The 112,727-nt window shown below is 64.9% G+C and carries 106 protein-coding genes, 2 tRNA genes and 1 pseudogene (2 of these 109 cut by a window edge); 59 read left to right on the top strand and 50 right to left on the bottom strand.

Annotated elements, in window-relative coordinates:
- Positions 1-1,605, bottom strand: the 5' portion of a protein-coding gene (locus BM353_RS06490) for a propionyl-CoA synthetase (RefSeq protein WP_092078108.1). Its footprint begins 294 nt before the window's first position; only the first 1,605 of its 1,899 coding nucleotides appear in the window; the start codon lies at positions 1,603-1,605; its stop codon lies off the left edge, out of view.
- Between the two features lie 124 nt (positions 1,606-1,729).
- Complete coding sequence (locus tag BM353_RS06485) at positions 1,730-4,009, bottom strand: NADP-dependent malic enzyme (protein ID WP_092078105.1); 2,280 nt, start codon at positions 4,007-4,009, stop codon at positions 1,730-1,732.
- Positions 4,010-4,208: 199 nt separating this feature from the next.
- On the opposite strand from BM353_RS06485, the gene BM353_RS06480 reads away from it, so the two are divergent.
- A complete protein-coding gene (locus tag BM353_RS06480) occupies positions 4,209-4,841 on the top strand; it encodes a hypothetical protein (RefSeq protein ID WP_092078102.1) in 633 nt (210 codons plus the stop codon).
- Here the strand turns inward: BM353_RS06480 and BM353_RS06475 are convergent.
- Both BM353_RS06475 and BM353_RS06470 read right to left on the bottom strand, forming a co-directional pair.
- A complete protein-coding gene (locus BM353_RS06475; RefSeq protein WP_245759587.1) occupies positions 4,805-6,004 on the bottom strand; it encodes an MFS transporter in 1,200 nt (399 codons plus the stop codon). The two genes, BM353_RS06480 and BM353_RS06475, sit on opposite strands and share 37 nt — an antisense overlap.
- The gene (locus BM353_RS06470; RefSeq protein WP_092078100.1) at positions 5,994-7,172 is read right to left on the bottom strand and encodes a pyridoxal phosphate-dependent aminotransferase; all 1,179 of its coding nucleotides are present in this window, start codon (positions 7,170-7,172) and stop codon (positions 5,994-5,996) included. Before BM353_RS06470 ends, BM353_RS06475 begins: the two co-directional genes overlap by 11 nt.
- 247 nt (positions 7,173-7,419) lie before the next feature.
- Between BM353_RS06470 and cysS the strand changes: the two genes are divergently transcribed.
- The 3 genes from cysS to BM353_RS06455 all read left to right on the top strand — a co-directional run bounded on the left by cysS (position 7,420) and on the right by BM353_RS06455 (position 11,517).
- Positions 7,420-8,919: a cysteine--tRNA ligase gene (gene cysS, locus BM353_RS06465; RefSeq protein WP_092078097.1), complete on the top strand. Its 1,500-nt coding sequence runs from the start codon at positions 7,420-7,422 to the stop codon at positions 8,917-8,919.
- Positions 8,920-9,112: 193 nt separating this feature from the next.
- The gene (gene cimA / locus BM353_RS06460; RefSeq protein ID WP_092078094.1) at positions 9,113-10,756 is read left to right on the top strand and encodes a citramalate synthase; all 1,644 of its coding nucleotides are present in this window, start codon (positions 9,113-9,115) and stop codon (positions 10,754-10,756) included.
- The gene (locus BM353_RS06455) at positions 10,753-11,517 is read left to right on the top strand and encodes a squalene/phytoene synthase family protein (protein ID WP_092078092.1); all 765 of its coding nucleotides are present in this window, start codon (positions 10,753-10,755) and stop codon (positions 11,515-11,517) included. Before cimA ends, BM353_RS06455 begins: the two co-directional genes overlap by 4 nt.
- Here the strand turns inward: BM353_RS06455 and BM353_RS06450 are convergent.
- Positions 11,461-12,255 carry a glutamine amidotransferase gene (locus tag BM353_RS06450; RefSeq protein ID WP_092078089.1) on the bottom strand — a complete coding sequence of 265 codons (795 nt, stop codon included), beginning with the start codon at positions 12,253-12,255 and terminating at the stop codon, positions 11,461-11,463. The genes BM353_RS06455 and BM353_RS06450 overlap by 57 nt on opposite strands.
- A gap of 13 nt (positions 12,256-12,268) precedes the next feature.
- Entirely contained in the window at positions 12,269-13,843 is a 1,575-nt protein-coding gene (guaA, locus tag BM353_RS06445; RefSeq protein ID WP_092078086.1) for a glutamine-hydrolyzing GMP synthase, read from the bottom strand.
- Positions 13,844-14,021: 178 nt separating this feature from the next.
- Here guaA and BM353_RS06440 point away from each other — a divergent pair, with 178 nt between their 5' ends.
- Entirely contained in the window at positions 14,022-15,563 is a 1,542-nt protein-coding gene (locus tag BM353_RS06440) for a trimethylamine methyltransferase family protein (protein ID WP_092078083.1), read from the top strand.
- 9 nt (positions 15,564-15,572) lie between these two features.
- Here the strand turns inward: BM353_RS06440 and BM353_RS06435 are convergent, their stop codons facing one another.
- Positions 15,573-15,872: a DUF6477 family protein gene (locus BM353_RS06435; protein WP_092078080.1), complete on the bottom strand. Its 300-nt coding sequence runs from the start codon at positions 15,870-15,872 to the stop codon at positions 15,573-15,575.
- 232 nt (positions 15,873-16,104) lie between these two features.
- Here BM353_RS06435 and BM353_RS06430 point away from each other — a divergent pair, with 232 nt between their 5' ends.
- Positions 16,105-17,217, top strand: a complete 1,113-nt coding sequence (locus tag BM353_RS06430) for a DUF6456 domain-containing protein (RefSeq protein WP_092078077.1) — start codon at positions 16,105-16,107, stop codon at positions 17,215-17,217.
- Positions 17,218-17,593: 376 nt separating this feature from the next.
- Here the strand turns inward: BM353_RS06430 and BM353_RS06425 are convergent, their stop codons facing one another.
- The 3 genes from BM353_RS06425 to BM353_RS06415 form a co-directional block, all read right to left on the bottom strand.
- Positions 17,594-18,349 carry a helix-turn-helix transcriptional regulator gene (locus tag BM353_RS06425; protein WP_092078075.1) on the bottom strand — a complete coding sequence of 252 codons (756 nt, stop codon included), beginning with the start codon at positions 18,347-18,349 and terminating at the stop codon, positions 17,594-17,596.
- Complete coding sequence (gene aroQ / locus BM353_RS06420) at positions 18,346-18,795, bottom strand: type II 3-dehydroquinate dehydratase (protein WP_092078072.1); 450 nt, start codon at positions 18,793-18,795, stop codon at positions 18,346-18,348. Before aroQ ends, BM353_RS06425 begins: the two co-directional genes overlap by 4 nt.
- A gap of 284 nt (positions 18,796-19,079) precedes the next feature.
- On the bottom strand, positions 19,080-20,168 hold the full coding sequence (locus tag BM353_RS06415) for an ATP-binding protein (RefSeq protein ID WP_092078069.1): 1,089 nt from the start codon (positions 20,166-20,168) through the stop codon (positions 19,080-19,082).
- Between the two features lie 189 nt (positions 20,169-20,357).
- On the opposite strand from BM353_RS06415, the gene BM353_RS06410 reads away from it, so the two are divergent.
- Positions 20,358-20,744, top strand: coding sequence for a hypothetical protein (locus BM353_RS06410; RefSeq protein ID WP_143104111.1), 387 nt, complete (start codon positions 20,358-20,360; stop codon positions 20,742-20,744).
- Positions 20,745-20,826: 82 nt separating this feature from the next.
- On the opposite strand, the gene BM353_RS06405 is transcribed toward BM353_RS06410, so the two are convergent.
- Genes BM353_RS06405 through BM353_RS06395 form a run of 3 tightly spaced genes read right to left on the bottom strand, consistent with a single transcriptional unit; the run spans position 20,827 to position 22,874 of the window.
- Entirely contained in the window at positions 20,827-21,354 is a 528-nt protein-coding gene (locus BM353_RS06405; protein WP_092078063.1) for a gamma carbonic anhydrase family protein, read from the bottom strand.
- On the bottom strand, positions 21,351-21,995 hold the full coding sequence (gmk, locus tag BM353_RS06400) for a guanylate kinase (protein ID WP_092078061.1): 645 nt from the start codon (positions 21,993-21,995) through the stop codon (positions 21,351-21,353). The genes BM353_RS06405 and gmk overlap by 4 nt, the downstream gene beginning before the upstream one ends.
- 3 nt (positions 21,996-21,998) lie before the next feature.
- A complete protein-coding gene (locus BM353_RS06395; protein ID WP_245759586.1) occupies positions 21,999-22,874 on the bottom strand; it encodes a YicC/YloC family endoribonuclease in 876 nt (291 codons plus the stop codon).
- Between the two features lie 267 nt (positions 22,875-23,141).
- Here BM353_RS06395 and BM353_RS06390 point away from each other — a divergent pair, with 267 nt between their 5' ends.
- Positions 23,142-23,981, top strand: a complete 840-nt coding sequence (locus tag BM353_RS06390; RefSeq protein ID WP_092078055.1) for a PAS domain-containing protein — start codon at positions 23,142-23,144, stop codon at positions 23,979-23,981.
- A 357-nt stretch (positions 23,982-24,338) separates the two neighbouring features.
- Here BM353_RS06390 and BM353_RS06385 read toward each other — a convergent pair whose 3' ends face one another.
- Entirely contained in the window at positions 24,339-24,722 is a 384-nt protein-coding gene (locus BM353_RS06385) for a hypothetical protein (protein WP_092078052.1), read from the bottom strand.
- A 161-nt stretch (positions 24,723-24,883) separates the two neighbouring features.
- Positions 24,884-26,251 carry a class II 3-deoxy-7-phosphoheptulonate synthase gene (locus BM353_RS06380; RefSeq protein ID WP_092078049.1) on the bottom strand — a complete coding sequence of 456 codons (1,368 nt, stop codon included), beginning with the start codon at positions 26,249-26,251 and terminating at the stop codon, positions 24,884-24,886.
- A 149-nt stretch (positions 26,252-26,400) separates the two neighbouring features.
- Here BM353_RS06380 and BM353_RS06375 point away from each other — a divergent pair, with 149 nt between their 5' ends.
- The 13 genes from BM353_RS06375 to BM353_RS06315 all read left to right on the top strand — a co-directional run bounded on the left by BM353_RS06375 (position 26,401) and on the right by BM353_RS06315 (position 38,269).
- Positions 26,401-27,417: a GlxA family transcriptional regulator gene (locus BM353_RS06375; RefSeq protein ID WP_425439395.1), complete on the top strand. Its 1,017-nt coding sequence runs from the start codon at positions 26,401-26,403 to the stop codon at positions 27,415-27,417.
- A 125-nt stretch (positions 27,418-27,542) separates the two neighbouring features.
- The gene (locus BM353_RS06370; RefSeq protein ID WP_092078046.1) at positions 27,543-28,727 is read left to right on the top strand and encodes an ABC transporter substrate-binding protein; all 1,185 of its coding nucleotides are present in this window, start codon (positions 27,543-27,545) and stop codon (positions 28,725-28,727) included.
- Positions 28,728-28,829: 102 nt separating this feature from the next.
- Positions 28,830-29,609, top strand: a complete 780-nt coding sequence (locus BM353_RS06365) for an ABC transporter ATP-binding protein (protein WP_092078043.1) — start codon at positions 28,830-28,832, stop codon at positions 29,607-29,609.
- Positions 29,606-29,857 carry a hypothetical protein gene (locus BM353_RS06360; protein WP_092078041.1) on the top strand — a complete coding sequence of 84 codons (252 nt, stop codon included), beginning with the start codon at positions 29,606-29,608 and terminating at the stop codon, positions 29,855-29,857. Before BM353_RS06365 ends, BM353_RS06360 begins: the two co-directional genes overlap by 4 nt.
- Before the next feature lie 67 nt (positions 29,858-29,924).
- Positions 29,925-30,638, top strand: a complete 714-nt coding sequence (locus tag BM353_RS06355; RefSeq protein WP_092078038.1) for an ABC transporter ATP-binding protein — start codon at positions 29,925-29,927, stop codon at positions 30,636-30,638.
- Positions 30,639-30,654: 16 nt separating this feature from the next.
- Complete coding sequence (locus BM353_RS06350) at positions 30,655-30,990, top strand: hypothetical protein (protein ID WP_143104110.1); 336 nt, start codon at positions 30,655-30,657, stop codon at positions 30,988-30,990.
- Positions 30,990-32,000: a branched-chain amino acid ABC transporter permease gene (locus BM353_RS06345; RefSeq protein WP_092078032.1), complete on the top strand. Its 1,011-nt coding sequence runs from the start codon at positions 30,990-30,992 to the stop codon at positions 31,998-32,000. The genes BM353_RS06350 and BM353_RS06345 overlap by 1 nt, the downstream gene beginning before the upstream one ends.
- A complete protein-coding gene (locus BM353_RS06340) occupies positions 31,997-33,301 on the top strand; it encodes a branched-chain amino acid ABC transporter permease (protein ID WP_177220464.1) in 1,305 nt (434 codons plus the stop codon). Before BM353_RS06345 ends, BM353_RS06340 begins: the two co-directional genes overlap by 4 nt.
- Before the next feature lie 57 nt (positions 33,302-33,358).
- Entirely contained in the window at positions 33,359-34,243 is an 885-nt protein-coding gene (locus BM353_RS06335; protein WP_092078029.1) for a DMT family transporter, read from the top strand.
- 102 nt (positions 34,244-34,345) lie between these two features.
- The gene (locus tag BM353_RS06330; RefSeq protein ID WP_425439394.1) at positions 34,346-35,518 is read left to right on the top strand and encodes an outer membrane protein transport protein; all 1,173 of its coding nucleotides are present in this window, start codon (positions 34,346-34,348) and stop codon (positions 35,516-35,518) included.
- 133 nt (positions 35,519-35,651) lie between these two features.
- Positions 35,652-36,554: a PfkB family carbohydrate kinase gene (locus BM353_RS06325; RefSeq protein ID WP_092078023.1), complete on the top strand. Its 903-nt coding sequence runs from the start codon at positions 35,652-35,654 to the stop codon at positions 36,552-36,554.
- The gene (locus tag BM353_RS06320) at positions 36,551-37,468 is read left to right on the top strand and encodes a pseudouridine-5'-phosphate glycosidase (RefSeq protein ID WP_092078019.1); all 918 of its coding nucleotides are present in this window, start codon (positions 36,551-36,553) and stop codon (positions 37,466-37,468) included. Before BM353_RS06325 ends, BM353_RS06320 begins: the two co-directional genes overlap by 4 nt.
- Before the next feature lie 84 nt (positions 37,469-37,552).
- Positions 37,553-38,269 (top strand): DUF502 domain-containing protein, encoded by a 717-nt coding sequence (locus tag BM353_RS06315; protein ID WP_092078016.1) that lies wholly within the window; start codon positions 37,553-37,555, stop codon positions 38,267-38,269.
- A 22-nt stretch (positions 38,270-38,291) separates the two neighbouring features.
- Here the strand turns inward: BM353_RS06315 and BM353_RS06310 are convergent, their stop codons facing one another.
- Positions 38,292-39,323 (bottom strand): patatin-like phospholipase family protein, encoded by a 1,032-nt coding sequence (locus BM353_RS06310; RefSeq protein WP_092078014.1) that lies wholly within the window; start codon positions 39,321-39,323, stop codon positions 38,292-38,294.
- Between the two features lie 42 nt (positions 39,324-39,365).
- The gene (locus tag BM353_RS06305; protein WP_092078011.1) at positions 39,366-40,139 is read right to left on the bottom strand and encodes a 3-hydroxybutyrate dehydrogenase; all 774 of its coding nucleotides are present in this window, start codon (positions 40,137-40,139) and stop codon (positions 39,366-39,368) included.
- Positions 40,140-40,475: 336 nt separating this feature from the next.
- Between BM353_RS06305 and BM353_RS06300 the strand changes: the two genes are divergently transcribed.
- The 3 genes from BM353_RS06300 to BM353_RS06290 all read left to right on the top strand — a co-directional run bounded on the left by BM353_RS06300 (position 40,476) and on the right by BM353_RS06290 (position 42,778).
- Complete coding sequence (locus BM353_RS06300; protein ID WP_092078008.1) at positions 40,476-42,293, top strand: extracellular solute-binding protein; 1,818 nt, start codon at positions 40,476-40,478, stop codon at positions 42,291-42,293.
- A 3-nt stretch (positions 42,294-42,296) separates the two neighbouring features.
- Positions 42,297-42,419, top strand: a complete 123-nt coding sequence (locus tag BM353_RS06295; RefSeq protein WP_092078005.1) for an entericidin EcnA/B family protein — start codon at positions 42,297-42,299, stop codon at positions 42,417-42,419.
- Positions 42,420-42,595: 176 nt separating this feature from the next.
- Positions 42,596-42,778, top strand: a complete 183-nt coding sequence (locus BM353_RS06290) for a hypothetical protein (protein ID WP_092078001.1) — start codon at positions 42,596-42,598, stop codon at positions 42,776-42,778.
- Positions 42,779-42,857: 79 nt separating this feature from the next.
- On the opposite strand, the gene BM353_RS06285 is transcribed toward BM353_RS06290, so the two are convergent.
- Positions 42,858-43,481, bottom strand: a complete 624-nt coding sequence (locus tag BM353_RS06285; RefSeq protein WP_092078498.1) for a helix-turn-helix domain-containing protein — start codon at positions 43,479-43,481, stop codon at positions 42,858-42,860.
- Between the two features lie 148 nt (positions 43,482-43,629).
- Here BM353_RS06285 and BM353_RS06280 point away from each other — a divergent pair, with 148 nt between their 5' ends.
- Together BM353_RS06280 and BM353_RS06275 are read left to right on the top strand one after the other, a co-directional pair.
- Positions 43,630-44,289: a DsbA family oxidoreductase gene (locus BM353_RS06280; RefSeq protein ID WP_092077998.1), complete on the top strand. Its 660-nt coding sequence runs from the start codon at positions 43,630-43,632 to the stop codon at positions 44,287-44,289.
- Positions 44,290-44,488: 199 nt separating this feature from the next.
- Positions 44,489-45,664, top strand: a complete 1,176-nt coding sequence (locus BM353_RS06275; RefSeq protein WP_092077995.1) for a multidrug effflux MFS transporter — start codon at positions 44,489-44,491, stop codon at positions 45,662-45,664.
- A gap of 7 nt (positions 45,665-45,671) precedes the next feature.
- On the opposite strand, the gene BM353_RS06270 is transcribed toward BM353_RS06275, so the two are convergent.
- The 3 genes from BM353_RS06270 to BM353_RS06260 all read right to left on the bottom strand — a co-directional run bounded on the left by BM353_RS06270 (position 45,672) and on the right by BM353_RS06260 (position 48,912).
- Positions 45,672-47,507: an ABC-F family ATP-binding cassette domain-containing protein gene (locus BM353_RS06270; RefSeq protein WP_092077992.1), complete on the bottom strand. Its 1,836-nt coding sequence runs from the start codon at positions 47,505-47,507 to the stop codon at positions 45,672-45,674.
- A 31-nt stretch (positions 47,508-47,538) separates the two neighbouring features.
- Positions 47,539-48,315, bottom strand: coding sequence for a GNAT family N-acetyltransferase (locus BM353_RS06265; protein ID WP_092078495.1), 777 nt, complete (start codon positions 48,313-48,315; stop codon positions 47,539-47,541).
- A gap of 138 nt (positions 48,316-48,453) precedes the next feature.
- Positions 48,454-48,912, bottom strand: a complete 459-nt coding sequence (locus BM353_RS06260; protein ID WP_092077989.1) for an outer membrane protein assembly factor BamE — start codon at positions 48,910-48,912, stop codon at positions 48,454-48,456.
- Between the two features lie 91 nt (positions 48,913-49,003).
- On the opposite strand from BM353_RS06260, the gene BM353_RS06255 reads away from it, so the two are divergent.
- The 8 genes from BM353_RS06255 to BM353_RS06220 all read left to right on the top strand — a co-directional run bounded on the left by BM353_RS06255 (position 49,004) and on the right by BM353_RS06220 (position 54,864).
- Positions 49,004-49,555 (top strand): YceD family protein, encoded by a 552-nt coding sequence (locus BM353_RS06255; protein WP_092078491.1) that lies wholly within the window; start codon positions 49,004-49,006, stop codon positions 49,553-49,555.
- A 170-nt stretch (positions 49,556-49,725) separates the two neighbouring features.
- Entirely contained in the window at positions 49,726-49,932 is a 207-nt protein-coding gene (gene rpmF, locus BM353_RS06250) for a 50S ribosomal protein L32 (protein WP_092077986.1), read from the top strand.
- 25 nt (positions 49,933-49,957) lie between these two features.
- Complete coding sequence (gene plsX / locus BM353_RS06245; RefSeq protein WP_092077984.1) at positions 49,958-51,055, top strand: phosphate acyltransferase PlsX; 1,098 nt, start codon at positions 49,958-49,960, stop codon at positions 51,053-51,055.
- Between the two features lie 4 nt (positions 51,056-51,059).
- Entirely contained in the window at positions 51,060-52,031 is a 972-nt protein-coding gene (locus BM353_RS06240; RefSeq protein WP_092077981.1) for a beta-ketoacyl-ACP synthase III, read from the top strand.
- 91 nt (positions 52,032-52,122) lie between these two features.
- On the top strand, positions 52,123-52,425 hold the full coding sequence (gene ihfA, locus BM353_RS06235; protein WP_092077978.1) for an integration host factor subunit alpha: 303 nt from the start codon (positions 52,123-52,125) through the stop codon (positions 52,423-52,425).
- A 9-nt stretch (positions 52,426-52,434) separates the two neighbouring features.
- Positions 52,435-53,586, top strand: a complete 1,152-nt coding sequence (locus BM353_RS17100; protein WP_245759584.1) for a MerR family transcriptional regulator — start codon at positions 52,435-52,437, stop codon at positions 53,584-53,586.
- 60 nt (positions 53,587-53,646) lie between these two features.
- Positions 53,647-53,723 (top strand) — tRNA-Pro (locus tag BM353_RS06225).
- Between the two features lie 55 nt (positions 53,724-53,778).
- On the top strand, positions 53,779-54,864 hold the full coding sequence (locus BM353_RS06220; RefSeq protein WP_092077975.1) for a 2'-deoxycytidine 5'-triphosphate deaminase: 1,086 nt from the start codon (positions 53,779-53,781) through the stop codon (positions 54,862-54,864).
- A 6-nt stretch (positions 54,865-54,870) separates the two neighbouring features.
- Here BM353_RS06220 and BM353_RS06215 read toward each other — a convergent pair whose 3' ends face one another.
- The 7 genes from BM353_RS06215 to BM353_RS06185 all read right to left on the bottom strand — a co-directional run bounded on the left by BM353_RS06215 (position 54,871) and on the right by BM353_RS06185 (position 61,613).
- Entirely contained in the window at positions 54,871-55,080 is a 210-nt protein-coding gene (locus tag BM353_RS06215) for a hypothetical protein (RefSeq protein WP_092077972.1), read from the bottom strand.
- A 105-nt stretch (positions 55,081-55,185) separates the two neighbouring features.
- The gene (gene scpB / locus BM353_RS06210) at positions 55,186-55,857 is read right to left on the bottom strand and encodes an SMC-Scp complex subunit ScpB (RefSeq protein WP_092077970.1); all 672 of its coding nucleotides are present in this window, start codon (positions 55,855-55,857) and stop codon (positions 55,186-55,188) included.
- The gene (locus BM353_RS06205) at positions 55,850-56,656 is read right to left on the bottom strand and encodes a segregation and condensation protein A (protein WP_092077967.1); all 807 of its coding nucleotides are present in this window, start codon (positions 56,654-56,656) and stop codon (positions 55,850-55,852) included. The genes scpB and BM353_RS06205 overlap by 8 nt, the downstream gene beginning before the upstream one ends.
- Positions 56,657-56,667: 11 nt before the next feature.
- Positions 56,668-57,663: a beta-N-acetylhexosaminidase gene (gene nagZ / locus BM353_RS06200; RefSeq protein WP_092077964.1), complete on the bottom strand. Its 996-nt coding sequence runs from the start codon at positions 57,661-57,663 to the stop codon at positions 56,668-56,670.
- Complete coding sequence (locus BM353_RS06195; protein ID WP_092077961.1) at positions 57,660-58,544, bottom strand: SPOR domain-containing protein; 885 nt, start codon at positions 58,542-58,544, stop codon at positions 57,660-57,662. The genes nagZ and BM353_RS06195 overlap by 4 nt, the downstream gene beginning before the upstream one ends.
- Before the next feature lie 72 nt (positions 58,545-58,616).
- Entirely contained in the window at positions 58,617-60,362 is a 1,746-nt protein-coding gene (gene argS / locus BM353_RS06190; RefSeq protein ID WP_092077958.1) for an arginine--tRNA ligase, read from the bottom strand.
- A gap of 84 nt (positions 60,363-60,446) precedes the next feature.
- The gene (locus BM353_RS06185) at positions 60,447-61,613 is read right to left on the bottom strand and encodes a deoxyguanosinetriphosphate triphosphohydrolase (RefSeq protein WP_092077955.1); all 1,167 of its coding nucleotides are present in this window, start codon (positions 61,611-61,613) and stop codon (positions 60,447-60,449) included.
- Between the two features lie 124 nt (positions 61,614-61,737).
- Between BM353_RS06185 and BM353_RS06180 the strand changes: the two genes are divergently transcribed.
- Positions 61,738-62,061 (top strand): HesB/IscA family protein, encoded by a 324-nt coding sequence (locus tag BM353_RS06180; protein WP_092077952.1) that lies wholly within the window; start codon positions 61,738-61,740, stop codon positions 62,059-62,061.
- On the opposite strand, the gene BM353_RS06175 is transcribed toward BM353_RS06180, so the two are convergent.
- From BM353_RS06175 to BM353_RS06165, 3 genes are all read right to left on the bottom strand, one after another.
- Positions 61,973-63,025, bottom strand: coding sequence for a DMT family transporter (locus BM353_RS06175; RefSeq protein ID WP_092077949.1), 1,053 nt, complete (start codon positions 63,023-63,025; stop codon positions 61,973-61,975). The genes BM353_RS06180 and BM353_RS06175 overlap by 89 nt on opposite strands.
- A gap of 10 nt (positions 63,026-63,035) precedes the next feature.
- On the bottom strand, positions 63,036-64,100 hold the full coding sequence (locus BM353_RS06170; protein ID WP_092077946.1) for a DUF6902 family protein: 1,065 nt from the start codon (positions 64,098-64,100) through the stop codon (positions 63,036-63,038).
- Positions 64,101-64,198: 98 nt separating this feature from the next.
- Entirely contained in the window at positions 64,199-64,759 is a 561-nt protein-coding gene (locus tag BM353_RS06165) for a DUF6749 family protein (protein WP_143104109.1), read from the bottom strand.
- A 332-nt stretch (positions 64,760-65,091) separates the two neighbouring features.
- Between BM353_RS06165 and xth the strand changes: the two genes are divergently transcribed.
- Positions 65,092-65,874 (top strand): exodeoxyribonuclease III, encoded by a 783-nt coding sequence (xth, locus tag BM353_RS06160; protein ID WP_092078489.1) that lies wholly within the window; start codon positions 65,092-65,094, stop codon positions 65,872-65,874.
- The gene (locus BM353_RS06155) at positions 65,871-66,734 is read left to right on the top strand and encodes a glycosyltransferase family A protein (protein WP_092077941.1); all 864 of its coding nucleotides are present in this window, start codon (positions 65,871-65,873) and stop codon (positions 66,732-66,734) included. The genes xth and BM353_RS06155 overlap by 4 nt, the downstream gene beginning before the upstream one ends.
- On the opposite strand, the gene BM353_RS06150 is transcribed toward BM353_RS06155, so the two are convergent.
- Both BM353_RS06150 and dksA read right to left on the bottom strand, forming a co-directional pair.
- On the bottom strand, positions 66,731-67,888 hold the full coding sequence (locus BM353_RS06150; RefSeq protein WP_092077938.1) for an FAD-dependent oxidoreductase: 1,158 nt from the start codon (positions 67,886-67,888) through the stop codon (positions 66,731-66,733). The two genes, BM353_RS06155 and BM353_RS06150, sit on opposite strands and share 4 nt — an antisense overlap.
- A 73-nt stretch (positions 67,889-67,961) precedes the next feature.
- The gene (gene dksA, locus BM353_RS06145) at positions 67,962-68,384 is read right to left on the bottom strand and encodes an RNA polymerase-binding protein DksA (RefSeq protein WP_092077935.1); all 423 of its coding nucleotides are present in this window, start codon (positions 68,382-68,384) and stop codon (positions 67,962-67,964) included.
- Between the two features lie 183 nt (positions 68,385-68,567).
- Here dksA and BM353_RS06140 point away from each other — a divergent pair, with 183 nt between their 5' ends.
- From BM353_RS06140 to eno, 8 genes are all read left to right on the top strand, one after another.
- The gene (locus BM353_RS06140) at positions 68,568-69,407 is read left to right on the top strand and encodes an AAA family ATPase (RefSeq protein ID WP_092077932.1); all 840 of its coding nucleotides are present in this window, start codon (positions 68,568-68,570) and stop codon (positions 69,405-69,407) included.
- Complete coding sequence (locus BM353_RS06135) at positions 69,407-70,813, top strand: DUF2927 domain-containing protein (RefSeq protein WP_092077929.1); 1,407 nt, start codon at positions 69,407-69,409, stop codon at positions 70,811-70,813. Before BM353_RS06140 ends, BM353_RS06135 begins: the two co-directional genes overlap by 1 nt.
- A gap of 18 nt (positions 70,814-70,831) precedes the next feature.
- Positions 70,832-70,996, top strand: coding sequence for a hypothetical protein (locus tag BM353_RS16870; protein WP_177220463.1), 165 nt, complete (start codon positions 70,832-70,834; stop codon positions 70,994-70,996).
- A 14-nt stretch (positions 70,997-71,010) separates the two neighbouring features.
- Positions 71,011-72,192 (top strand): vWA domain-containing protein, encoded by a 1,182-nt coding sequence (locus BM353_RS06130; RefSeq protein WP_092077926.1) that lies wholly within the window; start codon positions 71,011-71,013, stop codon positions 72,190-72,192.
- Positions 72,193-72,338: 146 nt separating this feature from the next.
- The gene (locus BM353_RS17160; protein ID WP_092077923.1) at positions 72,339-73,118 is read left to right on the top strand and encodes a DUF533 domain-containing protein; all 780 of its coding nucleotides are present in this window, start codon (positions 72,339-72,341) and stop codon (positions 73,116-73,118) included.
- A 66-nt stretch (positions 73,119-73,184) separates the two neighbouring features.
- Positions 73,185-73,598 carry a Fur family transcriptional regulator gene (locus BM353_RS06120; RefSeq protein ID WP_092077920.1) on the top strand — a complete coding sequence of 138 codons (414 nt, stop codon included), beginning with the start codon at positions 73,185-73,187 and terminating at the stop codon, positions 73,596-73,598.
- 148 nt (positions 73,599-73,746) lie between these two features.
- Entirely contained in the window at positions 73,747-74,643 is an 897-nt protein-coding gene (locus tag BM353_RS06115) for a DMT family transporter (RefSeq protein ID WP_245759583.1), read from the top strand.
- Positions 74,644-74,684: 41 nt separating this feature from the next.
- Positions 74,685-75,959, top strand: coding sequence for a phosphopyruvate hydratase (gene eno, locus BM353_RS06110; RefSeq protein ID WP_092077914.1), 1,275 nt, complete (start codon positions 74,685-74,687; stop codon positions 75,957-75,959).
- Positions 75,960-76,035: 76 nt separating this feature from the next.
- Here the strand turns inward: eno and BM353_RS06105 are convergent, their stop codons facing one another.
- Both BM353_RS06105 and BM353_RS06100 read right to left on the bottom strand, forming a co-directional pair.
- Positions 76,036-76,317, bottom strand: coding sequence for a hypothetical protein (locus tag BM353_RS06105; protein WP_092077911.1), 282 nt, complete (start codon positions 76,315-76,317; stop codon positions 76,036-76,038).
- A gap of 137 nt (positions 76,318-76,454) precedes the next feature.
- The gene (locus tag BM353_RS06100) at positions 76,455-77,555 is read right to left on the bottom strand and encodes an anhydro-N-acetylmuramic acid kinase (RefSeq protein WP_092077908.1); all 1,101 of its coding nucleotides are present in this window, start codon (positions 77,553-77,555) and stop codon (positions 76,455-76,457) included.
- A 67-nt stretch (positions 77,556-77,622) separates the two neighbouring features.
- Here BM353_RS06100 and tyrS point away from each other — a divergent pair, with 67 nt between their 5' ends.
- The 5 genes and pseudogenes from tyrS to BM353_RS06080 all read left to right on the top strand — a co-directional run bounded on the left by tyrS (position 77,623) and on the right by BM353_RS06080 (position 85,438).
- Complete coding sequence (gene tyrS / locus BM353_RS06095; protein ID WP_092077905.1) at positions 77,623-78,876, top strand: tyrosine--tRNA ligase; 1,254 nt, start codon at positions 77,623-77,625, stop codon at positions 78,874-78,876.
- A 115-nt stretch (positions 78,877-78,991) separates the two neighbouring features.
- Positions 78,992-79,297 carry a hypothetical protein gene (locus BM353_RS06090; RefSeq protein ID WP_092077902.1) on the top strand — a complete coding sequence of 102 codons (306 nt, stop codon included), beginning with the start codon at positions 78,992-78,994 and terminating at the stop codon, positions 79,295-79,297.
- Between the two features lie 331 nt (positions 79,298-79,628).
- The gene (locus BM353_RS06085) at positions 79,629-82,535 is read left to right on the top strand and encodes an acetoacetate decarboxylase family protein (RefSeq protein WP_092077899.1); all 2,907 of its coding nucleotides are present in this window, start codon (positions 79,629-79,631) and stop codon (positions 82,533-82,535) included.
- A pseudogene (locus tag BM353_RS17230) lies at positions 82,532-82,615 on the top strand (zinc-ribbon domain-containing protein); the annotation flags it as partial. The gene BM353_RS06085 and the pseudogene BM353_RS17230, both read left to right, overlap by 4 nt.
- A gap of 3 nt (positions 82,616-82,618) precedes the next feature.
- Positions 82,619-85,438 (top strand): ATP-binding protein, encoded by a 2,820-nt coding sequence (locus BM353_RS06080; protein WP_177220462.1) that lies wholly within the window; start codon positions 82,619-82,621, stop codon positions 85,436-85,438.
- Positions 85,439-85,826: 388 nt separating this feature from the next.
- On the opposite strand, the gene BM353_RS06075 is transcribed toward BM353_RS06080, so the two are convergent.
- The 7 genes from BM353_RS06075 to pdxH all read right to left on the bottom strand — a co-directional run bounded on the left by BM353_RS06075 (position 85,827) and on the right by pdxH (position 93,434).
- A complete protein-coding gene (locus BM353_RS06075; protein ID WP_143104108.1) occupies positions 85,827-86,474 on the bottom strand; it encodes a Crp/Fnr family transcriptional regulator in 648 nt (215 codons plus the stop codon).
- A gap of 290 nt (positions 86,475-86,764) precedes the next feature.
- Complete coding sequence (locus BM353_RS06070) at positions 86,765-90,418, bottom strand: vitamin B12-dependent ribonucleotide reductase (protein ID WP_092077890.1); 3,654 nt, start codon at positions 90,416-90,418, stop codon at positions 86,765-86,767.
- A gap of 536 nt (positions 90,419-90,954) precedes the next feature.
- Positions 90,955-91,031, bottom strand: a tRNA-Pro gene (locus tag BM353_RS06065).
- Between the two features lie 46 nt (positions 91,032-91,077).
- Entirely contained in the window at positions 91,078-91,605 is a 528-nt protein-coding gene (locus BM353_RS06060) for a hypothetical protein (protein WP_092077887.1), read from the bottom strand.
- Between the two features lie 48 nt (positions 91,606-91,653).
- Positions 91,654-92,157, bottom strand: a complete 504-nt coding sequence (locus tag BM353_RS06055; RefSeq protein WP_092078486.1) for a DUF192 domain-containing protein — start codon at positions 92,155-92,157, stop codon at positions 91,654-91,656.
- 16 nt (positions 92,158-92,173) lie between these two features.
- Positions 92,174-92,698, bottom strand: a complete 525-nt coding sequence (locus tag BM353_RS06050; RefSeq protein WP_092077884.1) for a cold-shock protein — start codon at positions 92,696-92,698, stop codon at positions 92,174-92,176.
- A gap of 133 nt (positions 92,699-92,831) precedes the next feature.
- The gene (pdxH, locus tag BM353_RS06045) at positions 92,832-93,434 is read right to left on the bottom strand and encodes a pyridoxamine 5'-phosphate oxidase (protein WP_092078483.1); all 603 of its coding nucleotides are present in this window, start codon (positions 93,432-93,434) and stop codon (positions 92,832-92,834) included.
- Positions 93,435-93,593: 159 nt separating this feature from the next.
- Between pdxH and fabI the strand changes: the two genes are divergently transcribed.
- The 7 genes from fabI (at position 93,594) to trpE (ending at position 101,016) form a co-directional block, all read left to right on the top strand.
- Entirely contained in the window at positions 93,594-94,400 is an 807-nt protein-coding gene (gene fabI, locus BM353_RS06040; protein WP_092078480.1) for an enoyl-ACP reductase FabI, read from the top strand.
- Positions 94,401-94,404: 4 nt separating this feature from the next.
- Complete coding sequence (locus BM353_RS06035; protein ID WP_092077882.1) at positions 94,405-95,013, top strand: LysE family translocator; 609 nt, start codon at positions 94,405-94,407, stop codon at positions 95,011-95,013.
- Complete coding sequence (locus BM353_RS06030) at positions 95,010-95,621, top strand: LysE family translocator (RefSeq protein ID WP_092077879.1); 612 nt, start codon at positions 95,010-95,012, stop codon at positions 95,619-95,621. Before BM353_RS06035 ends, BM353_RS06030 begins: the two co-directional genes overlap by 4 nt.
- 13 nt (positions 95,622-95,634) lie before the next feature.
- Positions 95,635-96,141, top strand: a complete 507-nt coding sequence (gpt, locus tag BM353_RS06025) for a xanthine phosphoribosyltransferase (protein ID WP_092077876.1) — start codon at positions 95,635-95,637, stop codon at positions 96,139-96,141.
- Between the two features lie 249 nt (positions 96,142-96,390).
- Positions 96,391-97,566: an aminotransferase gene (locus BM353_RS06020; protein WP_092077873.1), complete on the top strand. Its 1,176-nt coding sequence runs from the start codon at positions 96,391-96,393 to the stop codon at positions 97,564-97,566.
- Positions 97,567-97,658: 92 nt separating this feature from the next.
- Positions 97,659-99,500 carry a SurA N-terminal domain-containing protein gene (locus BM353_RS06015; RefSeq protein ID WP_092077870.1) on the top strand — a complete coding sequence of 614 codons (1,842 nt, stop codon included), beginning with the start codon at positions 97,659-97,661 and terminating at the stop codon, positions 99,498-99,500.
- A gap of 4 nt (positions 99,501-99,504) precedes the next feature.
- Positions 99,505-101,016, top strand: coding sequence for an anthranilate synthase component I (trpE, locus tag BM353_RS06010; RefSeq protein WP_092077867.1), 1,512 nt, complete (start codon positions 99,505-99,507; stop codon positions 101,014-101,016).
- 3 nt (positions 101,017-101,019) lie between these two features.
- Here trpE and BM353_RS06005 read toward each other — a convergent pair whose 3' ends face one another.
- The 3 genes from BM353_RS06005 to BM353_RS05995 are packed head-to-tail and all read right to left on the bottom strand — an operon-like array spanning position 101,020 to position 104,417.
- Entirely contained in the window at positions 101,020-102,378 is a 1,359-nt protein-coding gene (locus BM353_RS06005; protein ID WP_092077864.1) for a cytochrome P450, read from the bottom strand.
- On the bottom strand, positions 102,375-103,655 hold the full coding sequence (locus tag BM353_RS06000; RefSeq protein WP_092077861.1) for a hypothetical protein: 1,281 nt from the start codon (positions 103,653-103,655) through the stop codon (positions 102,375-102,377). Before BM353_RS06000 ends, BM353_RS06005 begins: the two co-directional genes overlap by 4 nt.
- A gap of 12 nt (positions 103,656-103,667) precedes the next feature.
- On the bottom strand, positions 103,668-104,417 hold the full coding sequence (locus BM353_RS05995) for a cytochrome c biogenesis CcdA family protein (protein WP_092077859.1): 750 nt from the start codon (positions 104,415-104,417) through the stop codon (positions 103,668-103,670).
- A 139-nt stretch (positions 104,418-104,556) separates the two neighbouring features.
- Between BM353_RS05995 and BM353_RS05990 the strand changes: the two genes are divergently transcribed.
- A complete protein-coding gene (locus BM353_RS05990; protein WP_092078477.1) occupies positions 104,557-104,781 on the top strand; it encodes a sulfurtransferase TusA family protein in 225 nt (74 codons plus the stop codon).
- A 54-nt stretch (positions 104,782-104,835) separates the two neighbouring features.
- On the opposite strand, the gene BM353_RS05985 is transcribed toward BM353_RS05990, so the two are convergent.
- The 3 genes from BM353_RS05985 to BM353_RS05975 form a co-directional block, all read right to left on the bottom strand.
- Complete coding sequence (locus BM353_RS05985) at positions 104,836-107,667, bottom strand: Rne/Rng family ribonuclease (RefSeq protein WP_092077856.1); 2,832 nt, start codon at positions 107,665-107,667, stop codon at positions 104,836-104,838.
- Between the two features lie 423 nt (positions 107,668-108,090).
- Positions 108,091-108,546, bottom strand: a complete 456-nt coding sequence (locus BM353_RS05980) for an Lrp/AsnC family transcriptional regulator (protein ID WP_092077853.1) — start codon at positions 108,544-108,546, stop codon at positions 108,091-108,093.
- A complete protein-coding gene (locus BM353_RS05975; RefSeq protein WP_092077850.1) occupies positions 108,543-108,998 on the bottom strand; it encodes an Lrp/AsnC family transcriptional regulator in 456 nt (151 codons plus the stop codon). The genes BM353_RS05980 and BM353_RS05975 overlap by 4 nt, the downstream gene beginning before the upstream one ends.
- 128 nt (positions 108,999-109,126) lie before the next feature.
- Between BM353_RS05975 and ilvC the strand changes: the two genes are divergently transcribed.
- On the top strand, positions 109,127-110,149 hold the full coding sequence (ilvC, locus tag BM353_RS05970) for a ketol-acid reductoisomerase (RefSeq protein ID WP_092077847.1): 1,023 nt from the start codon (positions 109,127-109,129) through the stop codon (positions 110,147-110,149).
- A 219-nt stretch (positions 110,150-110,368) separates the two neighbouring features.
- Here ilvC and BM353_RS16580 read toward each other — a convergent pair whose 3' ends face one another.
- Both BM353_RS16580 and lepA read right to left on the bottom strand, forming a co-directional pair.
- A complete protein-coding gene (locus BM353_RS16580; protein WP_143104107.1) occupies positions 110,369-111,970 on the bottom strand; it encodes a hypothetical protein in 1,602 nt (533 codons plus the stop codon).
- On the bottom strand, positions 111,963-112,727 hold the final stretch of the coding sequence (gene lepA, locus BM353_RS05960) for a translation elongation factor 4 (RefSeq protein ID WP_092077841.1). It continues 1,035 nt past the right edge of the window; only the last 765 of its 1,800 coding nucleotides appear in the window; its start codon lies off the right edge, out of view; it ends in the stop codon at positions 111,963-111,965. The genes BM353_RS16580 and lepA overlap by 8 nt, the downstream gene beginning before the upstream one ends.

Here is a 112,727-nt window from a genome sequence, read left to right as displayed (position 1 = left end):
TTGTCCTTTGAGCGCATCGGCGACCCCGATGACCGCGCATTCGGCCACGTCGGGATGCCCCGCCAGCACCTCCTCCATGCCCCCGGTCGAGAGCCGGTGGCCCGCCACGTTGATGACATCGTCGGTCCGGGCCATGATGTGGACGTAGCCGTCCTCGTCGATCAGCCCCGCATCCCCGGTCTCATAATAGCCGGGGAAGGTGGTGAGGTAAGAGGCCTCGTACCGCGCATCCGCGTTCCACAGGGTCGAGAGCGTCCCTGGCGGAAGCGGCAGGCGGATCGCGATCGCGCCGAGCGCGCCGGGCGCGACCTCATGCCCGCCCTCGTCGAGCACGCGGATGTCATAGCCCGGCATCGGGACCGTGGCGCTGCCGTGTTTGATGGGGAGCATCTCGATCCCCGTCGGGTTGCCGGCGATGGTGTAGCCGGTCTCGGTCTGCCACCAGTGATCGATCACCGGCACGCCGAGCTTGTCCTCGGCCCAGTGGATCGTGTCCGGGTCCGCCCGCTCGCCCGCAAGGAACAGCGCGCGCAGGGAGGAGATGTCGTAGCCCGCCAGTAGCGCGGCCTCGGGATCGTCGCGTTTTATCGCCCGGAAGGCGGTCGGTGCGGTGAAGAGCACCGAGACGCCATGATCCTCGATCACCCGCCAGAACGTGCCGGCATCGGGCGTGCCGACGGGTTTGCCCTCGAAAACCACCGTGGTGTTGCCGTGGATGAGCGGCGCGTAACAGATGTAGGAATGGCCCACGACCCAGCCCACATCCGAGGCCGCCCAGAAGACCTCGCCGGGGGCCACGTCATAGATGTGTTTCATCGTCCAGTTGAGGGCGACCAGATGGCCCGCCGTCGGCCGGACCACGCCCTTGGGCGCGCCGGTGGTGCCGGAGGTATAGAGGATATAGGCCGGGTGGTCGCCGGGCACGGGGACGCAGTCGGCGGGCGCGGCGCTCAGCGCGAAGGCCTCCCAGTCATGATCACGGCCCGGGGTCAGCTCCGCGCGCTCCTGTTCGCGCTGGAGGATGACGCAGAACTCGGGCTTGTGCGCCGCGATCTCGATCGCGCCGTCGAGCAGGGGTTTGTAGTGGACCACTTGGCTGGGCTCGATCCCGCAGGAGGCGGCGATGATCGCCTTGGGCGTCGCGTCGTCGATCCGCACCGCGAGCTCCTTGGCGGCGAACCCGCCGAAAACCACCGAATGCACCGCGCCGATCCGCGCGCAGGCCAGCATCGCCACCAGCGCTTCGGGCACCATCGGCATGTAGATCACGACGCGGTCGCCCAGGCCCACGCCCTTCGCGCTGAGCGCGCCAGCGAGGCGGGCGGTCCTGTCCTGAAGCTCGGCGAAGGTGAGGCGCGTGACGCTGTTGGTGACGGGGCTGTCATGGATGATCGCGACCTGATCGCCGCGCCCGGCGGCCACGTGCCGGTCGACGGCGTTGTAGCAGGCGTTGACGCGCCCGTCGGCGAACCAGCTGTAGAACGGCGCGCGCGTGTCATCGAGGGCGCGGCTCGGCGCGCGATCCCAGTCGATGGCCCGGGCCGCCTCCAGCCAGAACGCCTCCGGGTCCGATTTCCAGCGCGCGTAAGTATCCTTGTAACTCATGACCGCCTCCCCACGACATGATCTTGCGCATGGGTTGTAGGCCGGGGCGGACAGGGGGGCAAGAGCCGCGCGCGCCGTATCGCCGCCCCCCCGGATCGGGCCCCCGGGATCGGGCCCCGCGCCGCTACCCGTAGGTGGCGACCGGGGTCCCGGCGATGGCGGCCATGTTGAGCAGACCGCGCGGGGTGATGGAGGGCGTCACGATATGCGCGCGGTTGCCCATGCCCATGAGGATCGGCCCCACTTCGATGCCGCTGGTCTTCATCTTGAGGATGTTGCGCACGCCCGAGGCCGCGTCGGCATTGGCGAAAATCAGCGTGTTGGCGGCGCCTTCAAGGCGGCTTCCGGGCATGATCCGGTCAGCGATGGCGGAATCCAGCGCGGTGTCGATGTTCATCTCGCCCTCGTAGATGAAATCGACGCCCTTGCAATCGAGAATCTCCAACGCTTCCCGCATCTTGGGGCCCGTTCCTCCATCAAGATTGCCGAACTGGCTGTGCGAGCAGAGCGCGATGCGCGGCTCGATGCCAAAGCGGCGCACATGGCGCGCGGCGCCGATGACGGTCTCGGCAAGCTGCGCTGGCGTCGGCTCGTCGCGCACGTGGGTGTCAGCAATGAAGAGCGGCCCGTCTTCGAGGATCATCATCGACAGCGCGCCATGCGGACGCAGGCCGCCGCGCCCAAGAATGTCTTCCAGGTACTTGAGATGCCAGCGATATTGCCCGAAGCAGCCACAGATCATGCTGTCGGCCTCGCCGCGCTCGACCATGATCGCGGCGATCGCGGTGGAGTTGGTGCGCATGATCGCGCGGGCCAGATCCGGCGTCACGCCCCGCCGCGCCATCAGCTCGTGATAAGTGGTCCAGTAGTCGCGGTAGCGCGGGTCATCCTGCGGGTTGACGATCTCGAAATCGATCCCCGGCCGCACCGTGAGGCCCATCCGCTCGCAGCGCTGTCCGATGACGTCGGGCCGGCCGATGAGGATCGGCTTTTCGGTGGTCTCTTCAAGGATCGCCTGGGCCGCGCGCAGCACGCGCTCGTCCTCACCCTCGGCAAAGACAAGCCGGCGCGAGGCGGTGGCAGCGGCGTCGAACACCGGTCGCATCAGCAGGGCAGAGCGGAAGACCGAATGGTTGAGCTTCTCGATATAGGCGTCCATATCCTCGACCGGACGGGTGGCCACGCCGCTCTCCATCGCCGCCTTGGCCACGGCCGAGGAGACCACGCTCACAAGCCGCGGATCGAAGGCCTTGGGGATGAGATAATCGGGGCCGAAATTCATGCTCTCGCCGTGATAGGCTTCGGCCGCTTCGGCGCTGGTGGTGGCGCGCGCAAGCTCGGCCAGCCCGTCGATACAGGCAAGCTTCATCACGTCGTTGATCTCCGTCGCGCCGACATCGAGGGCCCCCCGGAAGATGAAGGGAAAACAAAGCACGTTGTTGACCTGATTGGGATAATCCGAGCGCCCCGTGGCGATGATCGCATCCGGCGCGACGGCGCGGGCGGCATCTGGCATGATCTCGGGGTACGGGTTGGCGAGGGCGAAGATGATCGGCTGGGTCGTCATCCGCGAGACCATGTCCGGCGTCAGCACGTTGGGACCAGAGAGGCCAAGGAAGAGATCGGCGCCGTCGATCACCTCATCCAGCGTGCGCTTGTCGCTGGCCTGGGCATAGGCGGCCTTTTGCGGGTTCATGTCCTCCGCGCGGCCCTCGTAGACCAGCCCGTGCACATCGCAGAGCCAGACGTTCTCGCGCTTGACGCCCATCTTCACCAGCATGTCGAGACAGGCGATGCCCGCCGCGCCCCCGCCGGTGGAGACGATCTTGATGTCCTCGAAGGCTTTGCCGGCCACGAAAAGCGCGTTTTTCGCCGCCGCCCCGACGACGATCGCGGTGCCGTGCTGGTCGTCGTGGAAGACGGGGATGTTCATCCGCTCCTTGCAGATCCGCTCGACGATGAAACAGTCCGGGGCCTTGATGTCTTCGAGGTTCACCGCGCCGAAGGTGGGCTCCAGCGCGCAGACGATATCGGCCAGCTTTTCCGGATCGCTCTCATTAAGTTCGATGTCAAAGCAATTGATTCCGGCGAATTTCTTGAAGAGCACGGCCTTGCCCTCCATCACCGGTTTCGACGCGAGCCCGCCGATGTTGCCAAGGCCGAGCACCGCGGTTCCGTTGGAGACCACCGCCACCAGATTGCCGCGCCCGGTAAAGCGCGCCGCGTTGGCCGGATCGGCCTTGATCTCAAGGCATGCCTCGGCCACGCCGGGCGAATAGGCGCGGGTCAGATCGCGGCCGTTGGCCATGGGTTTGGTGGCGCGGATCTCCAGTTTGCCGGGCTGGGGAAATTCGTGGTAATCCAGCGCCGCCTTGCGGGCGGTGTCGTTGGTTTGATCGCTCATCTCGGTCCTTCCGGCATCTGTCTTGTCCCGCGCGCTGGCGTCCGGGGCGGCGCGCTTTGGTGCAGCGTTAAGCAATTTCGCGCCCGAGGGGAAGGGTGGTTTGCGCGGAGCTTCCCCTTGCGTCACTTTCGCGTCCGTCGCGGGCGCGGCAGAGCGCGGGGCTGGACCCGGGGCCGCGCGCACGGCTAGAACGGGCGCGATGATGATCTTCTTCGAGGCCAGGCTGGTGTTTTTCGCCGTGCCGAAAACCGGATCGACGGCCTATCACGCCGCGCTTTCGGAGCGCGCGGATATCATCTTTCGCAATCGCCCGGGCCTCAAACACACCAACACGCGGCGGTTCGATCGCGAGATTCAGCCTTTCTTGCGCGATATCTACGGGCTCCGGCCGGAGCGGCTGGCGCTGATGCGCGCGCCGCTGGATCATCTGGCGAGCTGGTATCGATATCGCACCCGGCTGCCCGAAGGGGCACCCAAATCCACCGCCGGGATCAGCTTTGACGCCTTTGTCGAGGCGAGCCTGTCGGACGCGCCGCCGGCGTTTGCCGATGTGGGCAGCCAGCTTGGGTTTCTGACCAACCGGGAGGGGGCGCTGCGGGTGCATCACCTGTGCGCGTCGGAGAACACGGCGGCGGTGCTGGGCTTTCTGGAAGCGCGGCTCGGCGGGGGGATCGAGGTCGCGCGGCGCAACGTTTCGCCGCCGGCTGAGACGCAGCTCGACCCGGGGCTGGAGGCAGAGTTTCGCGCCGCGCGTGCGGCGGAGTTCGCGCTCTACGAGCGGGTGGCCGAGAGCGGTTATCTGCGCAGCGAGATGAGCTTGCCGGCGCGCTGACGCAGGTAGAGCGGCAGCAGCACCAGCGGGACGATCAGGATGGAAAACCCGATGGCGCCGAAGGCCGTCCCGAGCCCGTAGGCTTCCGACAGAAAGCCGATGATCGGCGGGCCGATGAAGAAGCCGAAATAGCCGATGACGGAGATTTCCGCGATGGTGCGCGCGCGGCCGGCGTCCGTACAGTCGCGCCCGGCGAGCGCATAGGCCATCGGGCCGATGACCGAAATGCCGAGGCCGAGAAGCGCGAAGCCGAGGTAGGCGATCCAGATCGTGGGCGCGAGCGCGGCCAGAAGACCGCCGCAGGCCGCGAGCAGCGCACCGCCGCGCATCAGCCCGACCTCGCCGATCCGCGCCACCAGCGTCTGGCCGAAGATGCGCCCGAAGCCCATCGTGAGCCCCAGAAGCGCCGGCCCAAGCGCGCCGCCCGAAGCCCGCGCGCCGAGGCCGCGTTCGAGATAGAGCGCCGACCAGCCTTCCGTGCCCTGTTCGGCGAGGTAGGCCAGCAGGATGATGAACCCGAGCAGCACGGTCGGCAGCAGCGCCAGCCCGCGCCGTCCGGCCTCATCGGCACCTGCCGGCGGGCGCTCGACGGTGAGGCGGGTTTGCGCGCGGATCAGCATCAGGCTGACCAGCCCGAGTGCGGCGAGGATGACCACGGGGCCGAAGCCGAGATCGCGGGCGACGCCGCAATAGAGCGCCGAAGCGGCATAGGTCACCGAGAACAGACCGTGGTTGAGGCTCATGAGCGAGCGGCCCGTGCGGCGCTCGACCTCCGAGAGCCGGGCGTTCATCAGCACGTCGAGCGCGCCGGAAGCGCAGCTGGCGCAGAGCATGGCGAGGGCAAAGGCCCAGACCGTCGTGGCAAGGCCCGGCAACAGGAAGGCAAGCGCCAGAACGGCGGTCATGGCGGGCAGGGCGCGGCGCCCCAGGGCCGCATCGATCCGCGCCGCCACCCACATCGCCATGAGCGCGCCCACCGCCGCAACCAGCATCGCCACGCCGAACTCCGCATCCGACGCCCCCACGCGCGCCTTCAGCACCGGCACGAGCGCGGCGAAGCTGCCCCAATAGATCCCGATCGCGAGGAAGGCCGCCGCGACCGGCCAGGAGGCGGCGAAATCGGCGCGCATGCCGCGCGGCATCGGGACGGTTTCAGGCGGCATCGGCGCGCCGATCGGCATACTGGACGAGGGTTTCCAGCGCGCGGCACAGCACGTCATCGGCGACGGTGAGCGCGATGCGGACATGGCCCGCCGCCGCCGCCCCGAAACTCTCGCCGGGCATGACCGCGATCCGGTGGGCCTCCAGCAACCCGCGGGCGAAGGCATCGCCGCTGAGCCCGGTGCGCCGCACATCGACCATGACATACATCGCCCCGTCGCCGGGGACCACGCGCAGCACCGCACTGCGGCCCAGGATCTCGCGCGCGCGGGCGTCGCGGCGGCGGAAGGGGGCGGCGATCTCGTCTTCGAGCTCGGACCCGGCGCGCAGGGCGAAGAGCGCGGCCCGTTGGACGAATCCGGCGACGCCATAGGTCGTGTTGGTGGCGAGATTCGACAGCGCGTCGATCACCGGCTCGGGCGCCACGAGCCAGCCGATGCGAGAGCCGGTCATCGCGTGGCTCTTGGACATCGAGCCGACGACGAGCGTGCGTTCGGCCATCCCGGGCAGAGCGCGCGGCGACAGATGCGCGCCGCGCCAGACCTGCGTGTCATAGACCTCGTCGGAGATCAGCCACAGATCGGCCTCGCGGCAGACTTCGGCGATCTCCTCCAGCGTCTGGCGCGGGTAGACCGCGCCGGTGGGGTTGTTGGGGGTGTTGATCAGCAGCGAGGCCGCGTCCCGGGCCGGGCCGCGCAGGGCCGCACCGCGCGGGAGGAACCCGTCCTCGGGCCCCGCGGCCACGGGGACCGGGACCGCGCCGGCCGAGCGGATCGTGCCGGGGTAGGTGGCGTAATAGGGATCGACGAAGAGCGCCCGCGCGCCCGCGTCACAGGCCGCCATATGCGCCGCAAACAGCGCCGCCTGTCCGCCCGGCGTGATCAGGACCTCCTCCGGCGCGGTCTCGACACCGGTCCGCGCGCTGACCCGGCGGGCGACCTCTTCGCGTAGCGGCGCAATGCCCCGAATGCCGGCATATCCCGTCGCCCCGCCACGCGCGGCATCATGCATCGCCTCAAGAATGCGCGGATCGGTGCGGATGTCATGCTCGCCGATGGTCAACTCGACCACATCGTGCCCCATCGCAATCATCTGCCGCGCGAGGCCAAAGACCTCCCAGCCATCGCTGCCGCCGCCGTTGATCCCGCTGACCCGTGCCGATACCCGCATCTCACCTCTCCGGTTTTCTCCTGCAAGCGCAGAGGCCGCCAGAAAAGTCAATCGCCGGATTGTTCTGCGCCCCATCACCGGATATGATGGCCCGATGAACACTTGCCGCATCTGCATTATCTGCTGCATTCCCGCCTGACCCATCCCGGCGGGCCGTTCTTTTTCGTTTTCTCCCAAATCCGAAGTTGCTAGAGCCCACCGAGGACCATCCTCCGGCCCCGTCCGGACAGCCCCGCGTGAGGACGCCATGACGACAATCAAGCTGCACAACACGTTGACGCGCAAGAAGGACGACTTCGCGCCGATCGACCCCATGAACGTGCGGATGTATGTCTGCGGGCCCACGGTCTATGACCGTGCGCACCTGGGCAACGCCCGGCCCGCGGTGGTGTTCGACGTGCTCTACCGGCTGCTGCGGCATGTCTACGGGGCGGATCATGTGACCTACGTGCGCAATTTCACCGACGTGGATGACAAGATCAACGCGCGGGCACTGGAGAATGTCGCCCCCGATGGCGACGTGATGGCGGAAATCGCCCGGCTCTCGGAACAGACCACGCAGTGGTACCTCGACGACATGGCCGCGCTTGGCGTCATGGAGCCATCGATCCGCGATGACGCGGACCACGAAAAGGCGATGCCCCGCGCGACGCAGTACATCCCCCAGATGGTGGCGATGATCGAGGGGCTGATCGAACGGGGCCATGCCTATGAGGCGGAGGGCCACGTGCTGTTTTCGGTCGAGAGCTACCGCGATTATGGCCGCCTGTCGGGCCGCACGGTCGAGGACATGATCGCGGGCGCCCGCGTCGAGGTCGCGCCCTACAAGCGCAACCCGATGGATTTCGTGCTCTGGAAACCCTCGGACGCCGATCTGCCCGGATGGGACAGCCCCTGGGGTCGCGGCCGCCCCGGCTGGCACATCGAGTGCTCGGCCATGAGCTTCGAGCTTCTGGGCGAGAGTTTCGACATCCACGGCGGCGGCAATGACCTGATGTTCCCGCACCACGAAAACGAGATCGCCCAAAGCTGCTGCGCCCACCCCGGCGGCGGGTTCGCCAAGGTCTGGCTGCACAACGAAATGCTGCAGGTCGAAGGCAAGAAGATGTCCAAATCGCTGGGCAACTTCTTCACCGTGCATGACCTCTTGGAACAGGGCGTCCCGGGCGAAGTGATCCGCTTCGTGTTCCTCTCCACGCATTACCGCAAGCCGATGGATTGGACGGCGGAGAAGGCGCGGGAGGCGGAAGCGACCCTTAAGAAATGGTATGACTTGACCAATGGTTCGGAGCCGGACGCACAAGGGCGTTGGGCTGTGTTGCCGTATTTGATCAATGATCTCGATACACATGGCGCTCTTAACAAAATGCGTGAGCTAGCTCGCGATCGGAACCGGCGTGAAGAGCTTAGATACGCGATGGAGCTTTTGGGATTCGGCTTTCGGAAGGACAATGTTCCTCCCTCTTACTTCTGCTCAGAGCAAAAAGAGTCCTCAGGAGATGGCTATGTCGTCCATGTCTCCTGGACGGGTTCTCTTCCTTCAGAACAACAAGAAGCTCTATTCGCCACGGGTCATCGCCTTTTCAATCTTCGCCAGAAAGCGATTGAAACCGGCGATTTTGCGGACGTTGACACCATGCAGAAGCAACTGAGAAGCGCAGGCGTCGTGTTCAAGGTCTATAAAGACAAAGTGGAGCTCGAGCCGGGTTCTGAATTCAGTCCATCCAAACTGGAGGCGCTGAAATGACCGCCCAGAGAAGAGTGACGCGCCCGAGCCTGGGTGGGCGCTTTGCAGCGCCTGTGGTCTGCGGTTTATCTCAAAAGCATCGGACGACGGCTGAGCGGCACTCGGCATCGCCAATGCGCCCTCCCGCGGGGAGGGGAGGGCGCGGCACGGGGCTGGTCGCCCCGCGCCAAGATGCAATTGGAGAGGTGGTGAAATGACCAAGGAACGCCTCTATCTCTATGACACCACGCTGCGCGACGGGCAGCAGACCCAAGGTGTGCAATTCTCCACAGAAGAGAAGATCCAGATCGCCGAGGCGCTAGACGCGCTCGGGGTCGATTTCATCGAAGGCGGCTGGCCCGGGGCGAACCCGACCGACAGCGCCTTTTTCGACACCCGGCCCCAGACGCGCGCCACCTTCACCGCCTTCGGCATGACCAAGCGCGCCGGGATGAGCGCGGAAAATGACGACGTGCTCGCGGCTGTCCTGAACGCAGGCACGCCGGCGGTCTGCCTCGTGGGCAAGACCCATGATTTCCACGTGGAGCGCGCGCTCGGGATCAGCCTCGATGAAAACCTCGAAAACATCTCGAAATCCATCGCCCATTTGGTCGGCCAATCGCGCGAGGCACTGTTTGACGCCGAGCATTTCTTCGACGGCTACAAGGCCAATCCGGCCTATGCGCTGCGCTGTCTTCATGCCGCGGCGGAGGCCGGGGCGCGGTGGATCGTGCTGTGCGACACCAATGGCGGCACCTTGCCCGCCGAGATCGGTCGCATCGTCGGCGAGGTGATTGCTTCGGGTCTGCCCGGCGACCAGCTCGGGATCCATACCCACAACGACACGCAGAACGCCGTCGCCGGCAGCCTCGCCGCCATCGACGCCGGCGCGCGGCAGGTCCAGGGGACGCTGAACGGGCTCGGCGAGCGCTGCGGCAATGCCAATCTCGTGGCCCTCATCCCCACGCTCCTGCTCAAAGAACCCTATGCCAGCCGGTTCGAGACCGGTGTGACGCGCGAGGCGCTGGCGGGGCTGACGCGGACCTCGCGCCTGCTTGACGACATCCTCAACCGCGTGCCCTCGCGCCAGTCGGCCTATGTCGGCGCCGGGGCCTTCGCCCACAAGGCCGGGCTTCACGCCAGCGCGATCCTCAAGGATCCCTCGACCTATGAGCACATCGATCCGGCGGCGGTTGGCAACGCGCGCATCGTTCCGATGTCGAATCAGGCCGGGCAGTCGAACCTGCGCAAGCGGCTGGGCGATATGGGGCTCAAGGTCGAACGCGGCAATCCCGCGTTGACGCGCATCCTCGATCTGATCAAGGCGCGCGAGACGGAGGGCTATTCCTACGACACGGCGCAGGCGAGTTTCGAGCTGTTGGCGCGGCGCGAGCTGGGGCTGTTGCCGCAGTTCTTCGAGGTGAAGCGCTACCGGGTTACGATCGAGCGGCGCAAGAACAAGCGCAACGAGATGGTGAGTATTTCCGAGGCGGTTGTCGTCGTGACAATCAATGGCGAAAAGACGCTGTCGGTGAGCGAGAGCTTTGACGAGCGCGGCTCGGATCGGGGGCCGGTCAACGCGCTGGCGCAGGCGCTGGCCAAGGACCTGGGGCCGTATCAGTCGGTGATCGACGGGATGAGGCTTGTCGATTTCAAGGTGCGCATCACGCAAGGCGGCACCGAGGCCGTGACCCGGGTCATCATCGACAGCGAGGATGAACACGGGCGCCGCTGGTCGACGGTCGGCGTCTCGCCCAACCTTGTCGATGCCTCCTTCGAGGCCTTGCTGGATGCGATCAACTGGAAGCTCCTGCGCGATCTGGCGCCGGCGGAGAGCGCCGCGCTGATCGACGCGTGACTGTCGAGGCCTGCGCAGGGATCGTCCAGCGCGGCGATCCCGACCGCTTTACCGCGATCATGGCCGGGCCCGTCTCGGCGCGGGCGACCCTTTTCGCGCTTTTTGCCTTCAACGTCGAAGTGGCGCGGGCGCCCTGGGTGACGGAGGAGGCGCTGATCGCCGAGATGCGGCTGCAATGGTGGCACGACGTGCTCGACGAGATTGCGCGGGGCGGGCCGGTCCGGCGTCACGAGGTGGCAACCCCTTTGGCAGACGTGATCGGTTCGGCAGAGGCCGAACTGTTGAAACCCGTCGTCGCGGCGCGGCGGTGGGACATCAGCCCCGAAACGTTTCGCTCTTCATCGAACATTTCGACGCATATCGAACAAAGCGCCGGGGCGCTCTATGCCGCCGGGGCAAGCGCTTTCGGCGCGCAGGAGCTCGATCCCTATCGGCGCTTCGGCTGCGCGGTGGGGATGGCGCAGTGGCTTCGCGCGGCGGCAGAGCTGACCGCGCGCGGGCGCTTTCCGCTTCACCGCGATGACGATGCCGCCATCGTGGCGCTCGCTCAGGGCGGATTGGAGGCGCTCCGCGCGGCACGCGCGGGGCTGCGGGACGTTTCGCTGGATATCAAATCATTGCTGCGCACGGGCTGGCAGACCGAGGCGTTGCTCAGGATCGCGAAAGCCAAACCTTGGGCCGTCCGCGACGGGGCCCTGGCGCTGTCACCCTTCCGCGCGAAACTGAGCCTGATCCGCAGCGCTGTCACCGGCCGGATCTGATCCCGTGCGATAGCGGGCCACGAAACGGCGCAACACTTCGCCCGAGACCGAAACGTCCGCCATGCGGCAAGCGTCGAGAATGCTCTCGACCTCATGCGGCGCGAAATAGCCCTTGTGCCCATAGGCCTTGATCCGGAAATCAAAGACCTCCGCATCGGCCTCGGGGTGAAATTGCGTTGCATAGACATTCGCGCCATAGCGGATCATCTGAAACGGGCAGGGCGCCGAGCTGAGCAGGCTGACGCAGCCCTCGGGCAAGGCCTCGACCGCTTCCTTGTGCCCGACCAGCGCGTGAAACCGCTGCGGCAACCCCTTGAGAAGTGGATCTTCTTCCGCGTCCGGCGTCTGTTCGCACAGGACCGGCCCCACCGGCTCGCCGTATTTGTCCTGACCCACCGGCGCGCCCAGATGATGGCCAAGAATGCCGATGCCGTAGCAGCAGCCCATGAAGGGAATATCGTGCGCGGTGATCTCGGGCATGAGCCCCAGAATCGTCGCTTCGATCCGGGCTTCCACCGGGTCCTTCGACTCAGGCGGATCGCTCACGCAGCCCGGACCACCTCCGACGATCACGCCGGCCACATCGCTCAGGGAGAGCCCGTCGGGCAGGGTCTCATGATCGAGGCAGACGCGAATGGTTTCCTGCGCCTCAAGCCCGCCCTTGGCCAGAATCGCCTCATACTCATTGTCCGATACCGCCCGTTCGGGGCGGAGCTGGAGGATGAGGAAGGGCTTCATCACCGCGCCCCGATCATTCCCATTCAATCGTGCCCGGAGGCTTGGAGGTGATGTCGTAGGTGACGCGGTTGATGCCCGGCACCTCGTTGATGATCCGCGTTGCGGTCTCGCCGAGGAAATCATGGCTAAAGGGGTAATAATCCGCCGTCATCCCGTCGACCGATGTGACCGCGCGCAGCGCGCAGGCGTAATCATAGGTGCGCCCGTCGCCCATGACGCCCACGGTCCGCACCGGCAGGATCGCAACGAACGCCTGCCAGATCTCGTCATAGAGCCCGTGCTTGCGGATCTGGTCGATGTAGACCGCGTCGGCCTCGCGCAGGATTTCGAGCTTTTCGCGGGTGATCTCGCCGGGGCAGCGGATCGCAAGGCCGGGGCCGGGGAAGGGGTGGCGGCCGATGAAACTGGCCGGCAAGCCAAGCTCGCGGCCAAGCGCGCGAACCTCGTCCTTGAAGAGCTCGCGCAGCGGCTCGACGAGCTTCAGCCCCATCTTTTCAGGCAAGCCGCCGACATTGTGATGCGACTTGATCGTGACGGAAGGGCCGCCGGAAAAGCTCACGCTTTCAATGACATCTGGGTAGAGCGTGCCCTGGGCGAGGAAGTCCGCCCCCTCCACCTCGTCGGCGTAGCGCTGGAACACGTCGATGAAGAGCCGGCCGATGATCTTGCGCTTGGTCTCCGGATCCGAGACGCCGTCGAGTTCGCCAAGGAAGAGATCGGCCTCATCGGCGTGAATCACGTGGAGGTTCATGTGATCGCGGAACATCGCGACCACTTCGAGCGCCTCGTTCTTGCGCAGCAGCCCATGATCGACAAAAACGCAGGTCAGCTGATCGTCGATGGCTTCATGGATCAGCGCGGCGGCGACCGAGCTGTCGACCCCGCCGGAGAGGCCGCAGATGACCTTCTTGTCGCCGACCTGCTCGCGAATCGTCTCGATCATCTGCTCGCGGTACGCGCCCATGGTCCAATCGCGCGAGAAGCCCGCGAGGCGGACGAAATTCTCGAAAAGTTTGGCGCCATTGGGCGTGTGGTGCACTTCGGGATGAAACTGCACGGCGTAGAAATGGCGCTCGCTGTCGCCGGTGATGGCATAGGGTGCGTTGGGCGAGACGCCATAGACCTCGAAGCCCGGCGCGAGGCGCGAGACGTGATCGCCATGGCTCATCCAGACCTGTTCGCGGCCATCCGAGAACCAGCCGTCGAGGAGGTCGAGCTGGCCTTCGCGCTGCACGAAGGCGCGGCCGAACTCAGCCGTGCCGCCGCCGCCGGAGATCTTGCCGCCGACGACGAGCCCGCCGAGCTGTTCCATCATGACCTGCTGGCCGTAGCAGATGCCGAGAATCGGCACGCCGTAATCATAGACCTCTTGCGGCGCGCGGGGGCTGCCCGTCCGGGTCACGCTGTCGGGGCCACCGGAAAAGATGATCGCCTTGGGGGCCAGTTCGCGGATCTTCTCCATCGTCACCGATTGGTAGGGATGGATCTCGCAATAGACGCTGAGCTCACGCAGGCGGCGCGCAATGAGCTGCGTGACCTGGCTGCCGAAGTCGATGATCAGGAGGGTTTCATGCGATGCTGTGTTCATGTGCGCTTGCTACGCAAAGCCATGGCCGGTGGCAATCCCCGCGCATCGCTCAGGGCGGGGCGCGGGGCCGGGCATGTCGGTTTTCAACCGAAAGCGCCGCAAATCCGCGCAAGGGGCGGGCCGGGCTCGGCTATGCCCGATATCACCGGAATCGGATCGCGTCTTGAGGAGTGGGCCCATGGCTGAAGCAGAACCGCGCCGCCGCGCACGTGGAGGAGGGGGCGCCGCCCGCCGCGCCGCCCGCACCGCCGTGAGCTTCGAGACCGCGCGATTCATCGAGCGGCGCGTGCCGAATTACGAGATCCTCGACGAGGAGGCGCTGGAGCTGATCGAGGCCAATGCCGATCTGGTGCTTGAGGAAATCGGCGTCAATTTCGTCAACAATCCCGAGGCGCTGAAGCTCTGGAAGGAGGCGGGCGCGGATGTGGAGGGCGAGCGGGTGCGCATCCCGCGGGGCCTTGCGCGCAAGCTGTGCCAGACCGCGCCGTCGCGCTTCACCCAAGTCGCCCGCAACCCGGAGCGCAACGTGGAGATCGGCGGCAAATCCCTTGTGCTCGCCCCGGTTTACGGCCCGCCCTTCGTGCGCGATGCGGAAGGCCGGCGCTATGCGACGATGGAGGATTTCCGCAAATTCGTGAAGCTCGGCTACATGTCCAAATGGTTGCACCATTCGGGCGGGACGGTTTGCGAGCCGACGGATGTGCCGGTTAACAAGCGCCATTTCGACATGCTCCACGCGCATATGACGCTCAGCGACAAGCCTTTCATGGGATCGGTCACCGAGCCGAGCCGGGCGCAGGATTCGGTCGATATGTGCAAGATCCTCTTCGGCGAGGACTTTGTGCAGGACAACACGGTGATGACCTCGCTCATCAACATCAACTCACCGCTGACCTTCGATGACGTGATGATGGGCGCGTTGGAGGTCTATGCGAAAAACAATCAAGCCTGCATCATCTCGCCCTTCATCGTCGGCGGCGCGATGGCGCCGGTCTCGGTGGCCGGGACGCTGACCCAGGTTCTGGCCGAGGTGATGGCGGGAATCGCCTATTCCCAGCTCCTGCGCCCTGGCGCGCCGGTGATCTTTGGCGCCTTCGTGACCTCGATCGACATGAACTCCGGCGCGCCCACCTTCGGGACGCCCGAAGCGAGCCAGATCCTTTACGGCGCGGGGCAACTTGCGCGGCGCATGGGCCTGCCGTTCCGATCCGGCGGGGGGCTCTGCGGCTCCAAGCTGCCGGACGCGCAATCGGCCTACGAGACAGCGCACACGCTCAACGCCGCCTTGCTCGGCGGGGTGAATTTCATGCTGCATGCCTGTGGCTGGCTCGAAGGCGGGCTGGTGTCGAGCTTCGAGAAATTCGTGCTGGATGCCGATCAACTTGGTGTGCTGCACCGGCTCGCCGCCGGGATCGCGCTTGACGAAAACGCCCAGGCGCTCGACGCGATCCGCGAGGTGGGGCCGGGCGGCCACTATCTTGGCTGCGCCCACACCCAGGCCAATTTCAAGGATTCGTTCTGGCGCTCCGACGTGCTCGATTACCGGCCTTTCGAGACCTGGTTCGAGGCTGGTGCGCAGGACAGTTTCGCGCTGGCGTCGGCCCGTGTGGAAAAACTTCTCGGCGACTATCAGGCGCCACCGCTGGATCAGGGCATCTCGGAAGCGCTCGACGCGTTCATCGCGCGCCGGAAAGCCTCCATGCCGGATGCCCTGACCTAAGACGCCGGCTCAAACCGGCGAGATCTGACGCGCCTGGCGCAGCAGGGTCGCCTCGGCGATCACCGCGATCATGACCGTGACATGGCGGGTGGCCGAATAGGTCGCCTCGCCGCTCCGGCGCAATTCGTCGAGCCGATCTTCCTCATCAAGAAGCCGCAGAATCGCGCTGCCGTGCTTGGCGGGCTCGAGCCCGTTGAGCGCGCGCGCCAGGTGCACATCGCGGCGATAGCGTGCGGCGCCGTGGCGGGCTGCACGCAGCAAAAGGGCGGGGCGGCGGATCGCCGCAAGTCGGCTCAGGACATCCTGCATGACTGACACTCCTACGAATTTCAAAACCGAGGTGGAGGCTGACACACGCATAGCGGGTGTTGCGTTTTGAAATTGCCCGCCGCGCGGTGGGTTCAGGAACGTTTATGAGTTGAGCTAAATGCTTGTGAACGCAGCGATTGTTAACCAATGCGCAACTACCGCACGCATAACTAGTGCATAGTTTTGGGAATATCTTGTGATTGTACGCTCAAATGAAGGAAAAACGGTGAAAATGATGCTGGAGCGTCAGACTGGAAACAGCCTGCCGACCTGGTTGCCGGGTGCGGCTCGGAACTACCTGTTTCATACGGAAACGGGGCGTTCGATTCGGGAAATCGCCCGCCGCAGCGGCTGTCATGCTTCCACCGTGATGCGTCAAATCCGGAAAACCGAAACCAGGCGCGATGACCCGCTGTTTGACGAAGCATTACGCTGGCTCGGGCGGCACTTGAGCCCGGACTCCAGCCCAGAAACCAAAAAGGATCGTCTGAAGATGAACGCACTCACCCACTTCGAAGACGCCGGCGCCGAAGATGCATCGCTCCTCTCCGAGGCCCGCAAGGCCCTTCGCAAGCTCGACGAAGACAACGCGGTTCTGGCCGTGGCGGCGGATATGGAAAATGCCGTTATCGTGCGCGACATGCCCGACGGGCGCAGCGTCCGCACCGCGGTGATTCCGCGCGATGTCGTGCATGCCATGGCGTTGAAGGACTGGATTTCCTGCGCCAAACCGGGCCGGATCATGCGCTATGCGATCACCAGCGTCGGCCGGGCCGCGATCAAGCGCGCACGCGAGGCCGAATGCGGCTTCGCCGACGCCCAGGCGCAATTCGCCGGGCAACACCGTGATTGGGATACAAAAACCGTTCAGGACGACGAGGACGACCAGCCGCGCCGCCTGCGCTACAACGCCGCTGAAAGCCCACTCACCGGCTTGGCGCGGCGCCGTGATCGCACGGGCCAGCCGTTCCTTTCCGACGATCTGGTGGCTGCCGGCGAGCGGCTTCGCGAGGATTTCGAACTGGCGCAGATGGGTCCCCGCGTCGCGCAGAACTGGGACCGGTTCATGACCGCGGGCGATCGCGGCAGCTTCGGCTCAGGCGGCGGGGCAGGGGATGCCTCCTCCAGCGCGCGGACCCGAGTCGCGGCGGCGCTGGCCGATCTGGGGCCGGGGCTTGGTGACGTCGCCCTGCGCTGCTGCTGCTATCTTGAAGGAATGGAGACGGCCGAAAAACAGATGGGCTGGTCTGCGCGCTCGGGGAAGATCGTCTTGCGAATCGCGCTTCAGCGGTTGAAGCGCCACTACGAAGAGACCCAAGGCAAATACGCGCCGATGATCGGCTGACGTTCGGCTTCGGCCACTTTTTCATGACAACATGACAAAAAATTGGGCGCCGTCTCCGAAGAGAGACGGCGCCCAAAACTTACGCGGGTCGCGTAATGGGGATGAAGGCAAACCCGCGGCGCCGACCCGAGGCGGACTATACGCCCCGGATCGACAAGTCCGTAGACTATCGAAACAGGAGAGCCACGAAATCGCGAGGATCCTGTCCGCTGTTCCCTGGCTAAGCCACCACTCACGGAACAAGGATAAGATGCCTTTTCGACTTCCCTAAAGGAAGTCAGGATTTCCTTACTCCCCTCAAATCAAGCGAAATCGGGCGGGGGTTTCAGCTTAAATGAAAGCGCCGCGCCCAGCGTACACGCTAAGCGAGTAAACGTTAACGCTCGATGACGAACATCTGATTCTGAAACGCGGCCTTGAGCACCGCTTGCGCCGTTGTGTCGACGTTGAGCGCTTCGCGAGCGAGGCGCAGGTGTTTTTCAACCGTCGCCGGGGTCAGGCCCATCAGCGTCGCGATGTCCTGCATCGTCTTGCCGTCACCCACCCATTCCAAAACTTCGCGTTGCCGTTTGGTCAGGCTGCGCTCGGCGGTGTTGTAGGGTAGGGTGAGGATCTTGAGGTGCGCCACGTTGTTTATCACCATCAGATCGGCGCCATGCTGGGCCCAGATCGCCTCGGCGTCCTCATGGCTGGAATTCGCTGGCATCACAAGGCTGAGGCCGCCCTTGGATCGTTGCGAGACAGAGCTGAAGCTGATCGTGTAGCCCGCGCGCAGACCGTTCTTGCGGTTGAACTCCACGACCCGCTTTTCCTGCGCGCTGAGCACACCGGACGCTTCCATGTCTTCCATGATCTTCCAACTGCAGGCGCCATCGTTTTCCAGCGCCCATTGCAACATGGGCCCGTGAAAATACAACCCTTCGTTGATGTATTCGCTCACGAATTCAGGGGGATAGTTGGTGAGCACCACAAAATCGCCCGGATCGCCAAGGGACGTGCCGCTGCGGAACCGCGTGAAGCCATAGATCACGCGGTCAAACCCGTAATCCGCCATCTTGCGGCAATGCATATCCCACAGCTCTTCGATGGTCTGGGCGTCGGTGATCGCTTCGAGATAGGCGTTGATGTTCATGCAGTCCCCAATTGCTCCAGATGATCGATGAGGGCATCCACCGCGAGGATATAGCCCTTGGCGCCGAAGCCGGCGATCTGGCCAATCGCCACAGGCGCGATCCGCGATTGGTGCCGAAACCGCTCGCGGGCATGGATGTTTGAGAGATGCACCTCGACAACAGGCACCTCGATCGACGCGATGGCATCCATCAGCGCGATCGACGTGTGGGTATAGGCGCCGGCATTGAGGATCACACCGGCATGAACGCCGCGGGCGCCATGCAGCCAGTCGATCAGCGCGCCTTCATGGTTGCTCTGTTCGAACGTGATGTCCCAGCCGGCGTCTGCGGCATGGGCACGGCACTGCGCCGCGATATCGTCGAGCGTCACATGGCCATAGACCTCTGGCTGACGCGTCCCAAGCAAGTTGAGATTCGGTCCGTTCAAGATCAGGATCGACGCCATGTTCGTCCGTTCCGTTCCAGCATCCGTAGAAGCCCCGCGGATCACGCGGATCCGGCGGGGGGATGAGTATTTCGATGTTCGCAAGCCCGAAAAGCTCGGAAATATGTCCCTGATCAATGTGAGTAGCCAATGACTTGTCGCATTGCAATCTTTGAACAGTTTTGGGTTGTGAATTGTTAATGCGCGCGGTGGTGTGGCTCTTTATTAACATAATTATGCTTATGAGATATTCAGTATGTGTGCCGGTATAGCGCCAAACGCGCCGCGCAGTGTAGCGTCGGGCGTCATGATGACAGCGGAAGCTTGACGATAAACGTACTGCCCGCACCATGGCCATCACCTGACCGCGCCTCCTCTCCACCACCTTCGTCTGCCAATCCACTTTCGATCCTGAGACGCCCCCGATGGCGATTGATGATGTGTTTCACGATGGCAAGGCCAAGGCCCGTGCCGCCGAGATCGCGCGAGCGATGCGTGTCGACGCGGTAAAACCGTTCGGTCAGCCGCGGAATATGCACCGGATCGATGCCCGGCCCGAAGTCCCGCACGGTCACAACCGCCGCGGGCCCGCGCAGATCGCGGTCATAGTCCTGCGTTGCGAGGCCAATCTCGATACGTTCGCCAGTCCCACCGTATTTGATCGCATTTTCAATGAGATTGGTGAAAACCTGGCCAAGCTGGTCGGTGTCGCCATTGAGCTCGACATCCGGCTCCGGCCGCGTGAAGTCCAGCGTGACCCCTGCCCGCTCCGCGGCGCTTTGCAATAGCCGGATGGACGAGGTCACCAGCGCGCCGAGCGCGACCGGCTCCATCGGCCGAATGCGTTCTTCCGATTCCACGCGCGAGAGCGAGAGCAGATCGCGCACCAGCCGGTTCATGCGCGAGGCCTCCTTTTGCATGATGTCGAGGAACCGTTCCCGCGCGGCCTCGTCGTTGCGCGCCGGGCCTTGCAAGGTCTCGATGAATCCGAGCACCGCCGTGAGCGGCGTGCGCAGCTCATGGCTCACATTGGCGACGAAATCGCGCCGCATCTGGCCCGCTTCCGTCTGCGCGGTGAGGTCCTGAAAACTGATCAGAACCCCGGCCTCACCCTCGATCGAAATCGGCGCGACATGGGCGCTGTAGACGATCTCGCGCTCGCCCTCATGACCGAGATACCGGGTCGTCCGGGCCGGCTCGCCGCGCAAAACGCTTTCAATTGCATCTAACATAACCGGTTGACGAAAAACGGTTATATAATGGCGACCCAGCGTTTTTGCGCCAAAAACTTCTTCCGCCGCCCTGTTTGAGTTAACTATTCGTTCACTGCTTGCCACCATCACGGTGGGCAGGGGGATCGCCGAGAGCAGTGTAGAGAGGTCGTCAATTCGCATAGGACCATCCGTTAATGAGTTGTCTCGCGCCGTGGCCGGTTACCGCCAACGGGTCTCGTTAGTGGCGAGAGATGTGGTAAATCCTTACGCCTGGCGTCATCTGGGCACGTAAAATTGCTGCCCTTATCTGGTCGAACCGGTCCCCTGTCAAAGGGTCACGATTGAAATCTTATGGCAAAGGGGGCCGCCATGACCACACACTTCCGACAATTTATCTGTGCCGAAACAGCCATTTACGTGGGAACACTTCCTTGCCTGCGCAAAAGCGGGCTGGCTGCGAAACTGCGTGTACCGTTGGAGCGCGTCGGGTTTGAGGACCTGACGCCTGAGCTGGTCACGCTCAACTGCCCGGCGGTCATCTTCGCGCCGCTTTTCTGCTCGGAGTTTGACGCGATCGAGCTCGCGCAGCGTCTTGCCGAGCTCGGCTTTACCGGGCTGTTCCGGCCGGTTTGCCAGCCGCTGCCGAAGCCCGAGATGGTCGAGCGAGAGATTCGCGCGATGGCGCCGGGGCTCGATGTGAAGCTCTATGAGCTGCACGAGACACCGCGCCACCAGCTCGCGCTGGTCGACGCCTGACGCGATATGGTTGCAGCCCGGCGCACGAGGGATCCGCCCCCTCGACGCCGCGCCCCATCAAGACCGCGGCCAGATAGGGCCGCTAGACGGTGACCTCGGTCAGCCCGCTTGCGAAGCGCTGCGCGTTTTGCTGATACTTCAACGCGGTCGCCCGGATCGCCGCCTGCGCCGCCGCGTCAAGCGCGCGCACCACGCGGCCCGGCGCGCCCATCACCAGGCTGCCCGCCGGGATCTCCTTGCCCTCGGTCACCAGCGCCCCGGCTCCGATCAGGCATCCCTCCCCGATTTTCGCGCCGTTGAGCACCGTCGCCCCCATCCCGATGAGCGTGCCCGCCCCGATGGTGCAGCCGTGCAGCATCGCCTTGTGGCCGATCACGCAGTCCGCCCCGATGGTCATCGGAAAGCCCGGGTCGGTGTGAAAGACGCAGTCCTCCTGCACGTTCGTCCCCTCGCCCACCTCGATCGGCTCATTGTCGCCGCGCAAGGTCGCGCCGAACCAGACCGAGGCCCCCGCCTTGAGCCGTACATTGCCGATCACATTGGCATCGGGAGCGACCCAGACCGCCTCCCCAAGCTCCGGCGCGACCCCGTCCAGCGCGTAAATGGTCATGATATTGCCTCGAATTCTGCCTGCAGACGCCGCACGTGATCGGTCAGTGCTGGCTGTTGCAGACGCCCCAGCCGGGCCGCGGTGATGATCGATTTCAGCCGCGCCTCTGTCGCGTCCAGGTCATCATTGATGAGCACGAAATCATAGCCATCCCAATGGCTTATCTCGTCCCAACTTTTCTGCATCCGGCGCTGGATCGTGGCCTCGTCATCCTGCGCGCGCGCCACCAGGCGCCGGTGCAACTCCTGAATCGACGGCGGCAAAAGAAAGATCGAGAGCGTGTGCGCCCCGAGCGAGGAGTTGCGGATCTGCTGCGCGCCCTGCCAGTCGATGTCGAACAGCACATCGCTGCCCGCCTCGATCGCCGAGCGCACCGGGCCGATGGGCGAGCCGTAGAAATTGCCGAAGACATGGGCGTGCTCGAGCATCTCGCTTTCGGCAACCATCCGCTTGAAGCCGTCTTCATCGGTGAAATGATAATGCTCGCCATCCACTTCGCCCGGGCGCGGCGCGCGGGTCGTGGCGGAGATCGAAAACCGAATCCCCGGATCCCAGTCGCGCAGCCGGGCGGCGAGCGTCGATTTCCCTGCGCCCGAGGGCGAGGACAGGATGATGAGCAGGCCGCGGCGCGTCTCTGTCATGGGTTACTCCACATTCTGGACCTGTTCGCGGAACCGGTCGATCACTGTCTTGAGCGCCAGCCCGGTGGCGCTGAGCGGGGCGTATTGCGCCTTGGAACAAAGCGTGTTGGCCTCGCGGTTGAACTCCTGGGTGAGAAAATCGAGACGCCGGCCGGCGGGCGCGTCCTCGGCCAGAAGCCCGCGCGCGGCGCCCACATGGGCGCGCAACCGGTCGAGTTCCTCGGCCACATCGGCCTTCACCGCGAGCACCGCCATTTCCTGCGCAACGCGCCCCTCATCGACATCGGCCCCGCCGCGCAGCCGCGCGAGCGCCGCGTCGAACCCCGCCGCCATATGAGCAGTGCGCGCCGGAAGATGCCCGGCGGCCTCTCGGATCAGCGCGGCGATTTCGTCGATCTGATCGGCAAGGATCGCGGCCAGCGCCGCCCCTTCGCCCGCGCGCATCTCCACCAGAGCGGCGATCAGTTCGTCGGCCTCGCCGAGAAGCCGCGCGCGCAGGGCTTCGGTATCGGGCGCTTCTGCGCCGCTCACGAGGACACCGGGCATGGAAATGACGGCGCTCGCCGGGCTGGGCGCCAGCGTCAGCCCGCGGGCTGCGGCCGCCTGTTCGGCGCCGGCGACAAGATCCAGCGCGGCGCCTAGCCCCTCGGGCGCCAGCCGCGTCTGGGCGCCCTTGCGCTCGGGCTCCAGCTTGAGCGACAGGCTGACGCTCCCGCGCGTGAGCGCCGCCCCGAGTTTCTCGCGCAGCGCCGCATCAAGACCGGGAACCGTATCGGGCACCCGCAGCCGCAGATCGAGCCCCCGCGCATTCACCGAGCGCAACTCCCAGGCCGAGGAAAGCCCCTGCCCCGTCCCGCTCAGCGCGGCAAATCCTGTCATAGAGTGCACCAGATCGCTCCCCGTCCCGTTTGGACCCGGTCCTAGCGGATTGCCGCGCCGAAGGGCAATAGCCCGCCCACTGGGCAGTGCGGGCCTGTTTGAGAGGTCAAGCGGGATGCATTAACTCTTCTTGGCGAAAATACGCGCAATTTTCGACAACTCCTGCCATATTAAGACTTGGGTAACCTTTGTGGACGAATTCTTAACACGTCCGACGGGCGTCGTCGCAAAGGTTCAAGGTTGGCCTTAGCGCCAAACGGCAAACAGATGACGAAAGACTTGGACCAGATGAATATTGTATCGTTGCAAAATCACATTGGAAAACTTCGGTTTCCCGTGTTGTCCGAAGTCGAAGCCTATTGGCAGGCTTTGCGGACTGACGGGGACGTGCCACGCCGCGCTGATCTTGATCCGCGCGGGATCGAGGGCGCTTTGCCCTACGCCTTCATCGTAGAGCGCATCGCGCCGGGTGTCGCGCGGCTTCGGCTCGCGGGGCGTCATGTAAATGACCTGATGGGCATGGAAGTACGCGGCATGCCGCTGACGGCCTTCTTTGAAAGCGACGCGCGCAAGGATCTTGCCATGCGGCTGGAAGAGATGTTCCAGACGCCGGGCATTCTGATGTGCGATGTCGTCTCGCGCGCCTCGCTGGGCAAGCCGGGGCTGGAAGGGCGGCTCATGCTGCTGCCGCTCAAGAGCGATCTGGGCGATGTCTCCCGCGCCATCGGCGTGCTGGTGACCCAAGGCGAGATCGGCACGAGCCCGCGTCGTTTTTCGGTGAGCCGCAGCGAATTGAAAGAAATCTCTGCCTTGGACGCCACTGCGCCGCGACAGTCTGAGGGCGCCTCAGAGGATAGTGCCGAGGAGGTGGACTTTACGCCGGCTGCGCCTAAGCTCACGCGCCCCGCCCGGCCCGGAGAATTGACCCGCGCGGCGCGCCGCCTCCTGGCCGCCGTCGATGCACCGGGCCCAAAAACCGGCAAGTCCAAAGCGCGCGCCGAAGCGAGGACAGAGGTACAAGCCTCACGCACGGCGCCGGCTGACGATGGGCCGACCTTCAAGAGCACACAAGTCCCATTCCTTCGAGTTGTGCACTGCGACGACTGACCTCCCGACGGACCATAACGGGAGGCACGCGGTGCCTATTTTGAGCAAAACTTTCTTCTACGTAAGACTTTCAAATCCTTCATAGCGATGAGACGGGCCCGCGCCAGAACGGCAGGGTCCGTTTGCTATTCGTATCATTCGGTCGGTGGAGGACAACGGTCGTGCTACTGCTTTCCCCGCCGAAACAAAAGGCCCTCCGCAGCGGTCGCAAAGGGCCTTTTTTCATTTGTGATGACCGCAAGTCGTGTTGGTGTGGTGTACACAATTGCCTGCCTTCGCTTGTTCCTGCGACCAAGCCCGGATCAAGGGCCGTAGAGCAAGCGGATTGATTGTCCGCTAAGCGGGCATTGCCGCCGTTCATTCCCATTCGAACTTGACGTTCAAAACATCGGTGATCGAAACGCGCCCATCAGTCATTTGTTTTGGCGCATTGACGTTCATGATGAAGAACACAGTTCTTGCTTTGCTCCAGTCTATCATGCTCAAGCCAACAGGCACTTCATCGAATGGGAACCCAGCCAAAACGTAGTCCAAACCAAATATGTTTTCGTTCTCCGGCGTCATTCCATAGACTTCAAAAGAGCCTGGATCATTTGCTGAAGCCCCAAACTCCAGCTCGAACTGACCGACGAGTTCGCCGGCATATTCGTCTTCGAATGGTCCCCAATATGGATCGATGTATGTACTGATCAAATCCGAGAAGCTCAGAGTTTCAGAGTAACCTACCCAGATTTGGGTCATCGCGCTTCGGCTCCAACCAGTAAGTTAATCAACAATATTGTTGGGATTTCAAATGTGCAACTTGGGCTCTCAGCAGACCGACACAACTTGCGGATATACCCTTTCTTCTTCCGTGAAGCCGCGCCCTGGTCATGTGGGGCGCGGCTTCATGCCTGGCGACATTATGCCGTGGCGGCCTTGCGGTCGTGATGCAGCGCCGAAAGCTCTTCGGCCACGAGGAAGGCCAGTTCGAGCGATTGCGAGGCGTTGAGGCGCGGATCGCAGGCGGTGTGATACCGGTCTGAGAGATCCTCATCGGTCACGGCGCGCACGCCGCCGGTGCATTCGGTCACGTCCTGTCCGGTCATCTCGAAATGCACGCCACCCGGGATCGTGCCTTCCGCGCGGTGAACGCCAAAGAACTCCTGCACTTCGCGCAGCACAGAATCGAAGGGCCGGGTCTTGTAGCCGGTGCTCGATTTGATCGTGTTGCCGTGCATCGGATCGCAGCACCAGACGACGTTGGCGCCCTCTTCCTGCACGGTCTTGATCAGCCGCGGCAGGTGTTCGCCCACATTGCCCGCGCCAAACCGCGCAATCAGCGTCAGCCGGCCCATGTCATTGAGCGGATTGAGCTTTTCCATCAGGATCTTGAGGTCATCGGCGGTGGTGGTCGGCCCGCATTTGAGGCCGATCGGATTCTGCACGCCGCGCGCGAATTCCACGTGGGCGCCGTCGGGTTGGCGCGTCCGGTCGCCAATCCAGATCATGTGGCCCGAGCCCGCAAGCCATTTGCCGGAGGTCGAATCGAGCCGGCAGAGCGCCTCCTCGTATTCCAGCAGGAGCGACTCGTGGCTGGTGTAGAAATCGACGGACTGGAGCGAATGCGCCTGCTCGCCGCTCACACCGGCGGCGGTGATGAAATCCAGCGTGTCGGAGATGCGATTCGCCATGTCGCGGTAGCGTTCGACCTCGGCGCGATCGGTAAAGCCCAGCGTCCACTGGTGGACCTGATGCACATCGGCGTAGCCGCCCGTCGAGAAGGCGCGCAGCAGGTTCAGCGTCGCTGCGGCCTGGGTGTAGGCCTGAAGCATCTTCTGCGGGTTCGGGCTGCGCGCGGCCTCGGTGAAGGCCAACTCGTTGATGATATCGCCACGGTAGCTCGGCAGCTCGACGCCATCCTTCACTTCCGTCGGCGCGGAGCGCGGCTTGGCGAATTGCCCGGCCATGCGGCCGACCTTCACCACAGGCACTTTCGCGCCATATGTCAGGACCATGGCCATCTGCAGCATGACCTTGAAGGTATCGCGGATGCCATCGGCGCTGAATTGCTCGAAGCTCTCGGCGCAATCGCCGCCCTGAAGCAGGAAGGCCTCGCCCCGGCCCGCCGCCGCGAGCTGGCTGCGCAGCCGCCGCGCCTCGCCGGCAAAGACGAGCGGCGGATACTTCGCAAGCTGGGCCTCCACGGCGTCCAGCGCGGCCTGATCCGTATAATCGGGCATCTGGATCCGCGGTTTGTTGCGCCAATCGCTCTTGTGCCACTCGCTCATCGGTTTTCTCCGGTCCTATGCGATTTCGTGCGCGCCTCTTTAACGAATCAAAGGGCCCATGACCACCTTGAAAACGCGCCCCCTCTTGACGCGCCCCCGCGCACCTCCCCATTAGGGATCGCAAGACGAGCCCGAGGATACCGCAACCCGTGGACCAAAGACGCCCCCCCTCTCCCCGCCCGGCCCGGCAAACGGCGCCGCGCGCCTCCACCGCGAGGTTTGTCTTTGTCCTGCTGGACCGGTTCACGCTCTTTGCCTTTGCCGCCGCGCTCGAAAGTCTGCGTCTGGCCAACCGCATGGGTGGGGCCGAGCTCTACAGCTGGCGGGTGCTGAGCGAGACGGGCGCGCCGGCGCGCTGCTCGGCGGGGACGGAATTCGCGGTGGACGGCGGGCTTGAGGAACTGTCGCGGGACGACACGATCGTGCTTTGCGGCGGGCTCGATGTGGCCGAGGCGACGAGCAAGCGCCTGCTCAACTGGCTGCGCCGCGAAGATCGCCGGGGCCTGCGCGTCGGCGCGCTCTGCACGGCGGGCTACGTTCTGGCGCGCGCGGGGCTTCTCGACGGGCGCCGCGCGACGATCCACTGGGAAAATCAGGACAGTTTTGCCGAGGAATTCGACGAGATCGACCTCACCCGCTCGGTCTTCACCCTCGACGAGACGCGCTTCACCACCGCCGGCGGCACCGCCGCGATTGACCTCATGCTGCGCATCATCGCGCGCGATCACGGCGAGGAGCTCGCCAATGCCGTGGCCGACCAGCTCGTCTATTCCGCGATCCGCACCGATCAGGACACGCAGCGCCTCTCGACGCCCGCGCGCATCGGGGTGCGCCACCCCAAGCTCGCCGCCGTGATCCAGACCATGGAGGCCAATATTGAGGAGCCGATCAGTCCCGCCGATTTGGCCGCCGAGGTCTCGATGTCGACCCGTCAGCTCGAACGCCTGTTCCGCCGCTATCTCAACCGCTCGCCCAAGCGCTACTACATGGAACTGCGCCTCGCCCGCGCGCGTAACCTGTTGATGCAGACCGATATGAGCGTGATCAACGTGGCTCTGGCCTGCGGCTTCGCGAGCCCCTCGCACTTCTCCAAATGCTACCGCGCCCATTACGACACGACCCCCTACCGCGAACGCGGTAGCCACGGCGCCGCAGCTTCCGGTTGAACGATGCGCGCGCAGGCCAACCCGAGGTGCTTGTTTGACCCTGCGGCAGGATCAAACCGCTTTTCTTTCGCGAAACCCGCGCATAATCTTGGCCCCATAAAAATCTGAGATCAGGGAGACCTCACATGACAAAGCTGCTCACAGCCACGGCAATCGCCGCTCTCGGCGCGACCGGCGCACTGGCCGACGACGTCAAGCTCGGCGTACTTCTGAGCTTCACCGGCCCGATCGAGAGCCTCACCCCGGCGATGGCCGCGGGCGCCGAGCTCGCCATGGCCGAGGTCAGCGGCGACGCCAACTTCTTCGACGGCTCCACCGTGACGCCCGTGCGCGGCGATGCAACCTGCGTCGATGCCGCCGCGGCCACCGCCGCCGCCGAGCGCCTCGTGACCTCCGAGGGCGTCAAGGGCATCATGGGCGCGGACTGCTCCGGCGTGACCGGCGCGGTTCTGGCCAACGTGGCCGTGCCCAACGGCATCCTGATGATTTCGCCCTCGGCAACCTCGCCGGCGCTCTCGACCGCCGAAGATGACGGGCTCTTCTTCCGCACCGCGCCGTCGGACGCGCGTCAGGGCGAAGTTCTGGCCGGGATCCTGCAGGAAAAAGGCATCTCCAACGTCGCCGTCACCTACACCAACAACGACTACGGCAAAGGGTTTGCCGATGCCTTCGGCGCGGCCTTCGAAGCCGCCGGCGGCGCGATCACCCTTTCCACCGCCCATGAGGACGGCAAGGCCGACTACTCCGCCGAAGTGGGCGCTCTGGCCTCCGCGGGCGGCGACGCGCTCGTCGTTCTGGGCTATGTCGACCAGGGTGGCGCGGGCGTCATCCAGGGCGCGCTCGACAGCGGCGCCTTTGAGCTCTTCGCCCTCGGCGACGGCATGATCGGCGATAGCCTCACCGCGACCTTCGGCGGCGACATCGACGGCACCTTCGGCACCGCGCCGGGCTCCGATAACGAAGGCGGCGCGGCCTTCGCCGAACTCGCCACCAGTGCCGAATTCGACGGGACCTCGGTCTATGCCAGCGAAAGCTACGACGCGGCGGCGCTGATCCTGCTGGCCATGGCGGCCGCGGGCTCCACCGATGCCTCCGAGTACAAGGGCAAGGTGATGGACGTGGCCAACGCGCCCGGCGAGCCGATCCTGCCGGGTGAGCTCTCCAAAGCGCTCGAAATCATTGCGGGCGGCGGCGATGTGGACTACGTCGGCGCATCCGCGGTCGAGCTGGTCGGTCCGGGCGAAGCCGCGGGCTCCTATGCCGAATACATGGTCGACGGTGGCGCGCTGAAAGTGACCGGCTACCGCTGATCGCAGGTAGTCCCCGGCGCCCACAGGGGCCGGGGAAACACACGACAGATCGAGACAGCCCGGAGGCAATTCCGGGCTGTTTCAGTAACAGGGGGACAGCGCTTGATCAGGGTCGAAAACCTTCACAAGCATTTCGGCGGGTTTCATGCGGTCGACGGGGCGAGCCTTGAGATCGCACCGGGATCGATCACCGGGCTGATCGGCCCGAATGGCGCCGGAAAAACCACACTTTTCAACGTGATCGCTGGCGTTCTTAAACCCACCAGCGGGCATGTCTTCATGGGGGACGAGAACATCACCGGCCTGCCCCCGCATGAATTGTTCCACAAGGGCGTGCTGCGCACCTTCCAGATCGCGCATGAATTCTCCACGATGTCTTGCCGCGAGAACCTGATGATGGTGCCCGGCGATCAATCCGGCGAGCGGCTCTGGAACACATGGGTGGGCCGCAAACGCATCGCCAACGAGGAACGCGCGCTGCGTGCCAAGGCCGACGAGGTTTTGGAGTTCCTCACAATCGAACACCTCGCCGATCACAAGGCGGGCCAGGTCTCGGGCGGGCAGAAAAAGCTGCTGGAGCTTGGCCGCACGATGATGGTCGATGCGAAGATCGTCTTTCTTGATGAGGTCGGCGCGGGCGTGAACCGCACGCTTCTGAACACCATCGGCGACGCGATTTTGCGGCTCAACACCGAGCGCGGCTACACCTTCGTCGTCATCGAGCATGACATGGATTTCATTGGGCGAATTTGCGATCCGGTGATCTGCATGGCCGAGGGCAAGAAGCTCGCAGAAGGCACGCTCGACGAGATCAAGGCCAATGAGCAGGTCATCGAGGCCTATCTCGGCACCGGCCTCAAGAACAAGGCGGCGGCCGGGTGAGCGGCGCGCAGCTTTTCGTGGTCTGGCACGGGGCCCCGAGCGCCGAGATATCGCTTGGAGACGATGTCCATTCGCTCGCCGAGGGGATGTTCATGGTCCGCTCCGAACGCACGCTGTCGCGGCTTTACCACGCGATCAAGCACCAGCTTCCGGCGGACACCGCCCTGATCGTCACGCCCACGGGCGGCGATCCGAAGTTCAAGGGCATGGCCGAGGGGGCGCTGAAATGGCTGCGGAGCGGGGCATGAGCGCGCTGGTCAAAACCGGTTCTCGGGCAAAGAGACTGAAAACGTTGGAAAGAACGGGGGGCTACGCATGAGCGCGCCATTTCTCATCGGCGAGCACATGACAGGCGGATACGGCAAGGGGCCGGACATCCTGCATGACTGTACCATTGCGGTGGATCGCGGCGAAATCGCCGTGATCGTGGGCCCCAACGGCGCCGGAAAATCCACTGGGATGAAGGCCTTGTTCGGCATGCTTGATGTGCGCCAAGGGTCCGTGTGCCTCGACGGCGAAGACATCACCGCGCTCTCGCCACAGGCGCGTGTCGTCAAGGGCATGGGCTTCGTGCCGCAGACGCACAACATCTTCACCTCGATGAGCGTGGAGGAAAATCTCGAAATGGGCGCCTTCATTCGCGGCGACGATTTCCAACAGACCATGGAGCAAGTCTTTGATCTGTTTCCTATTTTGAAGGACAAACGGGCCCAGCCGGCAGGCGAGCTCTCCGGCGGGCAGCGCCAGCAGGTGGCCGTTGGCCGGGCGTTGATGACCCAGCCAAAAGTGCTGCTGCTCGATGAGCCGACGGCGGGCGTCTCCCCCATCGTCATGGATGAGCTCTTTGATCGTATCATCGAAGTGGCGCGCACCGGGCTACCGATCCTGATGGTGGAGCAGAACGCCCGGCAAGCCCTTGAAATCGCAGACAAAGGCTATGTCCTCGTTCAGGGGCGGAACGCCTATACCGGGACCGGAAAAGAGCTTCTGGCCGACCCGGATGTCCGCAAGAGCTTTCTGGGAGGGTGATGTGATGCGTGTGGTGATGGCTCTTCTTTTCGTCCTCCCCCAAGCCGGGAACGCCGACGCGTTCTCATGCCGGTTCGAGACCGAATGTTTCGAAAGCGAGGCCTGCGCCGAAACGAGTTTCGAACTCAGCTTGAGCACGGAGATAACCGGGGACGCAGAGCTGGTCACGGATGCTGAAACGGTTGGCGGAATCGCATCGAGAGCACCGGAGACGACATTGTTTTTCAACGGGAATAACGAGAACGGATCGCACTTGCTCACGATCTCACACGGCGCGGCGCGCTACTCGGTGCAATATTACGCGGGGCCGATGGTCATCACCTATCTCGGCGCCTGCGAGGAGGCCGCATAATGGATCTGCTCAACGCCCTTGTGGCCCTATCCAACTTCGTCCTGATCCCGGCCATTTCCTATGGCTCGCAGCTTGCCCTCGGCGCGCTCGGGGTGACGCTGATTTATGGCATCTTGCGGTTTTCCAACTTCGCGCATGGCGACACCATGGCTTTTGGCGCGATGGTGACGATCCTCGTGACATGGGCGCTGCAAGCGGCGGGCGTCTCGCTCGGGCCGCTCCCGACCGCGCTGCTCGCCCTGCCCTTCGGCATCCTCGGCTGCGCCGCGCTTTTGCTCCTGACCGACAGGTTTGTTTACAGGTTTTATCGCGAGCAGAAGGCCAAACCCGTGGTTCTGGTGATCGTGTCGATGGGGGTCATGTTCATCATGAACGGGCTCGTGCGCTTCATCATCGGACCCGACGACCAACGCTTTGCCGATGGCGAGCGCTTCATCATTTCCGCGCGGACCTTCCGCGAGATGACCGGGCTGCAGGAGGGTCTTGCGCTGCGCACGAGCCAGGGGATCACGATCGTCACGGCGATCATCGTCGTCGCCCTGCTCTTCTGGTTCCTCAACAAGACGCGGACCGGTAAATCCATGCGCGCCTATTCCGACAATGAGGACCTCGCGCTGCTGTCGGGGATCAACCCCGAGCGCGTCGTGATGGTGACTTGGCTCATCGTGGCGGCGCTCGCCTCCATCGCGGGTGTGCTCTACGGGCTCGACAAGTCCTTCAAACCCTTCACCTATTTCAACCTCCTGCTCCCGATTTTCGCCTCGGCCATCGTCGGCGGGCTCGGCTCGCCGCTGGGCGCGATCGCGGGCGGGTTCGTCATCGCGATCTCTGAGGTGATGGTCACCTACGCGTGGAAGAAGGTCCTGACCTACTTCATGCCCGACGGGCTCGGGCCGGATGGGCTCGTCCAGCTTTTGTCGACCGACTACAAGTTCGCGGTCAGTTTCGTCATTCTCATCGTCGTGCTGCTCTTCCGCCCGACGGGTCTGTTTGCGGGGAAATCGGTATGACCCAGCCGCTGCGCACCATCGTCCTATTTGCCCTTGTCGCGGCTCTGATCCTCGGGACGGGCCTGCTCCAGAGCTGGAATTCGGCGCTCATCATTCTCAACATGGGGCTCATCAGCGCGCTCATGGCGCTCGGGGTGAACCTGCAATGGGGCTTTGCGGGGCTATTCAACGTCGGGGTCATGGGTTTCGTGGCGCTCGGCGGGCTTGCGACGGTGATCGTCTCGATGCCGCCGGTGGGCGAGGCCTGGGCCGTGGGAGGCTTGCGTGTGGTGCTCGGGCTTGTGCTCGGGGCAGCGACACTGGTTCTGGCGGTGCTGGTGCGCGGGCGCATGGCGGCCGGCCGGCGCCGGGGGCTCGCCCTCGCGGCGATCCTTCTGGGCGGTTTTTTCTTGTTTCGCTGGGTGTTCGACGGCGGCGTTGAAGCGGTCGAAAGCGTCAACCCGGCGTCGACCGGGTATCTCGGCGGGCTTGGTCTGCCGGTGCTTCTGGCTTGGCCCGCGGGCGGCGCTCTTGCGGCTGGCGCGGCCTGGCTGATCGGCAAGACGGCGCTCGGGCTGCGCTCGGACTATCTCGCCATCGCGACGCTTGGCATCGCGGAAATCATCATCGCGGTGATGAAGAACGAGGATTGGCTGGCGCGCGGGGTCAAGAACGTGATCGGCCTGCCCCGCCCTGTTCCTTATGAGATCGACCTCCAGCAGGATCCGGACTTTACCTCCCGCGCGGTCGAGATTGGCCTCGATCCGGTCACCGCCTCGACCCTCTACGTCAAGCTCGGCTACGGGCTGCTCTTTGCCGCGGTGTTGATAGTGGTGCTGATCCTCGCGCAGCTCGCGCTCAACTCCCCCTGGGGCCGGATGATGCGCGCGATCCGCGATAACGAGACCGCCGCCGCCGCGATGGGCAAGGATGTGACCTTCCGCCACCTGCAGATCTTCGTGCTCGGCTCGGCCATTTGCGGCATCGCCGGCGCGATGATGACCACCCTCGACGGCCAGCTTACGCCGACAAGCTACCAACCGCTGCGCTATACCTTCCTCGTCTGGGTGATGGTGATCGTGGGCGGATCGGGCAACAATCTCGGCGCGGTGCTGGGCGGGTTCCTGATCTGGTTCCTCTGGGTTCAGGTCGAGCCGATGGGGCAATTGCTGATGTCGGTGCTGACGTCCGGCATGGCCGATGGGAGCGCGCTCAAGGCGCATCTGCTTGACAGTGTCGCGCATATGCGGCTTCTGACAATGGGGCTGGTGCTGCTTGTGGTGTTGCGGTTCAGCCCGCGCGGCCTTCTGCCGGAACGGTGAGCCGGGAGGCGCGCCGCAACAGGCCCGCCCGCCCCGCGTTGCAACCGTGAGACCGAGATGACTGACAGCCGGAAAGCCGCCCTGTGGATGACGGGCGCGATCCTCTCCTTTTCGACCATGGCCATGGCCGGGCGCGCGATCAGCAGCGATCTCGACACGTTCGAGATCATGCTCTACCGGAGCCTCGTCGGTGTGGTGATCGTCGCTGTGGCGGCCACGGTTTTCGGCACGCGGCGCGAGATTTCGCCCCGCCACATGCAGCGCCACGTGCTGCGCAACCTCGCCCATTTCGGCGGCCAGAACCTGTGGTTCTATGCTGTCGCGGTGATCCCGCTGGCGCAGGTGGCGGCGCTGGAATTCACCGCCCCGCTCTGGGTGCTGCTGCTCTCGGTGCTCTTTCTGGGCGAACACCTGACCCGCCGCCGACTACTCGCGGCGCTGCTTGGTTTTGCCGGGGTGCTCGTCGTCGCACGGCCCAGCCCCGAGACGCTCTCGCTGGGGGTCATGGCCGCGGCCTCCTGCGCGATCTTCTTTGCGGTGACCGCGATCCTCACGCGCAAGCTGACGGAATTCGCGACCATCACCTGCATCCTCTTCTGGCTCACGGTGACGCAGTCGGTCTTCGGCGTGATTGCTGCGGGTTATGACGGCGACATCGCCTGGCCCGCCCCCGCCAGCATGCCGCTTCTGGCGCTGATCGCCTGCTGCGGGCTCTCTGCGCATTTCTGCCTGACGACGGCCTTGCGCCTTGCGCCCGCGAGCTTCGTGATGCCGCTGGATTTCGCGCGCCTGCCGGTCATCGCGGTGGCCGCCGCGCTGATCTTCGCCGAGCCGCTCGATCCGTTTGTCCTTCTCGGCGCCGCGATCATTCTGTGTGCCAATTACCTCAACCTGACGACCGGCCGCTCCCGCCCCGTGATGGCGGGCGTAGCGAAAAAGTGACGCAGCGGAGCGCTTTGTGAAGTGACGTTCCGTCAATAATTGCCGCATCCCCTTGCGCTCGCTAGCGTGAATACAACTCACGGGGACAGAGGAGGAGAACCAGTGAACAGAATTTTTGTATCCGGAATCGCGCTTGCCGCATCGGCCGGCATGGCGTCCGCAGGCGGGATCGACCGGTCCGGCCAGAGCATCGGGCTCATTTTCGAAGAAGGCAACTACGCCCAGCTGAGCTTTGGCAGCGTGTCGCCGGATGTTTCCGGTGCGCAGGTCATCGCGGTGCCGACCCTGGCCGGCGTGATCCCGGCGGGCAGCGAATCGGGCAACATGAGCGGCAGCTACACTCAGTTCTCGCTCGGGTTCAAACAGGCCTATGACAACGGTCTGGAGATGGCCTTCATCCTCGATCAGCCCTTCGGCGCAGATGTGGAATACCCCGACGACGAGACCTATTTCGCCGCCGGATCCACCGCCGAACTGAGCAGCACCGCGATCACCGGGATCGTGAAATACAGCCTCCCCAACAACGTCAGCGTCTTTGGCGGGCTGCGCTACCAGTCGCTCGAAGCCAAGGCCTATATCCCCTTCGTCACCGCCAGCGCGGGGCCGACGGCGGGCGTTCCCTATGAGGTGGACGGCGAGAAGGATTGGGGCCTCGGCTACCTCCTCGGCGTGGCTTACGAGCGGCCCGACATCGCGCTGCGCGTGGCGCTGACCTACAACTCGGCCATCGACCACGAGATCGACACCTACGAGACCTCGGCCCTGAACCCGGGCGGCCTTGACACGGTGACGGACGTCTCCACGCCGCAATCGCTCAACCTCGAATTCCAAAGCGGGATTGCCGCCGACACGCTGCTCTTCGGCTCGGTCCGCTGGGTCGACTGGTCCGAGTTCGACATCTCGCCGCAGGACTATGACGCGCTGCTCGATTTCTCGCGCGGTGCGGGCGATTACTCGCTCGTCTCCTACGACGATGACACCACGAGCTACAGCCTCGGGCTGGGCCGGCGCATCAACGAGACCTGGTCGGCGGCGGTCACCGTCGGCTACGAGGCCTCCGCGGGCGGGTTCGCCTCCAACCTCGGCCCGACCGACGGGCGCACCTCCATCGGCCTCGCCGCGACCTACACCGACGGCCCGATGAAGATCACCGGCGGCGTGAGCTACGTGCGCATCGGCGACGCCGAGACCACGCTGGACGGCACGAGCCAGGCAACCGAGTTCGACGACAACTCCGCCATCGGCTGGGGTCTGCGGATCGGCTACGCGTTCTGAGCCACCGCCAGATCCGAGCTATCGAAACCGGCGGGCCCTTCCCGCCGGTTTTTTCGTCCCCGAGGCCCGGGCCGCTAACCTTCTGCGCAAGCGCGCCCTTGAAGCGTCCGGGGGTTTTGGCCACAACCCTTCCATGACAGACGCGCAACGCACCACGCCCGACATTCTCTGCATCGGCTCCGTCCTGTGGGACATCATCGGTCGGGCTCCCAATCACATGCGCGTCGGCGCAGACGTCCCCGGGCGGATCACGCGCCTGCCCGGCGGGGTGGCGATGAACATCGCCATGACGCTCCGCCGTTTCGGCATGCACCCCGCGCTCCTCACCGCCATCGGCAAGGATGAGGAAGGGCGCGAATTGCTCGCCGCCTGTGCCCGGATGGGAATGATCACCAAGCACGTCTACCTCTCAGAGGATCTGCCGACCGATTGCTACATGGCGGTCGAGGGGGGCAACGGGCTGGTGGCCGCGATCGCGGATGCCCATTCGCTGGAGGCCGCGGGCGACAAGATCCTGAGCCCCCTGTCGGACGGACGGCTGGGCACGGCGCAGGCGCCCTATGACGGGATCGTCGCGCTGGATGGCAACCTGACCGAATCGCTGCTGACCCAGATCACCCACTCGCCGCTGTTCGCGCGGGCCGATCTGCGCGTCGCGCCGGCCTCGCCGGGCAAGGCCGAGCGGCTCATGCCCTTCCTCGAAGGGGGCCGCGCGACGCTTTACGTCAACCTCGAAGAGGCCGGGCTTATGTGCCAGCGGGAGTTCTCCAGCGCCCGCGACGGGGCCGCCGCCCTCATCGCCCGCGGCGCCCGGCGCGTCCTCGTGACCGACGGCGGCAAGAGCGCGGCCTTTGCCGATGACGTGCTGATTTTCGACGAGCAGCCGCCCCCGGTTCTCGTCACGCGCATCACCGGCGCTGGCGATACCTTCATGGCGGCCCATATCGTCGCCGAAGCGGGTGGCGCCGATCCCAAAGATGCGCTATCCGCCGCCCTTCAGGCCGCCGCCGCCTATGTTTCCGGAGAGGTTCCATGATCGACATCCACTACTCCCCCGAGGTCGAGACCGCCCGCGCCGAGGGCGCGCCGATCGTTGCGCTGGAATCGACCATCATCACCCACGGGATGCCCTACCCCGGCAACCTCGAGACCGCGCGCGCCGTCGAGGCCGACATTCGCGCCGAGGGGGCCGTGCCCGCGACCATCGCCGTGCTGGGCGGGGCGCTTCACGTGGGTCTTGGCGACAGCGCGATCGAAACCCTGGCCCAGGCGCGCAACGTCGCCAAGCTCAGTCGCGCCGATTTCGCCGCCTGCCTCACCACCGGCGGCACTGGCGCGACCACAGTCGCCGCCACGATGATCGCCGCGCGGCTGGCCGGGATCGGGGTCTTCGCCACCGGAGGGATCGGGGGCGTGCATCAGGGCGCGGAGTCGAGCTTCGACATTTCCGCCGACCTGCAGGAACTCGCCCAGACCCGCGTGACCGTGGTTTGCGCCGGGGCCAAGGCGATCCTCGATCTGGCCAAGACCTGGGAAGTGCTGGAGACGCTCGGCGTGCCGGTCATCGCCTACGGCCAGGATCGCATCCCTGCCTTCTGGTCGCGCAGCTCGGCCCACGCCGCCCCGTTGCGGATGGATGACGCGGCCACCATCGCCCGCGCCGCGTTGACGCGCGCGGCGCTCGGCCTGCCCGGCGGGCAACTCGTCGCCAATCCGATCCCGCAGGAAGCCGAGATCCCCGCCGAGGAAATCCTGCCCGTCATCGCGCGCGCCAATGCCGATGCCGCCGCCCATGGCATTCAGGGCAAGGCGGTCACGCCCTACCTGCTCCAGCGGATTTTCGAGCTCACCGAGGGCCGGTCCCTGGAGGCCAATATCGCGCTGGTGCGCAACAATGCCCGGCTCGCCGCCCGCATCGCCCGCGAAATGAGCGCCTTGCCCGCAAATTAATGCGCGCGAGGCGCGGCGCATATTGTTGTTCCGGGTAAAGATACCTAGGTTCGGGGGTGACCCTTCCTTGCCGGATGCGCCCCCATGACCACCCCATTTGACGACCAAAAACGCCGAACCGGCTTTTTGGGCAGCTTGCGGTCTTCCTTCCTGACCGGGCTGGTGGTCATCGCGCCGGTGGGCATGACCGTCTGGCTCATCTGGACGGTGATCGGCTGGGTGGACGGGTTCGTTCTGCCTTTCGTACCCAACGCCTACCATCCCGATCAGTTCTTCAAACGCCTCTTCGGCCCCGACACCCAGATCAACATCCGCGGACTCGGCGTTGTGGTCTTTTTGCTCTTCACCATCTTCGTGGGTTGGCTCGCCAAGGGGTTCATCGGCCGTTCGCTGATCCGCTACGCGGAATCGCTGGTCGACCGGATGCCCATCATCCGCTCGATCTACACCGGGGTGAAACAGATCGCCGAGACGGTCTTTGCCCAAAGCGACCGCTCCTTCGAGAAGGCCTGCCTGATCCAGTATCCGCGCAAGGGGATCTGGGCCGTGGGCTTCATCTCCACCGAGGCGCGCGGCGAGATCACCACCCGGGCCGAGACCAGCGGCAAGCTTCTGAGCATCTTTGTGCCCACCACGCCGAACCCCACGTCGGGGTTCCTGCTGTTCTTTCCCGAGGAGGACGTGATCGAGCTCGACATGTCGGTGGAGGAAGCGGCCAAGCTGGTGATCTCGGCGGGGCTCGTCTACCCGTCGGAAAAGCCGATCAAGCCCGAGAATTTCCGCGTCCGCGCCGCGGAATGAGCCCGGTGGCCGCGCAGGCGGCTCAGCCGAACATCGCGCCCAGATCGATCGTGCTTTCCACCCCGATCTTTGACTTGTTCTGCGCGAGGAACGTGCTCGCCGCGCGCTGACCGGCGGCCTTCAGATCCTCCATGATCAGCGGGTTGGGCACCATCTTGGTCGCCACTGACAACTGGTTCATCAGCTTGTCATCGGCGATCATATGCACATGCAGATCCTTCATCGCAGCATCGGGGATGTCTTCGCGATCCTTGAGCGACTGGGCGTAGTGGATCGTCCGAAGATCCTGCAACAGGGCCGAATTGAAGCTGATCTCGTTGATCCGGTTCTGAATTTCCTGCGGCGTGTTGGGGATACGGTCGCGCACGATGGGGTTGATGTTCACGATGACGATATCGCGCGGCAGATCGCCCGAATAGAGCGGATAGAGCGTCGGGTTGCCGATGTAGCCGCCATCCCAGTAGGCCTCCATCATCCCCGTCGCCGGGTCCTCGATCTCGACGGCCTGATAAAGTGTCGGCAGGCAGGCTGAGGCCAGAAGGCTGGCGGCGGTAATTTCCTCGCCCTTGAACACCCGCCCGCGCCCGCTGCGCACATTGGTGGCCGAGATGAAGAGCTCTGGCCCCTCATCGGCGCAGACCCGGCCGAAGTTGAACTGCTCCACGATCCTGTGCAGCGGATGGGTATAGAACGGGCCCCAGGCATAGGGCGAGAACATCCGGCTCGCGGCATCGGCGGCGGCGAAGGCGGGGGAATACTCGATGTTTTTCGACAGCACGCTGATGGGCGGCATGAAGGGCTGGAGCCAGTCAGGCAGCGCGAAATTGTCGAGCGAGGCGACCTCGTGCCAGAACCAGGCGAGGTTTTCGCGCGCGCCCTCGGCGCCGCCCTGCAGGTAGCCCGATTTGAGCGCCGCGGCGTTGAGCGCGCCCGCGGATGTGCCGGAAATCGCGGCGATGTGCAGGTCGGGCTCGCTCAGCAGCCGATCGAGCACCCCCCAGGTGAAGGCGCCGTGCGCCCCGCCGCCCTGTAGCCCGAGATTGATCTCTACCATGCGATGTCCCTCGCGCGTTGTCGGCGGGTATCGGGCCGGCGGCTAGAGCGCCGTCCAGCCGCCGTCGATGCTGATTGTGGTGCCGGTGATCTGGTCGGCGGCGGCCGAGCACAGGAACACCGCGGTGCCCCCCATCTGCTCGACCGTTGCGAATTCCTTGGAGGGCTGGCGCGTGAGCAGCACGTCGCGCACCACCTCCTCGCGGCTCATGTTGTATTCCTTCATCGTGTCGGGGATCTGCGCCTCGACCAGCGGGGTCAGCACATAGCCCGGACAGATGGCATTCGCGGTAATCGGCTCCTCGGCCGTCTCCAGCGCGGTCACCTTGGTGAGCCCCACGACCCCGTGCTTGGCCGCCACATAGGCTGATTTGTAGGGCGAGGCGGTGAGCCCGTGCGCCGAGGCGATGTTGATCACCCGGCCCCACCCGGCCTTGCGCATCATCGGCAGGGCGGCGGCGGTGGTGTGAAAGGCCGAGCTCATGTTGATGGCGATGATCGCGTCCCATTTCTCGGGCGGGAAGCCGTCGATCGGGGCGACGTGCTGGATCCCGGCGTTGTTCACGAGGATGTCGCAGGCGCCCGCCTTTTCCACCAGCGCGCGGCACTGGTCGGATTTGGACATGTCGGCCTGGATATAGAGGACCTCGGCGCCGGTTTCGGACGCCATTTTGGCGGCGATCGCGTGGTCCTCGTCCCGGTCGGTGAAGGAGTTGAGCACGACGCGCGCTCCGGCTTCGGCCAATGAGCGCGCCACGCCAAGCCCGATCCCGGAGTTCGATCCCGTCACCACGGCGGTTTTTCCTGCAAGCGACATTTGCGGCTCCTCTGACATGTTTGCAGGCGCAGCATAAGTACGGGCGAGGAGCAGGCCAAGCGCTTTCGCCCTCAGCGGCGAGGCTCTGCCACCGGGCGCCCGCCGGGCGGCGCGCAGGTTTTTCCAACCTGCCGAAATTCTGCACAAAAAAAACGCCGGCGCGAAGCCGGCGTTAAGTTATTGAGGCAGGTTTCATACAGGCAAGAAACCTATCGAGCAGTGGTTTCTTTATAAGCAATCTTGCGCCGCTGTCCAACCTAAAAGTTTGAAAAGCCTTATAACCCCGGCTACCGTCCGGTTAACGAAGAATGACTGAGCAGCAGTTTGAGAGCCCAAATGTTAACAAATCCTTTACGCAGCCTTCGTGCATTGACGATTTGCGCTGTCGCGCTGTGCGGTGCCTCCCCCGCGCTGGCGGAGCCGAGCCATGGCATAGCTATGTACGGCGCGCCCGCCTTGCCACCGGATTTTGTGGCCTTGCCGTACGCAAATCCGGACGCGCCCAAAGGTGGACGAATCGTTACCGGTGAGACCGGCAGTTTCGATAGTCTTAATCCCCACATCCTCAAGGGCACCGTCCCGTGGCAATTAAGATTCCTGGCCTATGAGAGTTTGATGGGCCGATCCTGGGACGAACCGTTCACACTCTACGGTTTGCTGGCCGAATCAGTCGAGACGGACCCCGCCCGGACATGGGCGGAATTCACCCTCCGCGAGGAGGCGCGCTTCTCCGATGGCAGCCCGGTGACGGTCGAGGATGTGATGTGGTCCTACGAGACTTTGGGCACGGTGGGCCATCCGCGCTACCACGGGCTGTGGAAGAACATCGCCTCGATGGAGCAGACCGGGCCGCGCAAGATCCGCTTTACCTTCAGCGAGGACAACCGCGAGCTGGCGCTCATCGTCGGGATGCGCCCGATCCTCAAGAAGGCCCAGTGGGAGGGAGCCTCCTTCGAAGAGAGCGGGCTCGACATGATCCCGATTTCCTCCGCGCCCTACGTGATCGACGATTTCGAGGCCGGCCGTTTCGTCAGCCTCAAGCGCAATCCGGACTACTGGGGCAATGACCTGCCCTTCCGCCGCGGAACCAACAACCTCGACGAGATCCGGATGGAATTCTATGGCGACGGAAGCGTGGCCTTCGAGGCGTTTAAGGCCGGCGAGGTCACCACCCACCGCGAGTTCAACGCCGAGAAATGGGAGACGCAGGTCGCCTTCCCCGCGATCGAAAGCGGCGATGTGATCAAGTCGATCATCCCCCATGAGCGGCCCACCGGCATGACCGGTTTCGTGATGAACAGCCGCCGCCCCGCCTTTGCCGACTGGCGCGTGCGCGACGCGATGATCCATGCGTTCAACTTCGAGTTCATCAACCAGGCGCTGACCGGGGGCAAGCAGCCGCGCATCGCCTCCTACTTCTCCAACTCGGTTCTGGGGATGCGCGAGGGCCCCGCGAGCGGCGAGGTCCGCGCCCTGCTGGAGCCCTTTGCCGAGGCGCTTCTGCCCGGCGCGCTGGAGGGCTATGCCCTGCCGGTGTCAGACGGCAGCGAGCGCAACCGCGCCAACATCCGCGCGGCGATGGACTTGATGGAAGCGGCCGGCTGGACCATTCAGGACGGGGTGATGAAAAACGCCGGGGGCGAGCGCTTCACCTTCGAGGTGCTGCTGCAATCGGCCGATGGCGAGAGCCAGTCGATCATCGACATCTTCTCCAAGGCGCTGGAGCGGATGGGCATCGAGATCACCGTGACGACCGTGGACAGCGCGCAATATGCCGAGCGCGTGACGGCCTATGACTACGACATGACCCAGTACCGGCGCGGCCTCTCGCTCAGCCCCGGCAACGAGCAGTATCTCTATTGGGGCTCCGACGGGGTCGAGGAGCCCGGCTCGCGCAACCTGATGGGCATGGCCTCGCCCGCCGCCGAGGCGATGATCGACGCGATCCTCACCTCGCAATCCAACGAGGGCTTCGTCGCCGCCGCCCGCGCGCTCGACCGGGTGCTCACCACCGGGCGCTATGTCATCCCGATCTATCAGTACAACATCAGCCGCGTCGCCCATGTGAAGGAGCTCAAATACCCCGAAGAGATCCCGATCTACGGTGACTGGATCGGCTGGCAGCCAGATGTCTGGTGGTACGAGGAGGAGTGAGCGATGCGTTGGATCATGAGGATCACGGCCGCACTGCTGATTCTGGGCCTTTCGGCCTGCGCGACGATCGACGGGATCGGGCAGGACATCTCGTCGGGCGCGCGCACAGTGCAGGATATGCTCTGAGGCGCGCGCAACCGTGTGATTTTCCGACGGTTTCGGCGCGGACACGCGCGCGGCGGCCCGCCGCGGCCCTCAGTGGTTGCAAATCTGTGCAAGCTTCCCCATTCTAAGGAGGGTGCCACTCTTCGGGGGAATGAGACGTTGCGGTGGCACCGGTTGAGGGAAGAGGTTTAGTCACGATGCGGTTCACTCTCGTCACGGCGTTTCAGCGGGTCCACAGCCTTGTGGGCGATTTGCGCGACCGGCTTGACGCCTTGCTTGAAGGGCTCGCCGAAGTCTTTGGCGGCGGCGAGCGGGCACGCGAAGAGCTTCTGATCCGCATCCCTGTCGAGAAAAACCGCAAGGGCCCGCCGCGCCGCTGAGCGCACGCCCTCCCCGACGACAGTCATCGAATTTCAAAAGAACGACCGGCCTGCCGCACCGGCCGGCACAAGCTTGTGATCAGGTCAGCGACGTGACCCAGAGGATCGTCGCGTCATCCTCGCTGATCGAGATGACGTTGTGGCCCATCCGCGCGTCGTAATAGACGCTGTCGCCCCGGCGCAGATCGACCGGCGCGTGATACTCGGTAAAGAGCCGCACCGCCCCGGTCAGCACATAGAGAAACTCCTCGCCATCATGACGCACCCAGCCCTCAAACTCCTCCATCGCCCGGGCGCGAATGCGCGTGTGATAGGGCAACATGCGCTTGTCGGGCAGGGTCTCGGCGAGAAGGTCGTGCTCGTAGGTCGCCGTCGGGAAGGCCTCCCCCTCGCCGCCGCGCGTGACCGACAGACGCGGCGCGGCTTCGGTTTCCGGCGCGGGGGTGAAGAGCTGGGGGATCGAGATCGCAAGCCCCGTGGCGAGCTTCTTCAACAGATCGAAGGTCGGGGACATGTTCCCGTTCTCGATCTTGGAGAGGGTCGAGCGCGCGAGCCCCGCTTGCTGCGCCGCCTGTTCCAGCGTCCAGCCGCGCGAGACCCGCAGCTCGCGCACCCGTTTGGCCAGATCGAGCGGTTCCGGCGCGCTGGCGCGGCCGTCTCGGTGGGCGATGGTGATCAGTGTTTCGGGATCGCGTGGGGGCATGGGGAGCGACATAGGCCGGTTGCCCGCCCCGCGCAACATGTCCGTCGGTGCCTGCGCGCCCTGCCCCGGTCTGTTGCGTTTACGCCCGCCTCCGAATGCGGCACAAGGGGCGGACCCGCTTCAACCCGCCCGACCGGAGGCCACCCCCGTGATCAAGCTCGATATCCTCTCTGACCCGATTTGCCCGTGGTGCTACATCGGCAAACGCCAGCTCGACCGCGCACTGGAGAGCCGCCCTGACCATCCCTTCACGGTCGAATGGCACCCGTTCCAACTCAACCCCGACATGCCCGCCGAGGGGATTGACCGCCGCACCTATCTGGAGACGAAATTCGGCGGCAAGGACAAGGCCGCGGAGGTTTATGGCGCGATCGACACCCAGGCGCGCGCGGTGGGGCTCGAGATCGACTGGGGCGCGATTCAGCGCACGCCCAACACGCTCGACGCCCACCGGTTGATCCACTGGGCCGGGATCGAAGGGCGCCAGACCGCCGCCGCAAGCCGCCTCTTCCGCGCCTATTTCGAAGAGTACCGCGATATCGGCGCACATGACGTGCTGGCCGATATCGCCGACGGGATCGGGATGGACGCCTCGGTGGTCCTGCGCCTTCTGGGCTCGGACGCCGACCGCGAAGCGATCGCGGCGCGCGATGGCCACAGCCGCGAGGCGGGGGTGAGCTCGGTGCCGACGTTTATCGTGGCCGAGCGTCAAGCGGTGGTGGGCGCGCAGCCGTCGGAGCTTTGGCAGAAGGTCATCGACGAGATCGCACAAGCCGAGAAGACGGCGGCAGACAGCGCGGACGAATAGGCAGGCCCACCCGGGCGACGCGACTTCTGTTTGCGCGCGGTGAGGCGCGTGCGCACAGGAACGTGTTCGCTGGCGCACATCTGGGGCCCGGGTTTGGGCTGGCACTTTTTCCGATCTGGTGGTAGCGCCGGGGTCTAACAGGAGTTATCCCGTGCCATCCCGATCCATTTCCCGGAACGAGTTTGTCGTTCTCATCGCAATGATCATTGCGACCGTCGCCTTTTCGATTGACGCCATGTTGCCAGCCCTGCCCGAGATCGCGGCGGAGCTGACGCCCGAGAGCCCCAACGAGGCGCAGCTCATCATCACCTTCTTCGTGCTCGGCATGGGGTTGGGGACGTTTTTCACCGGCCCGCTCTCGGATGCCTACGGGCGCAAGGGGATCATGGTGGGCGGCGCGGCGCTCTATATTCTCGGCGCGATCCTGGCCTGGAGCGCGCCGACGTTGGAGACCATGCTCGCCGCTCGGCTGCTGCAGGGGCTGGGCGCCGCGGGGCCGCGTGTCGTGGCGCTCGCGGTGGTGCGCGATCTCTATTCGGGCCGCCAGATGGCCCAGATCGTCAGCGTGGTGATGATCATCTTCACCATCGTCCCCGCCTTTGCCCCCGCCGTCGGGGCGCAGATCATCGCCGTCACCGGCTGGCGCGGCATCTTCCTCGCCTTCACCGTCTTCTCCGCGCTGGTCACCCTGTGGCTCATGCTCCGCCTGCCCGAAACGCTCCCCACAGAGAGCCGCCGCCCGATGCGCCGCGCCGATCTGTGGGACGCGACGAAGGAAGTCCTCGGTCACCCGACCGTGCGGCTTTCGATCGCGGTCATGTCGCTGACCTTCGGGATGCTGTTCGCGATGATTTCCTCGATCCAGCAGATCTTCGACGAGGTTTTCGGCCGGGCCGACAGCTTCCCGTTCTGGTTCGCGGTGATCGCGCTGGTCTCGGGCTCGGCGGGATTCGTCAACGCCAAGCTGGTGGTCCGCTTCGGAATGCGCGCGATCATCAACACCACCTTCGCCATCGAGATCGCCATCACCGCGGCCATGCTCGCGCTGATCGTCTTCGATCCGCCGAGCGAGGTCCTCTTCGTGGCCTATCTCGTCTGGACGATCTCGGTCTTCGCCCAGATGGGCATGGTCTCGGGCAATCTCAACGCGCTGGCGATGGAGCCGATGGGCCATCTCGCGGGAATGGCGGCCTCGATCATCGCCGCGCTTTCGACGGTGGCGTCGGTGCTGATCGCGATCCCGATCGGGCTGTCCTTCGACGGCTCGCCCCTGCCGATTGCGATCGGCGTGCTGCTCTGTGTGATCGGTTCGCGGCTGCTGTCGGGGCTCATCCGCCGCGATGTGGATGCCGGCGCGCAAGAGGCGGAGGTTTGAGGGCGCCCTAGCCTTCGGCCTTTTCCTCCAGCGTCAGCCAGTCCTCTTCGGCCTCGGCAAGCCGCGCCTGCCGGGCGGCGAGCGCCTCTGTCGCCTTGCGGAACTTGACCGGCTCGCGGCTGTAGAGCTCCGCATCCGAGAGCAGCCCTTCGAGCTTGGCGATCTCCGCCTCCAGCCGTTCGATCTCGGCGGGAAGCTCCTTCAGGCGGTGGCTTTCGGTAAAGCTCAGCCCCGCCCGCGCGGTTTTGGCCGGTTTTGTCCCGGAGGCCGCGTCGGCGGGAGCGGGCGTCTTGTGCGCGCTCTGCCTGGCGGCAGGCGCAGCATCGGCCCGGGCCTCGGCCCGCTGGTCGCGATAGTCGCTCCAGCCGCCCGCATAGATGAGCGCGCGCCCGTCGCCCTCCATCGCCACGGTCCGCGTCGCCACCCGGTCGAGGAAATCGCGGTCGTGGCTCACCAGAAGCACCGTGCCGTCATAGCCGTCGAGCACCTCCTGCAGCAGGTCGAGCGTCTCGACATCGAGGTCGTTGGTCGGCTCGTCGAGCACGAGCAGGTTGCTGTCCCGCGCCATGAGCCGGGCCAGCAGCAGCCGCGCGCGCTCCCCCCCCGAGAGCGAACGGACGGGCGCGCGGGCCTGTGCCTCATCGAAGAGGTATTCCTTGAGATAGCCCACCACGTGTTTCGGCGTGCCGCGCACGAGAATCTGGTCGGCGCGCCCCGAGACGCGCATCTCGGCATCGCCCGTGAGGTTTTCCCACAGTGTCATGTCCGGATCGATCTGGGCACGGGTCTGGTCGAAATAGGCAAGCTTGAGGTTGGTGCCGAGCGTGACCTTGCCCGCATCGGGTGCCTCCTGCCCCAGCAGCATCTTGAGCAGCGTCGTCTTGCCCGCCCCGTTGGGCCCGACAAAGGCGATGCGCTCGCCGCGTTCGACCTTGAGATCGAAGTCGCGCAGGATGAGCCTCTCGCCAAAGCTCTTGGCCAGCCCCACCGCCTCGATCACCTTGCGCCCGCTCTTGCCGCCGCTCTCCAGCGCCAGCGCCGCCGTCCCCTGCCGCCGGATCATGCCCGCCCGTTCGGCGCGCGAGGCCTGCAACGCCCGGACGCGGCCCTGGTTGCGCTTGCGCCGCGCGCTGATGCCTTCCACAGCCCAGCGGGCCTCGGCCTTGATGTGGCGGTCGAGCTTGTGGCGCGCCTGATCCTCTTCGTCCCAGATCTTGTCGCGCCAGGCTTCGAACCCGTCAAAGCCGATCTCCTGCCGCCGGACCTGCCCGCGGTCGATCCACAGCACGGCGCGGCTGAGGGCGCGGAGGAAGGCGCGGTCATGGCTGATGAGGACAAAGGCGCTGCGGGTTGATTTCAGCTCGTCCTCAAGCCAGCCGATCGCCTCGATGTCGAGGTGGTTGGTGGGCTCGTCGAGCAGCATGAGCGCGGGTTCCGCAGCCATGAGCCGCGCCAACGCCGCCCGCCTCCGCTCGCCTCCGCTGGCCGCGGAGACCGCGCGCGACAGATCGAATTTCAGCCCCTCGGCCACGCGCTCGACCCTGTAGCTCTCGCCCTCCGGCAGATCGGCGGTGGCGAAATCGCCCAGGGTGGCAAAGCCCGACATGACCGGATCCTGCTCCATATAGCCAATGGTTGTGCCCGGCGAGACGACGCAGGCGCCGCTGTCGGGCTCGACCAGCCCGGCCATGACCTTCATCAGCGTGGATTTGCCTGATCCGTTGCGCCCCACGAGGGCCGTCCGGTCGCCCGGCTGGATCACCAGACCAAGGTCGGAGAAGACGGGATCGCCGCCGAAGGTGAGGGAAATGTCGGTGAGCTGGAGGAGGGGTGCACGTGCCATGAGGCGCAGCTAATCGCCCCGGCGGGCTGCGTCAATCACTCAAGCGCCGCGCGCCGCCCTCAAGCCCGCGCAGACGCCGCCGGCGCGCCGCCGGAATCGCGCCGATCTCGACGCCGGTGAAGACGTGCAGCGTGTTCATCGCCCGGTCCACCACCGCGTGATCGCTGACCCAGCCGCCCATGGCGAGATAGGTGCGGAGCAGCGGCGGCATCCGTTTCATCGCAAGCCGCGCATCGGGCGTGCGCCGCAACAGCTTGGCGAAGCGGAAGACATCCGGCGCCTTGACCCGGGGGAGCCAGCGCTTGGGCGCGAGATGGCGGGCCTGAAGCACGGTGAAGGCATCGAGGTACTCCTCCGCCGCGGTGCCCTGAAAGGACGAGCAGCCGAAGAGCATCTGCACGCCATGATCATCGACGTAGCGCGTCATCGCCCCCCAGGCGAGGCGCAGGATATCGGGATCGAGGGCAAACTCCGCATCGATGCAGAAGCGCCCCATCTCGACCATCGGCCCCTCGAAGCTTTCGAGCGCGGCGAGGTCGTAGAACTGGGCGGCGTAGCTGCGGGCGATTTCTCCGGGCCCGAGCCGCAGGAGCCGGAAGCAGCAGACGAGCCGGCCGCCGTCGCGGGTTTCGACCAGAAGGTGATCGCAGATCGGATCGAAGGCATCGGCATCCTCGCCCGCCCCGCCCGTGTCATCGGCGAGAAAGCAGCGCCAGCGCAGCCGCTGGGCCGCGCGCAGATCCGCGTCGCAGGCGGCAAAGCGCGTGGTGTAGCGCGCGCGTCTTGGCGTCGGGCTCAGGGCGGGCATGGCGTCAACCTCCGCAGATGCAACCTCGGGCGCAGCCATGGCGCGCCCGTGTTACGCTGGTATGACAAAATTCCGACAGCGCCCGCCGGTCAACCGCACCCGCGCGCCGCGCCCGCCCGATCGGCGGGATCGCGCCGCCTATTCGCCGAGCAGCGTGCCCGCGTCGAACCGGCCCAGGTTGCCCAGAAGCTGGCGCAGGAAGGTGGTGTTGCGCACGGTGTTGTCGGTCACGCGGCGGGTCAGCGCCACGACGCGGCCGTCGGCCAACGTGAAGCGCTCGACGTTTTGCGCGGTGCCGTCCGGCGAGAAGGAAATCGCGACCACTTGCCGGTCAAGGATCTCGGGCTCCAGAAAGCCGAAATGGCGGACCTGCTTATAGACATAGTAAACCGTGTCATCGCCGCTGACGCCCTGGGTCGTCGGGGTGCCGAGCGTTTCGATCACGCTGTCGCGGGTATCGACGCCGAGCACCACCTGGCCGAGGTCCTCCGGCGAGGGCACATAGCCATGATTGCGCATCTCCGCCACGCACCCCGCCACGGTGATTACGGCACTCAAACCAAGGGCGATGCGTCCCGCCCGGAATTTCCCTGCCATCTGCGCCCTCTTGTGTCCTGTGACGAAGCCTTTTATCGGCTTATCGAAGGACGACGGATTGTTCAACATCGACCGCAGCCCGGAGGCTCAAATGACCCGGCAGACGCCTTATGCCCATCCTTTCCACGTGTCGTCGCTCAACGGCAAGAAACCCACGCGCTTCGCGCTTCTCCCGTCTGCCGAGGCGCGCGAGGCGCTGCGGGCCGACCTGGATCTGCTGGCGCTGCGCAAGCTGACCTTCGAGGGCGAGATCCGCGCCGAGGGCAAACGCGGCTGGCGGCTGGAGGGCGCGCTCGGGGCCACGGCCGAGCAGGCCTGCGTCGTGACCGGCGCGCCGGTCACCACTCGGATCGAGGAGCGGGTCCTGCGCCGCTTCAGCCCCGATCTGGAGGAACCAGATGCCGAGGAAGTCGAGATGCCGCAGGACGACACGCTCGAGCCGCTCGGCGCCGAGATCGATCCCGGGCTGGTGATGGCCGAGGCGCTGGCGATTGCCCTGCCCGACTATCCGCGCGCGCCCGGCGTGAGCTTCGAGGACGCCCGCGCGACCCCACCGGGCGCCGAGGAAATCCGCGACGAGGACCTCAAACCCTTTGCCGGGCTCAAGGCATTGCGCGACAGGCTTGACCCTGACGAGACGTAAGTCGCGGTTGCCGTGACCCTATGTCAGGGTCCCCCCTTGCGCGTGGCGAAAAGATGCGTATTTTCGCGCGCTCGCCCATGAAAGTCATGGACAGCCCCGGCGCTTGCGCCTAAGAGCCGGGGATCAAGGATAAACGCCGGGCAATTGCCCGAGAGACATGAGGTTGAGACATGGCCGTCCAACAGAACAAAGTATCCAAGTCGCGCCGCAACAATCGCCGCGCACATGACGCGCTGACCGCGGGCAACCCCAACGAATGCGCGAACTGCGGCGAGCTGAAGCGCCCGCACCACGTCTGCGCCGCCTGCGGGCACTATGCCGATCGTGAAGTCGTGGCCCAGGCCGACGAGATCGAGCTCGACGAGGACGCCGCTTAAGCCGTCTCGGACAGGGTCGGTTAGCATGACCTCCGATCAACACGCGCCCGCCGACCAGCGTCGGGACCGGATCACCATTTCCATCGATGCGATGGGCGGCGATCGCGGGCCCTCTGCGGTCGTGGCCGGCATGGCGCGGTCGATGTCCAAGAACCCCGATATCGGGTTCATCGTGCATGGCCCGCAAGAGACGCTTGAGCCGCTCATCGCCAAGCGTCGCGGTCTGGCCGATATCTGCGAGATTCGTGACGCGAAAGACACCGTCCGGATGGACGAGAAGCCCGCGCAGGTCCTGCGGCGGAGCAAGACCACATCGATGTGGTCGGCTCTGACCTCGGTGAAGAAGCGCGAGGCGGATGTCTGCGTGTCCTGCGGCAATACCGGCGCGCTGATGATGCTGTCGGTGGTGCGGCTGCGCAAGCTCTCCGGGGTGGACCGGCCGGCGATCGCCGTGCTCTGGCCCTCGCGCAGCGAGCAGGGCTACAACATCATGCTCGACGCCGGCGCCGATATCCGCGCCGATGAGCATGACCTCGTCAAATACGCGCTGATGGGTGTCTCCTATGCGCGCAATGGGCTCGGGATCGAGCATCCGCGCGTCGGCCTGCTCAATGTCGGAACCGAAGAGCACAAGGGGCGCCCCGAGCTGCGCCTGGCCTATGAGCTGATCGAAGAGCTGACCGTTTCGGCCGATTTCCGCTTTGTGGGCTTTGTCGAGGGCGGCGATCTGCCGCGCGATACCTGCGATGTCATCGTCACCGACGGCTTCTCCGGCAACGTCGCGCTCAAGACCGGCGAAGGCACCGCGTCGCTCATCGGCGAGCGGCTGCGCGAGGCCTTCCGATACTCGCCGCTCTCGCGCCTCGCCTCGGTCCTCGCCTACACCTCGTTGCAGCGGCTGAGCAAGAAGATCGACCCGCGCCGGGTCAATGGCGGCGTTTTCCTCGGGCTCAACGGAACGGTCGTCAAATCTCACGGCTCGGCCGATGCGACCGGCGTCTCCGCGGCGATCAAACTGGCCTACCAACTCACCCAGTCCAACTTCTCCGAAAAGCTCGCCGCGCGGGTTGCATCCGCCCCGGCGCTTGACCAAGATGGCGAAACTGGGGACGGGAGCGAATAAGAACATGACGACGCGAGCAGTGGTGCGTGGCGTTGGGCACTACCTGCCCGACCGGATCGTGCCGAACAGCGAGTTCGAAACGCGGCTGGACACGAGCGATGAATGGATCCGCTCACGCTCGGGGATAGAGCGCCGCCACTTCGCCGCCGATCATGAGAACACCTCCGATCTGGGCGCCCATGCGGCGCGGGCCGCGCTGGCCGATGCGGGGCTTGAGGCCGCCGATCTCGACGCCATCATCCTCGCCACCTCGACCGCCGATCTGACCTTCCCCTCCGCCGCGACCATGGTGCAGGACGCGATCGGCATGCAGTCGGGCTTTGCCTTCGACGTTCAGGCCGTCTGCGCCGGGTTCGTCTATGCGCTCACCACCGCCAACGCGATGATCCTCACCGGCCAGGCGCGCCGGATCCTGGTGATCGGGGCCGAGACCTTCAGCCGCATCATCGACCACGAGGACCGGGCGACCAGCGTGCTCTTCGGCGATGGCGCCGGCGCGCTCATCCTCGAGGCGCAGGACGGCGACGGCAGCGCGGCCGACCGCGGCATCCTCGCCTCCGATCTCAATTCCGACGGGCGCTACCGCGACATCCTCTATGTCGATGGCGGCGTCGGCACGCGCGACACCGGTTTTCTGCGGATGCAGGGCAAGGAAGTCTTCCGCCACGCGGTGGAAAAACTCGCCGAGACCGCCGAAACCGCGCTCGCCAGCATCGGGCTCAGCGGCGCGGACGTGGACTGGATCGTCCCGCATCAGGCCAACATCCGCATCATCCAGGCGACGGCCAAACGCATGGGCGTGCCGATGGATCGGGTGATCACCACGGTGCAGGATCATGGCAATACCTCTGCCGCATCGATTCCCCTCGCGCTCTCCGTCGGCAAGGCGCGGGGCCAGATCAAACAGGGCGATTTGATCGTCACCGAGGCAATCGGCGGCGGTCTGGCCTGGGGATCCGTGGTTTTGCGCTGGTAATCGCGCCCCGACGCCTTTCCTCAAGTGCTTGATATTGACTTGGCTTTTTCATAGACCGTACAGTCGCATGAACGGGCCTGGAGGTAATGGTATGTCGAGCAAGACCCTGACGCGCATGGATTTGAGCGAAGCGGTGTTCCGCGAGGTGGGGCTGTCGCGCAACGAAAGCGCGCAGCTGGTTGAATCGGTTCTGAGCCTGATGTCGGAGGCGCTGGTGCGCGGCGAGCAGGTCAAGATCTCCTCCTTCGGCACCTTCAGCGTACGCGGCAAGACCGAACGCGTCGGCCGCAATCCCAAGACCGGCGAAGAGGTCCCGATCCTGCCGCGGCGCGTCCTGACCTTCCGCCCCTCGCACCTGATGAAGGACCGCGTGGCCGAAGGAAATCGCGGGTAAGCCCGGGACATGGCCAAATCGCCCGACGCGTTTCGCACCATCAGCGAGGTTGCTGATTGGCTCGACACGCCGGCCCATGTGCTGCGCTTCTGGGAATCCAAGTTCACACAGGTCAAACCGGTCAAACGAGCCGGCGGGCGGCGGTACTATCGCCCCGCCGACATGCTGCTGCTCGGCGGGATCAAACGGCTGCTGCATGACGATGGATTGACCATCAAGGGCGTCCAGAAACTGTTGCGCGAAGACGGCGTGAAGGCCGTATCCCTGCTCTCACAGGCGCTCGATGATCCCGACGCGGATGCGGCGCTGAAGGCGCAGATCGACGATGGGTCGAAGGCTGCTCCGGGTGCAGGCGAGGAGATGACCGACGCTGCGGCCGAGCCGGGTTTGGAAGAGCTGCCGGACGTTGACGAGGCGGCAGAGGAAGCCGTAGACGCCGAGGGTGCGGAGCCTGACGCAGAGCCCGAGGACCTGCCTGAGCCAGAAGCCGAGCCCGAGCCAGAAGCCGAGCCCGAGGTCGCCACAGAGGTGCCGCTCGATGAGCCTGCCGAACCACAGGACGACCTCTTTGCCGAAGATCCAAGCGCGGACGAGGGCACCGCGGAGGAAGACGAGACCGCTCTGCAAGACGCTGCGGAGGATGAGGCCGAGGAGGTCGCGGAGCCCTTGGCCGAGCCTGAGCCTGAGGTTGCCGCTGAGAACAGCGAAGAGCCGGCGCTGGACGAGGCCGAAGACGCGATTGCCGCCTGGGAGGCCGACGCGGCCGAGCCGGAAACCGCCGAGTTGCCGGAGCTGGAACCAGAGAGCGCAGAGGCGCTCGACCCGCCCACCCTTGATGCGCTGGACGAAGACGAGATCGGTCTCGATCTGCCGGACACCGCCGAAGACCCCGCGCCGATGGCCATCGAGGACGCGCAGCCCGCGCTCGCCGACATTCCGGCCGCTGCCCTGCCCGCCGATGTGGTCGATACCCTGCGCGCGCTGGCCGCTGACGCGGAGGCGGTAGATCCGCCAGAAACCCCCGGCGCGCTGACAGCTCTTTCGTCCGTGCCGCGCGACAGACTCCGCGATCAGCGCGACCTGCTGCAAGCGGCAAAGGCCCGGCTGGAGGCCCACCGCGAGGAATTGCAGGAGCTGATGCTTAACGTGGCGGGCCGCTGACAGAAATATGCGCAAGCCCCCTTGCCCCCACCGCGAAATAAAGTATGAAGCCCCAAGTGTCGGGCTATGGCGCAGCCTGGTAGCGCGTCCGTCTGGGGGACGGAAGGTCGCAGGTTCGAGTCCTGCTAGCCCGACCACTTCACCGCTCACCATCTGCATGCCGCATCCGATCCGCCGCGAGGAGATCGAGACATGACGGGTGTATTGCCGAGCCAAACCCTGCGCGCGTTCATCGCGTCGGGGGTGATCGCCGCTTCGCCTGACATTCAGCCCGCCCAGATCCAGCCCGCCAGCCTCGATTTACGCCTTGGCACTGTCGCCTATCGCGTGCGCGCGTCTTTTCTGGCCGGCGGCGCCGCGCGGGTTTCGGACCGGCTGGCCGAGTTCGAGATGCATCGAATCGACCTCAGCGATGGCGCGGTGCTGGAGAAGGGCTGCGTTTATGTCGTGCCGCTGATGGAGCGCCTCGCCCTGCCCGACGATGTTCAGGCGGTCGCCAATGCCAAGAGTTCGACCGGTCGGCTCGATCTGCTTACCCGCACCATCACCGATGGCGGCACCGAATTCGACCGCATCCCCCAAGGCTATCACGGGCCGCTCTTTGCCGAGATCTGCCCGCGCTCCTTCTCCGTGCTCGTCCGGCCGGGTATGCGCCTCAATCAGATCCGCTTCCGGCAGGGGCAGGCAGCGCTCGACGATGCAGCATTGATGCGCCTCAACGCGCAGACGCCTCTGGTCTCGGGCACGGCTGTGATCGATGACGGATTGGCGTTTTCGGTGGACCTGCAGCCCACTGACGGCGATCTGGTTGGCTATCGCGCCAAGCCGCACACCGGGGTGATCGATCTCGATCGGATCGGCGGCTACGATGCCGATGCCTATTGGGAGCCGGTGCGGAGCCGCGAGGGGCGCATCATCCTCGACCCCGGCGCGTTCTACATTCTGGTGAGCCGCGAAGCGGTCTGCATCCCGCCCGATCACGCCGCCGAAATGGCGCCCTACCTTGCGATGGTGGGTGAATTCCGTGTTCACTATGCGGGGTTCTTCGATCCCGGCTTCGGCCACGCCGCGGCTGGTGGCGCGGGGTCACGCGGCGTGCTGGAAGTCCGTTGCCACGAGGCCCCCTTCGTTCTCGAACACGGGCAGGTCGTCGGGCGGCTGATTTATGAGCGGATGGCCGAGGTCCCGGATATGCTCTACGGCGTCGACATCGCGTCGAACTATCAGGGGCAAGGCCTCAAGCTTTCCAAGCACTTCCGATCGAGTGTTAATGCATAGCTTTACCTAGCGCAGGCGTCGAAACAGGCTCCATCCACGCCGGGCTTTCTGCATCGCGCCGCGCGTGGATTGCGCGCTCGCGCGGTCTTCAGGGCTCATCTCGGCGCGGGATTTGCCTCCCCCGGCCATATGGTCGATCCCCTTCGACACGCCCTTGTTTATCACCTGCCGCAGCACGCGGTTGAGTATCATCGTCGCCAACCTGTCGATCTGCATCGAACTATCCTTCCGGGTAAAACACTTCGTCAATCATCGAACTGTTCGCCAATCATCAAACTGTTCGTCACTCATCAAACTGTTCGTCATTTACCGAACAGTTTGTCATTCGTCGAACATTTCGCTCTGCGGCTCATCGTCCTCGGCGTCATCTTCGGCCTCTCCGGGGCCGGGAACGGAGCCCGGCGGTGGGCGATTGTCGAGCAGACCGGCCGCACGAAGCTCCTTCACACCGGGCAGATCGCGCGCGCTCTCAAGGCCGAAGTGGTCGAGAAATTCCTGCGTGACGACAAAGGTGACCGGCCGGCCCGGGGTCATGCGTCGCCGCCCGAAGCGCACCCATTCCATCTCGATCAGCTGATCGACCGTCCCGCGCGAGACGCTCACGCCGCGGATCTCCTCGATCTCGGCGCGGGTGACCGGTTGGTGATAGGCAATGATCGCGAGGGTTTCGATGGCCGCACGGCTGAGCTTGCGCGTCTCGACCGTCTCCTTCTGCATCAGGTAGCTCAGATCGGCGGCGGTGCGCATCGCCCAGGCATCGCCCACCTTGACCAGACGCACGCCGCGCCCCTCGTAGCGCTTTTGCAGGTGCACCAGCGCCTCCTTGGGCTCGCAGCCATGCGGCAGCCGCCCGGCAAGATCACGCAGGCTCAGCGGCGCGGCGGAGGCAAAGAGAAGCGCCTCCACCATGCGCTCCTGTTCGGCCATTGGCGGGGCGTCGAAGAGGCTGTCTTCGCCGGGCTCGGGCGCGGCGATCTGCTGCGGGTCATCCATCGCGCGGCTCCCTCCTGCGCAGCTCGATCGGCGCGAATGTCGCGCCCTGCCGGATCTCGACCTTGCCCTCCTTGGCAAGCTCAAGCGAGGCGGCAAAGGTCGCCGCGGTGGCCGAGCGCCGCTTCTTGGGATCGACCGAGAAAGCCTCGGGCAGGTAACTTGAAATATCGGTCCAGGTGCCCGCGAAACCGATGAGCCCACGCATCCGCTCCAGCGCCTGTTCCATGGTGAAGACGGACTCGCGGTCCAGCACGAAGGGGCGGAAATCATCGCGCGTCTTGAGCCGGGCATAGGCCTGCATCAGGTCCAGCACGGTCGCGGTATATTCGACCTTGCGCACGCGCTCCACCCGTTCGGGAATGCCGCGCGCGAAGAAGTCCCGGCCGAGCTGATCGCGGGCCATGAGCTTGGCGGCGGCATCGCGCATCGCTTGCAGCCGTTCGAGCTGAAAGGCCAGGTGGGCGGCCAGATCCTCGCCGGAGGGGCCCTCTTCCGCAGGGTCAGGCGGGAGGAGAAGGCGCGATTTGAGAAAGGCGAGCCAGGCGGCCATGACGAGGTAATCGGCAGCCAGTTCGATCCGAAGTGTCTTGGCCTGTTCGACGAAGGCGAGGTATTGCTCGGCGAGCTGGAGGATGGAGATCCGGCGCAGGTCAACCTTCTGCGTGCGGCTCAGGGTGAGGAGCAGATCGAGCGGCCCTTCGAAGCCGTCCACGTCGATGATAAGCGCCTCCGCCGCGAGGCGGGCCGCTACCGCGCCCTGATCGGAGGCGGGATCGTCGAACAGCTCCTTATCGGCCATCGGCCCCCACGTTACTGCATCAGGCTTTCAAGTTCGGCCTCCAGCGCGCGGATGTCAATCGCGCTTGGTACCTGCCGCAAGGCCAGCGCAGCCTCGGCGCGGGCTTCGGCCATCGCGCTGAGCGGCGGGGCTGCCTCGCCGGCGGCGCGGCGGTCTGCGAGCGAGGCGTTGCACAGCAGCGCAAGATCACAGCCGGCGGCAAGCGCGCCGGAGATTTTCTGCGCGACCGAGCCGGGCACCGCGCCCATGGACAGATCGTCCGACATCAGGAGCCCGCCAAAGCCGATCTCCTCGCGGATGAGGCGGATGGCTTCGGGCGACAGCGTCGCGGGCACGCCGTCTCCCCCGGGCAGGACGATATGCGCGGTCATGGCGCAGGGCAGATCGCACAGCGCGCGGAACGGGGCGAAGTCGCGGGCGCGCAACGCGTCAAGGCTGGCGTGGATTTCCGGCAGGTCGGCGTGGCTGTCCTGCGTTGCGCGGCCATGGCCGGGGAGGTGTTTCATGATCGGCAGAACGCCGCCCTGCAGCAGCCCCTCGGCCGCGGCCCCGCCATACTCGGCCACGCTCTCCGGCTCGGTTCCGAAACAGCGGTTGCGCAGGAACGGGTGCGTCTCGTCGCAGGCGATATCGAGGGTGGGCGCGCAATTCATATCGATCCCGACGGCGCGCAGTTCGGCGGCGATGATCCGGTGGCGCAGCCGCATCGCGCAGGCGGCATTGCGGCCGGCGGCGACCACGTGATCAAGCGGCGCGGGCCAGGCGCGCCAATGCGGCGGGCCGAGCCGTTGGACGCGCCCGCCCTCCTGATCGATCATGATCGGCGCGTCGCGCCCCACCGCGCTGCGCATCTCATCCGTCAGGGCGCGAAGTTGGTCGGGCGTCTCGGCATTGCGCGCGAACAGGATGAAGCCCCAGGGGTCGAGCTCGGCGAAAAGCCGGCGCTCGTCTTCGGTCAGCCGCGGGCCCTCGGCATCGAGGATGACCGCGCGGGGGGCGGCGCTCATCGCAGCGTGACCGGGATGCAATCGGCCCCTTCGGCCATCAGAGCGGCGCAGAACTGGCGCGCGTCGCTCATCTGGGCAAAGCCCTCGGCGCGGAGGCGATAGAGCGTGCGGCCGACGCTTTCGGCCTCGACGACGACGCGGGCCTTGTCGAACATCAGCTCCTCGAACCGCCGGGAGATCGCGGCCCAGGCGGCCTTGGCCTCCGCCTCGTCGGGAAAGGCGCCGAGCTGGACCAGCGTCGTGCCGGCGGGCAGGCTGGATTGGCTGATATCGCGCACGGCCGCCGCGGCCCCGGCGGGGCGCCCGGCGCTCAGTGCCGCGGGGCGGCGCAGCGGGATAAGCGAGCGCGCGAGGCCCGAGGCCGGCGGGGACGCAAGGGCGGATTGGCCCCCGCTTTGGCCCGCACTCTGCGCCGCGACCTGGGCGGCGATTTGATCGGCAAGGGCGAGGATGGCCGCCTCTTCGGGGTCGGCGGGCTCGGAGGCCCCTGCCCCGGCGGGATCGGCGTTTTGGTCTGCATCGCGCTTGGCGGGAGCGAAGGCCGCCAGATCCTCGGCGCTGAGGTCAAGCGGTTCGGGCGCAAGCACGAGGCTGTCGGCGGGGCGTTCGGCGATCCCTTCGGCGGCGACGTTGTTCACCGCGAGCCCCTGATGCTCGGCCGCGACGCCGCCGGGGTTTTCGGGCTGGACCCGGATCGGCCCCTCGATCGCCCGCACCACCGGCACGCCGCTCACATCGCGCACCACCAGCCGGTAGCCCCAGACCCCAAGGCCCGCGATCAGCGCCAGCGACACCGCCGCGCCGATCAGGTTCACCATCGCGCCGCGCGCCACCGGCGCACGCGCCTCCAACGCGCCCATCTGTGGGGAATACTCTGCCATACCGCCTCATCTCCCCGGCGGCGTCTCGCGCCGGGTCTTGCCTGTGCCTGTCCCCGGCGGATGTGGCTTTGTTCAGCGCATCTCTTCTGCCGGGGTCACGCCCAAGATACCAAGACCTGACGAAATGACAACGGCGGTGGCACGGGCGAGCGCGATTTTGGCTTGCGAGACCTCGGGCACCTCGGGTTGCAGGAACCGCAGCTCGGGCGCGTCGTTGCCCCGGTTCCAGAGCGCGTGCAGCTCGGAGGCGAGATCGTAGAGGTAGAAGGCAACGCGGTGCGGCTCATGGGTGCGCGCGGCGATCTCGACGATCCGGGGCCATTCGGCCAGCTTCTGGATCAGGCGCAGCTCGGCGGCATGGCCGAGCTTGGTGTGATCGGCAGCGCGGAGCGTGGCGTCCGAGGCTTCGACACCCGCTTCGGCCGCACGGCGCAGCACCGAGCAAACCCGCGCATGAGCGTATTGCACGTAAAACACCGGGTTATCCTTGGATTGCTCCAGCACCTTGTCGAAGTCGAAATCGAGCGGCGCGTCGTTCTTGCGCGTCAGCATCACGAAGCGGGTCACATCCGCGCCGACCTGTTCGACCACGTCGCGCAGGGTCACGAATGTGCCGGCGCGTTTGGACATCTTGAAGGGCGCGCCGTTCTTGTAGAGCTTGACGAGCTGGGTGAGCTTGACGTCCAGCGGGACGCGGCCATCGGACAGCGCCGAGACGGCCGCCTTCATCCGCTTGACGTAGCCGCCGTGGTCGGCTCCGAAGACGTCGATCAGCTGATCGAACCCGCGCTCGATCTTGTCGAAGTGATAGGCGATGTCCGGGGCGAAATAGGTCCAGCTGCCGTCGGATTTCTTCACCGGGCGGTCCACGTCATCGCCATGGTCGGTGGAGCGGAAGAGGGTCTGCTCGCGCGGCTCCCAGTCTTCCGGCGCCTTGCCCTTGGGCGGCTCCAGCACGCCCTCGTAGATCAGGCCCTTGGCATCGAGCGCGGCAAGCGCGGCCTCGATCCGGCCGGTGCCGTAGAGCGATTTTTCAGAGAAGAACACGTCCATCTTGACGCCGAGCGAGGCGAGATCGGCGCGGATCAGTTCCAGCATCCGTTCGGTGGCGAATTCGCGCACCTCGGAGAGCCAGACCTCCTCGCCCTGTCCCACATAGGCGTCGCCGACCTTGTCCTTGAGCGCCATGCCCACATCGATGAGATAGTCCCCCGGATAGGTCCCGTCGGGGAATTCGACCTCCTCGCCATGGGCTTCGAGGTAGCGCAGGTAGACCGACCGCGCGAGCACGTCGACCTGCGCCCCGCCGTCATTGATGTAATATTCCTTGGTGACGTCGTAGCCCGCGTAGTCCAGGAGCCGCGCCAGCGCATCGCCGAAGACCGCGCCGCGGGTGTGGCCCACGTGCAGCGGGCCGGTCGGGTTGGCGGAGACGTATTCGACGTTGACCTTCTGGCCCGCGCCCATGTCGAGCCGCCCGAAGCGCTCTCCTTCCGTCAGGATCCGGCCCACGAGCCCCTGCCAGACCGCATCCGAGAGGCGCAGGTTGATGAAGCCCGGACCCGCGACACTCGCCTCGGCCACGCGCGCGTCCTCGACCAGAAGCGCGACGAGTTTTTCGGCGATGTCGCGCGGCTTGGCGCCGGCGGGCTTGGCCAGAACCATGGCCGCGTTGGTCGCCATGTCGCCGTGGGCGGCATCGCGCGGCGGCTCGACCGCCACGTTGTCAAAACTCAGCCCCTCGGGCAGATCGCCGCGCGCGGTCAGCGCATCGAGGCAGGTGATCACATGCGCGCGGATATCGGTAAAGAGGTTCATGGCAACGTCCATTGTCTGGCTCGGAAGATAAAGCGCGGGTTTAGCACGGCCCGCGCGGGCGTCAATGCGGCTGTCTTGGGCGCCCTATCGCGGCAGGCGCACCGTGGCGTCCACCCCGCCGAGAAGCTCAGCGTGGCTCTGGAGCGCGAAACGGTCGGTCATTCCGGCGATATAGTCGAGCACGATCCGCGCGAGGCGCTTTTCATCCTCCGCCTCGGCCACGTCCTTGCGCCACTGTTTGGGCAGGAGATCAGGCTGGGCCATGAAGAGCGGGAAAAGCTCGCGCACAACGCGCGTCACCTGCTTGCGCATCTCCACAACCTCGGGCGCGCGGTACATGCGGTGAAAGAGGAATTCGCGGATCTGCTTGAGGTCCTCGAACACCGGTTGCGAGAATTGCACCATCGGCCGGCCCGCCGCGCGGATATCCTCCACCCGCTCCGGCGCCAGCGCCTTGATGTTGGCGGCGCTCACGCGGATGACGTCCTCGACGAGGATCCCGAAAAACCGGCGCAGCGCCTCGTGGCGGCGGCGGTAGTAGTTGAGGCCCGGATAAGTTTGGTCGACCTCGGCGAAACAGTCCTTCAGGATCGGCAACTCGGCCAGCTCGTCAGTCGAGAACAGCTCGGCGCGCAGCCCATCGTGCAGGTCATGGCTGTTGTAGGCCACGTCGTCCGAAAGTGCCGCCACCTGCGCCTCGGGTCCGGCGAAACTGCCCAGCTCCAGATCATGCACCGCGTTGTATTCGGCCAGCGCATAGGGCAGATCGCCGGTCACTGGGCCGTTGTGCTTGGCGATGCCTTCGAGCGATTCCCACGTGAGGTTCAGCCCGTCCCACTCCGCGTAGTGCCGCTCCAGCGAGGTGACGATGCGCAGGGTTTGCGCGTTGTGATCAAAGCCGCCGTAGGGGGCCATGAGTTCGGTCAGCGCGTCCTCGCCGGTGTGGCCGAAGGGCGGATGGCCCAGATCATGCGCCAGCGCCACCGCCTCGGCCAGCTCGACATTGAGATCGAGCGCCATGGCGATGGTCCGCGCGACCTGCGCCACCTCGATGGAGTGGGTCAGCCGGGTGCGGAAGTAATCGCCCTCATGCTCGACGAAAACCTGCGTCTTGTGCTTGAGGCGGCGAAAGGCGCTGGCGTGGATGATCCGGTCGCGATCGCGCTGGAAACAGGAGCGGAAGGTGCTGACCGGCTCGGGGTAAAGGCGCCCGCGCGAGCGGTCTGGATCGGTGGCATAAGGCGCGCGCATCTGGGGTGGTCCTTGTCGGAGGTCTTTGGCGCCCGTATATGTCATGATGACGCGCATGAAAACCGCCCCGGGGCGCGGCGTCCGCCCTCGGCCCCCACCGGCCCCGTTACCGCAGGATTGAGACATGAACCTACCGCCCAAAGTGACCGACCGCGCCTTTGCCCGCCTCGCCGAAATCGGCGCCTCCGCCCAGGGCCAGGCGCTGCGCGTGGCAGTCGAGGGGGGCGGATGCTCGGGGTTTCAATATGACATCCGGCTCGACGAGCCGGCGAGCGATGATCTGGTGCTGGAGCAGTCCGGCGAGCGGGTGATCGTGGATCAGGTCTCGCTGCCGTTTCTGTCCAACGCGGTCATCGATTTCAGCGAGGAGCTGATTGGCGCGCGTTTTGTGATAGAGAATCCAAACGCCACCAGTTCGTGCGGTTGTGGGACGAGCTTTTCTCTTTGAAGCCCCAGTCGGCGCCGCCGAGTGCTGATCCATCGCGGGATCTGGGCGGATAGGGCAGATTGGCCGGGGCATTGGGCCCGGCCGACCGGCGCGAGCGCCGCGCCTGATCGTAGATGATCAACAGCCCCGAGGCGATCACGATGGCCGCCCCGACGAACACATTGACGCCCGGCTTTTCATCGAAGAACGCCGCGCCGATCAGGACCATCCAGACGAATTGCATGTTGACCAGCGCCATGACCGTGTGGGCCGACATCAGGTTGAGCGCGTGCACAACGAGGTAGCGTCCCGCGAACAGCAGCGTGGCATAGAGCGCGGCCCAGCCGAAATCCTGAAGCGCCATCGGCTGATAGACGAGCGGCAGCACCATCCCCATCACGAGGCAGAGCGCGAGGTTGGGATAGAAGACCAGCGCCAGGGGGCGGTTTTCCCGCGCCCCGATGTAGCGCGCGAGGATCATCGAGACCGTGCCGCTCAGGCAGGCGAGCAGCGCCATCACATGGCCAAACCCGATGCCGAGGACCCCCTCCGGGAAGAGGCACACGACGCCGATCGCGCCGGCGGCCAGCGCGATCCAGGTCAGCGGGCTCACGCGTTCGTTGAGCATCGGGCGGGCCAAAAGCCCCGCGAGGATCGGCATGATGCCGATGAAGATGAATACCTCGGCGAGCGGGATGTGTCCGAAGGCATAGTAAAAGCAGACCGCCGCGACGACCGTCATGCTGGCGCGCAGCGCCATGGCCCACGGCTGTGCCGTGCGCAAGGCTTGGCTCGGCGCGCGACTGAGAGCCGAGACAACCACGCACAGAATGGCGACCAGCGCCCCGCTGAAGAAAAACAATTGGGGCGCCGCGTAGGCGCCCGCAAAGAGCTTGGTCACACCATCCGCGGCGGACATGACGACTGTGTAAATCGCAACGAGAAGAACACCAACCAATGTCGCTGAATTTGTTGTGATCTTCACCCTTGCTCCTTCAAACTCTGGCGGTCCTCGCGAAACGCTCAAAGAATTCCTCGAAGTAAGGCGAAGAACCCTCCGCAGCATTGATGACGCTCAGCGCGGGAAGTTCAAGAGTTTTTTCTACTTCTGCTTGCATCGACTTCCAGCTTCCGCGGGTTTGACCGTCCGCATGCAGCAGGGTCTGCGACAGGCCGCGCAGCGCCGAGGGGCGCGTGTCATCAAGGTAGAAGCCCATCCGCTGGGGCGCGAAATCGGCATCGAACGCCTCACCGCCGCGCACCGCCTCAAGCCAGTTCACCATGAGATAGCAGTGATAGTCGTCATTCACCGTGGCCTGTTCGCCCGCGATGATCTCGTAACCATCAAGCACGCGCAGCACCGAGGTTTCCCAGTATTCCGGCACATCCATGCCGGCAAAGCGCATCGCGATGCAGATCTCGGCCAAAAGGTCGGTGTTCTGGTCGAGCAGCGCGAGGATGCCGGCGAAGTGGAGGCTCTGGTGGGTCCCTTCGGCCAGCTCGGGATCCTTGCGGCCGTATTCCGACAGATAGAAGACCGCGTGGGTCAGCTCGTAGGCCGCCTTCTTGTTGGGAAGCGCGAAAAGCTGGGAGCGCGAGACGAAGCGGCGCACGCGATCGGCCAGGCCCGGATCATGGGCAAAGGCATCGAACCCGCGGCGCGCGACCAGCCGCGCGGCCTCCAGCCGCTGCAGATCGGACAGCTCGCCCTCGGCCAGCCCTTGGGTACAGGTCCATTCCGCCATCCGCTCGCCCGCCGTGCCCGCGATGCCGAGGTCCTCCAGATCGAGACCGATCGAGAGGAAGAAGCGGTAGTATTGCGGAAAGAAGGAGATGCGGTCGAGAATGCTCTGGTAGACCGGTTGGAGCGGCTCCAGCGCGGACAGATCGGGGCGCAGCCCGCTCGTCTCCATCACATTGAGCAGCTCGGCATTTTCCTTGAGCCAGAAGACGTCGCTCTCGGAGCGCCGCGCCCGGGCAAAACATGTGGCAAGCGCGCCGACCTTGTCGGTCAGTGTCGCGCTAGATTTAGGGGGGCGAAAGGCAATGATATTGGTCATGTGGTGATCTCCGTCGTCGCGGAGTTCCCCCTCCGCCGTCCCGATTTGCGATCCCCGGGCGGGGGCGTGGTCCCGCCCTGCCCGGGGTCGAGGGTCGTTTACTTGGCGGCGCGGGCCGGGCCCGACCAGCTGACGAAGGCGCCGGTCACATCGCCATCGCGCGCGTCGGATTTCGCTTCCGGGCCGCTCCAGGAGACATAGGCGCCGGTGGCGTCGCCGTCGCGGGCGTCGGTCGTGGCTTCCGGGCCGCTCCAGGAGACGTAAGCGCCGGTGGCATCGCCGTCATGGGCGTCGGATTTCGCTTCGGGGCCGGACCAGGAGACGAAAGCACCGGTTGCGTCGCCGTCATGGGCCTCGGTTTTGGCTTCCGGGCCGCTCCAGGACACGAACGCGCCGGTGGCATCGCCGGAAAGCGCATCGGTTTTTGCTTCGGGGCCGGACCAGGACACATAGGCGCCCGTGGCATCGCCATCGGACATCTCGCGCGCCATCGGTTCGGACCAGGACACGCACGCGCCCGTTGCATCACCCGTCAGCATGTCTGTGGCCTCTGCGGGGCCGGACCAGGAGACGAAAGCTCCGGTGGCTTCTCCGGCGTCCAGCGCGAAGCCGGCGTCAGCGATCTTACGGGCGAAAGCGGTTTTTTTCAGTGCGGTCATTTTGATGTTCCCCATCGTTTGCAACTCATGGTTGTATTTGGACACTACCTAAGGGCGATCACGCAAGCATTTTTTCATCTTTAGGTTGTTTTGACTTGCGCGAAATTCACCTAAAAGTTGCAAGGCCTTGATTCAAAATGAGGAATGCGCGCCGTCGCTGGCGCCACATTTTCGGGCGCGCCGGCGATCAGGGGCCGTTCGGGGGCTCAACGCTTTCGAAAGAGGTGATTTCCGCGAGGGGAATCACCCCGCGCGGCGCATTCGGGCCGCGAATCCCGCTTGCCCCCCGGGCCGGGTTGCCGGATACCGGAAGCGCCAAATCCGGGGGTCACATGAAGATCGCGACATTCAACATCAACGGGATCAAGGCGCGCAGCCTCGCGCTGCCCGAATGGCTCGATGCGGCGCAGCCCGACGTGGCGATCCTGCAGGAGATCAAATCGGTGGACGAGGCCTTCCCCCGGGAGCTCTTCGAAGACCGCGGCTATCAGGTCGAGACCCACGGGCAGAAGAGCTTCAACGGCGTGGCGATCCTGTCGAAACTGCCTCTGGAGGATGTGAGCCGGGGTCTGCCGGGCGATGAGAGCGACGAGCAGGCGCGCTATATCGAGGCGACGGTGGTGGGCGAGCGGCTCGCGGTCCGGCTCTGCGGGCTCTATCTGCCCAACGGCAACCCGGTGCCGGGGCCGAAATACGACTACAAGCTGGCCTGGATGGAGCGGCTCGAGGCGCGGGCGCGGGATCTGCTCGGCGCGGAGATGCCCTTCCTCATGGCCGGGGATTACAACGTGATCCCGCAGGACGAGGATGCCAAGCGCCCCGAGGCCTGGCACGCGGACGCGCTCGCCCTGCCCCAGACGCGCGCGGCGTATCGACGGCTGCTCAATCTCGGGCTGACCGACGCCTTCCGCGCCCGCACCCAAGGGCCCGGGCACTACAGTTTCTGGGACTATCAGGCCGGCGCCTGGAACCGCGACGACGGGATCCGCATCGACCACCTGCTCCTGAGCCCCGAATGCGCCGACTGCCTGACCCACTGCGAGATCGACCGGGCGGTGCGCGGCGGCGAGAAACCGTCGGACCACGTGCCGGTCTGGATCGAGCTTGCGGCATGAGTGCGCGGAGCGGCTGGCTGCGCCGCGCGGAAGCCATCTGGCGCGGCAAGACGGCGCCGCAGCAGCGGCTGCACGGCTGGCTCTGGCAGAAGACGACGCCCCGGGCCGCGCCCTCTGAGGATCCGCACCTGCTCTTGGCCATCCCGCTCGTCTCTCGCGCGCGCGCGCCCGATTGGCAGATGGTGGAACACAACCTCGCCCAGACGATTGAGAGCTTTCGTCGTCAGACGGATGGAAACTGGCGCGCCTGGGTCTGCGGTCAGGATCGGCCCGAGGCGGTGGATCTGGACCCGCGCGTGTCCTTCACCCGCTCGTCCGTTTCCGACCAATTCTACGACAAGGGCCACAAGCGGCGGCAGCTCATCGATCACATCTCCAGGACCTATCGCGGCGACGGCTACTACATGCAGTTCGACGCCGACGACCTGCTGCACCCGGAGTTCACCGCCTTTGTGCGCGGCGATCACAACGGCCGCGGCTATCTGATCAGCGAGGGGTACATCGTCCATGCCGAAACCGGGGAGATCGCGCGGCTCGCGCCGCCCGAGCGGCGGTTTTTCCGGATCTGCGGCTCGTCTTCGGCGGTCTACGTGGATTTCCGCGCCCATCGCCGCTATCGCGCTTTTCTCAACCGGCACCGGTCACACACCAAGATCGAAAAGGTCTCGGCCCATTTCGGTGTGACCTTCGATCCCGTACCCTTCCCGGCCGCCTGCTACATGATCGGCCACGGCCAGAACATGGTCGAACGGCGAGGCAAGATGGATAACAAGATCGGGCTCCTGGACCGCTACGCGGTGGAGGATCCGGCGGAGCGCGCGCGGATCCGCGAAACCTTTCGCATCGGGGCGGGCGCTTAGCGGGTCACGTCATGCCCGTAGAGCCAGTCGAACTGGCGGGCGAGCGCGCCGGGGGCGAGCCGGCCGGCGAGGCGCAAGCCGCTATGGGCGGCAAAGCGCAGGGCCGGATTGCGCAGGTGGTATTTCCAGGCATTGCGGCGGGAGGTCTCGACGACGCGGGCAACGCGCGGGCGGCGCTCGGCGCTGTAGGCGGCGACCGCGTCGCGCGGATCGGGGAATTCGGCAAGCGCGCGCCCGAGGACCCAGGCGTCCTCCAGCGCCATGTTCGCGCCTTGCGCCATGAAGGGCAGCATCGGGTGGGCCGCGTCGCCGATGAGGGCGAGCGGGCCGCGAAAGAGCGGATCGGGAATCGGGTGGGTGAAGAGCCCCCATTGAAAGACGGCTTCGGTTGCGCGCAGCAGCTCTGCCGCGGGGCCCTTGAAGTCTGAGAACCTCGCGCGGAGCACCTCGGGATCGCCGGGGTGTGACCAGCCTTCTTCAGCCCAGCTCGCGCGTTCTTCGACCGCGACGAGGTTGGTGCGGGCGCCGCCGGAAAGCGGATAGGCCACGATGTGGCGCCCGGGGCCCATGAAGACACGCGCCTCCCCGGGTGAGGGCGCATCGACCACCGCGCGCCAGGCGACCTGGCCGGTAAACGCGGGCGGCGCGCTCTGTTCTAGACAGGCGCGCAGGCGGGAGCGGACGCCATCGGCCCCGATCACGAGCGGCGCGATGGCGGCCTCGCCGTCCGGCCCGGTGAGGCGCAGGCCGCCCGGCGCGATCTCGGCCGATATCTCACTGCCGAGCCGGATCTCCACCCCTGCCTCGCGTGCGCCGCGGGCCAGAATGTCGATCAGATCGGCGCGGTGGGCAAAGAGATAGGGCGGCGCATCGGGCCCGGCGCCAAGCGGGATTCGGGTGACGACCTCGCCGCGCGCATCATGCAGCGCCACCGCCTCGGCCCGCGTCGCCACGTCGCGCAGATCGCCCCCCAGCCCGAGAGCATCAAGCACGCGCAAGCCGTTGGGGCTGATCTGAAGCCCCGCGCCGACCTCGCGCAGCGCAGGCGCGCGTTCGTGCAGCGTCACCCGGGCGCCGCGCAGGGCCAGCGCGCGCGCCGCCGCGAGCCCGGCGACCCCCCCGCCGATGACGGTGATCTCCTGCGCGATCAGCATCGCGCCGCGCCCCCAACGCAAAACGCCGGGGCGAGACCCCCGGCGTCGATGTCATGTCTGTGTGCCTGGTGCATCAGTCGTCGCGATGGACCTTCTCGCGCCGCTCGTGGCGCTCCTGAGCCTCGAGGCTCATGGTGGCGATGGGGCGCGCGTCGAGGCGCTTGAGGCTGATCGGCTCGCCGGTGACTTCGCAGTAGCCGTATTCGCCCTCTTCGATCCGGCGCAGGGCGCTGTCGATCTTGGCGACGAGCTTGCGCTGGCGGTCGCGGGTGCGCAACTCCAGCGCGCGGTCGGTCTCTTCGCTGGCACGGTCGGCCACATCGGGGATGGAGCGGGTGCTGCCCTGCAAAGTCTCGATCGTGTCCCGGCTGTCGGCCAGAATATCGGCCTTCCAGGCTTCCAGTTTCCGGCGGAAATATTCGAGTTGGCGCTCGTTCATAAAAGGCTCATCCTCGGCCGGCTGATAGTCGGACGGCAGGAAGCTTTCTGCTTTCATTGCAATATCCTTCTCTGGACCCTGATCGGACACTGTCGAAGTTTTGTCGGTCATCAGGTCCCTCCTTGTGGCGCCGCGTTTACCGCAGGTACCAAAGGATGTCACTACACAAAACCCACCCGTTGCCCCCGTCCGGTGGTGTGGTAAACCTGCGCCGGTGAAGATCTTGCAAAGAGATGAAGAATGCGTTTCCAGGGCACCGAGAGCTATGTCGCCACCGACGATCTGACGATCGCGGTCAATGCTGCCGTGACGCTGGAGCGCCCGCTTCTGGTCAAGGGCGAGCCGGGCACCGGAAAGACCGAACTGGCCCGGCAGGTGGCAAGCTCGCTCGGCCTGCGGATGATCGAGTGGAACATCAAATCCACCACCCGCGCCCAGCAGGGGCTTTATGAATACGACGCGGTGAGCCGGCTGCGCGACAGCCAACTGGGCGACGCGCGGGTCAACGACGTGGCCAACTACATCCGCAAGGGCAAGCTCTGGCAGGCCTTCGAGGCCGAGGAGCGCGTGGTCCTGCTGATCGACGAAATCGACAAGGCCGATATCGAGTTTCCCAACGACCTGCTTCAGGAACTCGACCGGATGGAGTTTCACGTCTACGAGACCGGCGAGACCATCCGCGCGCGCCAACGCCCCATCGTCATCATCACCTCGAACAACGAAAAGGAGCTGCCGGACGCCTTCCTGCGCCGCTGCTTCTTTCACTACATCCGCTTTCCCGACATGGAAACGCTGCGCCGGATCGTCGAAGTGCATCATCCCGGGATCAAGGACGCGCTTTTGACCACCGCGTTGACCCAGTTCTACGAGCTGCGCGAGCAGCCGGGGCTCAAGAAACGGCCCTCGACCTCGGAGGTGCTCGATTGGCTGAAGCTGCTGCTGGCAGAGGACCTGAGCGCGGAGGATCTGCGGCGCGATGGCGGCGATGCCCTGCCCCGGCTGCACGGGGCGCTGTTGAAAAACGAGCAGGATGTGCATTTGTTCGAGCGTCTCGCGTTCATGGCTCGCCGCGCGCGGTGATGCGCGCGTTCGCGACGGCGGTGCTCGCCCTGGCGCTGAGCGGATGTGCCGATCTGCCCGATCCCTCGCTGCCCCCGGTCAAGACCTTTACCGCGCCGCCCGATCTGCGGCTCGGGGCGGTCTCCAACAGCCGGGTGATGCGCGATTTTCTCGACCTCACCTTCCAGCTGGAGAGCGGGCGCCCCCTGCCCGTGTTCACGCGGTTCGAAGGGCCGGTCACGGTGCGGCTCACCGGGCATTACGATGGCATTCTGGCGGCGGATCTGGACCGGCTGCTTGCGCGGCTGCGCGATGAGGCCGGGATCGAGATCTCGCGCCTGCGCGGCGAGCGCGCCGCTGGCCAAGCCAATATCACCATCGAGGCGATCTCGGGGCGCCAGATCCGCAATTCGGTGCGTCAGGCGGCCTGTTTCGTCGCGCCCAACGTCTCGTCTTTCGCCGAATATCGCCTTGCGGGGGACGACACGCTCGATTGGCAGGCGCTGCGCGAGCGGCGGCGGCTTGCGGTTTTCGTGCCCTCCGACATGAGCCCGCAGGAGGCGCGCGATTGCCTGCACGAGGAGCTCGGCCAGGCGCTCGGGCCGCTCAACGATCTCTACCGGCTGGCGGGCAGCGTCTTCAACGATGACAATATCCAGTCGGTCCTGACGCCCTATGACATGCTGCTGCTGAAGGTAAGCCACGATCCCGCGCTCGAAAGCGGCATGACCGAGGCGGAGGTCCGCGCGGCCCTGCCGGCCATCCTTTTGCGGCTCAATCCCGAGGGCGGGCGCGCGCGCGATCTTCCCGCCGCGCCGATCGATCGGGCGTGGATCACCGCGATCCAGAGCTCGCTCAACCCCAATCTCTTTCCCGCCGCCCGGCTGCGCGCGGCGCGCGAGGCGGTCTCGCTCGGGCGGCGCCACGGGCTGTCCCGCGTCGAACGGGGCTATGCCGCCTACAACCTCGGCCGGGTGCGCGCAGGGCAGGATCCGGCGGCCGCGCTGACGGCCTTTCTTTCCGCCAATCGCCACTATGCCGCAGCGCCGGGCACCGAGTTGCACCGCGCCCATGTCATCAGCCAGATCGCCAGTTTCGCCCTGGCCTCCGGCGACGGCGAAACCGCGCGCCGCCTGGTGGAGCCGGCGATCCGGATCGCGCGCGCCCATCAGAACGCCGCGCTGCTGGCCACGCTCATGCTCATGCGCGCCGAGGCGCTGGAGCTGACCGGCGAGGAGGCCGAGGCGGCGGCGCTTCGGCTGGACAGTCTGGGATGGGCGCGCTACGGCTTCGGCCCGGACCGGGCGGTCCGGACGCGGGTCGCCGAAATCCAACGCCTGCGCCCCCCGGCCCCGGATCCGCAAGACCCCGAGACGATCCAGAACGCCGACCCGCAAGACGAAACCCGCACCAGCGACCAGAACTGAGCCCACCGGAGGTTTGCCATGCTAGTCTATCTCTTTGCCCTGGCCGGAGCGATTTATGGCGCCTGGTCCGCGCGGCGCCGCAAGGGCAGCGGGCTCGACATGGCGCAATATGCCGCCGGCTATGCCATCGCGCTCGGCGTGCTGGGGCTCTTCATCGACCTGATCCTCATCCGGTCCCTCTAGACGGGGCGCCGGCGGTGTTCCTGCCCTTCTTCGAGGCCCTGCGCCGCGCCGGGATCCCGGTCTCTCTGCGCGAATTCCTGACCTTTCTCGCCGCCCTCAGGACCGGCATCGCCACCTATGACGTCGAGGCCTTCTACCACCTTGCCCGCAGCGCGATGGTCAAGGACGAGCGCCATATCGACCGCTTCGACCGCGCCTTTTCCGAGAGCTTCAAGGGGATCGAGGCGCTCCCGCTCGACGCGGTGCTGGAGGCGCTGGACCTGCCCGAAGACTGGCTCACCAAAATGGCCGAGAAACATCTCAGCCCCGAGGAAAAGGCCGAGATCGAGGCGCTTGGCGGGTTTGACAAGCTGATGGAAACCCTGCGCGAGCGGCTCAAGGAGCAGCAGGGCCGGCATCAGGGCGGCAACAAATGGGTCGGCACCGCCGGGACATCGCCCTTCGGCGCCCACGGCTACAACCCCGAGGGCGTGCGCATCGGGCAGGACGAGAGCCGCCACCAGCGCGCGGTCAAGGTCTGGGACAAGCGCGAGTTCCGCAATCTCGACGACACGGTCGAGCTCGGGACGCGCAACATCAAGGTGGCGCTCAAACGGCTGCGCAGCTGGGCCCGCACCGGCGCGCAGGAGGAGCTCGACCTCGACGGCACGATCCGCGCCACCGCCGAACACGGCTATCTCGACGTCAAGACCCGCCCCGAGCGGCACAACGCGGTCAAGGTCCTGCTGTTTCTCGATGTGGGTGGCTCGATGGATCCGCATATCCGCGTGGTCGAAGAGCTGTTTTCCGCCGCCCGCGCCGAGTTCAAGCATCTCGAATACTACTATTTCCACAACTGCCTCTATGAGGCCGTCTGGCGCGACAACGCCCGGCGCTGGAGCGAGAAGATCCCCACCTGGGACGTGCTGCGCACCTATGGGCCGGATTACAAATGCATCTTCGTCGGAGACGCGGCGATGTCGCCCTATGAGGTCGCGATACCGGGCGGGGCGAACGAGCATTGGAATGAGGAATCGGGGCAGGTCTGGCTCTCCCGCGCGCGCGCGCACTGGCCCGACACGCTCTGGATCAACCCGCTGCCGGAGGCGCATTGGGGCTACACCCAATCGGTCGGGATGATCGCCGAGATCTTCGAGGATCGCATGGTGCCGATGACGCTCGACGGGATCACGCGGGGCATCCGTCAGCTCGTCTGAGAAGCGCGGCGCGTTTTGCAAGGCAGGAATTCCTTACTTATGCGAAGACGCGCGGCCTGATTAAACTGGTCGGGATTATCTCGCCTCATGCCGCAAAGGGCGGCGCATTTTTCCACGGCGATTGCGCATCCAAGGGATTACACGAAATGAGTTTGCTCGGAACACTGACCAAGGTGGCCATCGGCTATGCCGCCGCCAAAGGTGTGAGCCATTTGTCGAAAGGCGACGGGCTGCGCGGGATCATGGATCAGGTCACCAGGACCATGGGCAAGACCGGCGTCGCCGGGACGGGCCGCGGCACCCCTGCCTTCGGCGGTTTCGGCGAAGCTGGCGCACGGATGCAGGACATGTTTACCGGCATGATGGGCGGCGGAGCGCGGTCGTCGGACCAAGGCGCGCCGGCGGACACGGCGGGCAACGGCGGGCTCGGCGCGCTCATGGGCGCCTTTGGCTCCGGACAGGGCGGGGCTGGCCTTGCCGGGCTGCTCGCCGCGGCCGGCGGCATGGTCGCCACCGGACAGGCCCGCACGCAGGAGACGCTGAGCGCCATCGGCGCGGAGCCGGTCAACGCCGAGATGGAGGCGCAATCGGGCCTCATGCTGCGCGCGATGTTCCAATCGGTGAAAGCCGACGGGCGAATCGACAAGGACGAGCAGGCACAGATCATGGCATTCCTCGGCGACGATGCCACCGAGGCCGACACCACCTTCCTGCGCACGCAGCTCGCCGCGCCGATCGATATCGAGAGCCTCGCCGGTGACACCCCGGCCCACCTCGCGCCACAGGTCTATGCCGCCTCGCTCATGACCATCCGCGTCGATACCGAGGCCGAGCAGCAATATCTGCGCGATCTTGCCGAGGCCCTTGGCCTCGACGCCGCGACCGTCGCCGCGCTGCATACCCAGATGGGCGCGCCCGCGATCTGAGCGAATTCCGGCTGGCCTCCCCCGCCCCGTTGGGCTACCTCAAACGAGGGAGCAAGGCGGGACGAAATGCCGGATACGATCATACAACGCTGCGCGCAAAAGGGGCTGCGCATGACCGGCCAGCGCCGGGTCATCGCGCAGGTCATCGAAGACGCCTCCGACCACCCCGACGTCGAGGCGCTGCACCAGCGCGCGGTGGCGATTGATCCCAACATCTCCATCGCGACGGTCTACCGGACGGTCAATCTCTTCGAGGATCTGGGCATCATCGAGCGGGTGGAATTCGGCGACGGGCGCGCGCGCTTCGAAGACGCCGAACGCGACCATCACGATCACCTGCTGGATCTGCAATCGGGCGAAGTGATCGAGTTCGTCGACCCCGAAATCGAAGCGCTTCAGGAAAAGATCGCCGAGCGGCTCGGCTATCGGCTGATGGGTCACCGGCTCGAACTCTACGGCACGCCGCTCAAGAAAGGCTGACCCGGACGCCGCCCTGCGCGATGGCCGCGAGGGTTGCAGAATCGCGGCGCGGCGCGTTTTGTGGGCCCATCCGGATCGACGGCGGAATTTCCGCTTCCTCCACCCCCCTTGGGACTGAAGACTCGTGGCAAACCTGCGCGGCGCATTGATGATGACGCTTGCGATGGCGCTCTTCGCCATCGAGGACAGCTTTATCAAACTCGCCTCCTCGGCCGTTTCGCCGGCGGTGATCGTCCTCTGTCTCGGCCTGAGCGGCGCGCCGATCTTCGCGCTGCTGGCGCGCCTTCGGGGCCTGCCACTGTGGGATCCGATGCTGGCGCACCCCGCCGTCATCCTGCGCACGGCCTCAGAACTCGTCTGCACCGTCGCGCTCGTGGTGTCGCTCGCCCTAATCCCGCTCTCGCTCGCCTCCGCCATCTCTCAGGTCGCGCCGCTTCTGGTGACGATGGGCGCCGCGCTCTTTCTGGGCGAAGAGGTCGGCTGGCGCCGCTGGAGCGCGATTTTCGTCGGGCTCGCGGGCGTCATGATCATTCTGCGCCCCGGGTTCGAAGGGTTCGAGCCCGCCGCCCTCATCACCGTGCTGAGCGCCCTTGGCCTTGCCGCGCGCGACGTGGTGGTGCGCCGCGTCCCGCCGCGTCTGCACACATTCCAGATCAGCTGGATCACCTTCCTTGCCATGATCCCCGTCGGCATCGCCGGCGTCGCGCTGACCGCAACGGGCGCTCCGGGGGCGGCGAGCCTGCCCGAGCCGCGCACTGTGGCGCTGCTTTTCGCCGTCATCGGCTTCGCGCTCAGCGGGTATTACTGTGTCGTGACGGCCACGCGCACGGGCGATGTCGGGTTCGTCACGCCCTACCGCTACACCCGGCTGATCTTTGCGATGATTCTGGGGATCCTCGTCTTCGGCGAGACGCCGGATGCGCCCATGCTAATCGGCGCGGCGCTGGTCGTGGCCTCCGGTCTCTATGCGCTTTTGCGCGAAGCGCGCCTGAAACGCGCCGAGCGCCGCCTCGCCGCTTCAAAGCCGCATCAAGCCCTGCTATAGCCGGGTCGAACCAACTATTCCGCTTTCCGAAAGGTCATTGCATGAGCACCATCGTCGACATCCACGCCCGCGAAATCCTCGACAGCCGGGGCAACCCCACGGTCGAGGTCGACGTGACGCTCGAAGACGGCTCCATGGGCCGCGCGGCCGTTCCCTCCGGCGCCTCCACCGGCGCGCATGAGGCCGTCGAGCGCCGCGATGGCGACAAGAGCCGCTACATGGGCAAGGGCGTGCGCGAAGCAGTCGCCGCGGTCAACGGCGAGATCGCCGAAGCGCTCGTGGGCATCGAGGCGACCGAACAGGTCGGGATCGACACCGCGATGATCGAGCTCGACGGCACGCCCAACAAGGGCCGCCTCGGCGCCAACGCGATCCTCGGCGTCTCGCTCGCCGCCGCCAAGGCCGCCGCCGAATACTGCGAACAGCCGCTGTTCCGCTACGTGGGCGGCACCTCGGCGCGCCTCCTGCCCGTGCCGATGATGAACATCATCAACGGCGGCGAGCACGCCGACAACCCGATCGACATCCAGGAATTCATGATCATGCCGGTCGCGGCCCATTCCATCGCCGACGCGGTGCGCACGGGGTCCGAGATCTTCCACACGCTCAAGAAGGAGCTGACATCGGCGGGCCTCTCCACCGGGCTCGGCGACGAGGGCGGTTTCGCCCCGGCGCTTGGCTCCACCCGCGAGGCGCTCGATTTCATCCTGAAATCCATTGAAAAAGCCGGCTTCAAACCCGGTGAAGAGGTCTACCTCGCGCTCGATTGCGCCTCGACCGAATACTACAAAAACGGCAAGTACGAGATGTCGGGCGAAGGCAAATCGCTCTCCTCGCAGGAAAACGTCGCCTATCTCGAAGGCCTCTGCGCCGACTACCCGATCATCTCGATCGAAGACGGCATGGCCGAAGATGACTGGGATGGCTGGAAGATGCTGACCGACACGCTCGGCGACAAGGTCCAGCTCGTGGGCGATGATCTCTTCGTCACCAACCCCGCCCGCCTCGCCGAGGGGATCGCCAAGGGCAGCGCGAACTCGATGCTCGTCAAGGTCAACCAGATCGGCACCCTGACCGAGACGCTTCAGGCCGTCGACATGGCCCACCGCGCGCGCTTCACCAACGTGATGTCGCACCGGTCGGGCGAGACCGAGGACGCGACAATCGCCGATCTCGCCGTCGCCACCAACTGCGGCCAGATCAAGACCGGCTCGCTCGCGCGCTCCGACCGGCTCGCCAAGTACAACCAGTTGATCCGCATCGAGGAAATGCTGGGCGAGACCGCGCAATACGCGGGCGCATCTATCCTGCGCTGAAGCCGAACAGAAAAAAACCGGGGTCCAAAGCGGCCCCGGTTACGGTTTTATCAAAGGCGATGCTGGGATCGAGCGCTCAATCGCGCAGCTTCTGCACCATCATACCCACAACGACCTGAACCACGAGGCCTGAGACTCCGCCACCGATGAAGTTGCCGGCCAGCGCTCCGAGGTCGAGCCCGCCGGCCATCGCCGCGCCGCCGCCCAGAAGACCGCCGAGCAATTGCCCTCCGCCAAGGCCGCCAGCGGCCCCCGCAAGTATGTTGCCGATTGTGCCCATGTCGGAGTGTTGCAGGGTCTTGCCCCCACCGAACCCACCGATTGCGCCGCCCACAAGCTGTCCTAGAACTGCTTCCATTGGTTACCGTCTCTCACTGATACTGAACAAAATTTAGATTAGGTTTTATATACTTTCCGGCGCCCCCGATCAACGCCGCCAAAGGTCTCGCTACGTTACGTAACGAAAAGGCCGCGCGCCGGGGGCCGCCTCGACACTTACGGCGCGCTGATGCGCCCGCCGAAGACTGGCTGCGAAACGCCAGTCGTACCCGGCACGGAGGTGGGCAGGCCGTGCAGCACGCGCGCCGCGAGGAAGGCAAAGGCCTGCGCTTCGAGCATGTCGCCATCGAGCCCGACCGCTTCGACCGGCAGGACCTCGCAGCCGCACCCGGCCTCCAACCCCGCCATCATCACCGGGTTTTTCCGCCCGCCTCCGGTCACCAGAAGCCGCGCGGGCCGTTCGGGGCAAAAGCCCATCCCCCGCGCCACGGCCCGCGCCGCAAAGGCCGTGAGCGTCGCCGCCGCATCCGCATCGCTTTGCTGCGCGACCGCTCGGCCGACATCCCCGAAGGCATCGCGGTCGAGTGATTTCGGGGGCCGCTTTGAGAAGTACCGCCGCGAGAGCACGCGCTTCACCAGATCGAAATCCGCCTCGCCCTGCGCCGCGAGCGCGCCGCCGTCATCGAAGGATTCGCCGCGGCGCCTCTGCATCAGATCGTTGATCGGCGCATTTGCGGGCCCGGTGTCAAAGGCCAGCAACGCGCCGGGAGCCTCGGGGCTCTCCGCGCGCGGATCGACATAGGTGAGGTTTCCCACACCGCCCAGGTTGAGAAAACACACCGGCTCGCGCAAGCTGAGCCACTGGGCGCAGGCGAAGTGAAAGACCGGCGCCAGCGGCGCGCCCTCACCGCCCTTACGGATATCTTCGCTCCGGAAATCCCAGACCACCGTGCGCCCGAGCCGCCGCGCCAACTCCGCGCCATCGCCAAGCTGGTGCGTGCCGCGCCCCTGCGGATCGTGGGCCAGGGTCTGGCCGTGAAACCCCGCGACCGACGGCTCGTCAAATTCCGACATCAACGCCGCGTGGGCCGAGAGGACCACCTCATGCGCGCGCGCCAACTCCGGGCTCATCGGCCGCTCCGGCCACCGACCGAGCACCGCCCCGAGCGCCCGCCGCTCCGCCTCCGAATAGCCCCGATAGCCGCTCGCCCCGAACGCCTCGATCCGCGCGCCATCGGTCACCAGCACCGCCGCATCGACGCCGTCCAGCGACGTGCCCGACATGGTCCCGAGAACGGGCCGCATTTTCCCTGACATGATGCCCTTTCCCTCCTCGGCCTGCGCGCCTATAGCTAGCGCCACAGAGCAGACCGGGACAAGAGCGATGACCTACCACCCGAAATCCGAATTTCTCAACGTCATGATCGAGCGTGGCTTTCTGGCGGATTGCACGGATTCTCAGGGCCTCGACGAGGCGCTGGCCTCGGGCGTCGTCCCCGCCTATATCGGCTTTGACGCGACCGCGAAATCGCTGCACGTGGGCTCGCTCATCCAGATCATGATGTTGCGCTGGCTTCAAAAAACCGGGCACAAACCGATCACGCTGATGGGCGGCGGGACGACCAAGGTGGGCGATCCCTCCTTCCGCGCCGACGAGCGCCCCCTGCTCACCCCGGATCAGATCGACGCCAATATCGCCGGAATCCGCCGGGTCTTTTCCGCCTACATCACCTACGGCGACGGGCCCACGGACGCGCTCATGCTCAACAACGCCGAGTGGCTTGACGGGCTCAATTACCTCGATTTCCTGCGCGACATCGGGCGCCATTTCAGCGTCAATCGGATGCTCGCCTTCGAATCCGTCAAGTCGCGGCTTGATCGCGAGCAATCGCTCTCCTTCCTCGAATTCAACTACATGATCCTGCAAGCCTATGATTTCCTTGAGCTTAACCGGCGCTACGGCTGCCTGTTGCAGCTCGGCGGCTCGGACCAGTGGGGCAATATCGTCAACGGGATCGATCTTACCCGGCGCGTACTGGAGCATGAAATCTACGGGCTGACCTCGCCGCTGTTAACCACGAGCGACGGGCGCAAGATGGGCAAGACCGCCGAGGGCGCGATCTGGCTCGATCCCGCGATGCGCTCTCCTTACGAATTCTGGCAGTTCTGGCGCAACACGACCGACGCGGACGTCGGGCGGTTCCTCAAGCTCTATACCGAATTGCCCATTCAGGAATGCGACCGGCTCGGCGCTCTCGCTGGCTCCGAGATCAACGACGCCAAGATAGTGCTCGCCAATGAAGTCACGGCGATGCTCCACGGCAAGACTGCTGCGCAAGCCGCTGAGAAGACGTCGAAAGATGTCTTCGAAGCGGGTGGCATCGGGGCGGAGCTGCCGACGATTTCGCTCGCGCCGGAGGAGATTGCCGAGGGCATCTCCGTGGTCCAGCTTTTCACCCGATCGGGCCTCGCGAAATCGGGCAAGGACGCCAAACGTCTCATCGCGGAAAACGGCGCGCGCATCGATGGCGAACCGCTCACCGATACCGGACTGATGCTACGCGCGGAGGATATTGGCGAGGGGCTCAAGCTGAGCGCGGGGCGCAAACGCCATGCCCTGGTGAAGCTCAACGGGTGAGCCGCACTGTTAACCTTTCCTGCAAGGGTTTCAGTCAACTTAAGGCTTCGTTAAGACTTGGCCGTCAGTTTTGCGGAAACGGGGTTTAATCCTGCCCGCAACTGGAACGGTTTTGATGGTTTTGTTCATTGTCGCAAGCGGTATCGTCTCTGGCGCGATCTCCGCACTGATCACTGTCTTTTCGGGGCTCGGGTTCCTGTGGATGCTGGCCAGCTATAGCGTTGGCGGCATGGCGGGAATGCTCCTTGCGCTTCTCGGCGGAGTGGTGCTCACGAGCCTGCGCGGTCAGGAGTCCGAGAGCCGTGACACATCCATCTTGTCTGATGAAGCGCTTCTCGACGCCGACTTTTTGCTCACCGAGCGGCACACCGACACTTCGGACCTGAGTGCCTCAAAGACGCGGGCCAGCAGCGACCGCTGAGCCACTTCAGATCGCGACGATTCTGCCTCAGATACGCCGTCGAAATCTGTGATCCCCCAGGCGCAAGCCGCGCACAAATTTCCCGCAAAAAACGTGACTACCGGCCCGCCCGAGCTCGCCTTTAAGAAGTGAAAATCGGCATGCACCCTCGTGATTTTGTGTCTAACATATGGAAATAACACAAAATTAATCCCTCCCCCGTTATCCGGAGAATAGTTCTGTACTGACAAGCGCATCGCCTTATAGTTGAGCATGCCATGCGCTTAGGCGGATGTATCAGTGTATCGGTTTTAGCGAAACGCTGGATTTCCGGCAGGGCAGAGGATGGGGGATGACTAAACAAAAACTCGCGGTCATTGGCGGAGGAGTCGGCGCTGTTACGGCCGTCTACGCCATCACGCAAACGCCGGACTGGCAGGACAAATACGACATCACGGTCTATCAGCTGGGGTGGCGGCTCGGCGGCAAGGGCGCCAGCGGGCGCAACGCCGCTTACGGCCAGCGGATCGAAGAGCACGGGCTGCACGTCTGGGCCGGCTTTTACGACAATGCGTTCCGCAACATGCGCAAATGCTACGATCAGCTTGCCGAGCTCGGTCTGCGCGATCCCGATGCGCCGCTCGGGACGATGGACAAGGCATTCAAGCCATTGTCTCACCTGTTTCTCGCCGAGCGCTTCGAGACTGAAACATCGGACAACCCATGGCGCCCATGGGTGATCGATCTGCCGCCCAACTCGAAGGAGCCGGGCAGCGAAACCCATGTTCCCGGCCCGTTCGAGATGATGCGCCGGATCCTAGAAATCGTCGTGGAATTCCTCAAGAATGGCGCCTTCAATTCCGCCAAGGATCCCCGATACGGATTCCACATTCCGCATCAGCTTCACGATGTGCATCACGCGATTCACAGCCATGCCAAAAGCATGCCCGACGATCCCCGCCATCATACGCCGCGCCAGACGAATATCCTCGCCGATCTCATCGCCGCCGCGCAGGCCGAAGTGCATGCCCTGGAAACGCCCGAAAACCTCGCGGACGATCCATGCCGCCGCGGCCTTTTCCTCGCCGATCTGGCGCTTGGCTACATGTACGGGATGGCGACGAGCAACGCCTTTACCAGCGGATATGACGTTCTCGACCAATGGGAATTCAGCGATTTCCTGCGCCAGAGTGGAACGAGCGACGCCGCGCTCGAGTGGGTCGCGGTCCGAGGCTGCTACGACTTCGTCTTCGGCTTTCCCTTCGGCAATACCGAGCGGCAGGGCAACTCCGGCGCTGGTACCGCCATTCGCGCGATGTCGCGCCTGATTTTCACCTATTCGACCGCGATTTTCCACAAGATGCAGGCCGGGATGGGCGATACGATCTTCGGCCCCTACTATCAGGTGCTGCGCAAGCTTGGCGTGAAATTCGAGTTCTTCTGCGCGGCGCGAGACCTCCATCTCGACGCGGATGGGATCGGGATCGACCGGCTGAGCATGGTGCGGCAAGCGGCGATCAAGGATGGCACATATGAGCCATTGGTCGACGTCGAAAACCTGCCCTGCTGGCCGTCGGAGCCGCTTTGGGATCAGCTGGTTGACGGCGAAAAGCTCAAAGCGGACGGCGTGGATTTCGAATGCGAGAAAGACCCGCCCCGCGGTGAGGCCTTCGAATTGCGCCGGGGCGAGGATTTCGACGTCGTCCTGCTCGGCGCGTCCCTCGGCTCGCTCCCCTATCTCAGCGGTGAGCTTTCGAAAGCCTCGCCGCGCTGGCGCATGATGCTCGATCGCGTGAAAACCGTGGGCACCCACGCGGCGCAATTCTGGCTCAACCGGTCCGCCGATGATCTCGGCTGGGACGAACAGGTCGCCAAGCACAATAGCCCGGGCACCATCCCGCCCCCGCCCATGCGCACCGTGATCACCGGGTTTGCCGAGCCGCTCGATACCTGGGCCGACATGTCGCATCTGATCTCGCGCGAGGATTGGGGCGCCAATGAGCCCGAGTCGATCGCCTATTTCTGTGCCCCGGCCCCGGACGGCGAGACGCTGGAGGGGTTTGACGCGCGGGTGGAGGACTGGACCAACGAGGCGCTGCCGATGTTGTGGCCGCGCGCGAAAAAGGACGGCGGTTTCGACCCGGAGCTCTTCCACGACGGCAAAAAGGCCGGGCGCTACACGCGGGTCAATATGTACGGCTCTGAGCGCTATGTGCTCTCCGTCGCCGGCAGCGTCTTCCACCGGCTGAGCCCGTCGGAAAGCGGCTTCGACAACCTCTATCTCGCGGGCGACTGGACGCGCTGCGGGCTCAACGCCGGTTGCGTCGAGGCGGCGACCATGTCGGGCATCGCCGCGGCGTCGGCGATCACGGGCGTGTCGCTGCTCAATGTCGGCGCGGAGGATATTCCGGACGCGGGCAGCCTTTCCGAAAAGGCGATGTTCCAGACCAACTCGATCTCGGGGACCCATTGGCCGCTCACCCCGTTTTTCGCGCGCGGGGAGATGACCGGCTGGTTCTTCTTCTATGAGCTGCCCCGGAGCGAGGTCGCGGCGATGCTGCCCGACGGGATCTTCCTCGGGCATTGCCCGATGACGCGGCCCGGGTACCATCCGGTCGGCATGTCCTTTTGCCACTACCAGACCGTGCGCGGCTCCTTCATCCCCGACTTCCTCGCCATGAGCCCCTACGGCGAGGCGACCTTCGCGATTCCCTACACCCGGACCGAAGAGGCCGGGCAGACGGATTTCCTTTATCCTCGGCAGCTTTACGTCAACAGCAAGTCGGCGATTTTCGCGGGTCGGTTCTTCTATGCGATGCCCAAGGAGGACGCGACAATCACGGTGGGCAACAGCCATTTCACCGCGAGCGATGACAAGGGACTCGCGCTCGACGCGACCTTCCAACAGCGCCGCGATCCGGTGGCGCTCTCGGGCCATCCGGCGCATGGGGCGATCTCCGATCTGCTGGACATGACCTTCGTCACCCGGCGCAACTCGGGCCGGATACTTTACAACGCCTTCGACCTTCAGCTCGATCGCGCCTATGTCGCCCCGGTCACGGCCGAGGTGGAAACCCGCGATCCCTCAGGTGGCTTTCCCGCGGCCAACCTGCGCCTGCGGGGACTGGAGCCGCATGCCACTCGCCGCTTGCCCGGCGCATTTCGGATCTGGTGCTCGTGGTCGATGACCAACCCGCTCGATTCACGGCGCGTCCGGGAGGCGGCAGAGGCGCGCGCCTGGGTTCGCAGGGAACGATGAGCGCCTTGAGTTCCCCTGTTTGTCATAGCTGTTCGGCCTCCCTGCCGGAGGGCGCGCGGTTCTGTGCGAGCTGTGGCACCCCGGTGGAGCGATTCGACCAGGCACCCGAACAGCGCGTGCTCACAGTCCTCTTCGTGGATTTCGTGGGCTCCACCGCGCTCGCGCAATCGCGGGATCTGGACAGCTACGACGATACCATCAGCGGATTTCACGAACTCGCCGAGACCCTGATCAACACCTATCACGGCATGGTGCTCCAGCGATATGGCGACGGGGTTCTGGCCTGTTTCGGGCTGACCGAGGATGGAGAGGATGCCGCCGTGGCGGCGATCGCCTGCGGGCTGTCGATGATCGAAACCGCCCCGCGTCGCCTCGACGGGCATCGCGTCCGCGTCGGGATCGACAGCGGTCAGGTCATGTGCCGCGTCGGCCAGCAGGGCGCCTTGCTGCCGATGATCACCGGGCTTCATGTCAACCGCGCCGCCCGGCTTCAGGAGTGCGCCGGCCCCGGCCAACTGACCCTCTCAGGCGAGACCCGCGACTTCATTTCCCGCCTCGTGACGCTCGACGGCGCGACATCCGATTTCGAGGTTCTCAAGGGGATCGACCGCCCAGTGGAGGTGGTGCGCGTGACGCGCTTTGCCTTCCGCCCCGGCACGCGGACGGGCGATTTGCTCATCGCTCGGGAGCCCGAGTTGGACCGGATCGCGGCGTCCCTTGCCAGGCCGGGGGGCGTTTCCGTCATCGAAGGTCCGCCGGGAATCGGAAAATCGGCGCTTGTCGCCGAGGCCATGCGGCGCGCGGATCCGCGCCCGGTGCTCTATCTCGCGGCCCGCCAGAACCTGCGGCGCACCGGGTTGATGCCCTTCGCGACCGGGCTGCGGCCCGTTCTCGGCTTGCCGCATAACGCGAGTTCCGAGAGGCTCGGTCAGGCGCTGCGGACCTTTGATATCAAAGCGGGCGAAGAGGATCTGGCCCTGCTCGCGCAGGTCTTCATCGACGGCGCTCCGCCGGTGCCCCACCTCACGCTCGAACAGCAACGACTGCGCCGCGGCGCGCTTCTAGCCGACCTTCTGGGCCACGCGGTCAGCGCGCGAGGCGGGATCATCGTCTTTGACGACCTGCACTGGGCGGATAGCGAAAGCCTCGGGGTTCTTGAGCAGATCGCGCGCTCCGAGACCCATCCGATCAACATTCTGGCCACCACCCGTCCCGCATCCCAACTCGCTGATCTCATCGAGCGGATGGGCGCCGAGAAATCGACCCTTGGCCCGCTCGCGCCGCCCGCTGCGCTACGCCTGCTGGATGAGACCACCGATCTTTCCGAAGCACGTAAAGACGAGATCCTGCGCGCGGCAGAAGGCAATCCGCTCTTTCTCGTGGCCCTCGCCGACCGCGCGCGCCAACTCAGCGGCGACGGCGGGGCGACTCCCCTGCCCCAATCCGTCGAGGCAACCTTTCAGGCGATCATCAGCGGCTTTGGCGCGGAACGCGAGATCATCTTGACGGCGGCGGTTCTGGGCCGCGAGTTTCCGATGGAACACCTGCAGCTGCTGCATCCGGAGCGTTGGACCCTTGAGGACGAGCTGCGCGTCTTGACGCTCAACGGGCTGCTCAACGAGCTGGAAGAGGGGTTTTCTTTCTCGCACGTGTTACTGCGCGACGCGGCCTACAACATGCTCCCGCGCGCCCGCCGGCGCGAGATTCATGCCCGCCTCGCCACCCGGCTGCAGGCCGAGGAACCCGGCTACTGCGCCGCCTATCCCGAGGTTCTCGCCGATCATCTGATCGCTGCGCGGGCCCACGACGCCATCCCCGGCGCTGCCATCGCGGCTGGCATCAAGATGCTGCGCAACGTGAATTTCGACGCGGCCATCAGCTATTTCGAAGAGGCTTGCGAGGACGTCGAGGACCAGGCCCGCCGCTCTAACACTTGGCATCCTGCCTATATCTCGGCGCTTACGCTGCTGGCGAGCGCGCGCATGCAGCGCCTCGGATTCGCACATCCGGACGTGCTCAAGGAATACGAGAAACTGGAGCTTGCAATCGGCCTCGCGCGCGGCACCGACCGCGAACGCTGCATCGCGCTCTACGGTCTCTTCGCACACCGGATGCTAAGCGGGCGCGTGCGCGATTGCGGCGCGATCATCAAGGACATGCGTGCGCTGGATGATGGGGCGTCGGACGAAATCACCGTGCTCCGGCTGGTCAACGAGACCGCCTATCACTTTTATGCCGGCGAGTTCGAAGCTGCCGAAAAGGCCGGCCGGGCCTTGAAGGAAATCTACGACGTCGAGCGCCATGGGCTTCTGTTCCTGGAAATCGGGGCTGATCCGCTCGCCTCGGTGCGCAGCGTCGATGTCCAACTCGCGGCGCGGTCTGGCCGCGTGGACCACGCCCTTAAGCTGATCGAGGAGACAGTGGCGCATCTCAAATCCATCGGCGCCATCTCGCAGCTTCCGTGGATTCATATTTTCGGCGGCTCCGCGCTGCATGCGGCCGGAGCTCTGGACGAGGCCGAACGTCAAATCGCCATTGGCCACAAGCTGGCAGAGGAACAGGCTGCGAATTTCTGGTCCTTCCTCGGCCAACTGTGGCAACTCTTGCTGCCGCTCGATGCCGGCGAGACCGGCGCCATTGTCGATGAATTCGAAGCCTTGCTGGTGGCGGGCGAGCAGATGGGCGTTCAGCTGAACTATCCGATCTTCTGGACGATCCTCGCCAAGGCCCGGGCGATCGATGGCCACTGCGATGCGGCACGCAAATGGATGATCCGCGCCCGCGAGCTTCTCGACAGGCACGGCGAGGGCCAACATGCTGAAATGATCGCCGCCCGGAACCGCGAAATCGATGCGATCCTTCGGGCGGACGCCCGCTATATGGGCGCCATCCCCAACGCCTGATCTATCGGCGCGGGGCGAAACTGGTTGGAAACATCAGAGCAACGATCGTCATCACACTGGGGCGATTGCGGTCCCCGTCACCTCTACACCGATAAGATGTCCTCCCGCGGCCGACCTGAGCAAACCAAAAAGGCCCAGTGCCGGATTAAGGTGTTTGGTCCAGTCCCGCGATTTGCGGCACGACGGGGGGTGCCATGCCGCGCCCACGGGCAGAGGTGTGTGACTTCAATTATTGCGAGCTGCTGAAAATGAATTCTCCGTTGCCTGATGCTTCCGAAGCCATAGATAGCCCGGCGGGCCGGGCCGGTCTGTGACGCAGGTCACAGGCGCGAGAATTAACTCAAATTTTTTTGAAATCGCGGAGGGGCCAGCGCCAACCAAACGCCGCTCAGTGCTCCAGCGCGATATCGGCCAGCGCGTCATGGTTGAGGATGACGATCTCGCCGCGCTCGACCTGGGCCACGCCGTCACTCTGCCAGGCGCGGAGCTGGCGGTTGACGTTTTCGCGCGTGAGGCCGGCATAGTTGCCGAGCCAGCTCTGGCTGACCTTGACCCGATCGCGCGCCGCCGCGCCACCGCCGTCTTCGATCAGGCGCAACAGGCAGGTCGCCAGACGGGCCGCGCCGCTGCCGAGCGATTTGACCTCCAGCATCTCCGAGGCATTCCGGGCCTTTTCGCAGAGCGCCTCGATAACCAGAAGCGCGCTCTCACTGTCCTCGCGCAGCATCCGCAGGATCTCCTGACGGGAGATCACAAGCGCGCTCGCCTCCTCCAGCGCGAAGACATCGGCGCTGCGCGGCCCGCCGTCGAGGCAGGCGATATCGCCGAGGATCGCCTCGGGTTCGGCGACGCCGAGGATGGTCTTCTGACCGCCGGCGGAGGTCACGCTGATTTCCGCGCGCCCTGATTTCAGGATCATCAGGGATGTGCCCGGATCGCCGCGCAAAAGCAGCGCCTCGCCACGCAGGAACCGGCGCAAGCTCGCTTGCGCTTCCAGACGGGCCCGTGCGGCCTGTTGCAATCTTTCGAGAACCATCTCACCCCCACCGCTCTCGCACCCGAGCTTACGCCAGATGCCGCGCGAAAACCAGCCGTGGCGGCGCAAGCCCGCCCGCGCCAAAGAAAAGGGGGAGAGCCGAAGCCCTCCCCTGTGAGTTTCGCCGTTCAGGCTCTTCTCGTGATACCGCTCGGTGTTTTTCTGCCTGCGGCCTGAACGTCGTCCGGAACGCGCGCACGCGCTCCAAGTGAGAGTGGGAAGGACGCGTCGTCTGTCCCACCCTGTCAGTGTGCCGCCGGGCCCGCGCTCGGACGCGCCCGGCGCTGTCGTCAGCTACAGCCCGAGGTGCCGCCGCAGGTGTTGCACTTCATGCAGGTGCCGTTGCGCACCAGCGTGTAGTTGCCGCACTCGCCGCAAGGATCGCCCTCGTAGCCCTGCATCTTGGCCCGTGTCGCCGCGTCGGCGGTTGTTGTCGTCGTCGTCGAGGTGACCGAGGCGGCCACGTCGCTGCCGACCACAATCGATTGCGTCTCGACGGTGGATTGCTGCAGCTCGGCGGCCACGCGCGCGGCGCCGCCCTGCAGAACCATGAGCTCCTGCGGCATGCGTTTGCGGAGGTAGCCCGTCGAGCTGATCTGCTTGAGCACTTCGAGTGACTTGGCCGAGGCCGCCTCCGAGGGCGCGGAGATGTTGGACTTGCCCTCTTCCTCGCCGCGGCCGAGATCGTCGAAGCTCGCCCCTTCCGGCTTCACATGCGCAAGGTCGGTGCGGTCGAGGTAGGAGACCGCCAGTTCGCGGAAGATGTAGTCGAGGATCGAGGTCGCGTTCTTGATGCTGTCGTTGCCCTGAACCATGCCGGCGGGCTCGAACTTGGTGAAGGTGAAGGCATCGACGAACTCTTCGAGCGGCACGCCGTATTGCAGGCCCACGGAGACCGCGATGGCGAAATTGTTCATCATCGCCCGGAAACCCGCGCCTTCCTTGTGCATGTCGATGAAGATCTCGCCGAGTTGGCCGTCGGAATATTCCCCGGTGCGGAGGTAGACCTTGTGACCGCCGACGATCGCCTTCTGGGTGTAGCCCTTGCGGCGTTCCGGCATCTTCTCACGGTGCGAGCGGACGATCTCCTTGACGACGACCTTCTCGATGATCTTCTCGGCCAGCACGCGGGCCTTGGCATCCACCGAGCCGCTCTCGAGCACTTCGGCCGCCTCGTCGTCATCCTCGACCAGCGCCGCCGCGAGCGGCTGGCTGAGCTTGGAGCCGTCGCGGTAGAGCGCGTTGGCCTTGATGCCCATCGTCCAGGAGCGCTCGTAGGCCTTCTGGCAATCTTCGATCGTGGCATCGTTCGGCATGTTGATCGTTTTGGAGATCGCGCCGGAAATGAAGCTCTGGGCGGCCGCCATCATGTCGATGTGGCTGTTGACCGACAGGAACCGCTTGCCCTTCTTGCCGCAGGGGTTGGCGCAGTCGAAGACGTGGTAGTGCTCCTCGCTCAGATGCGGCGCGCCTTCGAGGGTCATGGTGCCGCAGACGTGGTCATTGGCGGCGTCGATATCGGCGCGGGCGAACCCAAGGTGGCGCAGCATGTCGAAGGTCGGATCGTTGAGCTTCTCGGTCGGGATGCCGAGCACCTGGCTGCAGAACGCCTCGCCCAGCGTCCACTGGTTGAAGACGAACCGGATGTCGAAGGCCGAGGCCAGCGCCGCTTCGATCTTGTCGAGCTCGTTCTGGCCGAAGCCGTGGCCCGCGAGCGTGGTGTGGTTGATCGCCGGGGCGTTGCCGAGCGAGCCGTGGCCGACCGCGTAGGAGATGATCTCCTCGATCTGCGCCGGGCCGTAGCCGAGCCCTTCCAGCGCGGCGGGCACCGAGCGGTTGATGATCTTGAAGTAGCCGCCGCCGGCGAGCTTCTTGAACTTCACCAGCGCGAAGTCCGGCTCGATCCCGGTGGTGTCGCAATCCATCACCAGGCCGATGGTCCCGGTCGGGGCGATCACCGTGGCCTGGGCGTTGCGGAAGCCGTTCTTCTCGCCAAGCGCCAGCGCCTCATCCCAGCAGGATTTCGCCACTTCGATCAGCGCGTCATCGGGGCAGTTGGTATGGTCGAGCGGGACCGGGTTGATCGCCAGCTTTTCATAGCCGCTCTTCTTGCCATAGGCCGCGTTGCGGTGGTTGCGGATGACGCGGAGCATGTGCTTGGCGTTGCGGTCATAGCTCGGGAAGGCCCCCAGCTCGCCCGCCACCTCGGCGGAAGTCGCATAGGCAACCCCGGTCATGATCGCGGTCAGCGCGCCGCAAAGCGCCCGGCCCTCGTCGCTGTCATAGCCATGCCCCATGGTCATCAGCAGCCCGCCGATGTTGGCATAGCCGAGGCCGAGCGTGCGGAAATCATAGGAAAGCTGGGCAATTTCCTTGGAGGGGAACTGCGCCATCAGTACCGAGATTTCCAGCGTCAGCGTCCAGAGGCGCGTGGCGTGCATGTACTCTTCGACCTGGAACGCGCCGTCCTTGTAGAAGGTCAGCAGGTTCATCGAGGCCAGGTTGCAGGCCGTATCGTCGAGGAACATGTACTCCGAGCAGGGGTTGGAGCCGCGGATCTGGCCGTCTTCGGGGCAAGTGTGCCAGGCATTGACGGTATCGTGATACTGGATGCCCGGATCGGCGCAGGCCCAGGCGGCGTGGCCGATCTGCTCCCACAGGGCCCGCGCCTTGATGGTCTTGGCAACCGTGCCGTCGGTGCGGCGGATGAGCTCCCAGTCGGCATCGGCCTCGACCGCCTTGAGGAAGGCATCGGTCACGCGGACGGAGTTGTTGGAGTTCTGGCCCGAGACGGAGGCATAGGCCTCGCTATCCCAGTCGGTGTCATAGGTCGGGAACTCGATCGAGCCATAGCCCTGCTTGGCGTAATCGAGCACGCGCTTGATGTAGGTCTCGGGGATCGCGAGGTTTTTCGCGCCGCGGATCGCCGACTTGAGCTGGTCGTTCTTCTTGGGATCGACCGAGTCTTCGCTCGAGCCATCCCAGGCGCGGATCGCGGCGAAGATCTCGTTGAGCTTCTGCTCGTGCATCTTGGAGCCGGCGACGATGGAAGCGACCTTCTGCTCCTCCTTCACCTTCCAGTTGATGTATTCCTCGATATCGGGGTGATCGGCGTCAACGATGACCATCTTGGCCGCGCGCCGCGTGGTGCCGCCCGACTTGATCGCGCCGGCCGCCCGGTCGCCGATCTTGAGAAAGCCCATAAGGCCCGAGGATTTGCCGCCTCCAGAGAGGTTTTCGCCCTCGGCGCGCAGGCTCGAGAAGTTGGTACCGGTGCCCGATCCGTATTTGAACAGCCGGGCCTCGCGCACCCACAGGTCCATGATGCCGCCGTCGCCGACGAGGTCATCCTTAACGGATTGTATGAAACATGCATGGGGCTGCGGGTGCTCATAGGCGCTGCTCGACTTGGTCAGTTCGCCCGTTTTGTAATCCACGTAGTAGTGGCCCTGGCTCGGCCCATCGATGCCATAGGCCCAGTGCAGACCGGTGTTGAACCACTGCGGCGAATTCGGCGCGGCGCGCTGCGTGGCGAGCATGTAGCGCATCTCGTCGAAATAGGCGCGCGCATCCTCCTCCTTGGAGAAATAGCCGCCCTTCCAGCCCCAGTAGGTCCAAGCGCCGGCGAGCCGGTCGAACACCTGTTTTGCCGAAGTTTCCCCGGAGGTCTCGACCCCCTTGGCCGCGGGTGCAGAGCGCCAGAGGAACTCGGGCACACCCTTTTCCTTCACGCGCTTGAGCGCCACAGGCACGCCCGCCTTGCGGAAATATTTCTGCGCGATCACATCGCTCGCGACCTGGCTCCAGCTCGCCGGAACCTCGACATTGTCGAGCTTGAAAACGATGGTGCCGTCGGGATTGCGGATCTCCGACGAGGTGGACACGAAGTCCAGCTCCGCGTAGGCGTCCTGACCTTCGGTGGTGAACTTCCGTTCGATTTTCATCGCGCTGCCTCTTTTTTCTTCGCGTCCAACCTGAGCTCAAAGACAAGTGGTCCATCAGGCGCGATCCGGTTTCCCGGTTCCGCGCCTTGTCCTGCACGTGGTGATCGTCGCAGAGTGGGCAACTGTCCCTGATGCGCGGCGCACCACTATATGTTGTGGCTTCGCCGCGAGCCCTCACAATTTGGACGATCTACATCTGGGGGGTCAACGAGTTTTTTGCGCTAAATCATGAATTTTTAACCTTGACGGAAGAGACGCGAAATCCGCGCCGATTCATCCACAGGCTGTGTATGGGCGCGCGCCGCTCGCGCCGTCATGAAAAGTTCAAACATCGCCGCAGCTTAGCGCCCAAAGCCAAGGTATACCCACAAGTTATCCCAGCTAAATTCTTGATTTACTTAACAATTCGTTAATGAGGCCTGACCCTTGGTAAGGATTGCCCTCTTGCACAAGGATGCGGCGAAAATGGCGCAGCGCGCGTCCCATGCGCGGCTCCTCGCCGATCTCGGCGGTAATTTCGTTCTTTGGGAAGGAGTTGGTCGGGGCGGCGAGATTCGAACTCACGACCCCCTGTACCCAAAACAGGTGCGCTACCAGACTGCGCCACGCCCCGGACCAGCGCCTTCTCTACCCGCGACCGCCGCGATTGAAAAGCGAAATCAGCGCCCGGGTTGAAGCAGACTGCGCAATTTGAACGCCCCATAGCGCACGGTCTTGTCCCAGGCGCTCAGAGTTTCGTCTTTCTGGTAGGGAGCCATACCGAGATGTTTGCGAAACTTCAGCCAGGTCTCGGACCGGGCGAACCAGTCGGCATAGTGCGCTTCGACCTCGGCTTGCTGGTCCGCGGTCCAGATGAGGGGCGTGATCTCATCAGAGGGCGCGTCCCAGAACTCGTTGTGGGTGAACCCGTCCAGCGCTTGCGCGAACACCGCGTCGCGCTGCTCGGCGGAGGCCCAAAGGGACTCGCGCGGCGCATCGGTGAGCAAAGGCGAGGCCGCATCCGACAGCGCATAGACCCACCGCGCCCGCAGCGCCGAGGTATCGAGCGCCGTGCCGTCATGTTTGGTGGTCATGAACCAGCGCGCGGCCCGCACCGACACCGACTCGCGCACCACCGGCGGCTCCTCCACATGGATCGGGTCAATGCCGGTCTTGTGGGTGCCCACATGCAAAATGACGCGCGCCATGTCGCCTCCCTGACGTCTGCCCCTCGGAGGGGCCTTGTACCGGCTGGCTCAACAGGGCCAGGCCGCGCGGTCCTGTGCGATGGAGGGGTGGCGCATCTGGGCGCCGGGGGTGATCCCCTGCGCGGCGGCGAGCCCGCCGTTGATCTCCAGCACGAATTGGATCCCCGGGCCGCCGTCGATGGTGGTGCGGTCGAGCGGGCGGGCATTGGCATGGACCCGCTGCACCACGCCGCGGCTGTCGGCAAAGATCATGTCGAGCGGGATGAGGGTGTTTTCCATCCAGAAGACGGCCCGCTGCGGCTTGGGGTAGACAAAGAGCATCCCGGTGTCGGCGGCGAGCTCTTCGCGGTGCATCAGACCGAGCGCGCGTTTGGCGTTGGTGTCGGCCAGCTCGACGGTGAACCGCGCGGAGCGCCCCGGCAGCCGGATCTCGATCGCATCAGCCGCGCAGTGCTCCTGCGCCGCGGCCCGCTGGGGGGTGATGCTCGGAGGGAGGGCCGCGAGGCCGACAAGGAGGGCAAGCCCGATCCCTGCCCCAGCCGCCCACGTCATGGCGCGCAGCGGCACGTCACTCGTCCCGGAACGCCGATTCCCAGGCGCTGATCTGCACGGCCATACGCCCGCGCTGCCCGTCGATCGCCTTGAGGCAGACCGCCTCGCCCGGTTGCAGATCGGCAAGCCCAGAGGCGCGCAGAACTTCGACATGGATGAAAATATCCTCGGATCTGCCGAAAGTATTGGCAAATCCGAAACCTTTCGCCTTGTCGAACCACTTCACTCGCGCCGGCTCAAGCTCGGCCGCATCAAGCCGTTCCTCATCAAAGCCTTCGAGATCGGCGAGCCCGGCAAGCCCGGTCCCGTCCGGCGGATCGATGCGCAGGACCTGTATGGCCTGCACGCCGCGATCGGTGCTCTGAGTGACGACTTCAATCCCCGAGCCATCGGCGACGGAGCCCTGGCCGAAGTTTCTCAATACGTTGGCATGCAACAAAATGTCCGACGAGATGGTGTCAGCCACTATGAACCCATAGCCCTTCGATGGGTCAAACCACTTAACGCGGCCTACCACAGATGTAATCTGCTCTTGCTTCACGGCGTAACAATTCCAAATCTTGCATTCCGGGGCGGAACATTCAGGAAACTGCCCCGATCTTCAAGGGTTAATCATGAGTCATGGCTCAACCCGCGAATCCTAAGCGCTTTTAGGTCAAAGTTGAGTAAATCCGTCAAGGATTTAACCGTGTCACCTGCCAGCTTTCCCGGTCAGAAGCGCGAATCCACCGGAAACGATCATGCAGACGATACGCGCCATCGGCCCAAAACTCAATTTCCTCGGGCACGATGCGATAGCCGCCCCAAAACGGCGGGCGCGGAGGGCTCGCGCCGTACCGCGCGGTGATCTTGGCCACCCGCGCCATCAGCGCGGCCCGCGAGCTCAGCGGTTGCGACTGGTGCGAGGCCCAGGCCCCGAGGCGGCTCTTGAGCGAGCGCGAGGCGAAATAAGCGTCGGCCTTCTCCCCCGCCTCGCGCGTCACGGTGCCCCGGACGCGGATCTGGCGGCGCAGGGATTTCCAATGGATGACGAAAGCGGCCTTGCCCGCGCTCTCGATCTCCTCGGCCTTGCGGCTGGTGTAGTTGGTGTAGAAGACAAAGGCGTCCGCCTCGATATCCTTGAGCAGCACCATCCGCACGTTCGGCATCCCGGCCGCGTCGACCGTGGCAAGCGCCATGGCGTTGGCGTCGTTGGGCTCGGCCCCTTCCGCCTCGGCCAGCCAGCTGCGCGCGATCGCAAAGGGATCGCTCCCGGCAAAGATCCCGCCCCGCGCCACGTCTGTCCCCGCACCCAGCTCTGCACCAGGTTCCGCGCCGCGCTCGTCGTCCGATGTTCCGGTCAAATTTCCTGCCCTCCCCGCAGGGGCGAGACTTGATGCCCCCAAACCAATCGCCTAAACCGATCAGAGCAAATGACTTACGAGGAGATGCGGGCCGTGTCGAGCGAGTTGATGAAGGGCAAGCGCGGGCTGATCATGGGCCTCGCCAATGACAAGTCCATCGCCTGGGGGATCGCCCGGGCCTGTGCCGAGGCCGGGGCGGAGCTTGCCTTTTCCTACCAGGGTGAGGCGCTGAAGAAACGCGTGGGGCCGCTCGCGGCGCAACTCGGCTCCGATATCGTCCTGCCCTGCGACGTGTCGGATGAGGCGAGCGTGGACGCGCTCTTCGACAGTCTCCGCGACAGCTGGGGCACGCTCGACTTCGTCGTCCACGCCATCGGCTTTTCCGACAAATCCGAGCTGCGCGGCCGCTACGTGGACACCACGCGCGACAATTTCACCATGACGATGGACATCTCGGTCTATTCCTTCACATCGGTCGTCAAGCGCGCCACGGCGATGATGAACGCGGGCGGCTCCTGCCTGACCCTGACCTACTACGGCGCCGAGCGTGTCATGCCCCATTACAACGTCATGGGCGTGGCCAAGGCCGCGCTGGAGGCCTCTGTGCGCTATCTCGCCGAGGATCTCGGCAAGGACGGCATCCGCGTCAACGCGATCTCTGCCGGGCCGATCAAGACGCTCGCGGCCTCGGGCATCGGCGATTTCCGCTACATCATGAAGTGGAACGAGTACAACTCGCCCCTGCGCCGCAACGTGACGATCGAAGACGTGGGCAAATCCGCGCTCTACCTGCTTTCGGATCTGGGCAGCGGCGTGACGGGCGAGACCCATCACGTCGACGCGGGCTACCACGTGGTCGGCATGAAGGCCGTCGACGCGCCCGACATGTCCAAGGACTGAGGCGATGGAGCTCGCCCATCTGGTGGCGTTCAACCTCACGCTACTGGCCGCGCTCGCAAGTCCCGGCCCCGCGATGCTGCTCTCCATCCGCATGTCGATCTCCGGCGGGTTCCGGGCCGGTGCCGCCACGGGCCTCGGCCTGGCGACCATGGCCGCCAGCTGGACAACGCTCGCGCTGCTGGGCCTCACCGGCCTCTTCCAACTGGTGCCCTGGGCTTACGGCGTGATGAAACTTGTCGGCGCGGTTTATCTCCTCTGGCTCGCCTGGGGTATCTGGCGCGATGCGGCCACCCCACTGGACACCGAGACCGCTCCGGTCAAACGGGCCTTCCTCGGCGGGCTTCTGGTCAACCTCGCCAATCCCAAATCCGTGCTCTTCGCCTCCGCGGTCCTGCTGGTGATCTTCCCGGCGGGGCTAACCCTGACGGAGAAATCGCTCATCGTCGCCAACCACCTCGCTGTCGAGCTCATCGCCTACACCGGCTTCGCCGCCCTGCTGAGCACGCCGCCCGCCCGGGCCGCCTACCTGCGCGCGAAGTCCGGGCTCGACCGCGCCGCGGCAACGGTGCTCGGCGCCCTGGGGCTCAGGCTTCTTTGGGAGCGCAGCGCATGACGCTTGCGGCCTTCGCCACCGTGGCGCTCATCCATCTTCTGGCCGCGATCAGCCCCGGCCCCTCCTTCGTCGTGTCGGTCCGCACCGCCATCGCCGAGGGGTTCCCGACCGCCACCGCCCTCGCGCTTGGCTTCGGCATCGGCGCTGCTGTCTGGGCCGCGGCCGCGCTCGCGGGGCTTGCGCTCCTCTTCGAACTTGTCCCCGCGCTCTACCTCTCGCTCAAACTCGTGGGCGCCGCCTTCCTGCTCTACATCGCGGTCTCCATGTGGCGCCACGCGCCCAAGCCCCTGCCCGCCGCCGATGCCCGCCCTCCGCGCGGGACTCTCGCCGCCATGCGCCTCGGTATTCTGACCTTCATCACCAACCCCAAAGCGGCGATCTTCTTCGGCGCGATCTTCGTGGGCCTCGTCCCCGCCGGCACGTCGCTGCCCTGGCTCGCCGCCCTTGTGGCGATCGTCTTTTTCAACGAAACCCTGTGGTACATCGTCGTGGCCCGCGTCTTCTCCCTGCCCCGCGCCCGCGCCGCCTACGGCCGCGCCAAGTCCTGGATCGACCGCAGCCTCGGCACCCTGCTTGCCGCTTTCGGCCTCAAGGTCGCCCTTACCTGATACGGAGTTCACGATGACCGACCGCCTTCCCCACGAAAAAGGCTTCCACGTCAGCTGGGATCAGCTGCACCGCGACGCGCGCGCCCTCGCTTGGCGCCTGCAGGGCCAGGGCCCGGGCGAAGACGGCGCCTGGCGGATGGTCGTCGCCATCACCCGCGGCGGCATGGCCCCCGCCATGATCGCCGCCCGCGAGCTCGATATCCGCCTCGTCGATACCATCAGCGTGAAATCCTACAGCCACCAGACCCAAGGCGCCGCCGAGATCATCAAGACCCCGGACATGGACGCGGTGGGCGACGGCACGGGCGTGCTCATCATCGACGATCTCGTCGACACCGGCAAAACCCTCGAAGTGGTCCGCGCGCTGATGCCCAAAGCCCATGTCGCCACGGTCTACGCCAAGCCTAAAGGCCGCCCGATGGTCGAAACCTTCATCACCGAGGTGAGCCAGGACACCTGGATCTTCTTCCCCTGGGACATGGCCTTGCAATACGTCGAGCCCTATCGCGGCAAGGACTGAGCCGCTGCTTCGGAGCCCGCCATCGCGCAAAGGCTCAAAGGACAGGGGGGACCGGGACGCGCAAGGCAAATCGCCGAGGGCCCCCGCGAGAGCGGGGATACGGTCTATTTTCCTTGCGCGGCGCGGGCACCCCTGTCATCCCATGCCGAAGCGATGGAGGCCCTGCGAAGCTGCTGCTTTGGTGGGACCGGAGCGCCAATAAACGCATAGACTTGCGCCGCAGGCGCGCATTTTGACACCAGATCCGAGATGCCCGTGACTTCCCGCACAGACGCCACCTTCCCGCCCCCCGTCATGGCCGCCCGCCGCTGGCTCGACGGGGTGAGCTTCCCGCCTGACCGGCCGCTCCTGAACCTGAGCCAGGCCGCGCCCGTCGATCCGCCGCCCGCGCCCCTGCGCGCTGCGATGGCCGATGCTCTGGGCGATCCCGACACCCATCTTTACGGCCCCGTCCTCGGCCTGCCCGAACTCCGCCAAGCCCTCGCCGCGAGTACGCATCGCCGCTACGGCCACGGCCCGAAAGCCGCGCAAATCGCCATCACTGCCGGCTGCAACCAGGCCTTCGCCGCCGCCACCGCCGCGATCACCACCGAGGGCGACGAGATCCTCCTGCCCACCCCGTGGTATTTCAACCACAAGATGTGGCTCGATATGACCGGGGTGCGCGCCATCCCGCTGCCCACCGGGCCGGACCTCCTGCCTAACCCCGAAGCCGCGCGCGCGCTGATCACCCCGCGCAGCCGCGCCATCGCGCTGGTCTCCCCCAACAATCCCGGCGGCGTGGAATATCCCGCTGCGCTGCTCGACGCCTTCTTCGATCTCGCCCGCGAAACCGGCATCAAGCTCATCCTCGATGAGACCTACCGCGATTTCCACATCGACGCGGGCGCGCCGCATCAGCTCTTCGCCCGACCCGACTGGGCCGAGACGCTGATCCAGCTCTACTCCTTTTCCAAATCCTACCGCCTTACCGGGCACCGCACCGGCGCGCTCGCCGCCTCCGAAGACCTTCTCGCCGGCGCCGAGAAATTCCTCGACACGGTCGCGATCTGCGCGCCGCAACTGGGCCAGCACGCCGCGCTCTGGGGGCTGGAGAACCTAGACCAGTGGCTCGCCGGCGAACGCGCCGAAATCCTCGACCGGCGCGCGGCCATCGCCGAGGGCTTCGCGCCCCTCGCCGAACGCGGCTGGGCCCTGCTCGGCCTCGGCGCCTATTTCGCCTATGTCCGCCACCCGTTCGACATCCCCTCAGACGCCCTCGCGCAGCGCCTCGTCCCGGATGCGGGCCTTCTGCTCCTGCCCGGCACGATGTTCCGCCCCGACGGTGACGCGGCCGGCGCGCGCGAGTTGCGCATCGCCTTTGCCAATGCGGATCGCGCGGGTATCGCCGAGCTCTTCCGGCGGCTGATGGATTTCCAGCCCTAGCGCGCTCGAAAGCCCCATCCCTCGCCTTGCGCTGCCCCGGCCCTGCGCATAGGAAGATACGACAAAAATTCCGAAGGGGAGCGGGGCACAACATGGCATCCGGTAAGGTCTCGAATTATCTGGTCTACATCTTGCTGGGCCTGCTCATCGTCGGGCTCATGGGCTTTGGCGCCTCGGGCCTGTCGGGCACGGTGCGCTCGGTCGGCAAGGTCGGGGGCGAGCCCATCTCGATCGAAGCCTATGGCCGCGATCTGACCCAGATCATCCGCGGCGTGGAATCCCAGACCGGGACGGCCCTGAGCTTTCAGGACGCCCAGGCCCAGGGGCTCGACCGCGTCGCCCTCGCCCGCAGCGTGACGGCCAAGGCGCTTGAGGTCGAGGCCGCCGAACTCGGGCTCTCCGTCAGCGATGAAACCGTGCGCGACGAGCTTCTGACCATCCCCGCCTTCCGCCGCAGCGATGGTGGATTCGACCGCGATGCCTATGGGTTTGCCTTGCAGAACAACGGCATGACCGAAGCCGAGTTCGAAGAGCGCCTGCGCTCGGAGACCGCGCGCGGGCTGGTGCAGAGCGCCATCGCCGCCGGGATCGAAATCCCCCAGACCTACACCGACACGCTCCTTGCCCATCTCGGCGAGCGGCGCAGCTATACCTTCGCCTGGCTGGAGCCGGCGATGCTCGACGCGCCTTTGCCCGAGCCGGATGAGGAGGTGCTGCGCGCCTTTTACGCGGACGCGGAGGATGCCTTCCAACTGCCCGAGCGCAAGCGGCTGACCTATGTCTGGCTCCTGCCGGAGATGATCGTGGGCGATGTGGAGCTGGATGAGGCCGCGCTGCGCGACAGCTACGAGACGCGGATCGACGAATTCGTCCAGCCCGAACGGCGTCTGGTCGAGCGCCTCGTCTTCGCGACCGGGGCGGAGGCCGAGAGCGCGGCGGATCGCATCGCCGCCGGCGAGACGATCTTCGAAGGGCTCGTGGCCGCGCGCGGGCTCGATCTGGCCGATGTGGATCTCGGCGATGTCACGCGCGAGGATCTCGCCGCCGCCGGCGATCCGGTCTTTGCCGCCGAAGACGGCGCCGTCACCGGCCCGCATCCGTCAAACCTCGGCCCCGCGCTCTTCCGCGTGAACGGCATCATCGAGGCGAGCGAGACCTCCTTCGAGGACGCCCTGCCCTTCCTGCGCGAAGACCTCGCGATGGACCGCGCCCGCCGCCAGATCGAGGCCCGGATTTCCGAGCTCGAAGACCAGCTCGCCGCCGGCGCGACGCTCGAAGATCTCGCCGCCGAGGGCGGGCTCGAACAGGGCCAGATCGATTGGTACGACGGGCTCGCGACCGGCATCGCCGCCTATGATGCCTTCGGCGCCACCGCGCGCGCGGTGACCGAGCAGGACTACCCCGAAATCCAGATGCTCGAAGATGGCGGGATTTTCGCCCTGCGCCTCGACGAGGTCGTGCCCGCGGCCAAGGCGCCCTTTGAGGATGTCGCCGATGAGGTGCGCGCCGCGTGGGAGCTGGCCGAGGCGGAGACGCGGCTGCTCGAGATGGCCGAAACCCTGCGCGCCGCGCTTGAAAACGGCAGCAGCTTTGAAGATCTCGGCCTCGCCCCCCAGACCGCCGCGGACCAAACCCGCCGCGATTTCGCTCCCGATGTGCCGACCGGCCTTCTGGTCGATCTCTTCGCCGCCGAGCCTGGCGCGATCATCGTGACCGCCGAAGCCGGCCGCGCCGCGATTGCCCGGCTCGATGCGGTCGAGCCGCACGACCCGGAGGACCCGGACCTGCGCCAGATCAGCACGCTCCTGTCGCAACAGGCCTCGCAAGCGATCTCAAGCGAAGTTTTCGGCACCTGGATGGACACGGTGCAACGCCGCCTCGGGGTGCAGATCGACCAACAGGCGCTCAACGCCGTCCACGCCAATTTCCGGTAACCGCATGAAGCTCACACCCGATTTCGACAGCTTCGCCAAAGGCTATGAGGCCGGCGAAAATCAGGTGGTCTACGCCCGACTGGCCGCCGATCTGGACACGCCGGTCTCGCTGATGCTCAAGCTCGCAGGGGCCGATCGCGACAGTTTCGTGCTGGAATCGGTGACCGGCGGCGAGGTCCGCGGCCGCTACTCGATGGTGGGCATGAAGCCCGACATCATCTGGCAATGCCACGGCGAGACGAGCCGCATCAACCGCGAGGCGCGGATCGACCGGGAGGCGTTCGCCGAGCAGGATGGATCGCCGCTGGAGAGCCTGCGCGCGCTGATCGCCGAAAGCCGGATCGCCCTGCCCGATGATCTGCCGCAAGCCTCCGCCGGGCTTTTCGGATACCTCGGCTATGACATGATCCGCCTTGTGGAACACCTGCCCAACGTCAACCCCGATCCGCTGGGCCTGCCCGATGCGGTGATGATGCGCCCCTCGGTCGTCGCGGTATTGGACAGCGTCAACGGCGAGGTGACGGTGGTCGCCCCGGCTTGGGTCCGCGATGGAGTCACCGCGCGCGCGGCCTATGCCCAGGCCGCCGAGCGCGTGATGGACGCGGTGCGCGATCTTGACCGCGCGCCGCCTTCCGTCTCCCGCGATCTGGGCGACGCCGCCGAGATCGGCCCGCCGCAATCGAACTTCACCAAAGAGGGCTACATGGCCGCGGTGGAGACCGCCAAGGACTACATCCGCGCGGGCGACATCTTTCAGGTCGTCCCCTCGCAGCGCTGGACGCAGGAATTCCCCCTGCCGCCCTTCGCGCTCTACCGTTCGTTGCGCCGCACCAATCCCTCGCCTTTCATGTTCTACTTCAATTTCGGCGGCTTCCAGGTCGTTGGCGCCAGCCCCGAGATTCTCGTCCGGGTCTTTGACCGCGAAGTGACGATCCGCCCCATCGCCGGGACGCGCCCGCGCGGCGCCACACCAGAGGAAGACCGCGCGCTGGAGGCCGATCTTCTGGCCGACCGCAAGGAACTCGCCGAGCATCTCATGCTGCTCGATCTGGGCCGCAACGACACAGGCCGCGTCTCGCGCATCGGCACGGTGCGCCCCACCGAGAAATTCATCATCGAGCGCTACAGCCACGTGATGCACATCGTCTCCAACGTCGTCGGTGAACTCGCCGCGGATCAGGACGCGCTCTCGGCCCTGCTCGCCGGCTTGCCGGCCGGGACCGTCTCTGGCGCACCCAAGGTCCGCGCGATGGAGATCATCGACGAGTTGGAGCCCGAAAAGCGCGGGATCTATGGCGGCGGCGTCGGCTATTTCTCGTCTGGAGGCGATATGGATATCTGCATCGCGCTGCGGACCGCCATCATCAAGGACGACAGGCTCTACATCCAGGCCGGCGGCGGCGTTGTCTACGACAGCGATCCCGAAGCCGAGTTCATGGAAACGGTGCACAAGTCCAACGCCATCCGGCGCGCCGCCGCCGACGCCGCGCGCTTCACCGGCCGCGGCAACAGCTAGGCCTCAGGCCTTCGCGCGCGGCGTGAGCCGCAGATGAATGCCATTGCGTGACCGCACCGTCAGATGCGCAACCGGCTCGGGCGTATTGACCGGCGCGATCTCGAACGCTTCGGTGATCATCGACAGCATCAAAATGCCTTCAGCCATCGCAAACCCGGCCCCGGGGCAGACGCGCGCACCGGTGGAGAAGGGCAGATACGCCGCGCGCGCAGTGGCCTTGGTTGTCTCCTCGGCCCACCGCTCGGGCCGGAACGCATCGGGCTCATCCCAAAGTTTGCGATGACGATGCAGATGCCACGGGCTAATAACAATCTGCGCGCCCTTCGGCACATCGCGATCGCGGAACCGCTCAGGACCGGTAGCTTCCCGCACCATCATCGGCACCGGCGGATAGAGCCGCATCGTTTCACGCAAAACATGAGCTGCGGATGTCAATCTCTTGGCATTGTTGAAGTTTTTACAATCAACCGCACGCGCCTCAACAGCAACTTTCTCCTGCCACTCCGGTGAAGAGGCGAGCAGATAGAGCGCCCAGGACAGAGCGCTGGCGCTGGTTTCATGCCCGGCAAGAAAGAAGATCGCGACCTGATCGACCATTTCTTCAGGCGAAAACAAACTCCCCGTCTCGGGGTCTTTCGTCGTCATGATCCGGGTCGCAAGATCGTCTGGCGCAGTCCCCGCCGCGATCTCCTCCGCCCGGCGCAGCGTCATGGCGCGCAGCAAGGTCCGAATGTCTTGCGCATGACGTTTCGTTCCAGATCGAAATATCCGCGGCACCCATCTCGGCAAGGGTATGAGCGCCGCGAGGTTCAGAATCGGCGCGGTGCGTTGGTAGGCGCAAAACGCGCTGTAGACCGCCCGCGCTTGCGACGTTTCGATGGGCATCGAAAAGAGCGCACGAAAGATCACATCGGCCGTCGCATGACTGGCTTCTTCTTCGATGTCGATCACGCGACCGGCGTGGCCATGAAGCCGCCGGATCGCCGCCTCAGTGCTCGCCACCATCTCCAGCCAACTGGCCCGCAACCGCCCGCCGGCAAAGGCCGGATCGATGATCCGCCGCTGCCGCGCCCATGTCTCGCCCGAAGTCAGAAAAATCGACTCTCCAAGCAGTGGCCGCAGCCCTTCTCCGATCCGGTTCGATTTCGGAAAATCCTCTGGCCGCACGCGCAAGACCTCATCAACCAGCCCCGGCTCGTTGATGAGGAAGGAGTTGAAGAACGGCGTCTTGAACTCCGCCATCCGCGCGTCGAACAGATGGTCCGGCTGGGCCGAGAGAATGTCCCTCCGAAACCGCTGCGCATAGGACCAAAGGCTGGATCGCCGCGGGCGAGATTTGGGTTTGGGCGGCTGAAAACTCATTGCGAAACAGACCGATATCCGGATCTTGCCGCCTCAATCCTCGATGGCGAGGGCGCGTGACCCTCAAAGCGCTGCGCGAGGGTCAACGGGCCGGCGGTGATCTGGAAATAGTCGTAAATTCCGGGGCGGTCGAAAGCGCAAAGGTACTGGAAATGAAGCCGAAAGAAGCGCCATCTGAGCGACTTCCACCGGCTCTCCGAGAGAGTCTGGCTGAACCGGGCCGAGATGACCAGAGGCCACTTTTTCCCCGGCGTCGCGACCCCGCTGACGGCAACTGGATCGCAAAGCGCGAAGGAGCAACCATCCCCCGGCGCGCTCACATCGACCCAAGTCAACTCATCCTCCAAAGACAGGTCTCGAAGATCACGGCGCAGATCATGGGCCTCCGGCAGAAACGACACCATTGGCACCACATGGCCCAGTGAGAGAAACGAAAGGGTCGCCTCGGAGCCGCGGAGCCCTCCGTCTCGGACAATAGGCGCAAGAGCTTCGATGGCGAGGTGTACGCCGGAAGAGTGGCCCACCACCAATACTTCGTCATACGTCGAATTGAGCGCGTCATGGATGCGGCGCCCGAACCCCTGCAGGCGGCGTTGCAATGCATCAGGCGAGCGCCCCCGGAGCGCCGCGGAATAGGCAAAATCCTGCATCAGGTAGTATGCGAGGAACCTACCGTCCAGTTTGCGGAACCAGATAAGCACGGCCACCGCGACGACTGCGCCGAGGTTGAGCCCGAGGCCCCATCCCGTGAGCGCGGAGCCCGGGCCGTTCGATGCTGTGCGAGCTATTGAAAGCGCGATGAAACACGCGACCGTACCGAAAGATAGCGCGATAATAAATTGGAATAACAAGAAAATAACCGGATAGAGCGCGGCGATGACCGGGCCTTTTCGGAGGCCCGCGAGCCTCGATATTGCGCCACTTGAGACGTAGATCCATACCGTCCGGAGCAAAGTCCGATAGGTAGCGGCGATGCCACCGGTCATGCTCGACTGCACGAGATCGGCCCACTCCAACACTTCGATATCGGTCGAAATGTTCGAATTTGAACCATCCGTGAACTCGACATGCCAGGTATTTCGGCCGGGGCGCGCGCCCCCCGACTGCGAGATCGAATATCCCGAAATCTCGGCCTGTCTGGCGGATTCCGTGCGATAAAGCTCGCGATAGCGCCGAGCGGGGTGAGGATCGTATCCCGGAATGTAGAAGACTTTGCGCGAAAGAACCTTGGAGCGATCCAACTCGGTAGGCTTGGAGGAATCGGGCGCTGCGATCATGGGCGGCGCGCGCTACCCGAAGGTCGCCAGGACCGGGAAGGTTTCGAGCAGCCAGTAGGACATGGCCGAAAAACCGCCGGTTAACATAAGCAGACCAATCGTCCACAAAAGCAGGCCCATGATCCGCTCGATAATGCCCATATGTCGCCTCATCCAGGTGAGCAATCCTGTCGCGCGCGGTAGGAAGGCGGCCACCAGCAGGAAGGGGACGCCAAGACCAAATGCATAGAGGCCAAGCAGGAATGTCCCTTTGGAAACAGAGGCTTCGGAGGCCGCCAGAGAAAGGATCGCGCCCAGTTGCGGGCCGATGCAGGGCGTCCAGCCAAAGGCGAACGCGAGGCCGAGGACATAGGCGCCGAAGGCGTTGCCACCGCGATCCCCGGCGTCGAGACGGGCTTCCCGATCGAGAAACCCGACGCGCAAAATGCCCAGGAAGTGAAGGCCGAAGAGCATCACAAGAACGCCTGCGACGGTGTTGAACCAGCCTTGATAGGACAGGAAAATTGAGCCGAGAGCGGAGGCGGCGAAGCCGAGAAGGAGGAACACGGTCGAAAGGCCAAGCACGAAGAACGCGGCGGGCAGAAGCGCGCGCGGGCGGGCCTGTTCCTCCGTCAGGTCGGACAAGGACACGCCGCTCATATAGGCCAGATAGGGCGGTACGATCGGCAGAACGCAGGGCGACAGGAAGGATAATAATCCGCCCAGGAGCGCCACGAGCATGGCAGGGAGGAGGCCTGCGTCTATGATTTCAATACCGAACATTCGGTCTCTAGCTATCTGTTTCGGCTCGGGTCGTCACCTCAAAAGGGGGTCACGTGTCGGTTGGCGAATTGAAACAATTCGCTGCTGATCGAAGGGTATTCCGACTCGTGGCGAGACAGGATAGGCAGGGCGCATGACCATGACAGCTGATCAGGAACTCGATGCCCTTGGGCTTTTGTGCCCCCTGCCCGTGCTCAAGGCGCGCAAGCGGTTGAAGGCGATGGCGCCCGGGGAGGTTTTATGCCTCGTGGCGGATGATCCGGCGGCGGTGATCGATGTGCCGCATTTCTGCGCCGAGAGCGGCTTTGACCTCGTGTCTCAGGACGCGGAGGGGAGCGCGACGCGCTACTTCATTCGGAAGTGATCAAGCGCGCGTCGTTGGGCCCCGACCGGTTGACACCGATCGGGGCGCATGTTGTCAGCCGCGCGACCACCAGCCCCGGCGTTTGGGTTTGGTGTCCACCTGTTCCCCACCAGCGGTAGCCTCCTCCAGCGCGGGCTCTTCCGGCGCTTCAGGGGCTTCGGCTTGCTCTGGCTCAGCAGCGGTTGGCTCGGGAGCCGGTTCGGCAACAGGGGCTGGAGACGGGGTTTGTTCGTCTTGTGCGATTGCTTCGGCAGCCTCTTCAGCCGCAGGCTCGACCGCGTCTTTCGGCGCGGGTTTTGCCTTGGGCTTCCGGGTTGATTTCCGGGCGCGGGGCTTTTTCGGCGCGGCCTCTGCCGACTCTTCAGCCGGGGCTTCGACGGTGGCCTCGGCGGGAGTGTCGTCCGCTGGTGCCTCTTCCACCTTGCTGTCTTCTGCCGCCGGCTCTTCAGCCACCGCATCGGACGTCTCCGCCGATACGCCGCCTTCAGCCTCGCCACTCTTCCGGCGGGACCGGCTGCGGGACGTCCGGGTGCGGGTGCGCTTTTTGGGCGCAGCCTCATCTTCGGCGACGTCGCCAGTCTGGCTCACCTTTTCGGCGTCCGTTGCGGCGTCTGCTGGAGTCGCATCTTCAGTCGCGTCGCTTGAGGACGGTTCGACAGTCGCCGAACTGTCGCCGTCGGACGAACTGTCGGCGTCCGTCGAACTGTCGGCGTCCGTCGAAGAGTCAGATCCACCGCCGTTCGACTTCCGACGACGACGACGCCGGCGGCGCTTCTTGGGTGCGGGCGCCTCTTCCTCGTCGTCGCGGGTCTCGACCTCACTTACCTCGGCTTCGACCTCGTCGCTGCTGTCGGCATCGACGTCGTCCATGAGCGATGCATCCACCGAGACCACTGGCGCGGCGACAGCGGTCACCTTGCGGCTGGCCGTCTTGAACTTCTCGATCTGGAAATCGGGGCTGACCATGGAGCCGTCCGCCTCGATCCGGACCGAAAGCCCGTAGCGCGCCTCGATCTGAGCGATGTGATCGCGCTTCTGGTTGATCAGGTAATTGGCGACCGCCACGGGGCAGCGCACGAGCACTTCGCGCGACCGGCCACGGACACCCTCTTCCTCGATCTGGCGCAGGATCCCGAGCGCGACGTTGTCATCCGAGCGCAACAGCCCGGTGCCATGGCAATGCGGACAGGGCTTGGTCGTCGCTTCGATCATGCCGGGGCGCAGACGCTGGCGGCTCATCTCGAGCAGCCCGAACCCGGAGATGCGGCCCACCTGAATGCGCGCGCGGTCGGTCTTGAGCTTGTCCTTCAACCGCTTTTCCACGGACGCATTGTTCTTGCGCTCGTCCATGTCGATGAAATCGATGACGATCAGGCCCGCGAGATCGCGCAGACGCACCTGCCGCGCCACCTCTTCGGCGGCCTCCAGGTTGGTTTTGAGCGCGGTTTCCTCGATCGAGCCTTCCTTGGTCGCCTTGCCCGAGTTCACATCGACCGCAACCAGCGCCTCGGTCACATCGATGACGATGTAGCCACCGGATCTGAGTTGGACCGTGGGGTTGAACATCGCGTCGAGATAGCTCTCGACCTGATAGCGTGCGAAGAGCGGGAGCGGATCCTGATACTGTTTCACGTTGCGCGCGTGGGACGGCATGATCATCTTCATGAAGTCCTTGGCGACGCGATAGCCGCCCTCGCCTTCGACCAGAACCTCGTCAATCTCGCGGTTGTAGAGGTCGCGGATCGAGCGTTTGATCAGGTCGCCCTCTTCGTAGATCTTGGCGGGCGCGACGGATTTCAACGTCAACTCGCGGATCTGTTCCCAAAGCCGCTGAAGATACTCGTAATCGCGCTTGACCTCGGACTTGGTGCGCTTGGCGCCCGCGGTCCGGATGATCAGCCCCGCGCCCTGGGGCACGTCGATGTCATTGGCGATTTCCTTGAGTTTCTTGCGATCGACCGCGTTGGTGATCTTGCGGCTGATGCCGCCGCCGCGCGCGGTGTTGGGCATGAGCACGCAGTAGCGCCCCGCGAGACTGAGATAGGTGGTCAGCGCCGCGCCCTTGTTGCCGCGTTCTTCCTTGACCACCTGCACCAGCAGGATCTGGCGCACCTTGACCACTTCCTGGATCTTGTAGCGGCGTGCACGGGGTTTGCGGACGGGGCGGATATCCTCGCTCTCGTCTTCCTCGGCGACGGATTCGATGCCCTCATCCTTGTCGGAGGCGTCTTCGGCCACGCGGCCGGTCGTCTCGTCTTCGGGCGCGTCGTCCGTGTCGGAGCCTTGAGCGTCGGGGCTTTGAGCGCCGCCGTCTGCGTCGTCCTTGGCGGTCTCGGTGCCAGCGTCATCCGCCGCACCCAATTCCTGAGCCGCTTCCTTCACCGCTTCCGCCGGAGCTTCGTCGGGCGCCTTGGCGGCCTCTGCCGCGGCCTGGGCCTCGCCGTCCTCATCGAGGTCGATCGTCTCCATGCCGGTGATTTCGCGGCTCTCTACCGCATCGGAGCTGCTGGCCTTGGCGGCCTTGCTGCGCGAGCGAGACCGCGACCGGGAGCGCGAGGGTTTTTCGTCCTCATCCTCTTTGCGGGCCTGGGCTTCCGCATAAGCGCGCTCTTCTTCGAGAAGCGCTTCGCGGTCAGCGACCGGGATCTGGTAATAATCGGGATGAATTTCCGAAAAGGCCAGGAAACCATGCCGGTTTCCGCCGTAATCCACAAAGGCCGCCTGGAGCGAGGGTTCAACCCGCGTGACCTTGGCTAGATAGATGTTGCCGGCGAGTTGCCGTTTGTTGTCCGATTCAAAGTCGAACTCTTCGACCTTGTTTCCGTCCACCACCACGACACGGGTTTCCTCCGTGTGGGTGGCATCGATAAGCATTTTCTTTGCCATGAGTTCCGTATGCACACCGCCAGCCCTCCGGCCCATTGCGGGCGGAAGCGGTCAGGGGCGTGGCTTGTCTGGGCGAAATAACGCGCGTAACGGGAGCGTCCGAAGGCCTCGGCCTTGTCTGTACGAACTCGATCCTCGCGCGCTTCATCGCGTTTCTTCTCCGACACCGTCAATCGTGCGGTGCCCGTTTGTTGCCCGTCGCTTGCGCGCTCGGGCGGGTCTGATGGCCCCTGGGGGCCCTATCCTGCCGCGTGACCTGCGATGGGAGATCCCAAGGCGCCAGCGGCGAAATTCCTGCCCGGGGCCCGTCATTCCAAAAGGAGACACCCCGGCTCTCCTACATAAAGGCAGTGTACCGGAAATGACAATGCACAATCGTAAGCTGCATGTTTGGCCCGGGCGGCCATGCGCCGCGGGGGCGGATCAGAGCGGGCCCGGCAGGCGCTCCTCGCTCAGAAGCACATTGGCCTCAACCGCGCCCGCGCCCGGCAAGGTCATGATTCTACGCCGTAAAATCCGCTCGAAATCGGGCAGATCCCGGGCCACGATCCGCAGGCGATAATCGTAAAGGCCAAGCACATGTTCGACCGTCTGGACCTCGGGGATCGCCGTCACGGCGCGTTCGAAATCTTCGAGACTCACGCGGCCCTTGGTGGCGAGCTTCACCCCGAGGAAGACCGTGACCCCGAAACCGAGGGCCTCCCGGTCCAGTTCCAGCTTGCGCCCGGCGAGAATGCCCGCCTCCTCCAGCCGCCGGATGCGCCGCCACGTCGCCGGCTGTGACAGGCCGAATTTCCGCCCGAGCGCGCCGGCGCTTTGTTCGGCATCCAAGGCCATGGCCCGGAGAAGCCCGCGGTCGATGTCATCGAGAGCAATCATACAGGCAGGACTTCGTCGGCCTTGATCCGCGCCACATGCATCAGCGCCTCGATATCGGCGATATGCGGCAAGTGGAGGATCCGCTCGCGGTAGACCTTCTGGTAATCGCCCATGTCGCGCGCGATCACCGAGAGCCGCACATCGACCCGCCCGAGAAATGTCTGGATCTCGATCACCTGGGGGACTTGCCGCGCGGCCTCGATAAAGTCATCAAAGGCGCGGGGGTTTGTCTTGTCCAGGGTGATGCGCAGCGAAACCTCCACCGCGTAGCCAAGCGCCGCCCAGTCGATGCGCGCGCGCGTGCCCCGCACGATGCCTTGATCGCGCAGCCGGGCGAGCCGGCGCGAGCAAACCGTCGCCGTACTTCCGACCGCGTCGGCCAGCGCCGCCATCGGCATCCCCGGATCAGCCTGGAGCCGGCGAAGAATGCGCCGATCGAGATCATCAAGCATGAAGTTTACCTTATTTCCCCGTACCGCGAATAGAATCCGTCTCTTTTCCGCTATTCAACCGAATTACGAAACCCCTATTCGCGCATTCTCATTATGCTGCGGCTATCTTGAAACGGAAGGAACATCCGATGCGCGTTTACTACGATCGCGACTGCGACATTAACCTCATCAAAGACAAGAAAGTGGCGATCCTCGGCTACGGCAGCCAAGGCCACGCCCACGCCCTTAACCTGCGTGACAGCGGCGCCAAGAACCTCGCCGTGGCCCTGCGCGATGGCTCGCCCTCGGCGAAAAAGGCGGAAGCTGAAGGGCTTACGGTCATGGGCATCGCCGAAGCCGCGGCCTGGTGCGATGTGATCATGTTCACCATGCCCGACGAGCTGCAGGCCGAGACCTACAAGAAATACATCCACGACAACCTCCGCGAGGGCGCCGCGATCGCCTTCGCCCACGGCCTCAACGTCCACTTCGGCCTGATCGAACCCAAACCGGGCGTCGACGTCATCATGATGGCGCCCAAGGGCCCGGGCCACACGGTGCGCGGCGAATATACCAAGGGCGGCGGCGTGCCCTGCCTCGTGGCGGTGAATCAGGACGCGACCGGCAAGGCCCTCGAAATCGGCCTCTCCTACTGCTCCGCCATCGGCGGCGGCCGCTCGGGCATCATCGAGACCAACTTCCAGGAAGAGTGCGAAACCGACCTCTTCGGCGAACAGGCCGTGCTCTGCGGCGGTCTCGTCGAACTCATCCGCTGCGGCTTCGAGACGTTGGTCGAGGCCGGCTACGCGCCCGAGATGGCCTATTTCGAATGCCTCCACGAGGTGAAGCTCATCGTCGATCTGATCTACGAAGGCGGCATCGCCAACATGAACTACTCGATCTCCAACACGGCGGAGTATGGCGAGTATGTCTCCGGGCCGCGGATCCTGCCCTACGACGAGACGAAAAAGCGCATGAAAGAGGTGCTGACCGACATTCAGACCGGCGTCTTCGTGCGTGATTTCATGCAGGAAAACTCGGTCGGCCAGCCGATGTTCAAATCCACCCGCCGCATCAACGACGGCCACCAGATCGAGGAAGTCGGCGCCAAACTGCGCGGCATGATGCCGTGGATCTCCTCGGGCAAACTGGTCGATCAGGAAAAGAACTGATCCCACAAGACCCAAGGGCCGCCTCCGTGGACGTGGCGGCCCTAGTCAAAACGCATAAAACCGCAGATCCATATGATCCCGCGCCACGCAATATGGATATCTTCGCGCCAGAAAATAGGCCCAGGCGTCAAGCCGGACGTCCCTAACTCCAGTGAAGAAGTCCAAATCGTATGCCTACGACCAATCTGGGAGCTCGGGTCAGAGCTCCTATGACCAAACCTATAGTGAGCGCTTTCTAAGCCATTCTTCGAGCAACACGTAATGCGCCTGCTTGGTTCTGGCAGAATGACCAACGATTCCTTGGGAAAGGCCTTCGGTTACGAAACCCGTTTTCCCCGGCACCTCAGTAGGTTTCACTTCAGACGCCTCAAAGACTCGCTTGACCTCTTCCCAGAATTTTATCCCTTCGGCTTTAGCCTTCATATCATGCGTGGGGATCGGCTTCCCGTAGACACGCATTGGCCGAATTTTCATAGAAACAGGGGTAAATCTCTCCGCGTGCTGAGGCCCGAAAGATTTCGCTGGTTTGTCAAAACGAATTTTGAGAAGCTCCGGTGCAAGATTGTTGATCATATCATACAATATCTGGCGATCCTTAACGGCTTCATAATCATGAGCAAGAGCCGCCAGAACGAAATCTTTTCCGCCCAGAGGAGCAAGCCGATATCCGGTTTGCGACGGATTTCCGGCATGCGCGCGGCCCCTGAACTCATTGTAGAATAGCAGATCGTTCCGATTGGATTGAAATCTTTTTCCCAGCTGTTTCATTTCGCGTGCCAGCTTTAGAAATTTCGGAAATTTTTGAAAAATATTTCGCTTTCCTACTAGATAGCGAGCAATCAGAAGCGCATTTCTATTTCTGTTCTGGGGTCTCGCAAACCCGCCAGCAAGACCAGTAATACGCAGTTCACCTGGATCCATTTCTGAAAAGCGCGGCAAAACAAGACTATAGTAGCCTAGACACCTTAGTTGATATTCTTGCCAGATACTTTTCCAATCCATCGCATTCTCAGGCTTTTGGAGCCTGTACTGCAAGTCGAAGCCCGTCATTTCCGAGACTTCAGTTGCAATATCGCGATCCAGATCTGCTCCGGGCTGCGTATTCGGGCCCGAACCCACGAACAACTGCGGTAGTCGCATACCCTCAGCCACACAGGAATTGTAGATATGCGACGCAAAGGCAACCGTTGCGCGACTGTCCACCCCGCCGGTGCAATCAAATACAACATGCCGTGTCTCATCTCGCATCAGAGCAGCGAGCATGCTCACCCATTTAGACATACCTGCTTCGAAATGTTGCTTGTAAGACACCTGAACCACCACCGGGCGCTCGATCCGGATATTCTCAGAGTCGATATCGATGAAACTCCCGGAAGGAGTCAGTCGAATTTCATTGAACGGTGTTTGAAATGTCTGCGGACTTCTATAAAGTTTTTGGTCAAAATCCTCGAGAACATCGGAATTTCGCGACAATCTAATCCCGTTTGCCAAAAGATGATCTGCCAGCAACGTGACCGAGTTTGAAACAGCCCAAAGCCCACGCCGTTGATATATAAAAATCGGCATCAGCCCGTGAAAGTCGCTGCCAATGCGAAACACGCCGCCCATCTTCCGGCACAGGAAGTAACAACCATCTTCATTTTCACGAGGATCAAATTCGGTACAAGCGGACGCTTCCGCGAAACCTTCGGGCCCGAACACAATGTTTTGGTCGTCTATATAATGACCGCTGAAGGCTTCAGATTTTGGCGGAGCCCAGCTTGAATATACGAAATATCCGAAACCTGCTGCCGTTATCTCTTGAGCCACCACATCAGCCATCCATCTTCAATGCCGAGATAAACGCCTCCTGCGGGATGTCCACCTTCCCGAACTGGCGCATCTTTTTCTTGCCCGCCTTCTGCTTGTCGAGAAGCTTCCGCTTCCGCGTCGCATCCCCGCCGTAGCATTTCGCGGTCACGTCCTTGCGGAGCGCAGAGAGGGTTTCGCGGGCGATGACCTTGCCGCCGATGGCCGCCTGGATCGGGATCTTGAACATGTGACGCGGGATGAGGTCTTTGAGCTTTTCGCACATGGCGCGGCCCCGCATTTCGGCGCGGTCGCGGTGGACCATGGTGGAGAGCGCGTCGACGGGTTCGTCGTTGACCAGCACCTGCATCTTCACGAGGTTGTCCTCGCGGTAGCCCGTGAGTTGGTAATCGAAGGAGGCGTAGCCCTTGGTCACGGATTTGAGCCGGTCGTAGAAGTCGAAGACGACCTCGTTGAGCGGCAGGTCGTAAACCACCATGGCGCGGGCGCCGGCGTAGGTCAGGTCGAGCTGGATGCCGCGGCGATCCTGGCAGAGTTTGAGCACGTCGCCGAGGAATTCGTCCGGCACGAGGATCGTCGCCTTGATGCGCGGCTCCTCGATGTGGTCGATTTTCGACGGGTCGGGCATGTCGGCGGGGTTGTGCAGTTCGACCATTTCGCCGTCGCGGCCGTAGATGTGGTAGATCACGGAGGGCGCGGTGGTGATCAGATCGATGTCATATTCGCGCTCGATCCGGTCGCGGATCACTTCGAGGTGCAGCAGGCCGAG

The organism is Poseidonocella sedimentorum (assembly GCF_900116005.1).
Classification (GTDB): domain Bacteria; phylum Pseudomonadota; class Alphaproteobacteria; order Rhodobacterales; family Rhodobacteraceae; genus Poseidonocella; species Poseidonocella sedimentorum.
Note: the sequence above shows the minus strand (reverse complement) of the source record. Positions and strands in the feature narration are given on the sequence as shown.

What these genes read in the sequence shown, in the direction of transcription:
- BM353_RS06485 (WP_092078105.1), bottom strand. Translation starts at nt 4,009, where the DNA reads ATGAGCGATCAAACCAACGACACCGCCCGCAAGGCGGCGCTGGATTAC.
- BM353_RS06480 (WP_092078102.1), top strand. Translation starts at nt 4,209, where the DNA reads ATGATGATCTTCTTCGAGGCCAGGCTGGTGTTTTTCGCCGTGCCGAAA.
- BM353_RS06475 (WP_245759587.1), bottom strand. Translation starts at nt 6,004, where the DNA reads ATGCCGCCTGAAACCGTCCCGATGCCGCGCGGCATGCGCGCCGATTTC.
- BM353_RS06470 (WP_092078100.1), bottom strand. Translation starts at nt 7,172, where the DNA reads ATGCGGGTATCGGCACGGGTCAGCGGGATCAACGGCGGCGGCAGCGAT.
- cysS (WP_092078097.1), top strand. Translation starts at nt 7,420, where the DNA reads ATGACGACAATCAAGCTGCACAACACGTTGACGCGCAAGAAGGACGAC.
- cimA (WP_092078094.1), top strand. Translation starts at nt 9,113, where the DNA reads ATGACCAAGGAACGCCTCTATCTCTATGACACCACGCTGCGCGACGGG.
- BM353_RS06450 (WP_092078089.1), bottom strand. Translation starts at nt 12,255, where the DNA reads ATGAAGCCCTTCCTCATCCTCCAGCTCCGCCCCGAACGGGCGGTATCG.
- guaA (WP_092078086.1), bottom strand. Translation starts at nt 13,843, where the DNA reads ATGAACACAGCATCGCATGAAACCCTCCTGATCATCGACTTCGGCAGC.
- BM353_RS06440 (WP_092078083.1), top strand. Translation starts at nt 14,022, where the DNA reads ATGGCTGAAGCAGAACCGCGCCGCCGCGCACGTGGAGGAGGGGGCGCC.
- BM353_RS06435 (WP_092078080.1), bottom strand. Translation starts at nt 15,872, where the DNA reads ATGCAGGATGTCCTGAGCCGACTTGCGGCGATCCGCCGCCCCGCCCTT.
- BM353_RS06430 (WP_092078077.1), top strand. Translation starts at nt 16,105, where the DNA reads ATGATGCTGGAGCGTCAGACTGGAAACAGCCTGCCGACCTGGTTGCCG.
- BM353_RS06425 (WP_092078075.1), bottom strand. Translation starts at nt 18,349, where the DNA reads ATGAACATCAACGCCTATCTCGAAGCGATCACCGACGCCCAGACCATC.
- aroQ (WP_092078072.1), bottom strand. Translation starts at nt 18,795, where the DNA reads ATGGCGTCGATCCTGATCTTGAACGGACCGAATCTCAACTTGCTTGGG.
- BM353_RS06415 (WP_092078069.1), bottom strand. Translation starts at nt 20,168, where the DNA reads ATGCGAATTGACGACCTCTCTACACTGCTCTCGGCGATCCCCCTGCCC.
- BM353_RS06410 (WP_143104111.1), top strand. Translation starts at nt 20,358, where the DNA reads ATGACCACACACTTCCGACAATTTATCTGTGCCGAAACAGCCATTTAC.
- BM353_RS06405 (WP_092078063.1), bottom strand. Translation starts at nt 21,354, where the DNA reads ATGACCATTTACGCGCTGGACGGGGTCGCGCCGGAGCTTGGGGAGGCG.
- gmk (WP_092078061.1), bottom strand. Translation starts at nt 21,995, where the DNA reads ATGACAGAGACGCGCCGCGGCCTGCTCATCATCCTGTCCTCGCCCTCG.
- BM353_RS06395 (WP_245759586.1), bottom strand. Translation starts at nt 22,874, where the DNA reads ATGACAGGATTTGCCGCGCTGAGCGGGACGGGGCAGGGGCTTTCCTCG.
- BM353_RS06390 (WP_092078055.1), top strand. Translation starts at nt 23,142, where the DNA reads ATGACGAAAGACTTGGACCAGATGAATATTGTATCGTTGCAAAATCAC.
- BM353_RS06385 (WP_092078052.1), bottom strand. Translation starts at nt 24,722, where the DNA reads ATGACCCAAATCTGGGTAGGTTACTCTGAAACTCTGAGCTTCTCGGAT.
- BM353_RS06380 (WP_092078049.1), bottom strand. Translation starts at nt 26,251, where the DNA reads ATGAGCGAGTGGCACAAGAGCGATTGGCGCAACAAACCGCGGATCCAG.
- BM353_RS06370 (WP_092078046.1), top strand. Translation starts at nt 27,543, where the DNA reads ATGACAAAGCTGCTCACAGCCACGGCAATCGCCGCTCTCGGCGCGACC.
- BM353_RS06355 (WP_092078038.1), top strand. Translation starts at nt 29,925, where the DNA reads ATGAGCGCGCCATTTCTCATCGGCGAGCACATGACAGGCGGATACGGC.
- BM353_RS06350 (WP_143104110.1), top strand. Translation starts at nt 30,655, where the DNA reads ATGGCTCTTCTTTTCGTCCTCCCCCAAGCCGGGAACGCCGACGCGTTC.
- BM353_RS06345 (WP_092078032.1), top strand. Translation starts at nt 30,990, where the DNA reads ATGGATCTGCTCAACGCCCTTGTGGCCCTATCCAACTTCGTCCTGATC.
- BM353_RS06340 (WP_177220464.1), top strand. Translation starts at nt 31,997, where the DNA reads ATGACCCAGCCGCTGCGCACCATCGTCCTATTTGCCCTTGTCGCGGCT.
- BM353_RS06335 (WP_092078029.1), top strand. Translation starts at nt 33,359, where the DNA reads ATGACTGACAGCCGGAAAGCCGCCCTGTGGATGACGGGCGCGATCCTC.
- BM353_RS06325 (WP_092078023.1), top strand. Translation starts at nt 35,652, where the DNA reads ATGACAGACGCGCAACGCACCACGCCCGACATTCTCTGCATCGGCTCC.
- BM353_RS06320 (WP_092078019.1), top strand. Translation starts at nt 36,551, where the DNA reads ATGATCGACATCCACTACTCCCCCGAGGTCGAGACCGCCCGCGCCGAG.
- BM353_RS06315 (WP_092078016.1), top strand. Translation starts at nt 37,553, where the DNA reads ATGACCACCCCATTTGACGACCAAAAACGCCGAACCGGCTTTTTGGGC.
- BM353_RS06310 (WP_092078014.1), bottom strand. Translation starts at nt 39,323, where the DNA reads ATGGTAGAGATCAATCTCGGGCTACAGGGCGGCGGGGCGCACGGCGCC.
- BM353_RS06305 (WP_092078011.1), bottom strand. Translation starts at nt 40,139, where the DNA reads ATGTCGCTTGCAGGAAAAACCGCCGTGGTGACGGGATCGAACTCCGGG.
- BM353_RS06300 (WP_092078008.1), top strand. Translation starts at nt 40,476, where the DNA reads ATGTTAACAAATCCTTTACGCAGCCTTCGTGCATTGACGATTTGCGCT.
- BM353_RS06295 (WP_092078005.1), top strand. Translation starts at nt 42,297, where the DNA reads ATGCGTTGGATCATGAGGATCACGGCCGCACTGCTGATTCTGGGCCTT.
- BM353_RS06290 (WP_092078001.1), top strand. Translation starts at nt 42,596, where the DNA reads ATGCGGTTCACTCTCGTCACGGCGTTTCAGCGGGTCCACAGCCTTGTG.
- BM353_RS06285 (WP_092078498.1), bottom strand. Translation starts at nt 43,481, where the DNA reads ATGCCCCCACGCGATCCCGAAACACTGATCACCATCGCCCACCGAGAC.
- BM353_RS06275 (WP_092077995.1), top strand. Translation starts at nt 44,489, where the DNA reads ATGATCATTGCGACCGTCGCCTTTTCGATTGACGCCATGTTGCCAGCC.
- BM353_RS06270 (WP_092077992.1), bottom strand. Translation starts at nt 47,507, where the DNA reads ATGGCACGTGCACCCCTCCTCCAGCTCACCGACATTTCCCTCACCTTC.
- BM353_RS06265 (WP_092078495.1), bottom strand. Translation starts at nt 48,315, where the DNA reads ATGCCCGCCCTGAGCCCGACGCCAAGACGCGCGCGCTACACCACGCGC.
- BM353_RS06260 (WP_092077989.1), bottom strand. Translation starts at nt 48,912, where the DNA reads ATGGCAGGGAAATTCCGGGCGGGACGCATCGCCCTTGGTTTGAGTGCC.
- BM353_RS06255 (WP_092078491.1), top strand. Translation starts at nt 49,004, where the DNA reads ATGACCCGGCAGACGCCTTATGCCCATCCTTTCCACGTGTCGTCGCTC.
- rpmF (WP_092077986.1), top strand. Translation starts at nt 49,726, where the DNA reads ATGGCCGTCCAACAGAACAAAGTATCCAAGTCGCGCCGCAACAATCGC.
- plsX (WP_092077984.1), top strand. Translation starts at nt 49,958, where the DNA reads ATGACCTCCGATCAACACGCGCCCGCCGACCAGCGTCGGGACCGGATC.
- BM353_RS06240 (WP_092077981.1), top strand. Translation starts at nt 51,060, where the DNA reads ATGACGACGCGAGCAGTGGTGCGTGGCGTTGGGCACTACCTGCCCGAC.
- ihfA (WP_092077978.1), top strand. Translation starts at nt 52,123, where the DNA reads ATGTCGAGCAAGACCCTGACGCGCATGGATTTGAGCGAAGCGGTGTTC.
- BM353_RS17100 (WP_245759584.1), top strand. Translation starts at nt 52,435, where the DNA reads ATGGCCAAATCGCCCGACGCGTTTCGCACCATCAGCGAGGTTGCTGAT.
- BM353_RS06220 (WP_092077975.1), top strand. Translation starts at nt 53,779, where the DNA reads ATGACGGGTGTATTGCCGAGCCAAACCCTGCGCGCGTTCATCGCGTCG.
- BM353_RS06215 (WP_092077972.1), bottom strand. Translation starts at nt 55,080, where the DNA reads ATGCAGATCGACAGGTTGGCGACGATGATACTCAACCGCGTGCTGCGG.
- scpB (WP_092077970.1), bottom strand. Translation starts at nt 55,857, where the DNA reads ATGGATGACCCGCAGCAGATCGCCGCGCCCGAGCCCGGCGAAGACAGC.
- BM353_RS06205 (WP_092077967.1), bottom strand. Translation starts at nt 56,656, where the DNA reads ATGGCCGATAAGGAGCTGTTCGACGATCCCGCCTCCGATCAGGGCGCG.
- nagZ (WP_092077964.1), bottom strand. Translation starts at nt 57,663, where the DNA reads ATGAGCGCCGCCCCCCGCGCGGTCATCCTCGATGCCGAGGGCCCGCGG.
- BM353_RS06195 (WP_092077961.1), bottom strand. Translation starts at nt 58,544, where the DNA reads ATGGCAGAGTATTCCCCACAGATGGGCGCGTTGGAGGCGCGTGCGCCG.
- argS (WP_092077958.1), bottom strand. Translation starts at nt 60,362, where the DNA reads ATGAACCTCTTTACCGATATCCGCGCGCATGTGATCACCTGCCTCGAT.
- BM353_RS06185 (WP_092077955.1), bottom strand. Translation starts at nt 61,613, where the DNA reads ATGCGCGCGCCTTATGCCACCGATCCAGACCGCTCGCGCGGGCGCCTT.
- BM353_RS06180 (WP_092077952.1), top strand. Translation starts at nt 61,738, where the DNA reads ATGAACCTACCGCCCAAAGTGACCGACCGCGCCTTTGCCCGCCTCGCC.
- BM353_RS06170 (WP_092077946.1), bottom strand. Translation starts at nt 64,100, where the DNA reads ATGACCAATATCATTGCCTTTCGCCCCCCTAAATCTAGCGCGACACTG.
- BM353_RS06165 (WP_143104109.1), bottom strand. Translation starts at nt 64,759, where the DNA reads ATGACCGCACTGAAAAAAACCGCTTTCGCCCGTAAGATCGCTGACGCC.
- xth (WP_092078489.1), top strand. Translation starts at nt 65,092, where the DNA reads ATGAAGATCGCGACATTCAACATCAACGGGATCAAGGCGCGCAGCCTC.
- BM353_RS06155 (WP_092077941.1), top strand. Translation starts at nt 65,871, where the DNA reads ATGAGTGCGCGGAGCGGCTGGCTGCGCCGCGCGGAAGCCATCTGGCGC.
- BM353_RS06150 (WP_092077938.1), bottom strand. Translation starts at nt 67,888, where the DNA reads ATGCTGATCGCGCAGGAGATCACCGTCATCGGCGGGGGGGTCGCCGGG.
- dksA (WP_092077935.1), bottom strand. Translation starts at nt 68,384, where the DNA reads ATGAAAGCAGAAAGCTTCCTGCCGTCCGACTATCAGCCGGCCGAGGAT.
- BM353_RS06140 (WP_092077932.1), top strand. Translation starts at nt 68,568, where the DNA reads ATGCGTTTCCAGGGCACCGAGAGCTATGTCGCCACCGACGATCTGACG.
- BM353_RS06135 (WP_092077929.1), top strand. Translation starts at nt 69,407, where the DNA reads ATGCGCGCGTTCGCGACGGCGGTGCTCGCCCTGGCGCTGAGCGGATGT.
- BM353_RS16870 (WP_177220463.1), top strand. Translation starts at nt 70,832, where the DNA reads ATGCTAGTCTATCTCTTTGCCCTGGCCGGAGCGATTTATGGCGCCTGG.
- BM353_RS17160 (WP_092077923.1), top strand. Translation starts at nt 72,339, where the DNA reads ATGAGTTTGCTCGGAACACTGACCAAGGTGGCCATCGGCTATGCCGCC.
- BM353_RS06120 (WP_092077920.1), top strand. Translation starts at nt 73,185, where the DNA reads ATGCCGGATACGATCATACAACGCTGCGCGCAAAAGGGGCTGCGCATG.
- BM353_RS06115 (WP_245759583.1), top strand. Translation starts at nt 73,747, where the DNA reads ATGATGACGCTTGCGATGGCGCTCTTCGCCATCGAGGACAGCTTTATC.
- eno (WP_092077914.1), top strand. Translation starts at nt 74,685, where the DNA reads ATGAGCACCATCGTCGACATCCACGCCCGCGAAATCCTCGACAGCCGG.
- BM353_RS06105 (WP_092077911.1), bottom strand. Translation starts at nt 76,317, where the DNA reads ATGGAAGCAGTTCTAGGACAGCTTGTGGGCGGCGCAATCGGTGGGTTC.
- BM353_RS06100 (WP_092077908.1), bottom strand. Translation starts at nt 77,555, where the DNA reads ATGTCAGGGAAAATGCGGCCCGTTCTCGGGACCATGTCGGGCACGTCG.
- tyrS (WP_092077905.1), top strand. Translation starts at nt 77,623, where the DNA reads ATGACCTACCACCCGAAATCCGAATTTCTCAACGTCATGATCGAGCGT.
- BM353_RS06090 (WP_092077902.1), top strand. Translation starts at nt 78,992, where the DNA reads ATGGTTTTGTTCATTGTCGCAAGCGGTATCGTCTCTGGCGCGATCTCC.
- BM353_RS06085 (WP_092077899.1), top strand. Translation starts at nt 79,629, where the DNA reads ATGACTAAACAAAAACTCGCGGTCATTGGCGGAGGAGTCGGCGCTGTT.
- BM353_RS06075 (WP_143104108.1), bottom strand. Translation starts at nt 86,474, where the DNA reads ATGGTTCTCGAAAGATTGCAACAGGCCGCACGGGCCCGTCTGGAAGCG.
- BM353_RS06070 (WP_092077890.1), bottom strand. Translation starts at nt 90,418, where the DNA reads ATGAAAATCGAACGGAAGTTCACCACCGAAGGTCAGGACGCCTACGCG.
- BM353_RS06060 (WP_092077887.1), bottom strand. Translation starts at nt 91,605, where the DNA reads ATGGCGCGCGTCATTTTGCATGTGGGCACCCACAAGACCGGCATTGAC.
- BM353_RS06055 (WP_092078486.1), bottom strand. Translation starts at nt 92,157, where the DNA reads ATGACGTGGGCGGCTGGGGCAGGGATCGGGCTTGCCCTCCTTGTCGGC.
- BM353_RS06035 (WP_092077882.1), top strand. Translation starts at nt 94,405, where the DNA reads ATGGAGCTCGCCCATCTGGTGGCGTTCAACCTCACGCTACTGGCCGCG.
- BM353_RS06030 (WP_092077879.1), top strand. Translation starts at nt 95,010, where the DNA reads ATGACGCTTGCGGCCTTCGCCACCGTGGCGCTCATCCATCTTCTGGCC.
- gpt (WP_092077876.1), top strand. Translation starts at nt 95,635, where the DNA reads ATGACCGACCGCCTTCCCCACGAAAAAGGCTTCCACGTCAGCTGGGAT.
- BM353_RS06020 (WP_092077873.1), top strand. Translation starts at nt 96,391, where the DNA reads ATGCCCGTGACTTCCCGCACAGACGCCACCTTCCCGCCCCCCGTCATG.
- BM353_RS06015 (WP_092077870.1), top strand. Translation starts at nt 97,659, where the DNA reads ATGGCATCCGGTAAGGTCTCGAATTATCTGGTCTACATCTTGCTGGGC.
- trpE (WP_092077867.1), top strand. Translation starts at nt 99,505, where the DNA reads ATGAAGCTCACACCCGATTTCGACAGCTTCGCCAAAGGCTATGAGGCC.
- BM353_RS06005 (WP_092077864.1), bottom strand. Translation starts at nt 102,378, where the DNA reads ATGAGTTTTCAGCCGCCCAAACCCAAATCTCGCCCGCGGCGATCCAGC.
- BM353_RS06000 (WP_092077861.1), bottom strand. Translation starts at nt 103,655, where the DNA reads ATGATCGCAGCGCCCGATTCCTCCAAGCCTACCGAGTTGGATCGCTCC.
- BM353_RS05995 (WP_092077859.1), bottom strand. Translation starts at nt 104,417, where the DNA reads ATGTTCGGTATTGAAATCATAGACGCAGGCCTCCTCCCTGCCATGCTC.
- BM353_RS05990 (WP_092078477.1), top strand. Translation starts at nt 104,557, where the DNA reads ATGACAGCTGATCAGGAACTCGATGCCCTTGGGCTTTTGTGCCCCCTG.
- BM353_RS05985 (WP_092077856.1), bottom strand. Translation starts at nt 107,667, where the DNA reads ATGGCAAAGAAAATGCTTATCGATGCCACCCACACGGAGGAAACCCGT.
- BM353_RS05980 (WP_092077853.1), bottom strand. Translation starts at nt 108,546, where the DNA reads ATGATTGCTCTCGATGACATCGACCGCGGGCTTCTCCGGGCCATGGCC.
- BM353_RS05975 (WP_092077850.1), bottom strand. Translation starts at nt 108,998, where the DNA reads ATGCTTGATGATCTCGATCGGCGCATTCTTCGCCGGCTCCAGGCTGAT.
- ilvC (WP_092077847.1), top strand. Translation starts at nt 109,127, where the DNA reads ATGCGCGTTTACTACGATCGCGACTGCGACATTAACCTCATCAAAGAC.
- BM353_RS16580 (WP_143104107.1), bottom strand. Translation starts at nt 111,970, where the DNA reads ATGGCTGATGTGGTGGCTCAAGAGATAACGGCAGCAGGTTTCGGATAT.